At 62.2% G+C, this 85,689-nt stretch carries 91 protein-coding genes, 3 tRNA genes and 1 pseudogene (1 of these 95 cut by a window edge); 47 read left to right on the forward strand and 48 right to left on the reverse strand.

Annotation, left to right across the window (positions count from 1 at the left end; all coding sequences use genetic code 11):
- The 6 genes from NR193_RS11415 to NR193_RS11440 form a co-directional block, all read right to left on the reverse strand.
- Positions 1-1,848 carry the beginning of a vitamin B12-dependent ribonucleotide reductase gene (locus NR193_RS11415; protein ID WP_256750934.1) on the reverse strand. Its footprint begins 1,947 nt before the window's first position, so only the first 1,848 of its 3,795 coding nucleotides appear in the window; its start codon is at positions 1,846-1,848; its stop codon lies off the left edge, out of view.
- A gap of 644 nt (positions 1,849-2,492) precedes the next feature.
- Positions 2,493-2,804 carry a PilZ domain-containing protein gene (locus NR193_RS11420; RefSeq protein ID WP_256751029.1) on the reverse strand — a complete coding sequence of 104 codons (312 nt, stop codon included), beginning with the start codon at positions 2,802-2,804 and terminating at the stop codon, positions 2,493-2,495.
- A 111-nt stretch (positions 2,805-2,915) separates the two neighbouring features.
- Positions 2,916-3,404, reverse strand: a complete 489-nt coding sequence (locus NR193_RS11425; protein WP_256750935.1) for an NUDIX hydrolase — start codon at positions 3,402-3,404, stop codon at positions 2,916-2,918.
- Between the two features lie 210 nt (positions 3,405-3,614).
- Entirely contained in the window at positions 3,615-4,115 is a 501-nt protein-coding gene (gpt, locus tag NR193_RS11430) for a xanthine phosphoribosyltransferase (RefSeq protein WP_256750936.1), read from the reverse strand.
- 114 nt (positions 4,116-4,229) lie between these two features.
- Positions 4,230-5,063, reverse strand: coding sequence for a universal stress protein (locus NR193_RS11435; protein ID WP_256750937.1), 834 nt, complete (start codon positions 5,061-5,063; stop codon positions 4,230-4,232).
- Positions 5,064-5,144: 81 nt separating this feature from the next.
- Entirely contained in the window at positions 5,145-5,888 is a 744-nt protein-coding gene (locus tag NR193_RS11440; RefSeq protein ID WP_256750938.1) for a competence/damage-inducible protein A, read from the reverse strand.
- 157 nt (positions 5,889-6,045) lie between these two features.
- On the opposite strand from NR193_RS11440, the gene NR193_RS11445 reads away from it, so the two are divergent.
- Positions 6,046-7,059: an alpha/beta fold hydrolase gene (locus NR193_RS11445; protein WP_256750939.1), complete on the forward strand. Its 1,014-nt coding sequence runs from the start codon at positions 6,046-6,048 to the stop codon at positions 7,057-7,059.
- A gap of 54 nt (positions 7,060-7,113) precedes the next feature.
- Complete coding sequence (locus NR193_RS11450; RefSeq protein ID WP_256750940.1) at positions 7,114-7,395, forward strand: hypothetical protein; 282 nt, start codon at positions 7,114-7,116, stop codon at positions 7,393-7,395.
- A gap of 181 nt (positions 7,396-7,576) precedes the next feature.
- Here NR193_RS11450 and NR193_RS11455 read toward each other — a convergent pair whose 3' ends face one another.
- The 4 genes from NR193_RS11455 to NR193_RS11470 all read right to left on the reverse strand — a co-directional run bounded on the left by NR193_RS11455 (position 7,577) and on the right by NR193_RS11470 (position 9,737).
- Positions 7,577-7,816 carry a DUF2188 domain-containing protein gene (locus NR193_RS11455; protein ID WP_256750941.1) on the reverse strand — a complete coding sequence of 80 codons (240 nt, stop codon included), beginning with the start codon at positions 7,814-7,816 and terminating at the stop codon, positions 7,577-7,579.
- A gap of 28 nt (positions 7,817-7,844) precedes the next feature.
- The gene (locus tag NR193_RS11460) at positions 7,845-8,123 is read right to left on the reverse strand and encodes a DUF982 domain-containing protein (protein WP_091578371.1); all 279 of its coding nucleotides are present in this window, start codon (positions 8,121-8,123) and stop codon (positions 7,845-7,847) included.
- 62 nt (positions 8,124-8,185) lie between these two features.
- Positions 8,186-8,503, reverse strand: a complete 318-nt coding sequence (locus NR193_RS11465) for an SH3 domain-containing protein (RefSeq protein ID WP_256750942.1) — start codon at positions 8,501-8,503, stop codon at positions 8,186-8,188.
- Between the two features lie 130 nt (positions 8,504-8,633).
- On the reverse strand, positions 8,634-9,737 hold the full coding sequence (locus tag NR193_RS11470) for an NADH:flavin oxidoreductase/NADH oxidase (RefSeq protein ID WP_256750943.1): 1,104 nt from the start codon (positions 9,735-9,737) through the stop codon (positions 8,634-8,636).
- Positions 9,738-9,891: 154 nt separating this feature from the next.
- On the opposite strand from NR193_RS11470, the gene NR193_RS11475 reads away from it, so the two are divergent.
- Together NR193_RS11475 and NR193_RS11480 are read left to right on the forward strand one after the other, a co-directional pair.
- Positions 9,892-10,470, forward strand: coding sequence for an NUDIX domain-containing protein (locus tag NR193_RS11475; protein ID WP_256750944.1), 579 nt, complete (start codon positions 9,892-9,894; stop codon positions 10,468-10,470).
- A gap of 110 nt (positions 10,471-10,580) precedes the next feature.
- A complete protein-coding gene (locus tag NR193_RS11480) occupies positions 10,581-10,955 on the forward strand; it encodes a hypothetical protein (RefSeq protein ID WP_256750945.1) in 375 nt (124 codons plus the stop codon).
- Positions 10,956-11,153: 198 nt separating this feature from the next.
- On the opposite strand, the gene NR193_RS11485 is transcribed toward NR193_RS11480, so the two are convergent.
- A tRNA-Leu gene (locus NR193_RS11485) sits at positions 11,154-11,239 on the reverse strand.
- Positions 11,240-11,525: 286 nt separating this feature from the next.
- Positions 11,526-12,191: an outer membrane protein gene (locus NR193_RS11490; protein WP_256750946.1), complete on the reverse strand. Its 666-nt coding sequence runs from the start codon at positions 12,189-12,191 to the stop codon at positions 11,526-11,528.
- A 133-nt stretch (positions 12,192-12,324) separates the two neighbouring features.
- On the opposite strand from NR193_RS11490, the gene NR193_RS11495 reads away from it, so the two are divergent.
- The gene (locus tag NR193_RS11495; protein WP_256750947.1) at positions 12,325-12,462 is read left to right on the forward strand and encodes a hypothetical protein; all 138 of its coding nucleotides are present in this window, start codon (positions 12,325-12,327) and stop codon (positions 12,460-12,462) included.
- A 135-nt stretch (positions 12,463-12,597) separates the two neighbouring features.
- Positions 12,598-14,415: an adenine deaminase gene (gene ade / locus NR193_RS11500; protein ID WP_256750948.1), complete on the forward strand. Its 1,818-nt coding sequence runs from the start codon at positions 12,598-12,600 to the stop codon at positions 14,413-14,415.
- A gap of 24 nt (positions 14,416-14,439) precedes the next feature.
- Here the strand turns inward: ade and NR193_RS11505 are convergent, their stop codons facing one another.
- The 3 genes from NR193_RS11505 to NR193_RS11515 form a co-directional block, all read right to left on the reverse strand.
- Positions 14,440-15,603, reverse strand: a complete 1,164-nt coding sequence (locus NR193_RS11505) for an alpha/beta hydrolase (protein WP_256750949.1) — start codon at positions 15,601-15,603, stop codon at positions 14,440-14,442.
- 143 nt (positions 15,604-15,746) lie between these two features.
- A complete protein-coding gene (locus tag NR193_RS11510) occupies positions 15,747-16,820 on the reverse strand; it encodes an alpha/beta hydrolase (protein WP_256750950.1) in 1,074 nt (357 codons plus the stop codon).
- A gap of 59 nt (positions 16,821-16,879) precedes the next feature.
- The gene (locus NR193_RS11515; RefSeq protein ID WP_256750951.1) at positions 16,880-17,083 is read right to left on the reverse strand and encodes a hypothetical protein; all 204 of its coding nucleotides are present in this window, start codon (positions 17,081-17,083) and stop codon (positions 16,880-16,882) included.
- 204 nt (positions 17,084-17,287) lie between these two features.
- On the opposite strand from NR193_RS11515, the gene ilvA reads away from it, so the two are divergent.
- On the forward strand, positions 17,288-18,544 hold the full coding sequence (ilvA, locus tag NR193_RS11520) for a threonine ammonia-lyase IlvA (protein WP_256750952.1): 1,257 nt from the start codon (positions 17,288-17,290) through the stop codon (positions 18,542-18,544).
- Positions 18,541-19,101, forward strand: coding sequence for a DUF1697 domain-containing protein (locus NR193_RS11525; protein ID WP_256750953.1), 561 nt, complete (start codon positions 18,541-18,543; stop codon positions 19,099-19,101). The genes ilvA and NR193_RS11525 overlap by 4 nt, the downstream gene beginning before the upstream one ends.
- Before the next feature lie 5 nt (positions 19,102-19,106).
- Here NR193_RS11525 and NR193_RS11530 read toward each other — a convergent pair whose 3' ends face one another.
- Both NR193_RS11530 and gloA read right to left on the reverse strand, forming a co-directional pair.
- Entirely contained in the window at positions 19,107-19,400 is a 294-nt protein-coding gene (locus NR193_RS11530) for a DUF2218 domain-containing protein (RefSeq protein ID WP_256750954.1), read from the reverse strand.
- A 146-nt stretch (positions 19,401-19,546) separates the two neighbouring features.
- Positions 19,547-19,987, reverse strand: coding sequence for a lactoylglutathione lyase (gene gloA / locus NR193_RS11535; RefSeq protein WP_256750955.1), 441 nt, complete (start codon positions 19,985-19,987; stop codon positions 19,547-19,549).
- Positions 19,988-20,205: 218 nt separating this feature from the next.
- Here gloA and NR193_RS11540 point away from each other — a divergent pair, with 218 nt between their 5' ends.
- Genes NR193_RS11540 through NR193_RS11550 form a run of 3 tightly spaced genes read left to right on the forward strand, consistent with a single transcriptional unit; the run spans position 20,206 to position 22,178 of the window.
- Positions 20,206-20,802 (forward strand): cold-shock protein, encoded by a 597-nt coding sequence (locus NR193_RS11540; protein ID WP_256751030.1) that lies wholly within the window; start codon positions 20,206-20,208, stop codon positions 20,800-20,802.
- Positions 20,803-20,826: 24 nt separating this feature from the next.
- On the forward strand, positions 20,827-21,390 hold the full coding sequence (locus NR193_RS11545) for a DUF192 domain-containing protein (protein ID WP_256750956.1): 564 nt from the start codon (positions 20,827-20,829) through the stop codon (positions 21,388-21,390).
- Positions 21,391-21,410: 20 nt separating this feature from the next.
- Positions 21,411-22,178 carry an alpha/beta fold hydrolase gene (locus NR193_RS11550; protein ID WP_256750957.1) on the forward strand — a complete coding sequence of 256 codons (768 nt, stop codon included), beginning with the start codon at positions 21,411-21,413 and terminating at the stop codon, positions 22,176-22,178.
- 135 nt (positions 22,179-22,313) lie between these two features.
- On the opposite strand, the gene NR193_RS11555 is transcribed toward NR193_RS11550, so the two are convergent.
- Positions 22,314-22,916 (reverse strand): hypothetical protein, encoded by a 603-nt coding sequence (locus NR193_RS11555; protein ID WP_256750958.1) that lies wholly within the window; start codon positions 22,914-22,916, stop codon positions 22,314-22,316.
- A gap of 126 nt (positions 22,917-23,042) precedes the next feature.
- On the opposite strand from NR193_RS11555, the gene cysE reads away from it, so the two are divergent.
- On the forward strand, positions 23,043-23,891 hold the full coding sequence (gene cysE, locus NR193_RS11560; protein ID WP_256750959.1) for a serine O-acetyltransferase: 849 nt from the start codon (positions 23,043-23,045) through the stop codon (positions 23,889-23,891).
- A 151-nt stretch (positions 23,892-24,042) separates the two neighbouring features.
- Positions 24,043-24,246: a DUF3126 family protein gene (locus NR193_RS11565; RefSeq protein ID WP_091578397.1), complete on the forward strand. Its 204-nt coding sequence runs from the start codon at positions 24,043-24,045 to the stop codon at positions 24,244-24,246.
- 62 nt (positions 24,247-24,308) lie between these two features.
- On the opposite strand, the gene NR193_RS11570 is transcribed toward NR193_RS11565, so the two are convergent.
- Entirely contained in the window at positions 24,309-25,040 is a 732-nt protein-coding gene (locus NR193_RS11570; protein ID WP_256750960.1) for a hypothetical protein, read from the reverse strand.
- A gap of 121 nt (positions 25,041-25,161) precedes the next feature.
- Here NR193_RS11570 and NR193_RS11575 point away from each other — a divergent pair, with 121 nt between their 5' ends.
- On the forward strand, positions 25,162-25,503 hold the full coding sequence (locus tag NR193_RS11575; protein ID WP_256750961.1) for a DUF6949 family protein: 342 nt from the start codon (positions 25,162-25,164) through the stop codon (positions 25,501-25,503).
- An 18-nt stretch (positions 25,504-25,521) separates the two neighbouring features.
- Positions 25,522-26,049, forward strand: a complete 528-nt coding sequence (locus tag NR193_RS11580) for a gamma carbonic anhydrase family protein (protein WP_256750962.1) — start codon at positions 25,522-25,524, stop codon at positions 26,047-26,049.
- Positions 26,050-26,311: 262 nt separating this feature from the next.
- Here the strand turns inward: NR193_RS11580 and NR193_RS11585 are convergent, their stop codons facing one another.
- From NR193_RS11585 to NR193_RS11595, 3 genes are all read right to left on the reverse strand, one after another.
- Positions 26,312-26,920 (reverse strand): transglutaminase-like cysteine peptidase, encoded by a 609-nt coding sequence (locus NR193_RS11585; RefSeq protein ID WP_256750963.1) that lies wholly within the window; start codon positions 26,918-26,920, stop codon positions 26,312-26,314.
- A 287-nt stretch (positions 26,921-27,207) separates the two neighbouring features.
- Positions 27,208-27,825 (reverse strand): PilZ domain-containing protein, encoded by a 618-nt coding sequence (locus NR193_RS11590; RefSeq protein WP_091578409.1) that lies wholly within the window; start codon positions 27,823-27,825, stop codon positions 27,208-27,210.
- A 118-nt stretch (positions 27,826-27,943) separates the two neighbouring features.
- On the reverse strand, positions 27,944-28,576 hold the full coding sequence (locus NR193_RS11595; RefSeq protein WP_256750964.1) for a PAS domain-containing protein: 633 nt from the start codon (positions 28,574-28,576) through the stop codon (positions 27,944-27,946).
- A 391-nt stretch (positions 28,577-28,967) separates the two neighbouring features.
- On the opposite strand from NR193_RS11595, the gene NR193_RS11600 reads away from it, so the two are divergent.
- Both NR193_RS11600 and NR193_RS11605 read left to right on the forward strand, forming a co-directional pair.
- Positions 28,968-29,726 carry a rhomboid family intramembrane serine protease gene (locus NR193_RS11600; RefSeq protein ID WP_256750965.1) on the forward strand — a complete coding sequence of 253 codons (759 nt, stop codon included), beginning with the start codon at positions 28,968-28,970 and terminating at the stop codon, positions 29,724-29,726.
- Positions 29,727-29,813: 87 nt separating this feature from the next.
- Positions 29,814-30,245, forward strand: a complete 432-nt coding sequence (locus tag NR193_RS11605; protein ID WP_256750966.1) for a CBS domain-containing protein — start codon at positions 29,814-29,816, stop codon at positions 30,243-30,245.
- A 63-nt stretch (positions 30,246-30,308) separates the two neighbouring features.
- On the opposite strand, the pseudogene NR193_RS11610 reads toward NR193_RS11605, so the two are convergent.
- Positions 30,309-30,431: pseudogene (locus tag NR193_RS11610) on the reverse strand (YjhX family toxin); the annotation flags it as partial.
- A 111-nt stretch (positions 30,432-30,542) separates the two neighbouring features.
- On the opposite strand from NR193_RS11610, the gene gatB reads away from it, so the two are divergent.
- From gatB to NR193_RS11625, 3 genes are all read left to right on the forward strand, one after another.
- The gene (gatB, locus tag NR193_RS11615; RefSeq protein ID WP_256750967.1) at positions 30,543-32,042 is read left to right on the forward strand and encodes an Asp-tRNA(Asn)/Glu-tRNA(Gln) amidotransferase subunit GatB; all 1,500 of its coding nucleotides are present in this window, start codon (positions 30,543-30,545) and stop codon (positions 32,040-32,042) included.
- 4 nt (positions 32,043-32,046) lie between these two features.
- Positions 32,047-32,532, forward strand: a complete 486-nt coding sequence (locus tag NR193_RS11620; protein ID WP_256750968.1) for a GNAT family N-acetyltransferase — start codon at positions 32,047-32,049, stop codon at positions 32,530-32,532.
- Positions 32,533-32,658: 126 nt separating this feature from the next.
- The gene (locus NR193_RS11625; RefSeq protein WP_256750969.1) at positions 32,659-33,357 is read left to right on the forward strand and encodes an AIM24 family protein; all 699 of its coding nucleotides are present in this window, start codon (positions 32,659-32,661) and stop codon (positions 33,355-33,357) included.
- A gap of 16 nt (positions 33,358-33,373) precedes the next feature.
- On the opposite strand, the gene NR193_RS11630 is transcribed toward NR193_RS11625, so the two are convergent.
- On the reverse strand, positions 33,374-34,543 hold the full coding sequence (locus tag NR193_RS11630) for a LuxR C-terminal-related transcriptional regulator (protein WP_256750970.1): 1,170 nt from the start codon (positions 34,541-34,543) through the stop codon (positions 33,374-33,376).
- Between the two features lie 260 nt (positions 34,544-34,803).
- On the opposite strand from NR193_RS11630, the gene NR193_RS11635 reads away from it, so the two are divergent.
- The gene (locus NR193_RS11635) at positions 34,804-35,148 is read left to right on the forward strand and encodes a VanZ family protein (protein ID WP_256750971.1); all 345 of its coding nucleotides are present in this window, start codon (positions 34,804-34,806) and stop codon (positions 35,146-35,148) included.
- Positions 35,149-35,188: 40 nt separating this feature from the next.
- Here NR193_RS11635 and panC read toward each other — a convergent pair whose 3' ends face one another.
- Positions 35,189-36,040, reverse strand: a complete 852-nt coding sequence (gene panC / locus NR193_RS11640; protein WP_256750972.1) for a pantoate--beta-alanine ligase — start codon at positions 36,038-36,040, stop codon at positions 35,189-35,191.
- Positions 36,037-36,879, reverse strand: coding sequence for a 3-methyl-2-oxobutanoate hydroxymethyltransferase (gene panB, locus NR193_RS11645; RefSeq protein ID WP_256750973.1), 843 nt, complete (start codon positions 36,877-36,879; stop codon positions 36,037-36,039). Before panB ends, panC begins: the two co-directional genes overlap by 4 nt.
- A gap of 227 nt (positions 36,880-37,106) precedes the next feature.
- On the opposite strand from panB, the gene NR193_RS11650 reads away from it, so the two are divergent.
- The 3 genes from NR193_RS11650 to NR193_RS11660 all read left to right on the forward strand — a co-directional run bounded on the left by NR193_RS11650 (position 37,107) and on the right by NR193_RS11660 (position 38,696).
- Positions 37,107-37,505 (forward strand): NADH:ubiquinone oxidoreductase subunit NDUFA12, encoded by a 399-nt coding sequence (locus tag NR193_RS11650; protein WP_256750974.1) that lies wholly within the window; start codon positions 37,107-37,109, stop codon positions 37,503-37,505.
- A gap of 140 nt (positions 37,506-37,645) precedes the next feature.
- On the forward strand, positions 37,646-38,230 hold the full coding sequence (locus NR193_RS11655) for a DUF2155 domain-containing protein (RefSeq protein WP_256750975.1): 585 nt from the start codon (positions 37,646-37,648) through the stop codon (positions 38,228-38,230).
- 79 nt (positions 38,231-38,309) lie between these two features.
- On the forward strand, positions 38,310-38,696 hold the full coding sequence (locus NR193_RS11660; protein WP_091578430.1) for a hypothetical protein: 387 nt from the start codon (positions 38,310-38,312) through the stop codon (positions 38,694-38,696).
- A 12-nt stretch (positions 38,697-38,708) separates the two neighbouring features.
- Here the strand turns inward: NR193_RS11660 and aat are convergent, their stop codons facing one another.
- From aat to NR193_RS11690, 6 genes are all read right to left on the reverse strand, one after another.
- Entirely contained in the window at positions 38,709-39,326 is a 618-nt protein-coding gene (aat, locus tag NR193_RS11665; RefSeq protein WP_256750976.1) for a leucyl/phenylalanyl-tRNA--protein transferase, read from the reverse strand.
- Positions 39,327-39,338: 12 nt separating this feature from the next.
- Positions 39,339-40,682: an acetyl-CoA carboxylase biotin carboxylase subunit gene (gene accC / locus NR193_RS11670; RefSeq protein WP_256750977.1), complete on the reverse strand. Its 1,344-nt coding sequence runs from the start codon at positions 40,680-40,682 to the stop codon at positions 39,339-39,341.
- Between the two features lie 10 nt (positions 40,683-40,692).
- Positions 40,693-41,151: an acetyl-CoA carboxylase biotin carboxyl carrier protein gene (gene accB, locus NR193_RS11675; protein WP_091578528.1), complete on the reverse strand. Its 459-nt coding sequence runs from the start codon at positions 41,149-41,151 to the stop codon at positions 40,693-40,695.
- Between the two features lie 26 nt (positions 41,152-41,177).
- Positions 41,178-41,612: a type II 3-dehydroquinate dehydratase gene (gene aroQ / locus NR193_RS11680; protein ID WP_091578434.1), complete on the reverse strand. Its 435-nt coding sequence runs from the start codon at positions 41,610-41,612 to the stop codon at positions 41,178-41,180.
- 150 nt (positions 41,613-41,762) lie between these two features.
- The gene (locus NR193_RS11685; protein WP_256750978.1) at positions 41,763-42,563 is read right to left on the reverse strand and encodes a DsbA family protein; all 801 of its coding nucleotides are present in this window, start codon (positions 42,561-42,563) and stop codon (positions 41,763-41,765) included.
- A 70-nt stretch (positions 42,564-42,633) separates the two neighbouring features.
- The gene (locus NR193_RS11690) at positions 42,634-44,034 is read right to left on the reverse strand and encodes a M48 family metalloprotease (protein ID WP_256750979.1); all 1,401 of its coding nucleotides are present in this window, start codon (positions 44,032-44,034) and stop codon (positions 42,634-42,636) included.
- A gap of 145 nt (positions 44,035-44,179) precedes the next feature.
- Between NR193_RS11690 and NR193_RS11695 the strand changes: the two genes are divergently transcribed.
- Entirely contained in the window at positions 44,180-45,328 is a 1,149-nt protein-coding gene (locus tag NR193_RS11695) for a pyridoxal phosphate-dependent aminotransferase (RefSeq protein ID WP_256750980.1), read from the forward strand.
- A gap of 4 nt (positions 45,329-45,332) precedes the next feature.
- Positions 45,333-46,262, forward strand: coding sequence for a glutaminase (locus NR193_RS11700; RefSeq protein WP_256750981.1), 930 nt, complete (start codon positions 45,333-45,335; stop codon positions 46,260-46,262).
- 104 nt (positions 46,263-46,366) lie between these two features.
- Here NR193_RS11700 and NR193_RS11705 read toward each other — a convergent pair whose 3' ends face one another.
- Positions 46,367-49,297: a ribonuclease E/G gene (locus tag NR193_RS11705; protein WP_256750982.1), complete on the reverse strand. Its 2,931-nt coding sequence runs from the start codon at positions 49,295-49,297 to the stop codon at positions 46,367-46,369.
- A gap of 650 nt (positions 49,298-49,947) precedes the next feature.
- Between NR193_RS11705 and NR193_RS11710 the strand changes: the two genes are divergently transcribed.
- The 8 genes from NR193_RS11710 to NR193_RS11745 all read left to right on the forward strand — a co-directional run bounded on the left by NR193_RS11710 (position 49,948) and on the right by NR193_RS11745 (position 58,441).
- Positions 49,948-51,210: an N-acetylmuramoyl-L-alanine amidase gene (locus NR193_RS11710; protein ID WP_256750983.1), complete on the forward strand. Its 1,263-nt coding sequence runs from the start codon at positions 49,948-49,950 to the stop codon at positions 51,208-51,210.
- 213 nt (positions 51,211-51,423) lie between these two features.
- Entirely contained in the window at positions 51,424-53,868 is a 2,445-nt protein-coding gene (locus tag NR193_RS11715) for a penicillin-binding protein 1A (RefSeq protein WP_256750984.1), read from the forward strand.
- Between the two features lie 122 nt (positions 53,869-53,990).
- Positions 53,991-55,122, forward strand: a protein-coding gene (prfB, locus tag NR193_RS11720) for a peptide chain release factor 2 (protein ID WP_256750985.1) whose coding sequence is annotated in 2 segments (ribosomal slippage) — positions 53,991-54,056 and positions 54,058-55,122 — 1,131 coding nt in all. Because the reading frame shifts where the segments join, the coding sequence is not laid out codon by codon here.
- A 145-nt stretch (positions 55,123-55,267) separates the two neighbouring features.
- Complete coding sequence (locus NR193_RS11725; protein ID WP_256750986.1) at positions 55,268-55,690, forward strand: GFA family protein; 423 nt, start codon at positions 55,268-55,270, stop codon at positions 55,688-55,690.
- 189 nt (positions 55,691-55,879) lie between these two features.
- The gene (locus NR193_RS11730; RefSeq protein WP_256750987.1) at positions 55,880-56,257 is read left to right on the forward strand and encodes a hypothetical protein; all 378 of its coding nucleotides are present in this window, start codon (positions 55,880-55,882) and stop codon (positions 56,255-56,257) included.
- Positions 56,258-56,390: 133 nt separating this feature from the next.
- Positions 56,391-56,759 carry a GFA family protein gene (locus NR193_RS11735; protein ID WP_256750988.1) on the forward strand — a complete coding sequence of 123 codons (369 nt, stop codon included), beginning with the start codon at positions 56,391-56,393 and terminating at the stop codon, positions 56,757-56,759.
- 162 nt (positions 56,760-56,921) lie between these two features.
- On the forward strand, positions 56,922-57,572 hold the full coding sequence (locus tag NR193_RS11740; RefSeq protein WP_256750989.1) for an OmpA family protein: 651 nt from the start codon (positions 56,922-56,924) through the stop codon (positions 57,570-57,572).
- Between the two features lie 260 nt (positions 57,573-57,832).
- Positions 57,833-58,441: a hypothetical protein gene (locus tag NR193_RS11745; protein WP_256750990.1), complete on the forward strand. Its 609-nt coding sequence runs from the start codon at positions 57,833-57,835 to the stop codon at positions 58,439-58,441.
- Positions 58,442-58,614: 173 nt separating this feature from the next.
- Here NR193_RS11745 and NR193_RS11750 read toward each other — a convergent pair whose 3' ends face one another.
- Both NR193_RS11750 and NR193_RS11755 read right to left on the reverse strand, forming a co-directional pair.
- Positions 58,615-60,207, reverse strand: coding sequence for a DEAD/DEAH box helicase (locus tag NR193_RS11750; protein ID WP_256750991.1), 1,593 nt, complete (start codon positions 60,205-60,207; stop codon positions 58,615-58,617).
- A gap of 192 nt (positions 60,208-60,399) precedes the next feature.
- Positions 60,400-61,173, reverse strand: a complete 774-nt coding sequence (locus NR193_RS11755) for an NAD kinase (RefSeq protein ID WP_256750992.1) — start codon at positions 61,171-61,173, stop codon at positions 60,400-60,402.
- Positions 61,174-61,896: 723 nt separating this feature from the next.
- Here NR193_RS11755 and NR193_RS11760 point away from each other — a divergent pair.
- A complete protein-coding gene (locus tag NR193_RS11760) occupies positions 61,897-62,889 on the forward strand; it encodes an NAD-dependent epimerase/dehydratase family protein (protein WP_256750993.1) in 993 nt (330 codons plus the stop codon).
- 39 nt (positions 62,890-62,928) lie between these two features.
- Here NR193_RS11760 and glf read toward each other — a convergent pair whose 3' ends face one another.
- Positions 62,929-64,113 (reverse strand): UDP-galactopyranose mutase, encoded by a 1,185-nt coding sequence (gene glf / locus NR193_RS11765; RefSeq protein WP_256750994.1) that lies wholly within the window; start codon positions 64,111-64,113, stop codon positions 62,929-62,931.
- A gap of 22 nt (positions 64,114-64,135) precedes the next feature.
- Complete coding sequence (locus NR193_RS11770) at positions 64,136-65,032, reverse strand: hypothetical protein (RefSeq protein WP_256750995.1); 897 nt, start codon at positions 65,030-65,032, stop codon at positions 64,136-64,138.
- Between the two features lie 245 nt (positions 65,033-65,277).
- Between NR193_RS11770 and NR193_RS11775 the strand changes: the two genes are divergently transcribed.
- Complete coding sequence (locus NR193_RS11775) at positions 65,278-66,255, forward strand: hypothetical protein (protein ID WP_256750996.1); 978 nt, start codon at positions 65,278-65,280, stop codon at positions 66,253-66,255.
- 40 nt (positions 66,256-66,295) lie between these two features.
- Here NR193_RS11775 and NR193_RS11780 read toward each other — a convergent pair whose 3' ends face one another.
- From NR193_RS11780 to NR193_RS11805, 6 genes are all read right to left on the reverse strand, one after another.
- Positions 66,296-69,262 carry a caspase family protein gene (locus NR193_RS11780; protein WP_256750997.1) on the reverse strand — a complete coding sequence of 989 codons (2,967 nt, stop codon included), beginning with the start codon at positions 69,260-69,262 and terminating at the stop codon, positions 66,296-66,298.
- 125 nt (positions 69,263-69,387) lie between these two features.
- Positions 69,388-70,149, reverse strand: coding sequence for an MBL fold metallo-hydrolase (locus NR193_RS11785; RefSeq protein WP_256750998.1), 762 nt, complete (start codon positions 70,147-70,149; stop codon positions 69,388-69,390).
- 2 nt (positions 70,150-70,151) lie between these two features.
- Entirely contained in the window at positions 70,152-71,216 is a 1,065-nt protein-coding gene (locus NR193_RS11790) for an ABC transporter ATP-binding protein (RefSeq protein WP_256750999.1), read from the reverse strand.
- Entirely contained in the window at positions 71,213-71,995 is a 783-nt protein-coding gene (locus NR193_RS11795; RefSeq protein WP_256751000.1) for an ABC transporter permease, read from the reverse strand. Before NR193_RS11795 ends, NR193_RS11790 begins: the two co-directional genes overlap by 4 nt.
- A gap of 1 nt (position 71,996) precedes the next feature.
- On the reverse strand, positions 71,997-72,884 hold the full coding sequence (locus NR193_RS11800; protein ID WP_256751001.1) for an ABC transporter permease: 888 nt from the start codon (positions 72,882-72,884) through the stop codon (positions 71,997-71,999).
- A gap of 13 nt (positions 72,885-72,897) precedes the next feature.
- The gene (locus NR193_RS11805; RefSeq protein ID WP_256751002.1) at positions 72,898-73,983 is read right to left on the reverse strand and encodes a spermidine/putrescine ABC transporter substrate-binding protein; all 1,086 of its coding nucleotides are present in this window, start codon (positions 73,981-73,983) and stop codon (positions 72,898-72,900) included.
- Between the two features lie 91 nt (positions 73,984-74,074).
- Here NR193_RS11805 and NR193_RS11810 point away from each other — a divergent pair, with 91 nt between their 5' ends.
- Positions 74,075-74,689, forward strand: a complete 615-nt coding sequence (locus NR193_RS11810) for a TetR/AcrR family transcriptional regulator (protein ID WP_256751003.1) — start codon at positions 74,075-74,077, stop codon at positions 74,687-74,689.
- A gap of 127 nt (positions 74,690-74,816) precedes the next feature.
- Positions 74,817-75,383: a DUF2569 family protein gene (locus tag NR193_RS11815; protein WP_256751004.1), complete on the forward strand. Its 567-nt coding sequence runs from the start codon at positions 74,817-74,819 to the stop codon at positions 75,381-75,383.
- A 204-nt stretch (positions 75,384-75,587) separates the two neighbouring features.
- Here NR193_RS11815 and NR193_RS11820 read toward each other — a convergent pair whose 3' ends face one another.
- The gene (locus tag NR193_RS11820; protein WP_256751005.1) at positions 75,588-76,226 is read right to left on the reverse strand and encodes a cupin domain-containing protein; all 639 of its coding nucleotides are present in this window, start codon (positions 76,224-76,226) and stop codon (positions 75,588-75,590) included.
- Positions 76,227-76,374: 148 nt separating this feature from the next.
- Here NR193_RS11820 and NR193_RS11825 point away from each other — a divergent pair, with 148 nt between their 5' ends.
- Positions 76,375-77,202 (forward strand): hypothetical protein, encoded by an 828-nt coding sequence (locus NR193_RS11825; protein WP_256751006.1) that lies wholly within the window; start codon positions 76,375-76,377, stop codon positions 77,200-77,202.
- Between the two features lie 16 nt (positions 77,203-77,218).
- Here NR193_RS11825 and NR193_RS11830 read toward each other — a convergent pair.
- Positions 77,219-77,294, reverse strand: a tRNA-Thr gene (locus NR193_RS11830).
- A gap of 160 nt (positions 77,295-77,454) precedes the next feature.
- Here NR193_RS11830 and NR193_RS11835 point away from each other — a divergent pair.
- From NR193_RS11835 to NR193_RS11845, 3 genes are all read left to right on the forward strand, one after another.
- Positions 77,455-77,622 carry a hypothetical protein gene (locus NR193_RS11835; protein WP_256751007.1) on the forward strand — a complete coding sequence of 56 codons (168 nt, stop codon included), beginning with the start codon at positions 77,455-77,457 and terminating at the stop codon, positions 77,620-77,622.
- 196 nt (positions 77,623-77,818) lie between these two features.
- Entirely contained in the window at positions 77,819-78,016 is a 198-nt protein-coding gene (locus NR193_RS11840; RefSeq protein WP_256751008.1) for a hypothetical protein, read from the forward strand.
- A 210-nt stretch (positions 78,017-78,226) separates the two neighbouring features.
- Entirely contained in the window at positions 78,227-78,532 is a 306-nt protein-coding gene (locus tag NR193_RS11845) for a BA14K family protein (protein ID WP_256751009.1), read from the forward strand.
- Between the two features lie 76 nt (positions 78,533-78,608).
- On the opposite strand, the gene NR193_RS11850 is transcribed toward NR193_RS11845, so the two are convergent.
- Complete coding sequence (locus NR193_RS11850; RefSeq protein WP_256751010.1) at positions 78,609-78,953, reverse strand: hypothetical protein; 345 nt, start codon at positions 78,951-78,953, stop codon at positions 78,609-78,611.
- A 201-nt stretch (positions 78,954-79,154) separates the two neighbouring features.
- Between NR193_RS11850 and NR193_RS11855 the strand changes: the two genes are divergently transcribed.
- The gene (locus NR193_RS11855) at positions 79,155-79,517 is read left to right on the forward strand and encodes a hypothetical protein (protein ID WP_375162699.1); all 363 of its coding nucleotides are present in this window, start codon (positions 79,155-79,157) and stop codon (positions 79,515-79,517) included.
- Here NR193_RS11855 and bhcR read toward each other — a convergent pair whose 3' ends face one another.
- On the reverse strand, positions 79,518-80,339 hold the full coding sequence (gene bhcR, locus NR193_RS11860; RefSeq protein ID WP_256751012.1) for an HTH-type transcriptional regulator BhcR: 822 nt from the start codon (positions 80,337-80,339) through the stop codon (positions 79,518-79,520).
- A gap of 213 nt (positions 80,340-80,552) precedes the next feature.
- On the opposite strand from bhcR, the gene gcl reads away from it, so the two are divergent.
- The 3 genes from gcl to NR193_RS11875 all read left to right on the forward strand — a co-directional run bounded on the left by gcl (position 80,553) and on the right by NR193_RS11875 (position 84,211).
- Entirely contained in the window at positions 80,553-82,334 is a 1,782-nt protein-coding gene (gcl, locus tag NR193_RS11865; protein ID WP_256751013.1) for a glyoxylate carboligase, read from the forward strand.
- Between the two features lie 25 nt (positions 82,335-82,359).
- The gene (gene otnI / locus NR193_RS11870) at positions 82,360-83,157 is read left to right on the forward strand and encodes a 2-oxo-tetronate isomerase (protein WP_256751014.1); all 798 of its coding nucleotides are present in this window, start codon (positions 82,360-82,362) and stop codon (positions 83,155-83,157) included.
- Between the two features lie 136 nt (positions 83,158-83,293).
- Positions 83,294-84,211, forward strand: coding sequence for a 2-hydroxy-3-oxopropionate reductase (locus NR193_RS11875; protein WP_256751015.1), 918 nt, complete (start codon positions 83,294-83,296; stop codon positions 84,209-84,211).
- A gap of 131 nt (positions 84,212-84,342) precedes the next feature.
- Here the strand turns inward: NR193_RS11875 and NR193_RS11880 are convergent, their stop codons facing one another.
- A complete protein-coding gene (locus tag NR193_RS11880; protein ID WP_256751016.1) occupies positions 84,343-85,191 on the reverse strand; it encodes an RNA methyltransferase in 849 nt (282 codons plus the stop codon).
- A gap of 198 nt (positions 85,192-85,389) precedes the next feature.
- Between NR193_RS11880 and NR193_RS11885 the strand changes: the two genes are divergently transcribed.
- A tRNA-Tyr gene (locus NR193_RS11885) sits at positions 85,390-85,474 on the forward strand.
- Positions 85,475-85,689: the final 215 nt, after the last annotated feature.

Genomic DNA, 85,689 nt, shown 5'->3' on the forward strand with positions numbered 1-85,689 from the left:
ACGGCGATGGTTGCGCATGACGCGCAGCATGTTCTGCGCGTTGCGGTCGTAATCGGCGAAGGCGCCGAGCTCGGAAGCCATCTCGGCGGAGGTGGCATAGGCGGTGCCGGTCATGATCGCGGTGAGTGCTGCGCAGATGGCGCGGCCCTCGTCGGAATCATAGGGAATGCCCGAGGTCATCAGCAGGCCGCCGATATTGGCATAGCCGAGGCCGAGCGTGCGGTATTCGTAGGAGAGCTTGGCGATCTCCTTCGACGGGAACTGCGCCATCATCACCGAGATCTCGAGCACGATGGTCCACAGCCGCACGGTGTGCTCGTAGGCTGATATGTCGATGGTGCCGTCCGCGTTGCGGTAGGGCAAGAGGTTGATCGAGGCGAGGTTGCAGGCGGTGTCGTCGAGGAACATGTATTCCGAGCACGGGTTGGACGCCCGGATCGCACCGGCGGAGGCGCAGGTGTGCCAGTCGTTCATCGTCGTGTTGAAATGCAGGCCCGGATCGGCCGACGCCCAGGCGGCATAGCCGATCTTTTCCCACAGATCGCGCGCCTTCAGCGTCCTCAGGACCTTGCCGTCCTTGCGGGCGGTGAGGTGCCAGTCGGCATCATCCTCGACAGCGCGCAGGAAATTGTCCTTCAGCGACACCGAATTGTTGGAGTTCTGGCCCGAAACCGTGAGGTAGGCGTCCGAATCCCAGTCGGTGTCGTAGGTCTTGAACGACATCGACGTGTAGCCCTGCTTGGCGAACTGGATGACGCGGTAGATGTAGTTCTCCGGCACCGCGTCCTTCTTGGCCAGCTTGATCTCGCGCTTCAGCGCGGTGTTGATCGACGGATCGAAGCAGTCGTCGCCATTGCCTTCGCAGTTGACGCAAGCCTTCATGATCGCTTCGAGATGCTTCTTGACGATCTTGGAGCCGGTCACCAGCGAGGCGACCTTCTGCTCTTCATTGACCTTCCAGTCGATGAATTCCTCGATATCGGGGTGGTCGGCGTCGACGATGACCATCTTGGCGGCGCGGCGCGTCGTGCCGCCCGACTTGATGGCGCCCGCGGCGCGGTCGCCGATCTTGAGGAAGCTCATCAGGCCGGACGAGCGGCCGCCGCCGGACAGCTTTTCGCCTTCGCCGCGCAGCAGCGAGAAGTTGGAGCCGGTGCCCGACCCGTATTTGAACAGGCGCGCTTCACGCACCCAAAGGTCCATGATGCCGCCCTCGTTGACGAGGTCGTCCTGCACGCCCTGGATGAAGCAGGCATGCGGCTGCGGGTGCTCGTAGGAGGATTTCGACTTGGTCAGCTTGCCGGTGAACGGGTCGACATAGAAGTGGCCCTGGCTCGGTCCGTCGATGCCATAGGCCCAGTGCAGGCCGGTGTTGAACCATTGCGGCGAGTTCGGCGCGACGCGCTGCGTGGCCAGCATGTAGGCGAGTTCGTCGCGGAAGGCGCGCGCGTCCTCCTCCGACGCCTTGAAGTAGCCGCCCTTCCAGCCCCAGTAGGTCCAGGTGCCGGCCAGCCGGTCGAAGACCTGGCGGGCGTCGATCTCGGAGCCATAGCGCTCGGCTTCCGGCAATTTGGCAAGTTCGGCCTCGTCGGCGACGGAGCGCCACAGGAAGGAGGGGACGTCGTTCTCCTCGACCTTCTTCAGCCGCGCGGGGACGCCGGCCTTGCGGAAATACTTCTGCGCCAGGATGTCGGCGGCGACCTGGGAGAACTGCGCCGGCACATCGATGTTGTCGAGGCGGAAAACCACCGAGCCATCCGGATTCTTGATCTCCGAAAGCGCCTTGCGGAATTCGATCTCCGCGTAAGCCGATTGCCCTTGCTTGGTGAAACGCCGCTCGATGCGCATTGGTCCGGTCCCTTTTGTCTATATATAGCGCTTTTCCCCGGGGATTTCTGCCCCCAATGCGAAACGCGCATGTCCGCCGTCTGCCGGCGTTCGAAAACGGCCGGCTCTCCATTTCGCAGCTTTCGTCCGCCCTGCTGGTCAAACTCCTTGCGGAGCGCCTGTCCAACTCGCCGACGAACCCCACGGGTCCCTCAAAACTGAATTTTTTCCGATTCCCTCGACCGAGGGAAATTCACACTATCTAGCGTCGAACCTAGCTGCAAACACTAAATATAGTATTAACAGACAATTTATTCCAGTCCGACAATTCTCCCTATCGTCCCCCAAGCCGCCACAGTTCCAACGCTTCCGCCGGCCTCGTAAACAGGCGGAAATGCGGGAAAAAACTCACATAATCCGGGAAAAAGACCGGGCTCAGAACTTTCCGGTCGCGCTCTCAACAGGAGCACATGGCCTATAAAAGGCGACTCGTTTTGCGCCGTCAAGGATTCGTTTGCGTAGCTTTTGTGACCCCAACATCTTGTGTGTCACATATGTGGATAACGGGGAAAGAATTGCGGTGCGGCGACGGCGATTTGCCGCCTGCGGTGCTGCATATGGGGCCGACGATCCAGCCGCGTGCTTGCCAGGCCCGACCGCTGCGTTCAGCCGTAATGCAGCCTGGGTTTTGGTTCGGTGCCGGTGAACCGCACCCCGATCCGGCCATTGCGGCGCCAGCGAACCTCGCAGCGATAGGCAATGCCGTCGACCGGCACATAGAGTAGAAAGCGATCCGGCACCCTGGCTTCGACCGCAATCTTCAGTTCGGCGCCGCCTTCATGCTGATTGCGCAGCGTGCAGCTGACTTCCGAATTCGAAATTCCGGTGATGATGGCGCCACCCTTGAGGACACGCTGGCGGTGCTCGCGCCGGGGCTCATCGGATTCGTCCGGAACTGGTTTTGCAGGGGTTGCCATCGTTGAATTAGCCAAAGCAGCCGAATCGTATTCTTGATTCGTTAGCAAAGCATTCACGTTGATGCGTAATTTGCCCGGCAATGCAGCGCGGCGCTATCGCCCGACGTCAGGTCAGGGGAAGCTGTGTGGGTCGGCGCAAAAATAGGCGATGATCTGGCAAAGGTCGGGTTCGTTGATCATGCGCACCGCTTCGCTGGAACTCACCCATTTGCGGATGCGGGAGCGCTTTTCCTTCCAGCGGTCGGCGACCTTGTCGACTTGCAGGGGAAACACAAGAACTTCGCACGGGACTTCCTCGCCGGAAGCCAACACCTTGGCATAGAAGTAGCGGCCGGCTTCGAGATGCGAGACACTCCCGCGCAGTCCGGCTTCCTCGCCGGCCTCGCGCGCCGCAGCCTCGCAGAGCGGCTCCCTGGCCTCCGGCCAGCCCTTGGGAAGCACCCAGCGCCCGGTATCGCGGCTGGTGATCAGCATGACCTCGACGCCGTTCCCCGTGTCGCGCCAGGGCAGGGCGGCAACCTGCAGGCGGCACGGCGCCGTGCCGAAGAGCCGTCGGACCCTTTCGGCCAGATGATTGTGCGTCGTTGGCCTCGTCAACATCGGAGAAGCTAGCCCCAGCCTCCAGAATCGTTTGCCGTCTCACGAATCTTACGGCCAATTGTCCGCAATAAAAGTAAAAACTTTCACTTATCTCGCCGATTACCGCCAATAGACGTCGATTTCGCAAAATATCCGGCCTGCCGGGACCATTTGCGAAAGCAAATGATGCCCGACGGCGGCAGCTGATCTGGAACAGGCAGGGGTTACGAATCAGCCAGCGTGGTCGTCGGCTATCGGCTTCTGATAGGTGAAGCCCATGTCCCAAGGAAAATAGATCCAGGTGTCTTGGCTGACTTCGGTGACGAAAGTATCGACCAGCGGCCGGCCTTTCGGCTTGGCGTAGACAGTGGCAAAATGCGCCCTCGGCATCATCGCGCGCACGATTGCCGCTGTCTTGCCGGTATCGGTCAGGTCGTCGATGATCAGCACGCCGGCGCCGTCGTCAACCAGCAATGCCGGCGTCACCTCCTTCAGTACCTGCAGCTGCCCCTGGCTGGTATAGTCGCGGTAGGAGGCGACACAGACCGTCTCGATGATGCGGATGCCAAGTTCGCGCGAGATGATCGCCGCGGGAACCAGGCCGCCGCGGGTGATGCAGACGATCGCTTTCCATTGCCCCTTGTTGGTGCCCGCAAGCCGCCAGGCGAGCGCACGGGCGTCGCGATGGAACTGGTCCCAGGAGACCGGAAAGGCTTTTTCGGGAAGGGACATTTCGCGCACTCCGCAGCGCGCGAACGCCGCGCGCAAGAAAACAGGGGAATGCGCGCGGAATTAACTGGAAAGCCTTGGCCTTGGCAAGGGCGGGCCTGAGCGATCGCTGTGGACTTAGCGCGACAGGAAGGCGGCTATCGGCGCCGTGCGCAGCACAGTGCGGGTTACCCCGCCGAACAGAAGCTGGCGCAGCCATGAGTGGCTGTAGGCGCCGAGCACCAGCAGATCGGCACCGGTCTCGGTGATCCGGGTCTGGATGATGTCGTCGACCGAACTGCCGCCCGATCGCTGCACCGAGACGCTGACATTGGCGCCGTGGCGCGACAGGGCGGAAGCGATCTCGGCGCCGGCGGCCTCCGGGCTCTCGTCCAGCGTCTCGGGTGGGTCAATGACCAATATGTCGGTTTTCTCTGCTTCGATGATGAAGGGCAGAGCGTCGAAAGCGGCGCGGGCCGCTTCCTTGCTGCCGTTCCAGGCGAGCAGCACGCGCTTGAAGGTGGTGATCAGCGGGCCCGCATGCGGCACCACCAGCACTGGCCTGCCGGCGTCGTAGACCAGCGTGTCGACATCCGCGCTCGGGTCACCGCCCGTCTCGCGCTGCGCGGCGATGATCAGATCGGCGGCGCGCACGGTCGAAATGCCGGTCAGCGCGCTGTCGCCCGAAAAACTCTCCAGGCTGCGCCACTCGAAGGAAAGGCCAGAATTCTCGATGTATCTGAGAAAAACGGCCTGCAGCTTCTCGGCCCGCTCGCGGTTCATGTCGGCCGAGACCTGCAGGAACTCGGTGTCCGGAAAGCCCGTGGCCGAAGTGTAGGGCACCGGAAGCGTCTCGGCATGGATGCCGATCAAATGGCTCTCGAACCGGCTGGCGAGCGGAATGGCGCAATCCAGCACGCGCTCCGCATCCTGTTCATTCTGCAGAATGGCGACGATGGTTTTGAATCGCATGGTAATCCCTCGGTTTACTGGCGATCGAACTCGCGCGTACGAAACGTTGCGGCGTCGTGCTTGGTTCCGGGCTGCACCAGATCAGCCGGGATTGCTGGCGAAGCCGGCCACCATTGCCTCGACATCGGCGCGCGCCGCGTCCAACGCGTCCTGGCTGCGGGCACGCACGACCAGTTCGGTCCAGAACTTGCCATCGCCATATTTCGGGTAGGAGCCGATGATCGTGTCCGGATGCGCTTTCTGGATGTCGCCCAGCGGCCCGCCGATGAGGCCTTCGCCGAACGGACAGTGCACGGTTGCCGACAGCATCTTGGTGCCGGCCTTCAGCGTCGGCACGACATTGTCGAGCATGGCCTGGAAAATCGACGGCACACCGGCCATGACATGGACGTTGCCGATGCGAAAACCGGGCGCGACGGATACCGGATTGACGATGAGATCGGAGCCGCGCGGCATCCGCGCCATGCGCTTGCGGGCCTCGGTGTATTCGATGCCGCGCGCGGCGTAGCTTGCCTCCAGCATCGCATAGGCCTTGGCATCGTATTCGCAAGGCACGCCGAAGGCCTTGGAAATCGAATCGGCGGTGATGTCGTCATGGGTCGGGCCGATGCCGCCGGTGGTGAACACATACGTGTAGCGTGCGCGCACGGCATTCACCGCCGCGACGATCTCGTCTTCCTCGTCCGGAACGATGCGCACCTCCTTCAGGTCGATGCCGATCGCGGTCATAATGTCGGCGAGATGGCCGATGTTCTTGTCCTTGGTGCGGCCGGACAGAATCTCGTCACCGATGACGAGCATGGCGGCGGTAACGATTTCGGGCATGGAAGGCTCCGGAGGGACGGGTCCAAGTCAGATAGCGCGCCATGGCGGCGGCCGCAATGCCACCCGAAACGGCCGGTCCTCGCCCCGCCCGTTTCGATACAAGGTTGCGGCACGACGGGATACGGCTAAGCTCACTCCGGTTCTGGTCCGGTGAACAATGCTGTTTTCTATTCTGTCGTGGCTGCTGGCCGTGTTCTTCCTGCTGGCGGTCCTCGGGATCGCCAGTCTGGTGCTGGCGACGCAGTGGATCGCGGCGAAGGCCGAAAGGCTGGTGCCGCCGGTCGGAAAATTCATCGAGATAGACGGCAACCGTGTCCACTATGTCGATGTGGGCGAGGGGCGGCCGATCGTCTTCCTGCACGGGCTCGGCGCCCAACTTCATCATTTCAGGTCCACCCTGTTCGGGCGGCTCGATCCGGGCTACCGGTTGATCGCGCTCGATCGCCCGGGGTCGGGCTATTCGGTGCGGGCGAGCGGCGCCACGGGCCGGCTGCCGGAACAGGCCGAGATCGTGCGGCGCTTCATCGAAACGATGCGGCTGGAAAAGCCGCTGGTGGTCGGTCATTCGCTAGGCGGCGCCATCGCGCTGACCCTGGCCGTGGAACACCCCGAGGCGATTTCCGGCATCGCCCTGCTGGCGCCATTGACCCATCTGGAAGATGGCGCACGCGAAAAGTTCGGCCCGCTGTATATTCCCTCACGCCTGCTGCGCCGGGTCATGGCCCATACGATGGCGATCCCGACAGGCCTCAGATATGCGCGGCCGACAATGGAATTCATCTTCGCGCCGCAAGTCCCGCCCGCCGACTACATGGTCGCGGCAGGCGGGTGGCTAGGGCTCAGGCCAGCCCATTTCTATGCCACGTCCTCCGATGTGGTGGCGATCGAACGTGATCTCGGCCGCATCGAGGGCCGCTATGGGGAGATCGCCATGCCGGCCGGCATTCTCTTCGGGGCCGCCGATCGCGTCATCGACATCAGCATCCATGGCGAGCCGATGCAGGACAAGATCGAAGGGCTCGATTTCGAAGCTGTCGACGGTCTCGGCCACATGCCACAATTCGTCGAGCCGGAACGGGTCATTGCCTTCATCGAGCGCATTGCAGCCCGCGCGTTTTCCGCTCGGACATCACCACGGCCTCACGACAATTTCACTGAACCATTCGGCTGATTGCCGGGTTTACCCCGTGTCGCACCCAAGGCGACAAAGATACGGAGTAATTCAATGTACACGAAACTTCTCGCAGCATCCGTTCTGACGATCGGTCTCGCCACATCGGCGATGGCGCAGTCGTCGGACAACACTTATTCCAACTCCCACAACCGGCTCTTCGGCAACGAGGATTCGGCGACTGTCGACACCACCACCACCGGCAGCATCAACGGCGATAGCTCCGGATTGAACAGCCTGGGCAATCCCGGGGCCGTCTGGCCTTGTGCCTCAAATACGGCCGGCCCCGACGCCAATGCCGGACTGAACGTCAACGATCAGTATTGCGGGAAGTAGTCAAAAGCACGATCCCGAAAAGTGCGGACCGGTTTTCGGGAAAGACCATGCTAAAATAAACGGAAAAAGCTCGCACGGATAAAGCCCGCAGGGTGGCTGCTGGCCGCGGAACGTCTTCTCTCCGGACGTCCGCGGTCGGCGCCCTGCCTGTCCGTCGCCGAAACTGGTCGCCGATCCAAATTCAGTCGGAGATTTCTGTCTGCGGCCGGTCCCGGCCGTCGGCCAGTTCGTCGTGCCATTTTCCGTCGGCATCCTCGTACTGGATGCCGTCAGTGGCCCCGGCGACCTGCTGCTCGGCCGAAGCGATCTCGGCGGCGCGCAATGCGTCGTGGTGGGTGGGGAACGTCTCCGAGAAGGTCTCTCCGACCTTGTAGGCCCAGCCGCCGTCGTGCTCGACGATCTTGTAAGTCAGCTTCGCCATAAAAACCTCCGGTTGAAAGTCCGCCTGCTCAATGCAGCCGGTCGTCGGGCAGTCTGTCGTCGGGCACCAGCACTTCGGATTCCTTGGCGGCTTCAATCAGCGCCCGGCGCGCATCCGCTGTCGAACGATAACCTTCCAGCACTTTGAGGCAAGTGTCGAGGGCATCACGATGTCGCTGGCCGCGATTGAGCGGCCACACCGTCATCAGGCACTCCGCCGCCTCCTGGGTGCTGCGGATATGGCGATATTTGCCGACATGGCCAAGTTCGACCACGACTGGCGTTTCGAAAGGTTTTTTGTCCATCATGGCCGCAACGCAAAGCAGCCAATTTGGTTGCAACCATGTCCTTCAGCCTGCGCCCAAACGTCTCAGTAGCCGCAATCGTTGCGCAGCCAGCGTGCGTTCGCCCAGCCGGTCGTGCCGCCGATCTCGACCTTGTACCAGTTGCCGCGCCTGTCGAAGATCTCGGTATGATCGCCATTGAACAGCTGTCCGATCATCCGCGACGACGAATTCGGCCGTGCCCGCACGGCGAGAAAACCGCTTCCCGTGGCCAGATTGTAGCGACCGGAAAGGCCGTGCACCGTGCCTTCGCAATATTGCGCGCCGGCCGGCGTCGACGCGCCAATCCAAAGCCCGGCCGCAGCCGTCAGCGCTGCAACAGGCAAGAATGTCCTGAACGACATGATTTCCTCCCAAGCCTGGCCGCGCCTGCCGCAGCCTCACCCAACGTAACAGTTCGCGGACAAAATTGAAGCCGTGCAATCTGGCCAGAACCACGCGCAGGGCCGCGCCGGTATCGGGAGAATGGGCCGGTCAGCCGGCCGCCTTCATCCAATGCTGCATCGTGGTCACCGAACGGGCAAGCTGCGGCGCCGGGTGGATTGTCTCGCTGAACGTGGCGGCCGCGCGCCATCCCCAGCGCGGGTCGGCCAGGAAGGCACGCGCCAGCGCCACCATGTCGGCGCGGCCCTCGGCGATAATTGCCTCGGCCTGCTTAGGGTCATCGATCAGGCCCACCGCGCGGGTCGGAATGGCCGCACCCTTGCGCACGGCTTCCGCCAGATGCACCTGGTAACCGGGGCCGGTGGGCAATTTCTGCAACGGCGAATTGCCGCCGCTCGAGCAGCAGAGATAGGCGACGCCGACGGCCTTCAACGCCTTTGCCACCTCGATCGCGTCTTCGACGTCGAAGCCGCCGTCGACCCAATCCTTCACCGACAGTCGCGCGCCGAGCATCAGGTTTGGAACCGCTTTCTTCACTGCCTTGGCGATCTCGACGACCAGACGCATGCGGTTCTCCAGCGAGCCGCCCCAGCGGTCGGTACGCTGGTTGGACAATGGCGAGAGGAACTGGAAGATCAGGTAGCCATGCGCGGCGTGCAGCTCGATGAAGTCGAAGCCGGCGCGCTCGGCTCGCCTTGCCGCCTCGGCGAACCGTTCGATGAGCTGCAGGATTTCCTCGTCCTCCAGCGCTCGCGGCACATTCCAGCCGGTGTCGTAGGCAATGGCCGAAGCCGAGACGGTCTGCCAGGGATCCTCGTTTGGCTGCAGCGGCCCGCCGCCCTCCCACGGCTTGCGGTTCGATGCCTTGCGGCCCGCATGGGCAAGCTGGGTGCCGAACCTGGTGCCGGGGGCAGCCACGCGCCTGGCCGCATCCAGCGCCCGGCGGGCGCCCGCCTCGTTGTCTTCGGAGTAAAGGCCGAGGCAGCCATGGGTGATACGCCCGCGCCGCTCGACATCGGTCATCTCGACGGTGACCATGCCGGCGCCCGACATGGCAAGGTTCATCCAGTGGTAGAGGTGCCAGTCGCTGGCCGAGCCGTCTTCGGCGGAATACTGGCACATCGGCGCGACAGCGATGCGATTGGGGAAGCTGAGGCCGTCAAGGGTGATCGGCTGGAAGAGCGATGCTGTCATGAAATGAGGCTCCGGGAGGGGTAAGCCGTTATCTAGGCAATGGATCGAAGGCGCGCCAGACACGAGACGGTGAGACGGCCTTTTTGGACCGATTGCCCACATTGCGCAAATGCCGGTTCGCGGCTACGCCTCGACCAACAGCAGGGAGACCATGATGGAAGATCGCATTCGCATCCGTTCGGAGGAGGTTCTCTCCGACGACTGGGCCGTCCTGAAGAAAACCGTCCTCGACTATCGCCGGCGGGACGGACGGTGGGAGACGCAGATTCGCCAGACCTATGATCGTGGCGACGGCGCGGTGATCCTGCCTTACGATCCGGCGCGCTCGACCGTGCTTCTGGTGCGCCAGTTCCGTTATCCCGCCTATGTCACGGGCCATCGCGAGCCGCTGATCGAGGCCTGTGCCGGTCTGTTGGACGAAAACGATCCGGAAACCTGCATCCGCAAGGAAGCCGAGGAAGAGCTGGGCTACCGGCTGAACAACGTCGAGCGGCTGTTTTCGCCTTACATGAGCCCGGGCAGCGTCACCGAACGGCTGTGGTTCTTCGTCGCCCGCTATTCACCGGCCGACCGCATCTCGGCCGGCGGCGGTGCGCCGGAAGAGGGCGAAGACATCGAAGTTCTGGAAATGCCGCTCGACGAGGCGCTGGCCGGCATTGCCGATGGCCGCATCATCGATGCCAAGACCATCATCCTGATCCAGCATCTGAAGCTGAACCCGATCCCTGCTTGAATCCCCGGTTTGTTCCACGCTCCCGGCTTTCGGCCCGTCGCCGACGATTTGACTCAGAGCAAAGCAGCATCGGGTCGCCGGCGGTAGACATCCGATTCAACCGTAGGGACTTGGACATGATCTTTCATGCAACGACCAGAAGCGCCGCGCTCGACACGGTCGTCTCCATTCCAGCCATGGGAGCCGCTGCAGTGGAGAGGACTTCTGCCGCAAACTTGAACGAAAGCCCGATCCTGGCCGGCTTCCGGCGTTGGGAAGCGCTCAGGGATTCGATCTCTTTTGGCATTTCCGACAACGATCTGAAGCGTGTCCACAGGGGCATGGCCGAGATCGTGGAAACTATGTTCGCAACCCCGGCCACAACCACCCATGAGTTCGCGGCGCAGTTCATGGTCGTTTGCAGCGGCGACGAGATCGAATACCGGCGGGCTGCCCGCGAACTCCATGCTCACGCACAAACCCTGGTCGGTATGGCGTCACTGTGAGCGGGACACCGCTGGTTGAACGGCCATAGTGTCCGATGTCTTCGTGACCGGCGTTGCGCCCCTCCAACTCACGGGCGCGCGGCGATCCCGGACCCACCCTGTCCGTATCGCAATGCTCGACATGTGATGGTGGCGCCGAAAACGCCGTCGCTTCCAGGCTGCCTGGAAGTCGGACCGACAAGTTGCAAATAGCAGCGGTGGTGCGGACGACGGGAATCGAACCCGTACGATCAGAGATCGAGGGATTTTAAGTCCCTTGCGTCTACCAATTCCGCCACGTCCGCAGGCCAGCCCTTTTCAGACGCCAGACACAGGCCGTCAAGTCGTGATCTTGGCCACGCCTGAACGGGCAAACCAGACCGGGTGGCGTGGTGATGCTGGCGTGATCACGGAATTACGCGCGCTGGCAGGCGCCGCTAGCATATCGCTCGGCGGATCGGATCCGCCAAGGCCGGCGCTTCTCAGGCCCAACCCAATCCCCCGCCCACTGGGGGCGTCGGCCGCTCCCTTCCGCTGAGATAGCTCCTCGAGCTACGGCCGTGGCCGGTGGCGTCACGCTACCGGCGAGGTTCAGAACTTGTAGCTCAGGTTGATGCCGACCGTGTTCAGCTTCACATTCTGATCGCGATCGACGAAGGGATCCGGCGTGTCGTAGTGCTCGGAGCCGAAATCGTAGTAGCGATATTGTGCGCCGACGACGAACTTGTCAGTGAGCGCGTAGTCGATGCCTGCACCCACGGTCCAGCCGACATTCGTGCGTGTGCTGGAAAACGCCGAACCCACGGCTTGCGAGGTTTCGATACCGCCAAAGGCGATGCCGCCAATGCCATAGACCAGCAGGCGATCCATCGCGTATCCGGCCTTGGCGTTGACCGATCCGAACCATTTGATGTCGGTGCCGAACGTGTTTCCCGGGCCTGCTTCGGCCGTGCCGTTGATCGAGGAATAGTTGAGGTCTGCCTCGGCCCCGAGCACCGCCTGGTCGAACTGCCAAAGGCCGGCGACATGACCGCCGACGAAACCGCCGTCGATGTCGGGCGAGACGGAAAATGGCCCGCCATCTGTCCCTGATATATCGGATTGGCCCCAGCCATAGCCGGCCTGCAGACCGGCGTAGTAGCCCGTCCAGTCGAAGCCGGGCGCGGTCATCGGCACATCGACTGCCGGGTCGGCCGCGAAAGCCGGTACGGCCAGAGCGGCAAGAAAACCGGCACTTGCAACCATCAGGCGACGCATCGAACTCCCCGAAAGAAGGTTCAGAAAGGTCCTTCCACTGAAAGTAACGCGATTTGCGCCAAAACGGAATCTTATTTCTGACTCTGGTAAATATCGCTCGCTGCTCCGGCATCGAAGGCGCGGACAGGCGGCATTGTCGCGGCTGGTCGAACCCATACGCGGTGGCGAGGTCATGATCAGCGGTACCTTCGCCAAGGGCGAACTGAGGCGCCTCGCGGAGCGGATTTCGAGCGGAAAGGCGAAAGTCACGGTCGACGTCAAGGCTGGATAGCCTTCGTGAAGGCTGATTAGCCTTGGTGAAGGCCGGGTGAGTTTCGCGAAGATGGAGCAGGCCTCGAGCGATCCACTGTTTGGCGCTGGTCAAAACCACGCTGGCTTGGCACAGTCGGGCAAACAGGAGTCCTTCATGGCAAAGAAGCCGTCGGCGCATGCGACGAAACCCAAACCGTGGACCGAGATGGCGACGCATCTGGTCGACGTCGCCATGGGCCGGAAACCCGCCGATTTGGTCATCCGCAACGGGCGCTGGGTGAACGTTCATTCGGGCGAGATCATCGCAGGCACCGACATCGCCATTGCCGGCGGCCGCTTCGCCTATTGCGGGCCGAACGCCAGCCACGCCATCGGCCAGGGCACCAAGGTGGTCGACGCCGGCGGCCGCTATCTGGTGCCCGGCCTTTGCGACGCGCACATGCATGTCGAGAGCGGCATGGTGACGGTGACCGAGTTCTGCCGTGCCGTCATCCCGCACGGCACCACCTCGATGTTCATCGATCCGCACGAGATTGCCAATGTGCTGGGCCTGCCTGGTGTACGGCTGATGCATGACGAGGCCGTCGCCATGCCCATCAACGTGCATGTGCAGATGCCGTCCTGCGTGCCCTCGGCACCGGGGCTGGAACATGCCGGCGCCGAGCTGACGGTCGCCGATGTCGCGGAAGCGATGACCTGGGAGAACATCATCGGCCTCGGCGAAGTGATGAATTTCCCCGGCGTCGTCGCCAACGATCCGGTGATGTCGGGCGAGATCGCCGCCACGGTGAAAGCGGGCAAGACGGTTGGCGGTCACTATGCCTCGCGTGATCTCGGTCTGCCGTTCCATGGCTATGTCGCAGGTGGCCCGGAGGACGACCACGAGGGCACACGCGCCGAGGACGCCATCGCTCGTGTACGCCAGGGCATGAAGGCGATGCTGCGCCTGGGTTCGGCGTGGTACGACGTCGCCTCGCAGATCAAGGCGGTCACGGAAGGCGGCATCGATCCGCGCAACTTCATCCTGTGCACCGACGACAGCCATTCCGGCACGCTGGTCCACGAGGGCCATATGGACCGGGTGGTGCGCCACGCCATCCAGCAGGGGTTGAAGCCGGTGACGGCGATCCAGATGGCAACGCTCAACACCGCCCAGCATTTCAAACTGGAGCGCGAGATCGGCTCGATCGCGCCGGGGCGGCTTGCGGACCTGCTGATCGTCTCGGATCTGGCCGCGATGGGCATCGATGAGGTCTATGCGCGTGGCGTCAGGCTGGCCAAGGGCGGCAAGCTCGAAATCGACATTCCGGCCTATGACTATCCCCGGACGGCGAAGAACACCGTCAAGCTCGGCAAAAGGCTGAAGGCCGGCGACTTCGATATCGTTGCCCCCAAGGGCGCCAACGAAGTTCGGGTGCGCGTCATCGGCGTTATCGAGAACCAGGCGCCGACGCGCGCGCTCGAGGCCGACCTTCCCGTCGAGGACGGGCTGGTCGCCATGGATCGCCGCAACGACGTCTGCCAGATCGCGCTGGTCGAACGCCACAGAGGCACGGGCGGCGTCACCAACGCCTTCGTCTCCGGTTTCGGCTACATGGGCGACTGTGCCATGGCCTCCAGCGTCGCGCATGACAGCCACCACATCATCGTCGTCGGCACCAACAAGCAGGACATGGCGCTTGCCGTCAACCGGCTGGGCGAGGTCGGCGGCGGCGTCGTGCTGTTCTCCAAGGGAAAGGAGCTGGCGCTGGTCGAGATGCCGATCGCCGGGCTGATGTCCGACGAGCGCGCTGAAATCGTGGCGGCCAAGGCCGAGAAACTGACCGAGGCGATGCGCAAGATGGGCTGTTCATTGAACAACGCCTACATGCAGCACTCGCTGCTGGCGCTGGTCGTCATTCCGGAGCTGAGGATTTCCGATGTCGGCCTGATCGACGTGACGACCTTCCAGAAGATCGATCTGTTCGTCTGAGATCAGCCGTCCGCTCTTGGTTGCTTACCCACCGGTGGCGATGGTCAGCACCTTGAATGGCGTGGTGATGACGATTTCGGCGACCGAGCCGACGGCCTTGCCGAGGCCCTGGCCAAGATTGTCGAGCTGCGCGGGCGATGTGTCGTCCGACGCCAGGCCGGCCGGCGTGCGCAGCCGGTCACCGAGCAATTGCACCAGGATCGGATTGTCGGCGAATTTGGCATGGTTCAGGCGATCACCGCCCTTGGCTTGGGAAAGGTCGACGACCGACACGCCATAGCTGGCGAGATCAGCGGCATTGCCATAGTCACCGACACGCGGCTTGTCGCCCGAGATCAGGGAAGAGAGCTTGAGGGCCCGATCATCCGCGGAAAGCAGGATAGCGAACGGCTTGTCGGGTTTGCCGTAGCGGATCATCTGCTTCTTGAAGACGTCGACATCGATGTCGGGCGAAGCCAGGATAACATAGCCGAGCTTGCCGCCGAGATCGCGGTCCCCGGTGATGGCGAGCTGGCGCAGCGCCTCCATCGTCACCCAGGTTCCCATCGAATGAGCGATGATGTCGATGCTCTTGACCTGGGTCTTTGCCAGCATTCTGAGCGTCGCTTCAAGGTCGTCGCGCGCGGCGTTGGCGCTTTCCTTGTCGTAGATATAGCCGGTCGTCTTGCCGCTGGACGCCCATGAGAACAGCACCGGTGTGCCGGGAAACTTGGTGTCGTGCGCGATCTGTGTCAGCCGATAGATGCCATCATCGAAACCATTGTTGAAGCCGTGCACGAAAACCAGCGCACGGCCGCCGCGCATGGCGATGTCGGCGCCGACCGCCTTGGCGAATTGCGGCGCGCCGTCATAGAAGGTGACGTCCTTCGCCGTGAAATCCTTGGCCGGATTGCTGTTGGCGGATCCCTTGGCCCGCTCGATCGCTCCCACCTGGTGGGTTTTGGGAACAGTCACGTCGACGCGGGCGTAGCTGGTGGTCGGTGAGCGATCGCCGTCGAAAACCTGTCGCGGGTCCTTCGTTGCCTTCCGGCGTGTCGTGGCGACGAAAATCTCATGCGTGGCCGCGACGTCGGAAGCAGGGGCGGCGACCGTCGTCCTGCTGAGCAGGTCATGCGTGTTCCGGCCGGCGCAGCCGGTGACAGCGAGCGCGAACGCGACGATGACTAAGCTTTTCAAACGCACGGTCACACGCCGGCTCCCGCAAAGGGGGACGTCAAACGCATGACGTCGCTGGCTATTCCGATAAAGCCATAGGCCGGCGCGGTCCAGTTCAAAGTGCGCCGAGGTTTGCGCAAGGGTGAACAGGCGGGGCGAACGCCTCGCGAGTGCATCTATTGTCCGAGCAGGCCGATGCGATCGGTCACTTCACGGTCGCTGGCAAAGCCGTCGTCCTCGCGCAACCGCTGGCCGATCATCTTCACCAGTGCCGGATTGTCGGCGAATTTCGTGTGGTTGAAGCTATCCGTTCCCTTGACCTTGGAGAGGTCGACGACCGTCACGCCGTAGGAGGCAAGATCTGCGGCGTCCTTGTAGTCGCCGACACGCGGCCGCGAACCGGCGATCAGGCCGGAAAGCCTCAGCGCACGATCGTCGTCCGACAGCAACAGGATGAACGGCTTGTCGGGCTTGCCGTAGCGGCGCATCTGGCTCTTGAACACGTCGACGTCGATGTCGGGCGAGGCGAGCACCACGTCGCCGAGCTTGCCACCCAAATCACGGTCGCCGCTGATGGCCATCTGGCGCAGCGTCTCCATGGTCACCCAGGTTCCCATCGAATGCGCGACGATGTCGATGCGCCGCGCGCCGGACTGCTGCAGCATCCTCAACGTCACTTCCAGCTGGTCGCGGGCGGCACTCGCACTTTCCTTGTCGTAGACATAGTCGGTGGTCTTGGCGCCCGATGCCCAGGAAAACAGCACCGGTGTACCCGGATAGCCGGAATCATGGACGATCTGTGTCAGACGATAGACCGCGTCGTCGAAGCCGGTGTTGTAGCCGTGCACGAAGACCATGACGCGGCCGCCGCGTGCCGCGATATCGGCGTTGAGCGCGCTGGAGAATTTCGGCTGTGCGTCGTAGCCGACGACCTCGGAAGCCATGAAATATTTGGCCGGATCATCCGACTTGCCGCGCGAGCGCCGCTCGATCTGGCCAGTCTGATGGATTCCGGGCACGGTGACGTTGACGCGGGCATAGTTCAGCGTGGCCGAGCGCTCGCCGTCGAAAACCTTGTTCGGGTCGTCGGACTTCTTGCGCGTCGTGGCGATGAAGATGCTGTGATTGCCGGCAATCTCCGTCACCGGCGTCGCGACGATGGCGCTGCCAAGCAATTCCTGTGTTTGTTGGCCGGCGCAGCCGGCAACGAGCAGGGCAAGGGCAACCGCAAAAATCTTCTTCAAAGGCACGTCTGAAATTCCACTCCGGCCAAAAGGCCTGTCTACCCCCGCGACACCTCCCGGACAGTTTAAGTGCGGCGGAAGTAAGTCATCTCCGGTCGAAATGTGATCAGCGCCTTGCGACGGCCATCGCACTGTTGCGTGAAAGCCAGAACGGCGGGAGAAATGCCGGAATGCGGGCCTCGTGGGGGGCGCTCGACCAACGGCATCACCGTCGGCTCACCGAATTCCGGCAGCGACATGGTTTTGAGGGCGACCGATGCAACAGGCATGAACAAACACCTCCAAGTGCTTGCAAGGATTCTGTGAATGCCCGATTCAGAGGGGCAAGAATGGCCGGGCAATGGCGTCGAGGGGCCGGATATGCAATAGGCAGGATCGGCTGCACGAGACCAGGGCGCGCAGCAAACTGAGGGTGCACGGCCTGATCGATGATAGAGGTCGGCACAAGACATGCGGTGCAAAGTGATTTTCCAATGAACAGTTTCTCTTCCCGCGTCTCTGTTGCTGCCTCCGCGATCCGCCAGATCTTCCCGGAAACGCCGCTGCAGGAAAACGACTATCTGTCGAAAAAGACCGGTGCGCGGGTGCTGTTGAAGCGCGAGGACCTATCGCCGGTGCGCTCCTACAAGATCCGCGGAGCCTTCAATTTCTTTCGCAAGGCGCTTGCGGCGGGCAACCAGGCCGAACTGTTCGTCTGCGCTTCCGCCGGCAACCATGCGCAGGGCTTCGCTTTTGTCTGCCGCCATTTCGGTAAGAAGGGCGTGGTGTTCATGCCGGTGACGACGCCGCAGCAGAAGATCGACAAGACACGGCTGTTCGGTGGCGACTTCGTCGAGATCAGACTCGTCGGCGATTTCTTCGACGATTGCTATCGTGCCGCCTTCGAATTCACCGAAAGCTCGGGCGCCCACATGGTGCCGCCCTTTGATCACAAGGACATCATCGAAGGCCAGGCGACGGTCGCCTATGAGATATCAGACCAGATGCCGGGCGCGCGCATGCCCGACATCATCATGCTGCCGGTCGGCGGTGGCGGACTTGCCGCTGGCGTCACCCATTATTTCGCCGATCAAGGCCGGGAAACCCGCTTTGTCTTCTGCGAGCCGGCCGGCGCGCCAAGCCTGCGCGAGAGCCTAGCCGCCGGAAAGCGGCTGAAGCTCGCAAAGGTCGACAATTTCGTCGATGGCGCGGCGGTGGCCGAAATCGGCCGCGAACCGTTGCGACATCTCAAGGATTTCCCGGCCGACACCGTGCGGCTGATCCCGGAGAACCGGCTCTGCGCCACCATGATCGAGATGCTCAACGTCGAAGGCGTCGTGCTGGAGCCGGCGGGCGCCCTGGCGATCGATGCGCTTAAGGATTTTTCGAAGAAGGAGATCCGCGGCAAGACTATCGTGGCCGTGGTTTCGGGCGGCAATTTCGACTTCGAGCGGCTGCCGGATGTGAAGGAACGGGCGCTGCGCTTCGAGGGGCTGAAGAAATACTTCATCATCCGCTTCCCGCAGCGGCCGGGCGCACTGCGCGACTTCCTTGAAATGCTGGGGCCCGACGACGACATCGCCCGGTTCGAATATCTGAAGAAATCGGCGCGCAATTTCGGTTCCGTGCTGATCGGCATCGAAACCAAGGACCGCCGTAATTTCGACCTGCTCAAGGCGAATTTCGAGGCCGAAGGCGTCCAGTATCAGGACATCACCGACAACGAGACGCTGGCGGGGTTCATCATATGAGCGGTGCGGGAAAAGTCTTCATCACGCTGTTTTCCGGCATCAACGTTGGCGGCAACCGCATCGTCAAGATGGCGGAGTTGAGGTCGTTCTTCGAGGATCTCGGCTTTGCCGATGTCGCCACCTATGTGCAGAGCGGCAACGCCGTGTTCCGGGCGAAGAAGGGCGACGCGGCCGCGCTGACGAAACAGATCGAAGCAGCCTTTGAGAAGAAATGGGGATTCCATTCGCGCATCATGGTGCGTGATCTCGGCTGGTTCGAGCAACTGGTGAGCGAAAATCCCTATCCGGAAGCGGCGGCAGACCACACGAAGCTGCACGCCTATGTGCTGGAGCGCGAGCCGACCGCCGACGAGGCGGCGCGGCTGGCTGAAAAGTGCACAGGTCCTGAAAGCTTCGAGATCAAGGGCGACGTGCTCTACCTGCACGCGCCGAACGGGCTTGGCAAATCGGTGTTTGCCGGGCTGATCCCGCGCACCCTGAAGGTGCCCGGCACCGCGCGCAACTGGCGCTCGGTGCTGGCGCTGCTGGAGATGGCCGGTCAGGCCGGCGGAAAGTAAGATACCTATGCCGCCGGAGCCGGCTTCCAGTCGAAGGTCAGCTCTTCGCGGAAAGCAAAGCGCTTGATGTGATCGGCAACGACACTCTCCAGGCGCTCGATCGAGCCGGCTTCGTCCGTCGAAACAGTGATGTGCAGTGCGGCCGCATCGGCATCCATGACGGTGCGGCCAAGCGTGAGATCGATGGTGCCATGGGTGGGATCGAACTCGACGGGGAATTTGTGTGCCCAGTGCTTGCAGAGCTGCTGCAGGTAGCGGCTGGCATGTTCGGTGGTGACGTCGGCATGGCTGCTCGGCATGAGTGAATTCTCCAGGAAGGGCAGGCGCCCATTTGCATAACCATGAGCCGGCGCTGCGACGCCGGCACGATGGCCTGACAGATAGGCGTCGTCTTGCCGAACGCCAAAGCCTATCGGTCAATTTTCGCCCGGCGTCGGGTCGATGCCTACCAGCTTCCGGTATTCGCCATCGAAGCCCAGGGTTCGGCCTTGGCCTTCGCCGGGCCCTTCTGCAAAAGCTCGATCGAAATGCCGTCCGGCGACTTGATGAAGGCCATGTTGCCGTCGCGCGGCGGGCGATTGATGGTGACGCCGTTGTCCATCAGCCGCTGGCATGTGGCGTAGATATCGTCGACCTCATAGGCGAGGTGGCCGAAATTGCGACCGCCCTTGTAGTCTTCCGGGTCCCAATTGTAGGTCAGTTCGACGAGCGGAGCCTTGTCGGCGATGCCGCTCTGCTCGTCTTCGGAGGCCGCCAGAAAGATCAGCGTGTAGCGGCCCTGCTCGCTCTCATGGCGGCGCACTTCCTTTAGGCCGAGCTTGTTGCAGTAGAAATCGAGCGAGGCATCGACATCGGCGACGCGGACCATGGTGTGCAGATAGCGCATGTATTTTTCCTCGATCTGTTGGGATGCGGCGCAAGATAGGGTCGACCCGGTCAAAGGGCAATCCGCTGGCGGCGGGCAATGCCGGCAAAGAACAAATCCGGTATTGCCGCAATGAACCGTGAAAAAAGGCACGGCAGGTCTTGCACACACCGGAAGCCCCAGTGTTAATCTGGTGTCAAGAATCAGTTGCGGTGTTCTTGAAAAAAGGGGGCATTCTTATGGGGGAAAAGGCCTCTTTGACGGGGCGGGCCGGAACCCTTGGCGACGCCTTGAGGCACGATGAAGGCGGCGATGCCGCCGACTTGACCGAAATTGCCGGCGCCATCAAGTGGTTCGATGTGGCCAAGGGCTACGGTTTCATACTCCCGGATGACGGCGTTTCGGGCGATATCCTCCTCCATGTGACATGTCTTCGACGCGACGGTTTCCAGACTGCCTTGGAAGGCGCGCGCGTGGTCTGCCTCGTCAAGCAGGGCGAACGCGGACTGCAGGCTTTCCGGGTGCTCTCAATGGATGTCACCACCGCGGTTCATCCCGCGGAAATGCAGGAGCAGCGCACCCATGTCGCGGTGACGCCGGAGAGCGGCCTTGAACGCGCTTTGGTGAAATGGTTCAACCGCACCAAGGGGTTTGGTTTCCTGACGCGCGGCGAGGGCACAGAGGACATTTTCGTCCACATGGAGACCTTGCGCCGCTACGGCATCACCGAGCTTCGGCCGGGGCAGGTCGTGCTTGTTCGTTTCGGGCGCGGCGACAAAGGCCTTATGGCCGCCGAAATTCACCCCGATATGGGCACCTTGCCGGTTTCGCACTAGGGCGGTTCCGGCCGAGGACTTCGTATGACCCACAGGAACTGGCTGACGGCGGGCGTGATGTGCGCCGTGATTGCCGTCATCGTCGCCACTGGCGCCTTCTTCTATTCCGGGAACTCCAGTGCGGCCGATGGCCAGGCGATGATCCTGCCTGTCGACCCGACGCCATTGGTCGCGGTGACAAAAGGCGGCGAACGCTCCTTCTCGATCGAAGTCGCGGATACCGAGGCCGAGCGCGAGGCCGGTCTGATGTTTCGCGAAGAGATGGCCGGCGATCATGGCATGCTGTTCGTCTTCGAGGAGACGCGCGACGTCAATTTCTGGATGAAGAATACGCCGATGCCGCTGGACCTGATATTCGTCGGCCAGGACGGCAGGATCCGCGCGATCAAACCAGGCGAGCCGCAATCCGAGGCGATCATCTCGCCCGGTGAGCCGGTCCGCTTCGTGCTCGAGCTCAAGGCCGGCACAGCTGCCAGGGATGGGATCGCCGATGGCGACCTGTTGCGTCATCCGGCAATCGGCACCGCGTCATCTCCCGGCATGCCGCCGGCGGACAAGGGCGATTCGCCGAGCGTCGATCCCGACTGAGCGTGAAGGATCGCCTTTCGATGCAGTTTTTTTCCCATGACGGCTTCGATCTTGCCTTCCTCGACCGCCAGCCGGCCTCGGGCAAGGGCGATCCTGTGCTCATGATCCATGGCTTCGCCTCGACCCACTATGTCAACTGGGTGTCGCCCGGCTGGTTCAAGACGCTGAACGATGCTGGTTACCGCGCCATCGCCTTCGACAATCGCGGCCACGGTTCGTCGTCCAAGAGTTATGACGAGGCTGACTACACACCAGCCAGGATGGCCTCGGATGCCGCCGCCTTGCTGGACCATCTCGACATCGAGCACGCCCATGTCATGGGGTATTCGATGGGAGCGCGCATAGCGGCGTTCCTGGCGCTGTCCGATCCGGACAAGGTGGCGACACTCGTCTTTGGCGGGCTCGGCATCGGTATGATCGACGGTGTCGGCGATTGGGATCCGATCGCCGCGGCCCTGCTCGCCGATGATCCCGCCACCACCGGCCATCCGCGCGGCCGATCGTTTCGCGCCTTTGCCGACCAGACCCGCAGTGACCGCCGGGCGCTGGCCGCCTGCATCGTCGCCTCGCGGGAGCTGCTGAGCGAGGAAGAAGTTGCCCGCATCGCACAGCCGACGCTGATCGCTGTCGGCACAACGGACGACATTGGCGGCTCGCCCGACGAGCTGGCGGCGTTGATGCCTAACGCCAGGGCCTTTCACATCGAGGGTCGCGACCATATGCTGGCCGTCGGGGACAAGACCTTCAAGCAGCGCGTGCTGGAGTTCTACGCCGAAAATCCGCTCTGAGCCGACCGCTGGGAGCGGGCAACACTGGCAACGACAGTCGGCGCTTGGCCTTCTGGGATCGTTCTCAATGCGTTGTCGATGACGGCGGGGCTTGGCTCTCCTGGCAGCGATGGCGTCGCCTTTACCTGATTGCCCTTAGCTTGCAGCGAGGGCCTCCAGCGACCGCGCCATGTTCAATCTGGCCTGCGGCTCGAAACGCTGGCGAAATTCATCGCTGTGGAAGATCTGCGGTCGGGCAAGGAAGTTCTTCAGCACCGCGCTGCGGCCGGCGCGCCACATTGGCTCTTCCACCCAGTCGTATTCGCGGCGGATCGCGCGCTCATATGCGTCGAAGGCGTCTGGCGCGGCGCCCAGGATCGACAGGTCCATGTCGAGGAAAAGACTGGCGTCCCGCGTTGCCGATGCGTCGTCGAAACGTGGCAATTGGTGCGTGGCGGTAGCGACGATCATCGCCGTGATGCGACCGAGGCGTGAAGGATCAGCGCGGCCCGCGAGCTTTTTCTCGGCAAGCGCGGCACTTTGCGCCTCGTTGTCCTTTGCCTTGCTGTCGTAGACGGCGTCGTGGAACCAGATCGCCGCTTCGACGGCCTCGAAATCGCCGAGCAACCCTCGATACTCGCCGGCCAGCGCCAGCATCGCCTCGATATGGGCCAGGTTGTGGTAGTGGCGGCCCTCGGCCACGTAGAGCGCTGAAAGCGCGCTCTTCAGCTCGTTGTCGATCAAGGGTTCGTTTTCCATGGCTGCTTGAAATCCCGCGAACCAAATCCATTTGACACAGCACTAAGGAAAATTGAGTTCAATCATGCTACGATCTGGCTTATATGTGCGGCCGGATACTAGGCAAGCCGGCAGGACGAGACGTCGATGAACAGCATCAGCATTTCCCGACACAGCGCGTTGCAGCCGGTCGATCCGATCTGGCGCTCGATCCGCGACGAGGCGATGGAAGCGGTCAACCGCGACCCGCTGCTCGCCGCCTTCCTCTATTCGACGATCCTCAACCAGGACAGCCTGGAGGAGGCGGTCATCCACCGACTGGCCGAACGGCTCTCCCATCAGGACATCGGCTCGGACCTCATCCGCCAGACCTTCAAGTCCATGCTGGCCGACGACAAGGACTGGCCGACGACCGTGCGCGTCGACATCCAGGCCTATTACGACCGTGATCCGGCCTGCGACCGCTTCATCATGCCGGTGCTCTATTTCAAGGGTTTCCACGCCATCCAGACCCATCGGCTGGCGCATTGGCTGTGGAACCAGGGTCGCAAGGATTTCGCGCTCTACCTGCAGAGCCGTTCATCCTCGGTCTTCCAGACCGACATCAATCCGGCCGCCCGCATCGGCAAGGGCATCTTCATCGATCATGCCACCGGGCTTGTGGTCGGCGAGACGGCGGTGATCGAGGACGACGTGTCGATCCTGCACGGCGTGACGCTGGGCGGCACCGGCAAGGCCGGTGGCGACCGTCACCCCAAGATCCGCTACGGCGTGCTGATCGGCGCTGGCGCCAAGATCCTTGGCAACATCGAAATCGGCCATTGCTCGAAGATCGCGGCCGGCTCGGTGGTGCTGTCGCCAGTGCCGCACAACAAGACGGTCGCCGGCGTGCCGGCCCGGGTCGTCGGTGAAACTGGCTGCGATCAGCCGTCGCGTCAAATGGACCAGCTTCTGCCTTCGCAGACGATGGATCAGGTCGTCAGCTTCGACATCTGATTTCAACGTGCCCGCCGGCCGCGGCCGGATTCCGATCGTGGGTATGAGTGGGCGTTGTTCTCGTCTTATCAGGCCGCTTGCCTTTACATCGCCATTGTCGACGTGCCAGAAGCGCGTTCGAACGAGCAAGCCCGATGATCGGAGAAGACTGTTGAAGCCGGACGAAATCAGAAAGCTGGACGCCTATTTCAAGCGCGTCTTCCAGAACCCCAAGATCGAGGTCAAGGCACGGCCGCGCAAGGAAGATTCAGCCGAGGTCTATGTCGGTGACGAGTTCCTCGGCATCGTCTTCAAGGACGAGGACGACGGCGACTACAATTTCTCGATGGCGATCCTCGACATCGATCTGGCTTGAGCCTGCAGAGCCAAGGCTGGCCGGGCCGCACGGACGGCGGCCGGCCTTGCCACCCAAATCTCTCAATGTCTCGTTTTCAGCATGCGCCCGGCTTCGGTGGCGATCGACACGTCAAGCGCCTGCCAATCGCCCAGAAACTCCCTTGGGAAGCGATAGCTGAGGCTGAGCTCGTCGCCAACCTGGATATCACGCTCGCAGGGCGCCAGCGATTCGTCGGCAGTCGGCCCGCTCAGGCAGCGGGCCACGAAGGGGTCCTTGCCGGGACGCTTGCCGACGACCAGCACCTCGTTCAGATAGCCTGATTTTTCGTTGAAGCCGTACACCGTCGTGCCGCCAGGTCCCGCAATGCCGGGCTGCGTGATCAGCGCGCTGTAGATCGGCGCGAAACGGCCACTCATGTCACGCGACATCATCTGTTGCTCGAAGGACAGGAAAACGATGTTCTTGTTCGCCCCCGTGTGGTTGAAATCGTCGCGCGCGGCCTCGCTGTAGCCGTCCATCTCGGGGTAGCGCAGATAGAGGTCGAGACGTGAGGCGATGCCGTCGCGACGGGCCTGGTCGAAACGGATGACGTTGGCCGGCACGGCGATGACATTGTTGCCGATCACCACCTCGTGGATCGTTGCATCGTCGGTGTATCCGGCCATCGCGATCGAACGGCCGAACCATTTGCCGCCAAGGCTGATCGCTATCGACAGCAAGGCCAACGCCGCGAACACGTAGAACACCCGCTTCATCAGCGTGGAATCGACCACGGTGAGTTCGGCGCCGTCGGCAATCGTTGCCTGCTTCATCTCAGTTCCTTGGCTACCTCTGCTGTGCCCCTGGTGTCCTTGGGCGGCACACATTGCGCGGCATGGCTTTTGCAGCGCGTTACGCACGACTGTGCGATTTCATGGTAAATGGAAAGTAAAGATGGGCCAGCTGGAACTCACTCTGTTCGCTTTTGTCGTCGGGCTGACGACCTGCGGGCTGGTCGGATCGGCGATGGAGCTGGTTTATGGGCGCAAGGTCGCCTTCACCGAGCCCTACGTGTCGCCGTCGCACGTGCTGCGCTCGCTGGTCGCGACTGCCTGTGCCGGGCCCTTCATGCTGGTCAACGACGCCCTCGATGCCCGGCGCGAGCGCCGCATTTCGACAGTGGCGCTGATGTCCTGCGGTTGCACGGCGGTTGCCTGGGCGTTGGCGCTCGGCGTCGTCATACTTGCCATTGCCTCGTGGACGGCCGGTCTCCTAGGCTCCAGCTTTCCAGCCTGAGACGATTCGGAGACCGAGATGCCGCTTTATGCGATTGATGGAAAAGAGCCCGGTTTCGCGGATGCGGACTCGAACTGGATCGCGCCCGATGCGACACTGATCGGCGATGTGCGCGTCGGCCGCAATGCCGGCTTCTGGTTCGGTGTCGTCATCCGCGGCGACAATGAGCCCATCGTCATTGGCGCCGACACCAATGTGCAGGAACACACGGTCATGCACACCGATCCCGGCTTCCCGCTGACGATCGGGCAAGGCTGCACGATCGGCCACCGCGCCTTGCTGCATGGCTGCACGATCGGTGACAACAGCCTGATTGGCATGGGCGCCATCGTGCTGAACGGTGCGAAGATCGGCAAGAACTCACTGGTCGGCGCCGGTGCGCTGGTCACCGAAGGCAAGGAGTTTCCGGACAATTCGCTGATTGTCGGCTCGCCGGCCAAGGTGATCAGGGTGCTGGACGACGCTGCCGTGGAGAGATTGCGCGGCTCGGCGGCGCACTACGTCGCCAACGGCAAGCGCTTCAAGGCGGGATTGAAGAAGGTCTGAGCTTCGCCCCTGATCCATTCGTCGCACGAGGGGCGGTTGTTGTCATCGCGCAACGCAACAGTGACGCATCGCCAGAAATGGCGGAGCCGGCCCGGGGACGGGGCCGGCTCCTTTGACCCGGTCGTTGGGGACGGGGAGGGTGGGGACTCGACCGGGTTTCTCCTTAAGCGCGTTGCATTCAGGCGACGGGCTTGACCTCTGTTTTATCCATGTCGTTGTCCCAAAGCCGCATCGCGTTTTTGGGTGACATGCGCTGGCGTTCTCAGCGGACGCTGGCGACCGCGTCGGAGCGGCCGTCGTTGATCGTCACCCAAACGCCCGAATTCTGGTCTGACTGGCGCTTGAGGTAGGTGTAGTCGGTGTCCGTCCAGGACAGCACCTTGCTTTCCAGGTTGTCGAGGATGAATTCTCCGAGGCTGGTGCGCACGGTCAGCACCGCGTGGCCGTCGCCATTTGGCTGACGCGCAACCGTCATCAGCAAATTGCCGGCGGGCACGCCCGCATCCATCAGTTCGCGACGCTTTTCCAGCGCGTAGTCCTCGCAATCGCCATAGCCATTGTCGGGATAGGCCCAGTATTCCTCGACACCGAAGTTTTCCATGTCGGTGCGCGGCTTGATTCGTGTGTTGACGGAATTGTTGATGTTGACGATCGCCGCCCATAGTTTGCGGGTCAGTTCGACCGGCGCCCCGCTGGGGGTCCTTTCACTGCATTCGCCAGGAATGCGCTGGCAGAATTCATAGTGGCCGACAGGTTGCGTGGTGCGTCCGCCAGTGTGCATGAATGCGGGTCCCGCCGCATACGCCGATCCCCAGGCGGAAAGCTGCATCGCCATTGCCACCAGCAACAGCCTGCCCCTCGTTCTTTTCATTGTTGTAGTCTCCCCGTTCGAGGGAGACATTGCCACAAGTGGATTTATTTGACGCAAAAGCGCGAAGTAGATTTTAAGTAAAACGCCCGTAGAATAAACATAAAATTTGAATCATTCGAGTATTGAATTGTTTGGAGTTTCCCGGAGGGCCAATCCTTCCGAGCCTCGATATCGGACCTTGCCGAAGCTGTCTGGATCCTGGCCGGAGCATCTCGATCGCCCATGCGGTGAACGAAAAAAACCGGCAGCAAGGGACCGGTTTCTTCGTGTACCTCTGTCGGGTCTTGTCAGGCTCGCGGCGTATTGAATTCGGAATCGAGCGTTTCCGGGCGCTGGATGACGGCGAATTCGATGGCGACACCATCCTCGAAATGGCGAACGATCTGCCCGCGCATGGTGCCAAGCATGACCTGAACGCCGATCGCCGGCTTGACATCGATCTCGATCGCCGCGCCGGAAAGCGACAGGTCGATGATGCGGCACTGGTACTGGCGGCCATCGGTGAGTTGCAGCACGCTGGTTGGGTTGCGTGGCGCGACGCGCTCGTGCCTGCGGTCTTCGGGCAGGTCGAGCTCGTGCTTGTTGGCAAGCCAGGTCAACTGCGCCGCAAGCTTGTCCTTCTTGCGGTCCGACGCGATGACGGTCATCGCGAAACCATCCTGCAAGGTGCGTGTAACGACACCTTCGATGCGGCCGATATGGTCGATGTAGGCGATGACCTTTTCGCCGGGCATGCCGACGCGGTCGGTGCGAAGCGCTACGTTGCCGGGGGACATGTCGACCACCTGGCAGGGGTGTTCGGTGCGGTCTTCCAGCATGAAGCGCCCGTATATCTTGACCCGGACGCGCTGAAAGTTACGCCTTTCAGCTTGGGACGGCGCGTAGTCGACCGCCGCTGACCTCATAACTGCCTACACCCCGTTTGGCATCCCACGCGTCGATGCGAGGAACTTCATCGCTGAGGTACAACAAAATGGGTTAACAAAGGGGAAAAGCGGGCGCTCCACGCCGCTGGATTGCGGACTATTCCTCGCGCCCGCCATCGAAAACGACGAGATGGCGGATGCGACGAACCCGGCCGAGCGCCGAAATCGTCTCGGGTGCCTCGAGTTCGTCGGGAACGAGCGAGGGAACATTGATCGCCGGACGGTTGTTCAGCAGTTCCTTCTCTGGATCGACGACGCGGATGGAATCGATCAATGCGTCGGTGATCGGGTCAGCGCCCAGCCAGAAGGGCTTTTCCACGGCGCTGATCACGCCGAGGCAGCGCGGACTTTCGACACCGCCGTCAAGCGGCAAGGCAAGCAGTTCGAACCTGTTGGAGCGGCCACTGCGGCTGAAACCCTCAAAGGTAATGAGAACAACGGATTTCTGGTCGAAGACGCCATGGATCAGCCGCGAGACGAGCCGCTGGTCCTTCTCGCGCCACAGCGATGGAAAGGAAAAGCCCTTCAACTCGCGGCCATAGTAGGCGCAAAGCCTTGTACCAGCCAACCGGAATACGGCTTGCCCGCGGGTGTCCCTTTCCAGGATGAACGTATCGGCCAAAAGCGACTTGATGTCGGCCGGCTCGACCTCCGAACGCTTCGGAGCGGGGCGTCCGTCACGCAGGCGATTCCAATATTGGAACAGCGTGATCGATCCGTTCTGGTTCATGCTATGCTGCTCCGCGCAATCTGTCGTCTGATGTCCCATCGGTGAACAGAAGGGCGCCCTCCGATGACTTACATGCGTTGCGGAGCAGGAAGCGTGCCAGCGTCGTTAACACTTGTTCACGGGTCGGGGCCGTTAAGGTTAACAAGTGGTTTACGTTGCGCCGAGGCGAGGCCCATGGCACATAAAAACCACTCCAGAAGCGGTCGTTTCGCGACGATCGGCAGCACTTCAGTCAAGAGTTTTAGGGGAGCAGGGGGCTCGACCAACCGTTCAAGGGAAACCTTGGACGGTTTTTTTTGATTCGCGCCGAGGCGATTCGCCGTTTGTGAGTCGGCGGGCGGTGGTCTAGATGCTCACCTGATTCAAAACCCTGGACTGAGTGCTAGCACGCATGAACGAGCCCGTGAGCCCACCGGAAATGGAACAGATGGAGCGTGAGCCGCAGCCGCGTCGCGAGCCGGTGTTCAACCTGCCGCCAGTCGTGCTGGCGGTAATCGGAATCTGCATCGTGGTCTATCTGCTGCAGCAGTATGTGCTGACCGAAACGCAACAGCTGACCCTGCTGTACGATGGGGCTTTCATCCCCGTTCTCTATACCGGGAAATACGGCTTCGACTGGTTCCTGTTCTCTCGCCCCTTCACCTATGCCTTCATGCATGGCGGTTTTGCCCATATCGCCATCAACATGGTGTGGCTCGCAGCCTTTGGCTCGCCGTTGGCCAACCGTCTCGGCGCGCTCTGGTTCGCGCTGTTTTTCGCCCTGACCGGGCTGGCTTCGGTTGTGCTTTTCTGGGCCATGCATCCGTACGGAGAGGCGCCTCTGGTTGGTGCGTCGGGCGCTATTTCTGGCATGATGGGCGCTGCCGCGCGTTTCGGTTTCCGCACCGACCGCTCGGCCGGCAAGGCTGCCTTCGCTGGCCCTGTGTTGCCGATCGCAGTTGTACTGCGCTCGCGTGGCGTAGTGATCTTCCTCGCCATGTGGATGGTCATCAATCTCGCCACTGGCCTTCTCGGCTTTGCCCCGGGAACAGACGGGCAGATCGCCTGGGAAGCCCATATTGGCGGCTTTGTCGCCGGGTTCTTCGGCCTGCGCTGGTTCGACAGGCGATGGCAGGCGCCTGAGTGGGAGACCACGGACCGACGCACTTGAAATGCAACCGATCACGGCGCACGATGTTCACTCTTACGTGAAGCCGGTCAGGGCAGGAACCGGCGGGCAAAAGCAGAGGAGGACGCCATGACGGTTAAGGCAATTCTCGAAAGAAAAGGCCATGACGTATTGACGCTCGGGCCGAACGAAAAACTGACCGAAGCGATCCGTATCCTGGCCGAACACAAGATCGGCGCGCTGGTCATCACCAATGGCGACCGCAAGATCGTCGGCATTCTGTCGGAACGCGACATCGTCCGGGTCGTCGCCAAGGAAGGCGCTGCGGCGCTCGATATCGCCGTTCGTTCGGCTATGACGCCGAAAGTGAAGATCTGCAACGAGAACCACACGGTCAACGAGGTCATGGAAATCATGACCAGGCACCGTTTCCGGCATCTGCCGGTGGAGAAGGACGGCATGCTCGATGGCATCATCTCCATCGGCGACGTGGTCAAGCGCCGTATCGAGGACGTCGAGCGCGAGGCCGACGAGATCAGGGCCTACATCGCCACTGCGTGATCGGCGAAAGGAACCGCCGGCTGGAGAACCGACCGGCGGGTCATAGGTACCTGTTGTCGAGGTCGAGCGAACGAGTGCGAGCCCGCGCCGGATTATGCGGTAGGGTCCGCCACCCGACGACGAAACGGCTTTCTTCCGCTCCAACTTTCGAAACAGGTCCAGATCGACGCCCGGATAGGGCCGGCCTGCGGCTTTGCGCTTGTCTCTTTTGGCTGTTTGCACTAGCGAATGACTTTCACGCCAGACGTGAAACTCATGTTCAAACATGAGTTCGGTCACCGTAATTCGCAGGCTGCCATGAGCATTATCGACACCCGTACCCCCGACGCGAAACGCCTGATCCCTGGCGCCACCGGCGACTGGGAGATCATCATCGGCCTCGAGGTCCATGCGCAGGTGACCTCGGAGGCAAAGCTGTTTTCCGGCGCCTCGACCGCCTTCGGCGCGGCGCCCAACGCCAATGTCAGCCTGGTCGATGCGGCAATGCCGGGCATGCTGCCGGTCATCAACGAGGAATGCGTCAAGCAGGCGATCCGCACCGGCCTTGGTCTGAAGGCGCAGATCAACCACAAGTCCGTCTTCGACCGGAAGAATTACTTCTATCCCGACCTGCCTCAGGGCTACCAGATCTCGCAGTTCAAGCAGCCGATCGTCGGCGAGGGCACCGTGATCGTCTCGGTGGGCCCCGACCGTCAGGGCGAGTTCGAGGACATCGAGGTCGGCATCGAGCGGCTGCATCTGGAACAGGATGCCGGCAAGTCGATGCACGACCAGCATCCGACCATGTCCTATGTCGATCTCAATCGTTCCGGCGTTGCGCTGATGGAGATCGTCTCGAAACCCGACATGCGTTCGGCCGATGAGGCCAAGGCCTACGTCACCAAGCTGCGCACCATCGTGCGCTATCTCGGCACCTGCGACGGCAACATGGACGAAGGCTCGATGCGCGCCGACGTCAACGTCTCGGTGCGCAAGCCCGGCGGCGAGTTCGGCACGCGCTGCGAGATCAAGAACGTCAACTCGATCCGCTTCATCGGCCAGGCCATCGACTACGAGGCCCGCCGGCAGATCGCCATTCTGGAGGATGGCGGCAAGATCGACCAGGAGACGCGGCTGTTCGACGCCGTCAAGGGCGAGACGCGCTCGATGCGCTCCAAGGAAGAGGCGCACGACTACCGCTATTTCCCCGATCCCGACCTCTTGCCGCTGGAATTCGACCAGGCCTATGTCGACGCGTTGGCGAAGGAATTGCCGGAACTGCCCGACGACAAGAAGGCTCGGCTGATCTCCTCGCTCGGCCTGTCGACCTATGATGCGTCGATCCTGGTGTCGGAAAAGCCGATCGCAGACTATTTCGAAAAGGTGGCCGCCGGCCGCGACGGCAAGCTCGCCGCCAACTGGGTCATCAACGATCTGCTCGGGCAATTGAACAAGGCCGGCAAGGATATTGAAAATGCTCCGGTTTCGCCAGATCAGCTCGGCGCGGTCATCGATCTGATCAAGGATGGCACCATCTCCGGCAAGATCGCCAAGGATCTGTTCGAGATCGTCTGGAACGAAGGCGGCGATCCGCGCCAGCTGGTCGAGAGTCGCGGCATGAAGCAGGTCACCGACACCGGCGCCATCGAGAAGGCTGTCGACGAGGTGATCGCCGCCAACCCCGACAAGGTCGAACAGGCACGCGCCAAGCCGAGCATGGCCGGCTGGTTCGTCGGCCAGGTGATGAAGGCGACCGGTGGCAAGGCCAATCCGCAGGCGGTCAACGACCTGGTCAAGGCCAAGCTGGGTATCGAGTAAGGCGGTGTTCGTCCGCACCGCCGGGGAGCGCGATCTTGTTGCCATGCGGGCGCTGCTGGTCGAGACCTGGCATGCGACCTATGACGCTGTCTACGGCGCCGCCAAGGTCAACGAGATCACCGACGACTGGCACTCGATCGTCTCGCTCCGGTCACGGCTGACACGGCCGAACTCGGAATTCCTGGTGGCCGATGATGGCAAGCGGATCGGCGGCATGGCTTTCGCGGCCGCCACCGATGCGAAGGTCATCCTGTTGAACCAGCTCTACGTTCATCCGGACTGCCAGCGGCGAGGGATCGGGCAAGCGCTGCTGGACGAGATCGAGGCCAGTTTCCCGGAAGCTCGAACGCTGCGCGTCGAGGTCGAGGAAGCCAATGGCGGCGCCATCGCTTTCTACCGATCGACCGGGTTTTTACCATCCGGCAATGTTGCAGACGCCGGTGACGTCGCAAGGCCAAGGACGCTGAGTTTCGAGAAGCCGCTCGGATAGATCGCTGCCGGTATGCACGGCCAGCAATTGTCTCGCGTTTTTGATTTGACCGGCCCCCACGGCCGTATCAACGCTGCCTCGGCCCGCGCCCGTATCCAATGACGCGCCGGCGCGAGGGGGGACTTCATGCCGAGCTTGCCGGAACTGATGCCGACACAGGTGTCGGACGAAACCTTTGGTGGCGTCACCTATCATATCGCGGGCGAGCTGGTGCCGGTGCTTTCAGTCGATGTGACGCGGATGCCGGTCTATTTCGAGCACCACATCCTGCTGTGGAAGAACTCCACCATCACCATCGGCCTGAAATCGCTGAAGGGTGCGCTGAAGCGGATGATGGCCGGCATGCAGATATTCGTCACCGAGGCGTCGGGGCCAGGCATCATTGCCTTCAGCCGCGATGGGCCCGGCCATATCGTGCCGATCCACCTCAGGCGCGGCGAGGAGATCCAGGTGCGCGAGCACCAGTTTCTTGCCGCCACCGGCAACGTCGATTACACCTTCGAGCGCGTGCGCGGCCTGGCGACGATGCTGTTCGGCCAAAGCGGCTTTTTCATCGACCGCTTTCGCGGCGATGCCGGCGACGGCATTGTCTGGCTGCATGGTTACGGCAACGTTTTTGAAAAGACGCTCGCCGCAGGCGAGACCATCGACATCGAGCCGGGCGGGTGGCTGTTCAAGGATACTTCGGTCAAGATGGAAACGAAGATCGACCGCCTGTCGAGCGGCTTCTTCGGCGCCAACATGAATTTCATCGTCAACCGGTTCACCGGGCCGGGTCGTGTCGGCATCCAGTCGATGTATCTGCATATGCCGACCGAGGAATAGGCGCCGATGCGTCAGGTCACGCCCCGTTGCGTGAACGCAAGGGCGGCGACAATTCGCGGATCAGCAGTTCGAGTTCACGCTGATCGCCGGTTCCGGTCTTGTCGTAGATCGTCGCCAGTTGCGACTTGACCGTACCATCCGAGACGCCGCTGGCGGCGGCAATCTCCTTGCGAGTCTTGCCGGCGGCGACATGGCCGGCAACGCGCTTTTCCGCAGCGGTCAGGCCGAACAGTGCGCCGATCGCCTCCAGTGCCGGGATCGGGGCGGTGCCGGCGGCGGCGATGAAGATCGCGGCGGCGGCGCGCTGCGACATTCGCGCCGAAATCTCGCGCCGTGCCAGCGGCATGATATGCGCCACCGCCGGAACGCTGACCTTGGCGAGCGGAATGTCGATGCCGGACGGTCCGAGCGCGAATTCGTCGCGTGTGCCCAGTGCAACCGCGCAACTGATCGAGGCATTGGCCTGCGGATAGGCGAACGACAATTGGCCGCGCACCGAACAGACGGCTGAGTTCTCGACAAGCAGCGCCTCGGCCGCCGGATTGGCGAAGATGATCTGCATGTCGGCGGAAACGATCATCACCGGGTGGTCGAGGGTCTCGAGGACGGAGCGGAAAATCTCCGCCTTGCGCCGTTCCGCCTCGAACAGGTCGCCGATGGTCACGGCGCGCCGCACATGCGGCGCAAGCGACGAGACCAGCTCGAGATCTTCGGCCGAAATCTGTCGCCTGTCCTTGTCCGTCACCACCATCAGCGTGCCGATGCGGGTTGGCCTTTTCATCAGCGCCACCCAGAAGAAGTCATCCAGCCGGTTGGGCTCCACCCATTCGCGCACGATGCGGCTTTCGATCCAGTTCTGTCGAGCGTCGGGACCTTGCAGCGCATAGATGGAATCGACCGTGAACGGCATGTCGATGTCCATCTTCGGCACGGCCGTGAAGAAGGGCACCTCGGACCCATAATCGCGCTGCAGCGGCTCGAGCATCGACGGATCGCCGCAGGAAACCGAAAATCGGGCGGAGTTGCCGACCGTGTCGATGACCGCCAGCATGGCAAGCTGGCCGAGTGCCAATCGGCGGATGGCATCGAGCGTCGACTGCCAGCGGTCGACGTCGGCAACTGAATCGTAGATCGCTTCGACGATCCGCGGCAGAGCACGGTGAACTGTGTTCGCCAGCGCAGGCATGGACCCTCTCGTGTCGCCTTCAAGTGAGTGTCAGGTTCCACAGCCGCGCTGCGTAAGGTTGCACAATAGTGTCGTCATGTAACTTGCTGATGCCGCCACATCCAGGGATTGTTTCATCGCGGCAAGCGGTGGTGCGCCTGCATCGCGCTTCTCTTGGACGCATCATCGTCATCGTCCGGACATGGTCGCCGATGGCTCCATGTCCGGCCCTGCGTCATCCTCGCATTTGCTGTGCCGGCTCACGACAGATATGCAAGGGCATGACCAAACTGTCCCGCATTACAGCGCTGGCGCTGCTCGCCATCATCATTTTCGCGACCTTGTCGCCGATCCAGATGCGGCCCCACATGGCGGAGGCGAATGTTGAGCGCGCCCTGGCTTATGTGCTGTTGGGTTTCGCCCTGGCGCTGGGCTTCCCCAACCGTCTCTATCAAGCCTTGATCTTTGTTGTCGTGACCGCCGGCATGCTGGAACTGCTTCAGATCGTGGATCCCGGCCGCCACGCGCACCTTGCCGACGCACTCGTGAAAGCGTCAGCCGGGGTTATCGGGATCGCCGTGGGGCAACTGTTTGTCAGGACCGGCGTAAGAAAAAGGCAGGGTTAGGCGCGGCAGGAAGCGACATGCGACTGATCGAACCTGCGCCCTAGATGGAGGGGACTTCCACATTGTCGATCAGCCTGGTCTTGCCGAGCCAGGTCGCCGCGAGCAGGCGTCCTTCACGATCGCGACGCCATGGGGCGAGCGTTAGGCTTTCGCGCGCTTCGACATAGTCGACTTTCGTGAAGCCGGCCGCGACGAGGGCACGGCTGGCTTCGGCGGTCGCGTCTTTTTGGTCGGCACCGGCCGCCATCTCCGCGGCCGCCTTTCGCAGGATGACGTTCAATTGGCGGGCGATGTTGAGTTCGGCTTCGCCGAGATAGGCGTTGCGTGACGACATGGCGAGGCCGTGCGCGTCGCGGATCGTCGGTGCGCCGATGATTTCGACGGGCAGGTCCAGGTCGCGGCAAAGCTGCCTGACGACGCAAAGCTGCTGGTAGTCCTTTTCGCCAAAGACCGCGCAGTCGGGCGTTGCCTGCAGGAAGAGCTTTGCCACCACGGTGGCGACGCCATCGAAAAAGGTCGGGCGAAAGTCCGATTCGAGCCCGGCGGCGGGGCCGCCGACCGAGACTTTGGTGGCAAAGCCGGCGGGGTACATCTCGCCGACCGTTGGTGTGAAGGCAAGGTCGGCCCGAGCCAGTCCCAGCCGGTCGAGGTCGCGGGCGAGCTGGCGCGGGTATTTGTCGAGATCTTCGGACGGTGCGAACTGCGTCGGGTTGACGAAAATCGACACGACGCAGCGTTCGGCTTTTTCGAGCGCGATCCTGATCAGCGAGATGTGCCCGTCATGCAACGCGCCCATGGTCGGCACCATGGCGACGCGAAGGCCGTCGCGCCGCCAGCCATGGACCTGCGCGCGGAGTGCGGCAACACTATCGACGACTACGGGCCGGCTCATGCGTCATCCATACGGTCGTTGGCCGAGAAGACATGGCCGGAGCCGGGGAATGTCCGGCTTCGCACCTCCGATGCATAGCTTGCCGCGGCGTGCGAGATCGCGCTGCGCAGATCGGCATATTCCTTGACGAATTTCGGCACCCGGTCGACGGTCAGCCCGACCATGTCGTCGATGACCAGGATCTGGCCGTCGCAATCGCGGCTGGCGCCGATGCCGATGGTTGGAATGGCGATGCGGTGGGTAATATCGGCCGCAACCGTCTCGACCGTGCCTTCGATAACCACCGAGAACGCACCGGCTTCCTCGACAGCGAGCGCGTCGCGAACCAATGCCGCCACGTTCTCCTCTGTGCGGCCCTTGATCTTGTAGCCGCCATCCTTCTCGACCGATTGCGGCAGCAGGCCGATATGCCCCATGACTGCAATGCCGGCGGCCACGATCGCCGCGATCTGCCGGGCCATGTCGACGCCGCCTTCGAGTTTCACCGCCTGGCAGCCGGTTTCGTCGACCACCCGCCGCGCGGAGGCAACGGCTTGTGCTGCCGAATCCTCATAGCTGCCGGCCGGCAGGTCGACGACGACGCAGGCTTTGGCCGAACCGCGCATCACCGCTTGCCCATGCGCGATCATCATCTCGAGCGAGGCACCCAGCGTCGTCTGGTGGCCATGCAGGACCATGGCGACGCTGTCGCCGACCAGGAGCAGATCGACATGCTCGTCGAGCAAACGGGCAAAGGGATAGGTGTAGGCGGTCAGGCAGACGATCGGCGTGCCGCCCTTGCGGCGGCGAATCAGATCGGCGCTGATGCGAATGTCGGTGGTAGGCAATTCCGGGGCCAATCGTCACCTCCTTCGGCCGCAGCCCGGTTGGATACCCGCATGGGCGCGCAGAGCTTTAGAAAGACCGCAAAGGCTTGGCAAGCGCGCATCCGGCGAAGGACAAGATCACGGGCTTTTGTCGGGTTTCCGGCAAGCCATTTGTGCGCTCCCTGCGGCAAAAGCCTTGCCTTCCCGAAGGCCTGACGCCATAAGCAGGAAACGGGCGCCGTCGGCGCGAGGGTTCTGAGATGAAGACTTTCCTTACGCAGTTTTTCACCTGGTGGAACAGCCAGACGCTGGGAACGCGCCTGCACACCTGGCGGCATGGCAGGAAGGTCGGCCAGGACGAGACGGGCAACGTCTACTACGAGGGCGGCATCGATTCGGAAGGCCGCACGCGCCGCTGGGTCATCTATCGCAACTATTCGGAAGCTTCGGCCATTCCGCCCGGCTGGCACGGCTGGATCCATCACCGTGTCGATGTCGCGCCGCCGAGCGAGGATTACAAGCCACGCGACTGGCAGAAGCCGCATCAGCCCAATTTGACCGGCAGCCCGTCGGCCTATCGGCCGAAGGGTTCGGTGCTGACCAATCAGCATCGCCCGCAGGTCACTGGCGACTACGACGCCTGGACGCCCGGGTCCTAGCGGCCCCGGCTTGTAACGGCGCAAGTGCGAGCCGGTCCTTTATCGCCACAATTGGTGTTTAGCTGCTTGCTGATCAGAAAACGGCGACTAGCCTTGGCGATCGACAGAATCACCCGGGCGCGAACCACCGGTATCCCTATATGAGCTTTTTCAGCCTGACATCGATGGGCGGCCTGACGGTAGCCGCCGGCCTTGCCGTCAGCACCGCGGCCTTTGCCGCTTCGCCCACACCCGCCGCGCCCGCGCCGGCGCCGGCGGCGCCCGCGGGGTCGGATCGCATCACCAATCCGGTTGCCGAATTCGCCGGCATCGACAAGATCACCGGCCGCATCATCACCTTTGACGTCTATATCGACGAGACGGTGCAGTTCGGCGCTTTGCAGGTGACGCCGCGCGTCTGTTATTCGCGGCCGCAGACCGAGGAGCCGAAGACCGATTCCTTCGTCGAGGTCGACGAGATCACGCTCGACCGCAAGATTCGCCGTATCTTCACCGGCTGGATGTTCGCCGAAAGCCCCGGCCTGAACGCCGTCGAACATGCCGTCTATGACGTCTGGCTGAAGGCCTGCAAGCAGAAGTCGGATGTCCCTGCGCCAGACGCCGCCAAGGCTGACGGGACCAAGGCCGACGCTGCGAAGCCTGCTGCAGCCAAGCCGGAGACTGCACCCACTCCGGATGTGGCGCAGCCCGATCCCGCACAACCGGATGCCACCGACGCCAACTGATCCTCCGGAACCGTCGCCGCCATCATGCGTTGGGGCCACGAACGACAGCGCATCAATGCGCCTGGAGGATGATTTTCCCATGTCAGACCACAAGCGGATCACCGCCAGCAAGAAAGAGCTGCTCGAACTCGAAAAGGGGTTCTGGACGGGCGACGCGGCCTACTACGCGGCCAATGCCGACACCGAATGCCTGGTTGCCTTTCCGCAGATGGCAAAGGCGATGGACAATGCCGATCTCGCCAAGACCGCGACCAAGCCCAACCGCTGGCGCGACCTCGATATCGAGCTCAAGGGAATAATCGAGCCGGGAAGCGATATCATCATGCTGACCTACGAGGCCCATGCGACACGCGAGAACGGCGAACCCTACGCGGCGTTGGTCAGCACCGGCTATGTCCATCGCGTCAACGGCTGGAAGATGATGTTCCATTCGCAGACACCGTTGGAGACCGCGACCGGGAAGTGAGAGGCTTGATCGTCAGGGAAAGAAGATCGCCTCACCCTTCAGCGCTTCGGCCAGCATCTTCTCATACTTGCCGCGTGGCACGTCGACCGCGCCGAAGCGCTTCAGGTGCTCGGTGGTGAACTGCGTATCGAGCAACGCGAAGCCCCGTTCCTTCAGCCGCTCGACCAGATAAAACAGGCAGGTCTTGGAGGCGTCGGTCTCCCTGGCGAACATGCTCTCGCCAAAGAACACCCGGCCGAGCGACACGCCATAGAGGCCGCCGACCAGCCGATCCTCGCGCCAGGCCTCGACGGAATGGCAGTGGCCCAGCCGATGCAGTTGCACATAGGCTTCGCGGATCGGCGCATTGATCCAGGTCGACCGCCGCTCCTCGCGCTTCTCGGCGCAGCCATCGATCGTCGCTTCGAAATCGAAATCGAAACGGATGTCGAACGGGTGCTTGCGGATCGTCTTCTTCAAGCTCTTGGGCGTGTGAAAACCTTCGAGCGGGATGATGCCGCGCGTCTCCGGCCGCACCCAGAACACTTCGGGATCGCTGGCGCTTTCGGCCATCGGAAAGACGCCCGAGGCATAGGCCTTGAGCAGCAGGTCGGTGGGGATGCGATAGCCGGGCGCGTAGGGGCGGGTCATCGCGTTGCCGCGCTATTCGCCCTTGGCCAGGTATTTTTCCAGCCAGTGGATGTCGTAGTCGCCATTGGCGATGTCCGCATTGCCGACGAGATCGCGAAACAGCGGCAGCGTCGTCTTGATGCCGTCGACGACGAACTCATCCAGGGCCCGCCGCAGCCGCATCATGCACTCGACGCGGTTACGCCCGTGCACGATCAGCTTGCCGATCAGGCTGTCGTAGTAGGGTGGGATCTTGTAGCCGGAATAGACGCCGGAATCGACGCGGATGCCGAGGCCGCCAGGCGTGTGGAAGTGGGTGATGGTGCCGGGCGAGGGGGTGAAGGTGCGCGGGTCCTCGGCATTGATGCGGCATTCGATGGCGTGACCGTTGAACTTGATGTCTTCCTGTTTCACCGAGAGGCCGCCGCCGGAGGCGACGCGGATCTGTTCATGCACCAGATCGATGCCGGTGATCGCTTCCGTCACCGGATGCTCGACCTGCAGGCGCGTGTTCATCTCGATGAAGTAGAATTCGCCGTTCTCGTAGAGAAACTCGATCGTGCCGGCGCCGGAGTAGCCAAGGTCGGCAATGGCCTTGGCGCAGATGTCACCGATGCGGGCGCGCTCCTCGGCATTGAGTGCCGGCGAGGGCGCCTCTTCCCAGACTTTCTGGTGGCGGCGTTGCAGCGAGCAGTCGCGCTCGCCGAAATGGACGCCGCGGCCGAACCCGTCGCCGAACACCTGCACCTCGATATGGCGCGGCTTTTCCAGGTATTTCTCGATGTAGACGGCATCGTCGCCGAAGGCGGCACCCGCTTCCGTGCTCGCTGTCTGCAAGGCGATCTCGAGGTCGGCCTCGGTAAGGGCGACCTTCATACCGCGCCCGCCGCCGCCAGCCGACGCCTTGATGATCACGGGGTAGCCGATCTCGGCGGCAATGCGCTTGGCTTCCTTTTGATCGGTGACGGCGCCGTCCGAACCGGGCACCACCGGGATGCCGAGGCGCTTTGCGGTGCGCTTGGCCTCGATCTTGTCGCCCATGATGCGGATATGGTCGCCGGAGGGACCGATGAAGGTGATGTTGTGCGCGGCCAGGATGTCGGCGAACTTGGCGTTCTCCGACAGGAAGCCATAGCCCGGATGCACCGCGTCGGCGCCGGTGATTTCGCAGGCGGCCACGATCTGATGGATGTTGAGATAGCTGTCGCGCGATGGCGGCGGCCCGATGCAGACGCTCTCGTCGGCCAGCCGCACATGCATGGCGTCGGCGTCGGCGGTCGAATGCACGACCACCGTCTGGATGCCGAGTTCCTTGCAGGCGCGCAAAACCCGGAGCGCGATTTCGCCGCGATTGGCGATGAGAATCTTCTGAAACATCCGGTCCGCTCTACTCGATCACGACGAGCGGCATGCCGTACTCGACCGGCTGCGCGTCCTCGAACAGGATCGCCGTCACCGTGCCGGCGCGGGGCGAGGGGATCTGGTTCATCGTCTTCATAGCCTCGATGATCAGCAGCGTCTGGCCTTCCTTGACCTTCTGGCCGACTTCGATGAACGCCTTGGCGTCGGGCGACGGCGCCAGATAGGCGGTGCCGACCATCGGCGAGGCCACCGCGTTCTTCGACACGTCGACCGTTGCCGGGCCTGCAGCTGCGGCGGGCTGGGCTGCTGCTGGCGCATAAGCTGGTTGCGGCGCTGCGATCGCATGGACGGCAGGGGCCTGCCGCGAGACGCGCACCTTCAGGTCGCCCAGTTCAACCTCGATCTCGGTCAGGTTGGTGTCGTTCAGTATGCCCGCCAGATCGCGGATCAGTTGCTGGTCAACACCGGTCTTCTTTATCGACATTTTCGAGCCTTCTGTTTGTTGGCCGGTCATAGGCGTGCGGCCAGCGCCTGCAGCGCCAGCGTGTAGCCGAGCGGCCCAAAGCCACAGATCATGCCGACGGCAACCGGCGCGACCATGGAGACGTGGCGGAATGATTCCCGCGCATGGATGTTGGAAAGATGGACTTCGGCGACTGGCAGCGGCGCGACGGCGCGGATGGCATCGTGGATCGCGATCGAGGTGTGGCTGTAGGCGCCCGGATTGATGACGATGCCGACCGCCTTGTCTCCGGCTTCCTGAATCCAGTCGACCAGGTCGCCCTCGTGGTTCGACTGGCGGAAATCGATCTCGAACCCAAGCGACGCGCCGGCCTGTTTGCAGTCGTCGGCGATCGCGGCAAGCGTCTTGCCGCCATAGATGCCCGGCTCGCGCTTGCCGAGCGCGTTGAGATTGGGACCGTTCAGGACGAAAACCGTTTTCAAAAAAGCCGACCTTCTTCGGCGCCGACATCAAGCCGGCGCGCTGGGCCCTCTATAATGGGCATAGACGTCCGCGAAAAGAGCGCAAGTGCGTTCTTTCACTGTCCACAACAGGCGGAAATGTGCCCGTGAGAAATGTGCTGGCGAGCAAAATCAGAGTGCGGCTTTCGCCGCCTCGATCTTTTCAGCCAGCACTTCCTGTCCAAGCGCCCCGAACACGACCTCGTTGCCGACCACATAGGACGGCGTGCCGGTGATCGCCAGCTTGTTGGCAAGGTCATAGGTCTTGGAGAAAGCCTCGGGGATCGACGGGTCCTTCATCTTCTCGCGCAGCGTTGCTTCGTCAGCGCCGAGCGAAAGCGCGATCTTGATGGCCGCTGCCTCCGTGGCGCGTCCCTGACCGCCGAGCAGCGCATTGTGGAATTCGCCGTACTTTTCCGGCTTCATCAGGTGGAAGGCCATCGAGACGACGCTCGCTTTCTGCGAATCCGGTCCGAGGATGGGAAATTCCTTGAGCACGAAGCGCAGGTCCGGATCGGCCTTGGTCAGAGCCCGCATGTCGTCGATGGCGCGTTTGCAGAAGCCGCAATTATAGTCGTAGAACTCGACGATGGTGACCTTGCCGTTCGGGTTGCCGACGACGCCGTCGAAGGCCGAGTTGAAGATCTGGTCCTTGGCGTCCTTGATCACGCCCAGATGGGCGATGCGCTGCTCTTCCTTCTGCTTGGCCTCAAGCGCGTCCTGAACCTCCAGCAGCACTTCCGGGTTTTTCAAAAGGTAGTCGCGGATGATGCCTTCGACCTCGGCGCGGTCGATCTTGGTGTCACCCGCCATCTGGACAGGCTGAGCCGTGCCGGCCTTTGCAATCTGTGGGCTTCCGGCCACGAATCCGAAAGCCAGCATGGCAAGGGCGACCGCAATCCCCGTGGTGCCCAGCAGCAGTGCTTTTTTCATCGTTCCTGTTCCTTCTGTCTGTTTTCCGGCCCGGTATACCCGGCTGTGTCGCAGCGCGTGGCCGAAAGGTTCACTTGATCTTGATCTTGTTTGACGGAGTGTAGTTTATGATGTCCTGAGCGCGGAGCCAGCGCGGCTCGCCGCGCTTCATCTGCTGCTGCGCCCGCATGGCGAAAATCTTCGCATCCTTGTAGTTGCCGGAATAGAAGTGACCTTCGGCGGTAGCAAGTTCGGCGCCCGGGATGTCACCCAGTTCGCCATAGGCCTGCGCGAGGTAACGGTATCCGGCGGAATTTTCCTTGTCGCGCCCCAGACCGTTGTTGATCTGCACCACTGCCTTTTTCAGGGAGTCTGGCGTGCCGATGGCCATCAGCGCCTGGCCCCAGGAAACCGGCAGCAGGCCTGACCGCGCCGGATCGAGGCTGACCGCCTTGGCATAGGCGTCCGCGGCATCCTTGGGCCTGTTCGCCTTCATCAGGATATCGCCACGCAATTCCTGAAAATAGGCGTTTTTCGGTTGGGTCTTGATCAGTGCATTGGTCTTGGCGAGCGCGGTGGCGATGTCGCCGAACAGGTAGGTCGCCTGGGCATCGCCATATTGCGCGGCGAGGCTGCCCGGCATCTTGCGTATCAGCCGCGACGCGGCCGCCTGGCCGTCCATGTAGACGGCGATCTTCACACGCATCATGTCGTGCCGCTGCTGCAGCGCCGGCGGGTCGATCTTGTCGACGTAAGGGCTTTGCTTCACCAGCACTTCGAGATTGGCGATACGATCCTGCGGCATCGGATGGCTGATCCGGTAGGGATCGACCTGCGCGCCCGACAGCGACAGCGCCGTCTGGAAACGGTGGAACGTCTTCAGCATGCCCATGCCGGACTGGCCGGTGGCGTTGAGATAGGTGATCGCCGAGCGGTCGGCGGTCATCTCCTCGGTGCGCTGATAGGCGAGGATGCTGCGCTGGGCCATCTCGCCGCCGCCGGCCGCCACGCCCATGCCGGCGCCGGCAAGGCCGCGGCTGTTGGTGGCGGCGCCGGCAGCAATGGCGCCGGCGCCAAGCAATGTGGCGATGATCGCCATCGTCTTGGCGCGTTCGAGCTGGTCGCGCAGTTTCTGCTGGTGGCCACCGGCAATATGGCCGGCTTCGTGCGCGATGACGCCGATGATCTCGTTGGGTGTTTCGGCCGTCATCAGCGCGCCGGTGTTGATGAACAACCGGCGTCCGGTGACGAAGGCATTGAAGCTCTGATCGTTGACCAGGACAATGTCGATCCCGTCATTCGCCAGTCCCGCCGCCTTGAAGATCGGCCGCGCATAGTCGCGCACCAGCGCCTCGATCTCGGCATCGCGTATCACGGGCACGTTCTGGGCGAAGGCGCTGACCGAACTCGCCACCGCAACAACAGCCCCGAGCGAAAGCGTCGCGAAGACGCGCGCTGCCTGGGCAATCGTCGATCTGGGTCGGCTCAACATGACGTGTCCACTGGTAGACGAGCGGGCGAAGGATGAAAAGTCGGCACCGGAAACTTCCTCAACTTGTGATCCTCACATCAATCGGGCATTTGTGCGGCGCATGCGCCAGAAGTTGGCGCCTTCAGCCAGCGGGAATATTGGTTAAATGGTCGTTTCGCTCTCACGTCGTGGCAATGTCGAGCCGTTCCACGCGATGGACATCCTGGCCGAGGCAAACCGGCTGAAGGCCCAGGGTGTCCCGGTTGTTTCCATGGCTGTCGGACAGCCCTCCGATCCGGCACCTGCCCGCGTTCGCGCGGCGGCAGGCAAGGCCTTGCAGCACGGACGCATCGGCTACACCGACACGCTCGGCCTCGCCGCCCTGCGCAAGGCGGTCGCCGAACATTATGCCGATCACTATGGCCTCGATGTTCCATCCAGCCGGATCGCGGTGACCACCGGATCGTCGGCCGCTTTCAACCTCGCCTTTCTGGCCATGTTCGATCCTGGCGACCGCGTCGCCATCGCCACGCCCGGCTATCCCGCCTATCGCAACATCATGGCAGCGCTCGGCATCGAGGTGGTCGAGATCGAGCTTGGCGACGAGGCCTACCTGCATGCCGGCCATCTCGAGACCGCGCATCGCGAGAAACCGCTGAAGGGCGTTCTGTTTGCCAGCCCGGCCAACCCAACTGGCGCTGTCATTCCCGCTGCCGAACTGTCGGCGTTGGTGAAGACGGCGCAAGACCTCGGCATCGCGGTGATCTCCGACGAGATCTACCATCGGCTGGCCTACGCTGCCCCCGACACCACGGCTCTCGCCTATGGAAGCAGCGTGACTGTGATCAATTCCTTCTCGAAATACTATTGCATGACCGGCTGGCGCATCGGCTGGATGGTGCTGCCGGAAGAGCTGGTGCGGCCGGTCGAGCGCATCGCCCAGAGCCTCTACATTTCGCCGCCGGAACTGTCGCAGATCGCAGCGATCGAGGCCTTCGCCGCAACCGAGGAACTGGAGGCGGTCAAGGGCCGCTACGCCTGGAATCGTGAGCTCCTGATGAAACGTCTGCCGGAACTCGGTTTTTCGCTGGCAGCACCCATGGATGGCGCCTTCTATGCCTTTTGCGACGTCACCAGGCACACCAATGACAGCATGGCCTTCGCGCGAAAGATGCTGGCGGAAGCGCATGTGGCCGCAACGCCCGGCCGCGACTTCGACACCCAGGCAGGGCACCGCACCATGCGTTTCTCCTATGCCGGCAGCCACGACGACATGGTCGAGGCGATGGCGCGCATCGAACGCTGGTTGAGGTAGCATCATGCCGGAACTCGAGCAGGCGCTGGCCGAAGTCGCCGCCGAAATGGCCGAACGCACCGATCGTGGCAATGTCGCCACCTACATTCCGCAGCTCGGCAAGGTCGATCCCAAGAAGTTCGGCATCGCCGCCGTCACCAATGACGGCCGTGTGCTGATGGCGGGCGACGCCGACGAGGCCTTTTCGATCCAGAGCATCTCGAAAGTGTTCACGCTGACTTTGGCGCTCGGCAATGTCGGCGACGCGCTGTGGCAGCGGGTCGGACGCGAGCCGTCGGGCAATCCGTTCAACTCGATCGTGCAGCTCGAGCACGAGAACGGCATTCCGCGCAATCCGTTCATCAATGCCGGCGCCATTGTCATTTCCGACATCCTGCTTGCCGGCCACCAGCCGCGCGAGGCGATCGGTGAAATCCTGCGCTTCATCCAGTTCCTGGCCGATGACGAGACCATTATCATCGACCGCGAGGTCGCCGCTTCCGAAAGGGCGACCGGCTATCGCAATTTCGCGCTTGCCAACTACATGAAATCCTTCGGCAATCTCAACCACGAGCCGGAATTGGCGCTGGGCGTCTATTTCCACCACTGCGCCATCGCCATGAGCTGTCGGCAACTGGCGCTCGCCGGCCGTTTCCTCGCCAATGGCGGCAAGAACCCGGCGACCGGGCATTCCGTGGTGTCGGCCGAGCGTGCGCGCCGCATCGGCGCGATGATGCTGACCTGCGGCCACTATGACGGCTCCGGCGACTTTGCCTTCCGCGTCGGCATTCCCGGCAAGAGCGGCGTCGGCGGCGGCATACTGGGCATCGTGCCGGGCGTCGCCTCGCTTGCCGTCTGGTCGCCTGGCCTCAACGCCAACGGCAATTCCAAGCTGGGGTCGATCGCGCTGGAAAAGCTGGCCAGGATGATGAACTGGTCGATCTTCGCGCCATAGCATATCGCCAGCTGTCAGAACGCCAGATATGAAAATCCCGCGCCGTTTTTCGAACGGCACGGGACTCTCTTTTGTCAAAAAATCAACTCAAGCGACTGAAAGGTTTAGAAAAAGCCCTTCCGCTGCCACCAGCCTGCGCGCTTCGGCTTGTCCTCGGTTTTGGCTGCCGGCTCATCCGCGACGGTTGAAGAGACAACCGGCACGACCGGCGCATCGACGGCCGCCGGCTTGCGCCGTGACGGCCGGGCCTTCGAGGGCTTTTCCTCGACAGCCGCGACCACCGTTTCGTCCGCAACCGCCGCCGGAGCCTCGATTGGTGCTTCCTCGGCGACTTCGACAGAAGTCGCCTCGGCGACGGCTTCGGCCGCTGCTTTCTTCGGCTTGGCTGCGCGACGCGGCTTCTTGGGCTTCTCGGCGCTCGGCACCTCGTCGCTCACCGCAGCCACTGGCTCTTCGACGGGCGCGGCGATAACCGGCTCGATCGATGCAGCCTCGCTTGCGGAAGCGTCGCCCTCGGAAGGTTCGGTCGTTTCGCCGACACTTGCCTCGGTCTCGCCTTCACCGTCTTCACGGCGGTTGCGCTTGCCACCGCGTTTGCCGCGCCGACGCTTCTTGCCTTGGCCCTCATCCGAAGCCTGGACCGTTTCGTCCGTTTCGGCAGCGCCGAGCGGAGCAGTGTCGTCCGTTTCGGTGTCGTCGTCTGTCGGGTTCGCCGATTCGGAGAAATCGCCCGCCGGAGCGGAGACAGAGGCACCGTCCGTAGCGGCGCCATGTTCGCGATCGCGATCCTTGCCACCGCGCCGCCTGCGGCGTTTGCGACGCTTGCGGTCACGGCCTTCGCCTTCCTCTCCGCTGGCAGGTCGCGGCTGCTGTTGCTGCGGCTGCTGGCGGGGCTGCTCGGCCTGCGCCGGTGCCTCGTCGTCTTCCTCCACGGCGATAATCTCGTCCTCGGGCTCGTCCGGCTCGACATAGGCCGGGAAGCTCCGGGCTTCGACAAAGCCTTCCGGCTTTTCAGCCAGCGCGCCGCGGAAGATCGCATAGTGCTGCGCACCAACCGAATCGTCGGCCTCGATGGTGATGGTCAGGCCGAAGCGGCTTTCGAGTTCCACCAACGTACCGCGCTTGTGGTTGAGCACATAGAGCGCAGTGGCCGCCGGTGTCCGCACGGTGATGTGGCTGCGCGAATCCTTGAGCAGGAATTCCTCGATCGCCCGCACCACCATCAGCGCGACGGACGAATCGGAACGCACATGGCCGGTGCCGCCACAGTGCGGGCAGGGCTTCATGGTCGATTCCAGCACGCTCGCGCGGATGCGCTGGCGTGACATCTCCATCAGGCCGAAATGCGAGATGCGGCCGACCTGGATGCGCGCGCGGTCGTTCTTGAGGTGGTCCTTCAACCGCTTCTCGACGGAGCGGTTGTTGCGGTTCTCCTCCATGTCGATGAAGTCGATGACGATCAGGCCGGCGAGATCGCGCAGCCTGAGCTGGCGGGCGACTTCCTCCGCCGCTTCCAGATTGGTATGGAGCGCCGTGTCCTCGATCGAGTGCTCCTTGGTGGAGCGGCCCGAATTGACGTCGATAGCGACCAGCGCCTCGGTCTGGTTGATGATGATGTAGCCGCCACTTTTCAGCGTCACTTGCGGCTGCAGCATGCGGTCGAGCTGTGCCTCGATGCCGTTGCGCACGAAGATCGGCGTCGTGTCGCGGAAGGGCTGGACGACCTTGGCATGGCTGGGCATCAGCATGCGCATGAAGTCCTTGGCCTCGCGATAGCCTTCCTCGCCGGAGACGAGGATCTCGTCGATATCCTTGTTGTAGAGGTCGCGCACCGAACGCTTGATCAGGCTGCCTTCCTCATAGACCAGGGCAGGGGCCGTCGACTGCAAGGTGAGATTGCGGACATTTTCCCAAAGCCGCATCAGGTATTCGTAGTCGCGCTTGATCTCGGCCTTGGTGCGGCTCTCGCCGGCGGTGCGCAGGATGACGCCCATGCCCTGCGGCACTTCGAGATCGGCAACCACCTCCTTGAGGCGCTTGCGGTCGACCGCGCTGGTGATCTTGCGCGAAATGCCGCCGCCGCGCGCCGTGTTCGGCATCAGCACAGAATAGCGGCCGGCGAGCGAAAGATAGGTTGTCAGTGCGGCGCCCTTGTTGCCGCGTTCTTCCTTGACGACCTGCACCAGCAGAATCTGCCGGCGCTTGATCACTTCCTGGATCTTGTATTGGCGGCGCACCGGCTTGCGGCGGTTGCGCACTTCCTCCAGCGCATCCTCGGCGCCGACCGATTCGATCTCGTGATCATCCGGATGCGATGACTGCACCTCCTCCAGCATGCCACGATCGTTGTCGCCGGACGTCGCTTCGCTTCCCTGTTCCGCCTGCGGGACGGCTTCGGAAATCACATCGGCCTCGATGGAGGCCGCGATGGACGTGGGACCGCCTTCGCGGGGTTCGGTTTCGCCCTGGTCGGCTGAATCCTCGCTATGGTCGGACGTAGCGGCGTGTTCCGATGTATCGGCAGCGTGTTCGATGGTCTCGAAAGCCGGAGAGGCGTCTTCAGCAACCGCATCGGCATCGCCGCTGTTGTCGTTGCCTTCGCCTGCCTCACCGGAATCGGCTGCGCCCGCATCGCGCCTGTGTTCACCGCGGTCGCGGCTCTTGCCGCCACGCCGGCGCCCGCGCCGTCCGCGATCGCGGCTCTGGCGATCGTCGCCTTCGCCGTCCTCGTCCTCCTCGTCCTCAGCCTCCTGCGCTTCCGCGCGCAGCAGTGCCTGACGGTCGGCGACCGGAATCTGGTAGTAGTCGGGGTGTATTTCACTGAAGGCGAGAAAACCGTGACGGTTGCCGCCATATTCGACAAAGGCTGCCTGAAGGGAGGGTTCGACGCGCGTTACGCGGGCGAGGTAGATATTTCCTTTGAGCTGCTTCTTGTCCTGGGATTCAAAGTCGAATTCTTCGATACGGTTACCGCGTACGACGACAACTCGTGTTTCCTCCGGGTGGGAGGCGTCTATCAGCATTTTGTTGGGCATTATTTCGTTTCCCCCCGGCAGCCGTCAGCCGCAGCTTGCGAGGCAATGCTTGCTGCTGCGTGTCTGGAGTGTGGGTGCCGGATGTCTGAATGTCCGCCGGCCGCCGCTTGAGCGCCATGGCGGTGCCGCCCGCAGCCATAATGGCGCGGTTTGATGCGGACCTTTCCATGATTGCGCTTGAAGCCATCGTCACCAGCAGAACCTTTTGAACCAAAGCCCGGCAAACCGGACCAGCTTGTTTGCTCATACAGAGCCGGCGCGGGAACAAACCCGGCCGTTTTCCTCACGCAGGCGATTCCCCCGCCACGGGCGCACACCTGCGAAATTCGTCGCGATCACCTGAGGCCTTTTCGCGTGAAGCGAAAGGAGCCGCCCTTCGTCTGACCCTGTAGCAGGAAGCTGCGGAGGAGGGCGGTTCCAGGATTGCAGTGATCCACCATCGCTTTTATGATTTGGCGGGGTGGAAGGCAACCCCGATTTCCGATGCCGGCAAAAAGCGGTTCCGTAACGTAAGAACAGGTTCAGACCCTTGCATGAAAAGGCTTGGTTAACCTTCTCTGGATACCAATCGTTAATCGAATTCGCGGCCTAACCGGCACTTCGACGAAACGACCGGGCGCCTGCGCCAAACCGGGAGCGACTGGAAAGAGATGGGACTGGCGGACTTCACAGACAAGGGATGTCGTGTTGGCGGCCAGATTCTCGGCGTCTTTTGTCTTTTGCTGCTGCTGGTGGTCGCTTCCGCTTTTTCCGCCGTTGCCAATGCCGCCGACGCACCGCTCGTGGCAACCGGCTACAAGATGGCGGGCGATGCCACCAAGATGCGCATCGTCATCGATTTCGATCGCGAACCTGATGTCAAATGGTTCCTGCTGCGCGGTCCCAACCGCCTTGTCATCGATCTCGCGAATACGAGATTTGCAATTGGCGCCAAGGACCTGAAGGCGCGCGGCTTGGTCAGGGGCGTACGTCTGGGCGCGCTCGGCGATGGCGTTTCGCGGCTGATTCTCACCGGCAAGGGGCCGTTCGCCGTCGACAAGCTCGATGTGCTCAAGAACGAGGATGGAACTGGCTACCGCATCGCCATCGACATGTCGGCCGCCTCCGAACGGGAGTTTGACGCCGCACTTGCCAATCAGGCGCTGACCACTGGCTCGACGGTTTCGACCGACAAGGGGGGGCGGGTCGGCACCGGGCCGGTCTCCAATCCGGGTCACCGCTTCACCGTTGTCATCGATCCTGGCCATGGCGGCATCGACGGCGGCGCCGAGGGCCTCAACGGCACGATCGAGAAGAATGTCACGCTCGCCTTCGCCACGGAGTTGCGGGACAAGCTCGCAGCCGTCGACAAATACGATGTCTTCATGACGCGCGATACCGACGAGTACCTGCGCCTGGACGACCGCGTGCGCATCGCCAGGCAGCACGAGGCCGATCTGCTCATTTCCATCCATGCCGACACCATCAGCGTCAAGGGCATCCGCGGCGCCACCGTCTACACCATATCCGACAAGGCTTCGGATCCCGAGGCGCAGGCGCTCGCCGACCGCGAAAACCTCTCCGACCAGTTCGCCGGCATGGAAATCAAGAACGACAACAAGGAGGTGACCGACATCCTGATCGATCTGATCCGCCGCGAGACGCACAATTTCTCGATGAGTTTCGCCCACACGCTGGTCGGACAGCTTTCGACCAGTGTCGGCCTCATCAACAATCCGCAGCGTTCCGCCGGATTCAAGGTGCTGAAAGCACCGGACGTGCCATCCGTTCTGGTCGAACTCGGTTATCTCTCCAATGCCAAGGACGAGGCGCAGCTGCTCGACGCCGGTTGGCGCGGCAAGGCAGCTCAAAGCATCACCAACGCCGTCGCATTGTTCGCCTCCGCCCGTACCGGAGCGGGTGCCGGCGGCTGACATGCCCGGCGGCGCCTGCAACCAGAGGCGGCGTTGCGCGACGACAACACCTGGTGCCTTTATTTCCGCCTTGCGGTCACGAAATCAGTCATTGCCGTATTTTGTCCACATGGTGGCGACATGGGTTTTCGATTGCGGTTTGGGACCGGTTCGAAAGCTTGCGCGAAAGGCGGCTTCGTCTAGGAAATTCCCGAACCAAGGACTGGAGCGGGTATGATTCGTCTCATTGGCTATTTTTTCGGCATCGGCACGACGCTGGCCCTTCTGGTCGCGGCGGGCGTTGCGCTTTACATCGGCCATGTAGCAAAGGATCTGCCTGACTACGAAGTGCTGGCCAAGTACGAGCCGCCGGTGACCACCCGCATCCATGCCTCGGATGGCTCGCTGATGGCGGAGTATGCGCGCGAACGGCGTCTGTATTTGCCGATTCAGGCGATCCCGGATCGGGTCAAGGCGGCCTTTTTGTCCGCCGAGGACAAGAACTTCTATACCCACCCTGGCGTCGACATAACGGGACTGGGCCGGGCCATGCTCACTTACGTTTCGGGTGGACCGATGCAGGGTGGTTCGACCATCACCCAACAGGTTGCCAAGAACTTCCTTCTCACCAACGAGCGCTCCCTGGAACGCAAGGCCAAGGAGGCCATCCTTTCGTTCCGCATCGAACAGGCCTATTCCAAGGATCGTATCCTTGAGCTCTATCTCAACGAGATTTTCTTTGGCTTCAACGCCTATGGTGTCGCCGGCGCCGCACTGACCTATTTCGATAAGTCGGTGAACGAACTGACCGTGGCCGAAGCCGCCTATCTGGCTTCGCTCCCGAAAGGTCCGGCCAACTACAATCCCTTCAAACACGCCGATCGTGCGCTTGAGCGGCGAAACTGGGTCATCGGCCAGATGGTCGAGAACGGTTACGTGACCCCTGAAGAGGGTGCGAAGGCGAAGGCCGAGCCGCTTGGCGTCGTCCCACGCCGCACCGGCTCCTATTTGTTCGCGGGCGAGTATTTTACCGAAGAGGTTCGTCGGCAGATCATCGCCCGCTATGGCGAGAATGCGCTCTATGAGGGCGGCCTTTCCATTCGCACGACCCTTGATCCGAAAGTTCAGCTCATCGCCCGCACGGCGATGCAGAATGGGTTGATGAAATACGACACGTTGCGCGGCTATCGCGGGCCGGTGACGTCAATCGACGTGTCCGGTGACTGGGGCGCTGCACTGGGTGCCGTCAAAGGACTGGAAGATGTGCCCGAATGGTCGCTCGCCGTCGTGCTCGACAGTTCGGAGTCCGGTCTGTCGATCGGCCTGCAGCCCGCGCGCCAGGCGTCGGGCGAGATCGTCAAGGAACGCGTCGAAGGCACCGTCAGCAAGGAGGACATGGGTTTCGCCATGCGCCATGTCGTCGGTGGCAAGACCGTCAAGGCCAAGTCGCCGGCGGACGTGTTGAAGCCGGGCGATGTCATCTTTGTGCAGAAGAACGAAGGCGCCGAAGGCGCCTACAGCCTGCGTCAGGTTCCTGAGGTGGAGGGTGGCCTTATCGCCATGGACCCCCATACCGGTCGCGTGCTGGCCATGGTCGGCGGCTTCTCCTACGCACAGTCGGAATTCAATCGTGCAACGCAAGCCATGCGTCAGCCAGGTTCTTCGTTCAAGCCGATCGTTTATTCGGCCGCGCTCGACAATGGCTATACGCCGGCCTCTGTGATCATGGACGGGCCAATCACCATCCAGAGCGGCAACACCACCTGGACACCGAAGAACTACGACGGCACGGTGGCGGGCCCGGCGACGCTGCGCTCCGGCATCGAGAAGTCGCGCAACCTGATGACGGTGCGGCTTGCCAATGACATGGGCATGAAGCTGGTGGTGGAATACGCCGAGCGCTTTGGTGTCTACGATCACCTGGCACCGTATCTGCCGATGGCCCTGGGCTCCGGCGAAACGACCGTGATGCGCATGGTATCGGCCTATTCGATCATGGCCAATGGCGGCAAGTCGATCAAGCCGTCGCTGATCGACCGTATCCAGGATCGCTACGGCAAGACGGTGTTCAAGCAGGACGAGCGCGGCTGCGAAGGCTGCAATGCGCCCGAATGGCAGAACCAGCCGGAGCCGGAACTGGTCGACAATTCCGAGCAGGTGCTCGATCCGATGACGGCCTATCAGATCACCTCGATGATGGAAGGTGTGGTGCAGCGCGGCACCGGCGCCACCATCGGTGAACTTGGCCGCCACATCGCGGGCAAGACCGGAACGACGAACGACGAAAAGGACGCTTGGTTCATCGGTTACACGCCCAACCTCGTCGTCGGTCTCTACATGGGCTACGACACGCCGCGCGGGCTTGGCCATGGCGCCACCGGTGGTGGTCTCGCCGCGCCTATCTTCAAGGACTTCATGCGGGTGGCGCTGGACGGCACACCCAATGTCGACTTCAAGGTTCCGGATGGCATGAATCTGGTCGCCATCAATCGCAAGACCGGCATGCGTGCCGCGTCGGGCGATCCGGGCACCATCATCGAAGCCTTCAAGCCGGGTACCGGTCCCGCCGACAGCTATTGGGTGATCGGCATGGGCGCCGACGGCTCCAATGGTTCCGGTGGCGCGCTGTCGCCGCAGGCCAACCAGGCTATACAGGACGGCGGCGGCGGTCTTTACTGACGATTTTCATGGGCGGATGGGCTGGCCTTGCGCCAGCCCATTTTGCTTTACAGCCGGCGGCAGCCTCCCTATGTATCGCGCCGACCGATCGCCATTTCAGCAAACAGGACGAACAGCCAGCCATGCGCGCGGAAACGCAAAACATCGTCGACGAGATCAGGCAGGCGATAACCCTGCTGAGGAGGCATCTTTGACTGGGATCAGGCCATAAAACGGCTTGAATACCTCAATGTGCGCGCCGAGGACGCCAGCCTCTGGAACGAACCGCTGGAAGCGCAGAAACTGATGCGCGAACGCCAGGGCCTCGAGGAAGGCATCGCGTCGGTGAAGGGGCTGACGCAGGCGCTCGAGGACAATATCGGCCTGATTGAGCTCGGTGAGGAAGAGCACGACGAAGGCGTCGTCGCCGAGGCCGAAGCCGCGATCCGTTCGATGCGCGGCGAGGCAAAGGCCCGCCAGATCGAGACGCTGCTGTCGGGTGAGGCCGACGCCAACGACACCTATCTCGAAGTCCATGCAGGCGCCGGTGGCACCGAGAGCCAGGACTGGGCCTCGATGCTGCTGCGCATGTACACGCGCTGGGCCGAGCGTCGCCGCTTCAAGGTCGAGATACTGGAAGTGCATGACGGCGAAGAAGCCGGCATCAAGTCAGCCACGCTGCTGATCAAGGGCCATAATGCCTATGGCTGGCTGAAGACGGAATCGGGCGTCCATCGCCTGGTGCGCATTTCGCCATACGACAGCAATGCACGCCGCCACACGTCATTTGCCAGCATCTGGGTCTATCCGGTCATCGACGACACGATCGAGATCGATGTCTCCGAATCCGATGTCCGCATCGACACCTATCGCTCGTCCGGCTCGGGCGGCCAGCACGTCAACACCACCGATTCGGCAGTGCGCATCACCCATCTCGCCACCGGCATCGCCGTCGCTTGCCAGGCCGAACGCTCGCAGCACAAGAACAAGGCCAAGGCCTGGGAGATGTTGCGCTCGCGCCTCTACGAAGAAGAGCTGAAGAAGCGTGAGGCGGTTGCGAACGCCACCGAAGCGTCGAAGAGCGATATTGGCTGGGGTCACCAGATCCGCTCCTATGTTTTGCAGCCATATCAGTTGGTGAAGGATCTTCGCACCGGCGTCGAGAGCACCAGCCCGTCGAGCGTGCTCGACGGCGACCTCGACGACTTCATGGAAGCCTCGTTGTCGCAGCGTATCGAGGGCGGTGCGGGTGAGGTTGTGGCGGACCTGGATTGACGCATGTTGCCCCCAAATGCGCGCAGCGACTTGGGGGCAAAGAAATGCGTAAGAACAGTGACTTAAAGCGCGTTGCGTGGCTCCGCTTCAACGCAGCTCGCTTCAGGCCTCAGAACAGCGGCTTGACATGGATCTGGGGTGGGCGATGGCTCGCAAGCTTGCCGGAAAATGCCTCTGCGGTGCTGTGCAATACGTCGTGAAGGACGAGTTCGCTTACGCGGCCAACTGCCACTGCTCCAATTGCCGACGAGCCACCGGCTCGGCCTTCAAGCCGTTCGCCGGTATCGAGCGCGACAAGCTTGTCTTGACGCAAGGCAAGAGCAACCTTCTGATCTTTGGCGACCAGAGCGGCCATGACGCGCACTGCGGGCTGTGTGGTTCACTGCTCTATTCGCTGGTCCGCGAAGCAACCTTCTTCCATGTCGCCATGGGGACCCTTGTCGACGAGCCGTCCATCCGTCCGTCCGCCCACATTTTCGTGGGTTCGAAGGCAAGCTGGTTCACCATCACCGACGAGTTGCCGCAATATGAAGAGCATGTCGTGGCTGCCAAAGCCGCCGACCAATAGCGTCGGCCGGCCACCAGCAATTTCTTGCGCCGACTCACATTTCGGCTCACCATCACGGCGTTGAGGGGAGACAAAAGCATTTATGGCCGGGCGCGGCATATCTGCAAGCTGACGATCGGCCGCTGGGGAAGACACGTTCTGGGAAGGGGCAAGCGAAACGCTTGAACCTCGTTTGAAAGGAACGTTCCCATGTTTGCCGCCAGGTCCAGATCGGCCATTGCCGTTCAATCGGTTGGCCAGCTTCTCCTCCCCTTTTGCGCAACCTTTGCAGTCTTGGCGCTGATGGCGCCGGCCTTGGCGCATGACGCCAAGCCGACCTCGGCGAAGCCGCAAGGCTGGAGCTACCCGTTCGCCTGCTGCGCTAACTACGATTGCCACGAGGTGTCGCAGACTTCGATCAGCGAGCGCCCGGAGGGCTATGTCATCAAGGACACGGGGGAGGTGGTGGCCTACAGCGACAGGCGGATCAAGGATTCGCCCGACGGCGAATTCCATTGGTGCGCGCATCAGGCCGGGCTCGACGCCGGCAAGACCATCTGCCTGTTCGTGCCGCCATCGTCTTACTAGGCCTCTTCTGGTTTGGACCAGGCCAGGGAGGAGCCAGGTTCTCCAGCCAGATTGCTGACGGACAGTTGTCAGGAGCGCCCCTTTATGCTGCCCTTGCCGCGCGAGGCGGCGGGCGACAGGAGGAAGTTCGTTGATGACCATCAAGGCAAGCTGTCATTGCAGGGCGACGACATTCGAGGTTTCGCAAGCACCGCAGACGGTGACGCAATGCACCTGTTCATTCTGCTCGAAACGCGGTTCGCTGTGGGCCTACTACACGCCATCGCAATTCAAGCTCACCAGTCCGCCGGAAAACGTTTCTGTCTACGAGTGGGGATCGAAAACCGTAAAGCATGGGTTTTGCGCCACCTGCGGCTGCGGCACGTTCACGGAGACACCGGACTGGTCGACTGGCAAGCCGGATTTCGACAATCCCAAGATCAGCGTCAATTCGCGGCTGTTCGATGATTTCGATCTCGACAAGGTCGAAGTGGTGGTCATCGACGGCAAGAATCTCTGGTAGCCCAACACGGCAATGCCGCGCTTTGCGGATCAATTTGGTCCCTCGGGGAAAAGCCGCGGGTGGCGCTTTTGCCGTTCCGCTTTTTGCCGCATTTCATGTACAAGACGCGGGAAGGGCTGATTTGGCGCCGTCTCAAGGCGCGACTTGGAGAGGGACCATCCTATGAAGAAGACCGTGCTCGTCGTTGTGGCGACGGCTCTGTTCGTGAGCGCCTGCACCACCACCGATCCGTATACCGGCGACCAGAAGATTTCCAACACGGCCGCCGGTGCGGGCCTTGGCGCTCTGGCGGGTGCCAGCCTTGGGCTGCTTGCCGGTGGCAATGACCGCCGCAACGCGCTGATCGGCGCTGGCATCGGCGCGCTGGCCGGCGGCGCCATCGGTGCCACAATGGACCAGAACGAGGCCGAGCTGCGCCGGCAGCTCGAGGGCACCGGTGTCAGCGTCACCCGCAGCGGCGACCAGATCATCCTCAACATGCCGTCCGACATCACCTTCAACACGGATCAGGATGCGGTGAAGCCCGGCTTCTACCAGGTGCTGAACTCGGTCGCGCTGGTGCTGAAGAAGTTCAAACAGACCACGGTCGATGTCTTCGGTCACACCGATTCGACTGGCGGCGACCAGCACAATTTCGATCTGTCGCAGCGTCGCGCGTTGGCGGTCGCCAATTATCTGGCCGGTCAGGGCGTCGATCAGCGCCGCTTCGCCGTCACCGGCTTCGGCGAGACTCGTCCCGTCGCATCCAACGCGACGGCCGAAGGCCGCGCCCAGAACCGCCGCGTCGAGATCCAGCTGTCGCCGCTCACCTGATCTGTTAGGCAAGCGAATGCGAAACGGCCCCATGTGGGGCCGTTTTTGTTTGAGCGGACGTCGACTGAGCGGACGTCGGCAGTCTTCAGATTGGCGCACATCGTAGAATTAGCTAGTTCTAAATAACTACTTTCCGGCGGCCATCGAAAGGACTAGCATCGTCGCTGTTCCGGAGGGGATGAGGCGGTACAACGGGCCGCGCAATCAGCATTTTCCGCCTCGGTCTTGCACGGCCAGATCAGAAAATCTGGGAGGAATGCATGACAAGAACAGCCAGCCTTGGGCGCCCCGGCGTCCTCGTTTTAACAAGTATTGTCGGCGCATGGTTGGGTGTCGCCACGGCCTGGGCCGAGGAAGCCAACAAGGCAGACATCGATGCCTTGAAAAAGTCGCTCGCCAAATATGAGGACTACACCGCCGCCGTTCGCGACCTCTATCTGTCGACGGTAGGCTGCGTCTACTACAGCGGAGAAAAGATACCGGGCTCGATGGAATACCCGAAAGGCGCCATGGGTATCCATTTCGTCAACGTTCCGAGTGTCGGCCAGAAACTCGACCCGATGAAGCCCAACGTGCTGATCTACGAGCCTACCAAGAAAGGCCTGAAGTTGGTCGGGGTGGAATGGCTGGTGCCGCTGACGCCGGACGTCAAAGCGCCGCCGAAGCTGTTTGGCCAAACCTTCATGGGCCCGATGGAGGGACACTATCCGCTCATCCCGAGGGAGTTCGTCCACTACGATCTTCACGCCTGGCTGTTCAGTGACAATCCGAACGGCATGTTCAGTCCGACGAACCCGAACGTGAAATGCAACAAGGCCGAGTTTCCGATGTTGGAGAAGCCGACCAAGATGATGCCTGGGCCGATGTAACGGGTGAGCCAGGCTGATGCATGTCGCCCAAAAGTGAACCCGGTTTTGGAGCACGACATGCATGAAACAAAGACCTAAAGCGTCACCTGAATCCGTTCGAAGGCGACGCGCTTTAGGAGGCTTTACTGATAAGGCAAGCCGGATGGCCGGCTTGCCTCGAAGGCGGTCCGGGATCAGACCTTGGCGACGATCCGCATGAAGGCCGGCATGTCATCACCAAAGCCGACGGTGGCATCGTTGTCTTCCTGGTGGCGTTGGCGGGCAGGGCGGCTGTTGTCTCGCTGCGGCCTGGTGTCACCGCGCTCAGGTGCGCGCTGCTCGTTGCGATCGGAGGATTTGCGCTCGGTGTTGTCCGAGCGGATCGCGTCCTTGCGCGTGCGCCGTTCACCGTTCTCGGCGACGGCGGTCTCAGCCACGTCAGGCTGCTCGTGCTGCTGTGCAACGATGGCTGGCGCAACGTCCTCGCTGCGTCCGGCGCGGTGTTCGCCGCCCCTCTTGCGCTCGCCCCTGTCCTTGCGATCGTCGTCCTTGCGGCCGGCGCGGCGCGGCGCGCCTTTGCCACGGCGCGGAGCCTCGTCCTCGCCTTCGCTGGCGACCACCGTCGACAGGTCGCCGTCATGCCACTCGATCTTGGTGCCGATCAGCCGCTCGATGGCGTCGATATACTTGGTGTCCGTTTTGGTCGCGATGGTGAAGGATTTGCCCGAGCGCCCGGCGCGGCCGGTACGGCCGATGCGGTGGACATAGTCCTCGGCATGGATGGGCACGTCATAATTGAAGACATGGCTGACGTCGGGGATGTCGAGGCCGCGCGCGGCGACGTCGGAGGCGACCAGATAGCGAAGTTTGCCATCGCGGAAATTGGCCAGCATCTGCATGCGCGCCCGCTGGTCCATGTCGCCATGCAGCGCACCAGCATCGAAATCGTACTTCAGCAGCGAACGGAACAGCTCCGACACCTCGACCTTGCGGTTGCAGAAGATGATGGCGTTCTTCAGCTCAGCGTCTTCGGCCTTCATCAGGTTGCGCAGCGTCTCGCGTTTGTCCCAAGGCTTCGAGCCTGACTTGACCAGCCGCTGGATGATGTTGGTTGCGGCGGACGCCGCCTTCGAAACCTCGACGCGCACCGGCGCGTGCAGGAATTTTTCGGTGAGCTTGGTGATTTCCGGCGGCATCGTCGCCGAGAAGAACAGCGTCTGCCTGGTGAACGGGATCATCTCGCAGATGCGCTCGATGTCGGGGATGAAGCCCATGTCGAGCATGCGGTCGGCTTCGTCGATGACGAGGATCTCGACGCCGTTGAGCAGCAGCTTGCCGCGCTCGCGGTGGTCGAGCAGGCGGCCGGGCGTCGCGATCAGCACGTCGGCGCCGCGCTCCAGCTTCTTGTCCTGTTCGTCGAACGACACGCCGCCGATGAGGAGCGCGATGTTGAGCTTGTGGTTCTTGCCGTATCGAATGAAATTCTCTTCGACCTGTGCCGCGAGTTCGCGCGTCGGCTCCAGGATCAGCGTGCGTGGCATGCGGGCGCGCGCCCGGCCTTTTTCCAGCCGAGTCAGCATCGGCAGCACAAAGGACGCCGTTTTGCCGGTGCCGGTCTGGGCGATGCCCAAAATATCCTTGCCGAGCAGGGCGTGCGGGATGGCGCCGGCCTGGATCGGCGTCGGCTGGGTGTAGCCGGCATCGGTGACTGCGGAAAGGACCTTCGGCGACAGGCCGAGGTCTGCGAAGGTCAACGCTTCTTGAGCGGTCGTGGTGTCTGAGGACAAGTGTTGTTGTCTTTGGCTGGTTCGGGGAAGCGCAACGGCGTCTGTCGCGGCAAGCGCCACGCGCCTGCAAGATTGGTATTGCGATTAGGCGCAAGTCCGCGATTTGTCAACACAAACGGGCGGGATTGGCACGATTGTGAAGTTGTAACCTTAATCGCGATGCTTAATCCGGCAGCTTGTCTGTGTGCCGGCTCAGTAACGGAACTGTTCGGCCAGGATGCGCTCGTTCCAGGAATGATTGGGATCGAACAGCAGCGTCGCCGTCGCCGTCGGCGATTCCCGCACCGTTACCGAGGTCACGGCCTTGACTTCTGTGTGGTCGGCGGCGGCGTTTACCGGCCGCTTTTCCGGCTCGAGGATTTCCAGGCGCACGGTCGCCTTGTTGGAGAGTAGGGCGCCGCGCCAGCGGCGCGGACGAAACGGGCTGACCGGGGTAAGCGCCAGCAGCGGCGCGTCGAGCGGCAGGATCGGCCCGTGCGCGGAAAGATTGTAGGCCGTGGAGCCGGCCGGCGTCGCGATCATCACGCCGTCGCAGCTCAATTCCTCGAGCCGGATCTGCTCATCGACGCTGATGCGGATCTTGGCCGTCTGATAGGACTGGCGCCACAGCGCAACCTCGTTGATCGCCAATGCCGAAACCGTTTCGCCTTCCGAGGTGACGGCCAGCATCTCCAGCGGGCGGATCGTTTCGGCGACCGCGGCCGCGATACGCTCCGTGAGGCCACCGTAACGGTACTCGTTCATCAGGAACCCGATGGTGCCACGGTTCATGCCGTAGACCTTCTTTCCCGTCCCCATCGTGTCGCGCAAGGTCTGCAGCAGGAAGCCGTCGCCGCCCAAGGCAACGACAACCCCGGCATCCGCGACCGAGCACTGGCCATAGCGTGCCGACAGGCTCTCCAGCGCCGCCTTGGCGTCTGCTGTGTCGGACGAGACGAAGGCGATGCTGCTGGCGGCTGTGCTCATGGTTCCCCGATGGCGAGCGATCGGCTGCGGCAGGTTGCCGGGCCGCGCCAGCGCCGGGGTAGCATGGGCAGGGCACGTCTGCAAAGAGAGACCGCCCCTTGTTTGGGTGAAGCAGAAAGGGCGCCATCTCGGTGGCTCGCGTTTCGTGTCGCGAGACAGGTGAAAGTGATGGTTAAGGCGGCGCTTAAACTCTCGTAAAGGCGGGCCGGTCATGTTAGCCGGCATTGGACGGGTGGCGTGGGGCCTAGCCAGTCGAGGCCAATCTGTTGCCGGTGACACGCCTGATCATCGTCTTTCTGATGCTGGGAAGTTTCGCTCTTGTCTTCGCCGAGTTGGTGCGCCAGTCCGAGGAAATGAGCTTCAGACCCCAGCCCACGGCGTCGCGCTGCGGTGATGCAGCCGGAACGCCATGCCCGCAAAGGGCGCTGTAGATCCCCTGAGGATAGCAATCGTCTGCCCGATCATTGCTTCGGTGGCGCTCCGTGCCGGGACCCAGCCGCACCTCACTCGGCAGCTTTTCTTCTCAAAACAGAGGCCGGTTGGCTGCCGCCCGTCCGTGTGGATTGCCAGAGCTTGCTCGTTGCGCTTGTGGCCCTTCGCGGCGTAGATGAGCGCATTGACTGGCGGAAAGGTTTTGGGATTCGGTGGCGATGGCCTCGTATCCCTTGGGAAACAAGCCCTGCGGCTCGTTGACTAGCCGAGTGTCTGGAGGGGGAATTTTCCATGTCGCGCAGCGTGTTGGTTTCTGGTGGTTGCGGTTTCCTGGGCTCACATCTGGTCGACCGCCTGCTGCGGCGAAGCGACGTGGAGAAGCTGGTCGTCGTCGACAATCTGTGGACCGGGGTGCGCGACAACATCGCGCATGTCGCCGACCCGCGTTTCAGCCTGCAGATTGCCGACGCCGAAAGCTTCGCATCCATTCAGCGCTTCGATGAGATCATACATCTCGCATCACCGGCTTCGCCGGTATGGTACATGCGCGAGCCGGCGCGCACGATCAAGGCCAACATAGGAGGCGCGCTCAATCTTCTGGCCTTGCTCAGGCCCGGTGGTCGTTTCTGCTTTGCCTCGACCTCGGAAGTTTACGGCGACCCCCTGGTTTCCCCGCAACCCGAGAGCTACAGGGGTTCCGTGGACTGCACCGGTCCTCGGGCCTCCTACGATGAAAGCAAGCGCTGCACCGAGGCGCTTTTGTTCGAGCAGCAGCGCGTCAGCGGGCTCGATGTTCGTGTTGTGAGGCTGTTCAACGCATATGGGCCGCGAACCCGCATCGATGACGGCCGCGCCATTTCGAACTTTGTCAGCCAGGCCCTGACAACGGGCGTCCTCACCGTCTACGGCGATGGCTCCCAATCGCGCAGCTGGGGTTATGTCGACGACATCGTCGATGGATTGGAACGTTTCTTCTGGCGCGACAGCATCACGCACCGTGGTCCCCTGAACATCGGCAACAATCACGAGGTTTCGGTTCTGCAGACGGCCAAGTTCGTCAGCTCGCTTGTCCCGGGCAGCCGCATCCAGCACCATCCTCCGGTTCCCCAGGACCCGACAAACCGGTGTCCGGATCTGACCCAGGCGAGGCGTGTTCTTCCAGGCTGGGAAGCAAGGACCAGCTATCAGGACGGCATCCAGCGCACCTTCGAATGGTTTCGCCGGCAGATTGCCACCGCGAGCCAGCAGATTGCCACCGCAAGCAACGTGGCTTCGACGGGCTGATGCGCCGGGAGGCCTTCGGCGCGTTCCAGGATCAACCGCTCACGCCGAGCGTGAAAGGGAATCCGGCTTACCCGCGAAATGGGGTTCAAAGACGGTTTCGAAGGCCTTGAGGGCCGCGGCGATCGCCTGGTGCATGTCGAGATACCGGTATGTGCCCAGCCTGCCGCCGAGATGCAGCGTTTTCTCGTTGGCGGCCCGGTCGAGGTAACGGCGGTAGATCGCCTGATCGTTGCGTGTGTCGATCGGATAGTAGGGCTCGTCGGCGCGGCGCGCGAAACGGGAGTACTCGCGGCCGATGAGTGTCTTGTCGGTTTTGTGCTGGCGTTCCGGGTTGAAATGCCGGTATTCGACCACGCGGGTATAGGGCACGGCCTCGTCGGCATAATTCATGATCGCCGTGCCCTGATAGTCCGGCGTGTTCATGACCTCGAGGTCGATGTCGATGGTCCGCCAGCCAAGCTCGCCCTCGCAATAGTCGAAATAACGGTCGATCGGACCGGTATAGACGACCGGCAGGTCCTTTGGCAGCAAGGCCTTGATGTCAAAGAAGTCGATCCCGAGCCGCGTTTCTATGAGCTCGTGCGCGAGCATCTTTTCGAAGATCGCCGTGTAGCCATCCAGAGGCTGGCCCTGGAAACGGTCGTTGAAATAGCCGTCCTCGAATGTGTAGCGGACCGGCAGGCGGGCAATGATCTGCGCCGGCAATTCGCGCGGGTCGGTCTGCCATTGCTTGGCGGTGTAGCCCTTGATGAACGCCTCGTAGAGCGGACGCCCGACCAGAGAGATCGCCTTCTCCTCGAGATTGGCGGGCGGTCGCTCGCCGAGTTCCGCCGCCTGCTCGGTGATCATGCCGCGCGCCTCGTCCGGGCTCAGCCGCTTGCCGAAGAACTGGCAGATCGTGGCCAGGTTGATCGGCAGCGGATAGACCTTGTCGCGATAGGTCGAAAACGCGCGATGGCGATAGGCCGTGAAGCCGGTGAAGCCGCGCAGATAATTCCAGACCTCTTCGTTGGATGTGTGGAACAGATGCGGCCCGTAGCGGTGGATCTCGACGCCGGTGGCGGGATCCTGTTCGGTGTAGGCATTGCCGCCGATGTGTCGGCGCCGGTCGATCACCAGCACGCGCCGGCCGAGTTGCGTGGCGATGCGCTCGGCGAGCGTCGCGCCATAAAAGCCCGCGCCGACAATGAGAATGTCGGCTTCGCTGAGCAGGTTCTTGTCCATTCCCGGATCTGCCGACTTATGGTTAGAGTTTGATCTGAGACAGTTCGACCGCCTTGGAATACTGCCTGCGCAGCAGGTGCCAAAGTCGCCTTTTCCACTTGTGCAGCTGACGAAAGGCTCTTCGGCCCAGAACATAGTCAGCCACCATGCGCAAGCCGATAATCGGCCGCGATCGCCAACGCCTGCCTTTGAGATCAACGGCCTCGTAAGACAGGGGAAAGAACTCGCCAAATCCATATCGCAACCCGAGTTGGCGGAGTTCCGACTCCGCCGTGTGGCCGGACCCGAGCATCGTGGTAGCCAAGTGAACTCCAACTGGCCGCGTATGGCGGACAGGTAAGGCGTCGAATACGGCTGATGTTCCAAGGTTTCGTACGGCAAGCCGCGTCCACAAGGAGTCGAGACCGAAACCGCCCATGGAGTGTTCGAAAAGCGGTAGCATCTTGGCCACGATGTCGGACCTTATGCAGGGAGCCATGACCTCGATCTTGTCGATCAGGCGAAATTCGAAACTCTTGCAGCGAAGAAACGGCAGGTGGGTGTAATAGCTATCCAGCGTCAGTGCTGGCTGGCCGACGTGCAGGTCGAACCGGCGCATATTGACGAACAAAGCTTCGATGGTCGCCCGGTCGGCCTCGATATCGTCGTCCGGGAACCAGATATATCGGTAGTGATCTAGCAGTTCGGGCCGCTCTGCGAACAGAGCGTGTATGCCGTCCCATTTTCCGCCCTTGTAATCGACACGGTTTTCACAAGGCAGACGAAACGCTGACGGATCGCTGCCATAGTAGCTGACTATCAAATCGAATTCACAGCGAGGATCGTCCGCCCCCCATCCGCGATGAAGAGAGTTGTCATCGGCCCTGACGACGACGAGATTGCGAGCTGCATTCGTCAAAGGTCTGCTTTCGACAGTCATGCTTGGTCCGGAGTTGTGCGTCGTGGCGAGCCCCTACACCAAAGCTGGATGAATGCGAAGGGCCACTATGCGGGAGACTTGTTCCCGGCATGACTGGACGGGATGTCCTGGCAGTACTATTAGGGCGTCGAGACGGTACATCTCGACCCACTTCATTATAGAACTCCAAGCGATAGGCTCGAAGCCTGCCATGCCGATGGCTGCTGCAGCGATGAACTATCACGCTGTCATTGTGACAGTTGCCGATGATCAAGATGCGCCAGTTAGATGCGCCGCTAATACGAGACGAGCATTCCATGAAGCTGATTGTTGTCACCCCAGCCGGCCGCGAGAAATATCTTCGCTTGCTTAGCCACCATGTTCTGAAGAGCCCCGAAGTGCATGAATGGCACCTCTGGGACAATTGTCGCAACGAAGCCGATCGGGTTTACCTGGAACGACTGGCCGCTTCCGATCCACGTTGCAGGATCAAAAAACTCCCACATGCCGATGGCGGGTTCAATGTCATCGGCGATTTCTATCGTTTCTGCGACGATGCCGAAGCTTTCTACCTGCGCCTCGATGACGATGTGGTTTTTGTCGAGGACGGCTTCTTTCAAAAGTTCATGGCAAGGGTCATGGCTGAAAGAGGATCGGCGATCTGGTACGCGCCGTTGATCATCAACAACGCCATCTGCAATTCACTGATCAAGCAGCTTTCCCGGGTTCTGGTGGATGGCCCGCTCACCTGTCAGGCCTCGTGCGAATTCTCCTGGGCCCATGCCAGCTTCCCGCAGGCGCTTCATCCGGTCTTCATCGAAGCGGTCCGGACCAACCGGCTTGATGACTTCCGCGTGCCGGACCGGGAGATCAGGCTGTCGCGGTTTTCGATCAACGCCCTCGGGTTTTTCGGATCAGACATCGTCAGTCTGGGGGACCGCTTTCACCCGCCGTCAGGCGATGAGGAAGAGTGGCTGTCGGCAACGCTGCCGATGAAACTGGATCGGCCGGGCAAGATTTTTGGCGACCTGATCGTTGCGCATTTCAGCTTCTATCCGCAGGAACGCCAATTGCTGCGTACCAATATTCTCGACGGCTACTATGGGCTCACCGGCCTGGCTCCGCCAATCTACGAGAAACCTCCGATTCGCTTGAGAGACAGGTTTAAGCAGTGGAGAAGAGGCCGGAGGGCATCGACACCACCGCGCTACACGATCTCACTTCCGGCAGCCAATTCCGGCTGACGCTCAAGCTTCGGCCCGGTTCCTCCCGCCAACCTGCGGTTCACTGCGCTACCACCTCCAGGTTGGCATTGCCGTAGAACGTGTAGGCAAGGTAGGTCGGATCGCCGGTTTCATAGAAGCGCTTGCGCACACTTTGTAGGATGTCGGCCAGGTAAACCGGTCCATCCTTGAGTCGGGCGCTGATGCCGCCGTAGAAATCGCTCGAGAAGGCGGCCGCGGCGCGGTCTGTCAGCGGCCACATGCCGCCGATGAAGCCGGACGCGCCGCCGGCCAGCACCGCCGGGCCCCAGCCCTGGACGAAGCCGCCGAGCATCTGCGACTTGCCGGTGTCGCAGGCGTTGAAGAAATAGAAGGGGTTGCCCTTGCCATGCGCGGCCGCGACCAGCGCGCGCCACGTGTCGGGATCGAGCGACTGGTCGACGAGATCGATGGCAAAGACCGGCCGGCCGCTGCTTGGCTGATTGACCTCGCCGTGGCCGGAAAAATGGATGAAGCCGGTCGAGACCTCGCCGACCAACCTTTCGAAAGAGACGAAATCACCATCGAAGCGGCGGTAGCCGGCAAGCTTGCTCAGCGCGTCGATCTCGACCTCCTGGAACGGCAGCGACTGCTTGTCGACATAGGAGGGCGCGACGGCCGCGACGCCGGTGAACGCCATCCGGTCAAGCGGATTGTCGACCTGCGAGGACGTGCTGCGCGGTGCCCAACGCGCCAGCCGGTAGCTCATGCCAAGGAAGCCGTCGCGGGTGGCTCCGTCGCCACTTTTCGGGCGGATCAGCTCCCAGGGCAGAGTGGGGCTGTTCGAGGTGATCTGGATCGAATGCAGTTCACCCCTGTCGCGCAGCGACCAGAACACATCCTTGAACGCCTCGGGCACATAGTCCCGGTAGAGCGCATCGCCAAAACCTTCGGCGGCCAGCGTGACAAAACGTTTCTGCGCTTCCGGATCGCTGCTTGTGGCAGGCTGTTGGAGCGACACCGCGCCGCGCAGGCTCATGCCGAGCTGCAACAGGCGGCGGTATTCGGAGTCCAGCCATGCCGCCATCTGCGGCGGCGTGGAGAATGTATCGGTCACCGGGCCAGCCAGGTGCGGCGAATGGATGATGATCTGGCCCGGACCCAATCCGCTTGGGTCATCATAAAGAATGGTGACATCGAGATCGGCGACGTCATCGCTGTTGGCACTGCCGAGCGTGACATCGCCTGTCACCGCCTGCTGCGGCGGCACGGAAGCCAGCATCAGCGGCGCGGCAGCGCGATTGGCGGTGGCACCTTCGGCGCCGGCTTCAACGGACGCTGTTCGACGAATAACAACGGGTCGCGATGCCGATCCCAGGAACCGTCCGGCGCTGTAGATACGGGCGATGAACTGGCCGGGCTTGCTGTCTTTCGCAATGGGCCGCGCCTTGAGGTCGAAGCGGACAACGTCGCTGTCGCCTTCGCGGTAGAGCGTCGTCCGCCGGCTCCATTTGCCGCCATCGGCAAGGTCAAAGCCGGAAGCGAAGAGATCGATATCGATTGGCCATTGCTCGGCCCCGGCCGGCATTGCCATGGCCAAGGCACCGTCGGCCGTCACCGACGAGCCCGGAGCAGCCTTCACCTTCACCTCCGGCGTCAATTGCTCTTCGGTCAGCGCGATCGAAACGGTCACCGTCTCGCCGGCCATCACGTCGTCGGGCGCATCGATGGTGGGATGGCGCACGACCTCGATCGCATTGTTGTCGACGGCTGGGGAAATCGCGCCGGGAGGCACCTCCAGCGGCGCATCGGCCGCCACATCGGGCAACGGGGAAGGTGGCTCAGTGGCCGGTGGCGGGACGGGCTCCGTGCCGGCGGCGCCGCCGTCCTTCGGATAGGTGTCGCCAAGATTGCTCTGCGCCGCGGCTGCGGCCTTGGCCGCGTCTTCCTGATATTTCCTTTGCTCTTCGTATTGTCGCCGAGCCTGTTCCTCATATTGTTGGCGCTGCAACTCCTGGCGCTTGTATTCCTCGGACGTGGCGGCCTCATCGGCGCTTTCGCCCGTCCAGGCATCCGGATTGCCGGAACCTGGCGCGACGTCCATCGGAGTGGGCTCCTGGCCGCTGCCATCGAAGCTGCCATAGTCACTGCTGCCGGTGCCCCAGCCGCCACCCCCGGAATCGTAGCCACCCCCGCCGAAGCCGCTTGTCATCGGAGGCACCGGCGTGGGTTCGGGCGCGGCCGCCTCCGGCGGCGCTTCAACGGGCGCAGGCGGCGCTGCGGCCGGCGCCGGTGCGGAAGGGGCCGGCACATCCGCCATCAACACGAAATTCCTGTCTGCCGACGGGCCATATGCCACCCACGGCTGCTGCGCACCGGATGTCCTGTCCGTGACGGTCTGCGCGGCCGAGGCGAGCATGGTGCCGATGTCCATGCCCCGCCTGGTTAGCGCAGCCGTGAGCGCATCGGCAAACACCGTGACCGGCCCGGTTTCGTTCAACGCGACGCTTTCCGGCTTGGCGGAATAGACGACGATGGCATTGGATTGCGGACCAACAGCCGCCAGCCCTTGCATCACGCCCGGGGTAGGGTTGTACCCGTCGCCGGGATTATCCAGCAGAACCACTTTCAATGTCGGTGTGGCCTCGAGCGCTTGCGTGAACAGATCGAGAGGCAATGCCGTCTGGTCTACCGCTTCCCTTGAATCGGTCCGCGTGCCGCGCGTCAGCAGATAGTTCCTGTCATTGGCCTGAGCCGTATGGCCGACATAGTAGAAGATGCCGACGGCATCGGGCGCGGCGAGCGACTTGGCGAAATCATACATGGCACGCGCCACGTCGGCGCGGTCGCCGTCCGTCACCTGCAGGACGGTGAAGCCAAGCGACCGCAGGCAAGTCGCGACGAGTTCGGCGCTCATCTCGGCGTTGGCGATGGCCGGCGCATTGTCATAGGCCGGGTTGGCGACGACGAGCGCGAAACGCTCCTCGCCGCGCGCGACGGAGAAGAGCGCCATGGTCATCAGCAGCACAGCCGCCAGAAATAGGCGCATGACCTTGATCCAAGCCCTGCAGGCCGCGGCGGTCAGGCCTCGACTTGCCCCAAATTCATCAACGGTCTCGTCTTTGACGATATCATGACGAGGTCGGCGGTGACAGGACGCTTATTAGCTGCCGCTTACCGGCTCTGCCGCAGGTGGCAGCCAGCCTGCCGTTTTTGCGCCAGATACTCGTCGACGAGCTGGCGGTAGCGCACCTTGCCGAAGCTCGGAAAATGGCCGCCATGCACGATCGAGACATCGAGGTCGCGCATGCTGATCAACGTCGCGACATAGTCAGAGATATCCGAGTGATAGACGTCGTCGATCAGCGGGCCGTCATAGACGATGTCACCGGAGAGCAGGATGCCGGTCTTCCTCTCGTAGAGCGCGATGCCGCCGGGCGAATGGCCGGGCGTGTGGATCACCTCGAAGGCCCGGTCGCCGAGATCGACCACATCGCCATGCTCGAGCAGCCGGCCGGCGGGCGCCGGCAGAATCCGGTAGCGCGCCGTGTCCCAGCCTTGCGGCAGTCGATCGAACATATCGTCGTTCGCATAGCGGTCGGCAACGGTCCATTCGTTGCGCGGATCGGCGAGGATCTCGGCTTCGGCGCGGTGCACGCAGCGGTCGGGAAATTCGTGATGGCAGCCGATATGGTCAAAATGGGTGTGGCTCGCCATACAGGTGAGCTTTCGCTCGCTCACCAGCGTCACGTGTCGCCTGAGGCTGAAATGGCCGAGGCCGGTGTCGAAGAGAAGATCGCGATCGCGGCCGCGAACATGCCACATGTTGCAGCGGAAGAACGGCTTGATCCACGGCTCGTGGATCAGCGTCACGCCGTCGGCCATGCGGATGGTCTCGTACCAGTCCGGAGCGTCGATGACCGGAAGCGTGCCCATGTTCAATCCGTCAGCAGGATGATCTCGTCGGTATCGCACGAAACCGCGACCGTGTCGCCCGGCTGGACGGTGGCTGTCGCGGGCTGCCTGGCGATGAACTGCAGCGAGGGATCTTCGACGGAAACTGCGAGCACGCGCTTGAAGCTGCCCTGGAAGACGACGTCGCTCACCCTGGCCGTGCCCAGCCTTGCCGTGCCCGCGGTCGCGCCTAGGACGAGATGCTCCGGCCGGATGGCCAGCGCAACGGCCGAACCCACCGCCAACGCGCCGGGCAGTGACACTTGCCCAACCGCCGTCGCGACAGAGCTTATCCTGTTCCTGGCCCCCGTGACCGTGCCGGCAAGGATCGTGCTTTCGCCCATGAAGGTCGCGGAAAAGCGTGTCGCCGGCCGCGCATAAACGCGCTCGGGCGGTCCTTCATCCTCGATGCGCCCATCGTTCATCACCACGCAGTGGTCGGCAAGCGCCATCGCCTCTTCTTGGTCGTGGGTGACGTGGATGAAAGCGGTACCGACGCGCTTCTGGATGGCTTTCAACTCGTCCTGCATTTGCCGGCGCAGCTTGAGGTCGAGTGCGCCGAGAGGCTCGTCGAGCAGCAGCACCGCCGGCTCGATGACCAGCGCACGCGCCAGCGCCACGCGTTGCCGCTGGCCGCCGGAAAGCTGGTGCGGCTTCTTGTCGAAGGCGGCGGCGAGGCCAACCAGGGCCAGCGCCTTGCGCGCCCGCACAGCGCGTGTGGCTGCGTCCACGCCCTGCATGCGCAAGCCGAAGCCGACATTGCTGCCGACACTCATATGCGGAAACAGCGCATAGTCCTGGAACACCGTCGTCGTCGGCCGCTTTGCCGGCGGCACCGATGTGCAGTCCTCGCCGCGGATGAACACCTTGCCTTCACTCGGGGTGACGAAGCCGCCCAGAATGGATAGCAGCGTCGTCTTACCGGATCCGGATGGCCCGAGCAGGATCGTGTAGCTGCCGGGCTCGATCTGCAGGGAGACGTTCTTCAGCACCGTCTGGTGGCCGAAGCGATGCGAGACGGAGCTGATGTCGACCAGGGGGGCGGTCATGCTTTTCTCCTGCGCAGTAACGTCAGTTCAAACAGCACGACCAGGATGATGGAGACGGCAAAGACTAGAGAGCCGACCGCATTGGTCTTGGGATTGAGGCCGGAACGCAGCAGGTTCCAGATTTCCACCGGCAGCGTCGTGTCGAAGCGGGTTAACAGGAACGAAATCACGAACTCGTCCCAGGAGAATGTCATCGACAGGAAGAAGCCGGCGAAAATGGCCGGCGCCATGACAGGCACGGTGATCAGCAGCAGCACCTTCCATTCCGGCGCGCCGAGATCGCGCGCAGCGCGTTCGATGTTGATCTGGTGGTCGCCCATCTGGCTGTAGATGATGGCGAAGCAGAGCGGCAGGTTGATCACGACATGGCCTATTCCTGCGGCAAGCAGCGACTTCGGCACGCCGGCCCAGTTGAACAGCACCAAAAGCCCCATGCCGATGATGAGATAGCTGACCGTCAGCGGCAGCGTGATCAGGCCGCGCAGCAGGCCCGAGCCTGGCAGGACAAAGCGTGCAAAGCCCCAGGCCGATAGGAAGCCGAGCGTGACGGCGGCGAGCGACGAGATGGATGCCACCAGCAGCGAATTGACCAGCGCCGAGGTCAGTCGTGGGTCCGAGAGAACGGCATCGTACCAGCGCAGCGACGGGCCGGTGAAGGGCGGGATCGGAAACGACGTCGCCTGCAGCGAGAACAGCACCAGCACCACCACCGGCAGGAAGATGAAGCCGTAGACGGCAAGCGCATAGAGCCAGGAAGCGACGCGGACAATTCTGCGCATTTCAGGCCCGCTCGATCTTGAGCCAGCGGGCGCAGGCGATGTAGGCGATGGTGACCACCGCCATCAGGATGATCGACAGCGCCGACGCCAGCGGAAAGTCGCCGCGCCGGCCGATCTGCATCATCACCAGTTGCGGCATCAGAAGCTCGTTGTTGCCGCCGAGGATCTGCGGCGTGATGTAGTCGCCGATGCACAGCACGAAGGTGAGGAAGGCGCCGACCATGATGCCGGGCAGGGTCAGCGGCAGCACGACATGCAGGAAGGTTCGCACCGGCCCGGCGCCGAGATCGGCAGCGGCCTTGCGGTAGCTCGGGCTCAACTGCTTGAGGTTGGCGAAGATGGTCAGCGTCAGAAGCATGACGAAGAAATGCACGAAGCCGGTGACGGTGGCGAAACGCGTGTTGGCGAGTTGCACTGGTTCGCTGAACAGGCCGGAGCCGGTCAGGGCTCGATTGATGACGCCGTTCTGCGCCAGCACCAGCAGCCAGGAGTAGGAGCGCACCACATACGAGGTCCAGAACGGCAGCACGGCCAGCATCAGCGCCAGCCGCTGCCAGCGTTCCGGCACCTGTTCGGCGAGGATCCAGGCGAAGGGATAGGCGAGCAGCACCGAGACCACGGTGACGATCGCCGTCACCTCAAGCGAGTTCACCATCGCCTGCCAATAGGACGGGTTGGTGAAGAACTGGCTGTAGTTCGTCAGCGTGAAGCCGCCGCCCTCATGCGCTGTGAGGCTGGAAAATCCCATGGCGATGAAAGGCAGGACGAAGAACAGCAGAGTCCAGCCGAGCGCCGGCGTGACCAGCGCCCAGGGCAGGGCAAGGCCCGCCCGGGGCAGGGTACGGCCCGCCCGGGGCAGGGCGCGACCGTTGTTTCCAGCTTTGCTCATCAGCGGCAGTCGCTCACTTCGCCTGCAGCATTTCGGTCCACATGTCCTGCATCTTCTTGTCGAGATCGGCATTCGGCGCCGGATAGGCCTGGGCGCGGGCGAGGAAGCCCGGCTGCTCGTCGAAACGCAGGATCTTCTTCTGGTCGTCGGTCAGCGCCGCCTTGGTGTTGGCGGGCATGCCCCAGTAGCAGGACGAGGTGGCAAGCCGCGCCTGGCCTTCCGGGCTCATGATGTACTGGATGAATTTCAGCGCCATGTCCTTGTTCTTGGAATCCTTGAACATGGCAAGCGACTGCGACCACAGCACGGCGCCTTCTTTGGGAATGGAGAAATCCAGCGCCGGGTTCTCCTTGGCCAGCCCCGCCGTTACCCACTCACCGCCGCCGACAAGGATGTCGACCTCGCCGGTGGCCAGCGCCGTCTGACTGGCGGTCACTTCGCCGACCAGCTTGGCATTGGCCTTCATCTTGAGAAGCTCGGCCTTGATGGCGGGCAGGTCGGCTTCGGTGAGATCGGCCGTCTTCTTGCCGATGGCGAGCGCGGCCATGCCGATGACCGGCAGGTAATAGTCATAGATGGCGACCTTGCCCTTGTACTTGTCGCCGGTGAGCGCGGCCATTGACTGCATGTCGGCCGGGTCGACCTTGGTCTTGTTGTAGCCGATCGTGTTGTATCCGAACTTTTCGGTGATGCCGTAGCGCTTGCCGCCGACCACGGTGGAACCGTCCATCTTCACCTGCGGAAACAGGTCGCCAACGGGCAATTTGTCTTCCGGAAGCGGCTCGAACAGGCCTTTCTCGACGCCGCGCGGCACATCGATGCTATCGATCACCATCACGTCCCAGTCGCCTGGCTGCGACTGCTCGACGATGGCAAGGCCTGCGCCGGTGCCCTCGAATTCCTTGACGTTGACCTTGACGTTGTTGGCCTCCTCGAAAGGCTGCAGCAATGCCGGATCGGAGTGGTCGCACCAGATCAGCGCGTTGAGATCGGCGGCCTGGGCGCCCGTCGCGAGCAGCAGTGCCGTGGCGGCGCACGCGGCGTGCAGATGGCTCTTCAGGATGGAAAGCGGATTCCTGGATGCGGATTTCATGGACATCGAGTGTTCTCCCTTGCCTTTGTGGCTTCTTGCAAAAAATTGAACCAATTCTAAAATTGAGTCAATTCTGTTTTTATGGCAAGAGGCTGATATGAGCGGATTGCGGGCAAGGCAAAAGGCGGACCGGCACCGCCGCATCATTGAGGCGGCGGCGGAGCTTTTTCGCGAGGCCGGCTATGAGGGCGCCAAGATCGAGGCGATCGCCGGCCAGGCCGAGGTCTCGGTCGGCACGATCTACAATTACTACCAGAACAAGGGCGACATCCTCGGCGCCATCGTCTCGCTGGAGGTCAACGAGGTGCTCAATGCCGGGCGCGGCGTCGTTGCCAACCCGCCGGCCAATGTCGGCGACGCGCTGGATACGCTGCTCGGCATCTATATCGAGCACTCGCTGCACTATCTCAGCAAGGAGATGTGGCGGCAGGCGATGGCGATCTCGACGCAACTTCCCGACGGCCCGTTCGGCCAGGCCTACACCGCGCTCGACCGCTCATTGACCGAACAGATCCGCGCGCTGATCGCCCGCCTGCAGGGGCTCGGCCTCGTGAAGCAGGATATCGACGGACAGGCGCTTGGCGAACTGATCTTCAACAACATGAACATGATGTTCATCGAGTTCGTGAAACGCGACGAGGCCAGGATACCGGAGCTACGCGCGGCGATACGACGACAGAACCGTATACTGGTGGCGGCGATCGGGGCGTGAGGGAGTCAGGAGAGGACAGGAGAAATCGCCGCTTCGGCATCAGACGTCGTTTCATACGAGGCCCACCTCTTGAGTTGAATTTGAAATCTGATACAACTTAGAGGGGCATAAAAAGGGGGAGGGGTAAATGGGAACGTTTTCAATCTGGCATTGGGCGATAGTGCTGCTGGTGATCGGCGTGCCTGTTTTCTTTGCTGTTCGATCAGCCGCGAAGCCGTCACAGAATCCTGAGGCTCTTGTGGGCTTCGGCGGCTGGCTGATGTTGCTGGCGATCGGTCAGGCATTGTCGCCGCTGCGCACACTCGCCGAATTGGGCAATTCGGTCGAAGGCTATCAACAGCTCATGACTCTGCCAAATGGGACCTTGGCGGTGTATGGCGAGGTTGCCCTCGATCTGGCATTCTTGGCGCTTCAGCTGGTTGTGCTCGTTGCGATGCTCAGGCGAAGCCATCGATTTCCGCAGTTGTTTCTATACCAGTGGCTTGCGATCCCTGTCGTGTTTATCCTGGACACGGTGTGGATTTCGACCGTCCTTGGCGTCTCGGTGAATCAGGTGCTGGCAGGCGATGCACTGGTGGCTCCCATAGCCTCGTTCGTGGTGACCGGCATCTGGGCCGCCTATGTCTACAAGTCGGTCAGGGTGAGGAACACGTTCGACAGGGCGAGCGCATCCGGACAAGTCGCGAGCGCCTGAAAGAGGCGTCCGCAGTCCAAATATTCGCATATCAGCTGCCCGAGAGATGGGTTACATCGTTATTCTGGATAGATGGGTTACACTTTCGGCCCTTTGCAAGGAGAGCAAGGTGCCTTGGAAGGGGTGTAACGTCATGGAAGAGCGACTGAAGTTTGTCGCCCGGCCGCTGGACGGCGAGGCGCGGGCCTCCCTGCGACATCGGGATCAGGCCGGCGGAAGGCCTGCGAAAGCGAGGATTTCGGGCGCCGGCGTGACATGGGCGTGCGGCCTGCAGAAGGCAGAATCGATCGCCCGGTAGCCAAGCAGACTGGCGAGCGGTGCCAGGATTGCGAGCGCCACCCGCTGAATCGCGGGCGGAGGTTGCGTGAAGACGATCACGTCCGCAAATTCCCTGGCGATGACTGCCGTCTGAAGCAGGAAGGGTCTGCCTTTTTTGTCCACCTGGCCAGCATTGGCGAGCCCGAAGAGCATGCCGATCAGCAGCTCGAACCGGTTCGGATCAATGTGGTCCGCGCCGGGCGCCCGTTCGATTTCAATCAGGACGTGCGCCTCGTCGGTTTTGCTGCCGTTCCACCAATCGTGCACCACGCCAGACTCCACCGTTGCGGATTGGCCGGGTCCCAGAGAAAATGTCTTCCCGGCGATGGAGGCATCGAGCCGGCCGCTGAAGACGGTAAACCGTTCAATCATGTTCGGATGGAAGTGCTCGCCAACGACGGCGGCGCCCGGCCGAGCGGTCAAATGAACAATGCCAGGTCCATGGCCGCGGTCTTCGGTGCCACGCAGGATCACGGCGAATTCACCAGTCACCTTGTTCTCGTAGACATCTCCACAGCGTGACATGGATCATCTCGTATTTCAGAATATCGGGACGTCAAAGTCCAGAGATCTCAGTGGCTGCAGCGTTTTCGCGAGATTTACTATAAGCTTGTCCCTCAAAAAGCGTAAGGCGCGAACGCGCTGTCGGCATTCACCGAGGAGGGTAGGTGACATGTGGTGGATCGTTCTTGGGTTTGTCGCGTCGTCTGCAGTCGGCGTCGCCGCCGCCCTTGCCGTAGCCAGGCGAGGTGAGCCTCGCCTCACTCCGCCACCCTGGAATCTCTACGACATGGCCAAGCAGCACGTTCCCATTATGGGCGGCCTTGCCGGGTTTTCCATCACTGGAATCGTCATCCTTGTTGGCCTTGCCCGTAGCCAGCCTGGTCTCTCCGCGGCGGCAATGGACACCGTCGTAGTGATGTTCTTTGTCTCCTTCATCTTCTACATCAGCAATGCCTTCCTGCTCTCCTACATACCTTCTCATGAAAGCAATGGCGAAATCGTCTACCGAGTGCATTTCAGCCTTGCGTCCACCATGGAATACCGAACCATCTTTCTGTCCTGGTTTGCACTGATGCCGCTGCTGCAAATGCACGGCCTGATGGTGCCCGCAAGCATTTTGGCATTCGTTCTTCCGCTCTCGCTGCTATCGGGTACACTGGTTATCGCCATGGTTGCTGACTCCCTTGGGCTGATCACCTTCAAGGAAAGCTATGTCCTGTTCGGGATCGGCACGGTGCTTGTTCTGGCGCTTGCGGCCGGAACCCCGCTGACGGGCATCCAAACGCAGTCAGACTACTCAACGCTGACCGTGTCTCTGCTGATTTTTTGCTTGAACGGTTTGAGCTTTGCCGTGGTCGGACTGTCGCCATTGGCGTCGCGCTATCCGCGCGTGCGTGAATTTCTTACGCGTCATGGCCGCTGCCTCGTGGTCATTGACATGCTGCTCACTACGATTTCGCAGATGTTCCTTTGGCTCGCTGTTGCAAGCTTCATATGACGCTTTAGCTGCGAACTGGTGCCCCCGGACGGAATCGAACCGCCGACCTTCGGTTTACAAAACCGCTGCTCTACCAGCTGAGCTACAAGGGCACGGCGCTCCGGTTAGCATATTTGTTGCGCCAGTAAAGACAAAACTCCGTTTTCGGTTACCCGGCATGTCGGATGGGCCGTAGGGGAGGGGCATCCTGAAAACCGCCAAATCGCTTCCTACATATGGGCAAGGTGCAATCGCTTCGAACTGGGGTGTCACATGATCAGATTTGTCATCATTCTCCCAATCGTCGTCATCGCCTGGATGCTGCTGGTGAAGCTCATCAACGATGTGAAGAAGGCCAATGTCGACTGGACCGGCGTGACCACCATCATCGGCTTCATCGCGCTGGCCTTCTGGCTTCGCCATATCACCGGCATGGGGTGAGAGAGGGTGAATAGGGAATAGGGATAGGGATAGCCAGTGGTGACTGGGCACTCGGTGTTCCTGCCTTTCGCTACTCGCTCGTGCGCTGGGCCGTCTCACAAAAAATCTCCTCGACCTTTCGAACCTTTTCCCGTGCCGCGCCGACTGATCTCCAGAGGCGAATGGGTCGCCTCGATCAAGGATCCAGGAGATCATCATGTTCAAGCGCACTCTTACATCGGGCCTCGTCGCCATCTTCGTCGCCACCGGCGCGCTCGCCGGCACTGTCGGCACGTCGTCGGCCCACGGCATGCATCATCACCACCATCATCATCACCATTTCAAGAAGCACTGGTGGTGGTACCACAACCATCATCATCACCACGGCCATGGCAAGGTGATCATTTTCCTTTGATGGAGGGACCCCATTCTCCCAAAAGGGCGGCTTCGGCCGCCCTTTTTGCGTGTGATGCGTCCTTTGCGATCGATGGGGCGACGTTGGAAATGTCGGGCAGGAAGGTCGCGCCAAGAAATCAAAAAAAGATTCGAACCTTTTTCTTGCCCGCAACGACAGATCATCAAGAGGCGGATGGATCGCCTCGGTCAACGAAGCAAGGAGATCATCATGTTCAAGCGCACACTCGTTTCCGGCCTCATCGCCACCACCGTCGCCGCCACCACGTTGGTCGGCACCGTCCAGCCCTCGGCAGCTCATTCGCATCACCACGACCTTGGCATTGGCATCGCCGCCGGCGTCGGCGGGTTTGTCCTGGGCAGCCTGCTCGCCCAGCAACAGCCGCGCACCGTCTATGTCGACGAAGACGGCGGCTCATGGCATGTCCGCCGCTGCTTCGATCGCTATTCGAGCTACGATCCGGACTCCGATACCTACATCGGCTACGATGGCTATCGCCACTACTGCCGGCTTTGAGCGGAGGTGCACCAACACAGGAAACAGGGGCTGTACGCAGCCCCTTTTCTTTCGTTCGAACGCCGGAAGACCGCGTTCAGAGATCAGCCTTCGGCTCGGAGTCCTGGATCGCCAATCCGGCCGCACGGCAGGTGTCGCCGATGAGGCTCCTATTCGGCGGTTCATTACCTATCGCGACGAGCTCGAAGGTACTTCCCGCATCTGGATAGATCTTGGCGGCGAAAGGTTCGTCGGTTCCATAGCCGCCGGAAGACTTCTTGACGATGACGTGGCCGCAGACCACGATCTCCTGGCGGCCGCCGAGGGTCCGCTCGCCGGCAAGCATCGTTCCGAACCTCGCGGAGGCAGGGTCCTGCAGCCGCTGACGAATGCCGGTCGTGATGATCTCCTCCAAGGCGAGCGAGATCGGGATGGGTTTCACGTGCTGGTCGCCGGGATCGGGTTTGGGCGCTGTCGTTACGCATCCGCAAAGTGAAGCGGCAAGCAGAAGCTGAGCCGTATTCCTCATCCGTGCCCTTTCACATGCATTCGAACGCCACGGCAAGACGGTGAAATCCCATGTAGCGGGCGCTATACAGCGATTTTCGGAGCGTCTAGTCTACTCCAATGGCCCTGGAGGAGGGTGGTTTTGGACAATCAGGACCCGAAGGAAGACCTGATCGAGCCGGTTTTCCGCAATGGCACGGTCACCACCGTCGGCATCCTGCTGGCGTTCTCGCTGGGCTTCGTCACGCATTGGGCGGCCAACCCGATCCCGTGGCAGACCTACCATCTTGTCGCCGTCCTGCCGATCCTGGTCGGCATCGCGTTGCAGATGCGGGCGCTGTCGTTGCTGCTCGACATAAAATCCCTGCAGCGGCGCGTCTATGAGCGCGCCAACCGTATCTTCATCGCCGGCCTCGTCTTCACCGCCTGCGGTGTCGGCTTGGCGATTCTGCTGGATTTCTTCGATATTGCGACCAAGAGTGCACTGCCCGGGGCTTAGTCAGGTCAGCCTGACGCCGCCGATCATCTTCGTCACCGCCGCCGCCGCGTCCTGCACCAGCGGCCCGATCTCGGCCAGCCGCTCCGGTGTCACCCGAACCGTTGGTCCCGACACCGAAACGCCGCCGATCGGCTCGCCGAATTCATTGAAGATGGCGGCGGCCACGCAGCGCATGCCGGGGTGCCGCTCCTCGTCGTCCACAGACCAGCCGCGCAGCTTGATCGTCGCCAAATCGTGGGCAAGAGCGGAAATGTCGGAAAGCGTCTTGTCGGTGAAGCGCTGCAGCCCGGCCTTGCGCAGGATGGTTCCGACACGTTCCGGCTCGAGATGCGCCAGCACCGCCTTGCCGATGCCGGAAGCATGGAACGGGCTGCGCGTGCCCGGCCGGAAGAAGGCGCGGATCGCCTGGTGCGTCTCGACCTGACTGACGAACACCACGCAATCATCCTCGGCGACGCCGAGATTGGCGGTCTCGCCCGTCCTTTCCATTAGTTCTTGCATGACGATGCGGGCGCGGTCGACCAGCTTGCGGCGGCGCAGGAACGCAGCCCCCATGCGGTAGGTCTCGACACCGATCGACCACAACTGGTCGCTGGTGTCGAATTCCACCATGCCGTGGTTTTGGAGCGTCGTCAGCATGCGGTAGGCGGTGGAGGCGGCGAGGCCGCTCTGCGCGGCAATCTCGCTCAGCGACAGGCCGCTGCCCTCCGCGACAATGGCCAGGATGCGCAAGGCCCGATCGAGCGACTGCACCGAATTGGTCTCGGAAGGCCCGTTGAAGGCGCGCGGCCGGCCGCGCTGGCGTTTCTCGGTTGTTTCCATGCCACCATTCTTGCCGATTTCGCCAAACAAGCAATGAAAAAGTTTTTCATTCGGGCAATGGGAGAAAATCTTGGAAAACCAAAAATCGAATAAAATCAGAGCATAGGCGTCGTTTTCTAGAAATGAAAAAATATTCTGAAAAAATTGAAAAATGGCCTGACTGCTGACATCATCGGCCATCCAACAATGACAAACCCTGTGGAGGGCTGGAAAATGGCCAGGATGCGCGCTGTCGATGCCGCGGTTCTCGTTCTCGAAAAGGAAGGTATTTCCTGCGCGTTCGGCGTGCCGGGCGCGGCGATCAATCCGCTTTACTCGGCGCTGAAGGCGAGGGGAACGATCCGCCATATCCTTGCCCGTCATGTCGAGGGCGCCTCGCACATGGCGGAAGGCTACACCCGCGCCAGATCAGGCAATATCGGGCTCTGCATCGGCACCTCGGGCCCGGCCGGCACCGACATGATCACCGGGCTTTACTCGGCCGCGGCGGATTCCATCCCGATCCTGTGCATCACCGGCCAGGCGCCACGCGCGCGGCTGAACAAGGAGGATTTCCAGGCCGTCGACATCGCCGCCATCGCTTCGCCTGTCGCCAAATGGGCGGTCACCGTCATGGAACCCTATCTGGTGCCGATGGCGCTGCAGAAGGCGTTCCATCTGATGCGCTCGTCGCGGCCGGGGCCGGTGCTGATCGACCTGCCGGTCGATGTCCAACTGGCCGAGATCGAGTTCGACATCGACGCCTATGAGCCGCTGGTGCCGTTCAAGCCGGCGATGACGCGCGCGCAGGCCGAAAAGGCGCTGGCGATGCTCAACGCGGCCGAAAAGCCGTTGACCGTCGCCGGCGGCGGCATCATCAATGCCGATGCGTCGGATCTGCTCATCGAATTCGCCGAAATTTCCGGCGTGCCGGTCATTCCGACCTTGATGGGCTGGGGCGCGATCCCCGACGATCACCGGCTGATGGCCGGCATGTGCGGGCTGCAGACGTCGCATCGCTATGGCAATGCGACGATGCTGGAAGCCGACTTCGTCTTCGGCATCGGCAACCGCTGGGCCAACCGCCACACCGGATCGGTCGATGTCTACACCAGGGGCAAGAAGTTCATCCATGTCGACATCGAGCCGACGCAGATCGGCCGGGTCTTCGCGCCGGACCTCGGCGTGGTCTCGGATGCGGGTGCCGCGCTGAAGATGCTGCTCGACGTCGCCACCGAATGGAAGACGGCGGGCAAACTGCGCGACTGGTCCGGCTGGGCGAAGGAGTGCCAGGCCCGCAAGAAGACGATGAAGCGCAAGACGCATTTCGACCAGGTGCCGCTGAAGCCGCAGCGTGTCTACGAGGAGATGAACAGGGCGTTCGGCCGCGACGTCACCTATGTCACCACCATCGGCCTGTCGCAGATCGCCGGTGCGCAGTTCCTGCATGTCTACAAGCCGCGTAACTGGATCAATTGCGGCCAGGCCGGCCCGCTCGGCTGGACCTTGCCGGCGGCACTTGGCGTTCGCGCCGCCGATCCCGACCGCACCATCGTGGCGCTGTCGGGCGACTATGATTTCCAGTTCATGATCGAGGAACTGGCGGTCGGCGCACAGCACAAGCTGCCCTACCTCCATGTCGTCGTGAACAACGCCTATCTCGGCCTGATCCGCCAGGCGCAGCGCGGCTTCTCGATGGATTTCGAGGTCAGCCTCGCCTTCGAGAACATCAACCGCGCCAACGATCCCGAGGCCGGCTATGGCGTCGACCACGTTGCGGTGGCCGAAGCGATGGGCTGCAAGGCGGTCAGGGTGCGCAAGCCCGAGGAATTCGCCGCCGCCTTCAAGGAGGCGCAGCGGCTGATGAAAGAGCATCAGGTTCCGGTCGTGCTCGAATTCATTCTCGAACGCGTCACCAACATCTCCATGGGCACCGAGATCGACAAGGTCACCGAATTCGAGGAACTTGCCGAAAGCCACGAAGATGCGCCGACGTCGATCGTCATGCTCGACTGATTCATCTTGTGAGGAAAATTGCACTATGCCACGGTTTTCAGCCAATCTTTCCATGCTCTTTGGCGAGCATGACTTCCTCGACCGCTTCGATGCCGCCGCCCGCGCCGGCTTCAAGGGAGTCGAATATATCGGCCCGTATGATCATGCGCCCGACATCGTCGCGGCGCGGTTGAAGAAGAACGGCCTGACGCAGGTGCTGTTCAATCTGCCCATAGGCGACTGGGGCAAGGGCGAGCGTGGCATCGCCGTGCTGCCGGATCGCGTGCCTGAATTCCGCCAGGGCATCGCCAAGGCGATCACCTACGCGCAGGCGCTCGGCTGCCAGCAGGTCAACTGCCTGGCCGGCATCGCGCCAGCGGGTGTCGACCGCAAGGTGCTTGAGGATGTCTTTGCCGAAAACCTCGCCTTCGCGGCTGAGAAGCTGGAGCAGGCCGGCATCAGGCTGCTGATCGAGCCGATCAACACGCGCGATATTCCGGGCTTCTTCCTCAACTATTCGGATCAGGCGCTGGCGCTCATCGAACGCGTCGGGTCGAAGAACCTGTTCCTGCAATACGACATCTATCACATGCAGATCATGGAGGGGGATCTCGCCCGTACCATCGAGGCAAACCTCGGCCGCATCGCGCATATCCAGCTTGCGGACAATCCCGGCCGTCACGAGCCGGGGACGGGCGAGATCAACTATCCCTTCCTCTACGATCACATCGATCGCATCGGTTATTCCGGCTGGGTCGGAGCGGAATACAAGCCGAAGGCGGGCACCGAGGCCGGGCTGGGTTGGTTCAGGGAGTTGACCGGGCAGGGCAGCGCGGCGGCTTAACTGCTGGGAGGGGGCGCCAGCGTTGGAATACTTTCCTTCTCCCCCGTCCCTATACGGGGAGAAGGTGCCGGCAGGCGGATGAGGGGCAGCGCTAACGTCGAAGAACATTCGAACAGAGACTTTCTGGAGAAAAACTATGGAAACCATCGGCTTCATCGGCCTCGGCATCATGGGCGCGCCGATGGCGGGGCATTTGCTGGACGCGGGCTACAAGGTCATTGCCAGCGATCACCGCTCCAAGCCGCCGGCTGATCTCGTCGCCAAGGGCCTGAAGTCAGTCGCCGGCCATGCCGCCGTGGCGAAAGCGGCGGACATCATCATCACCATGGTGCCCGACACACCGCAGGTGGCCGAGGTGCTGTTCGGCGAGAACGGCGCCGCGTCCGGCCTGTCCAAGGGCAAGCTGGTCATCGACATGAGCTCCATCTCGCCGATCGAGACTAAGACCTTCGCCAAAAGGATCAACGACCTGGGTTGCGACTATCTCGACGCGCCGGTCTCGGGCGGCGAGGTCGGCGCCAAGGCGGCATCGCTGACCATCATGGTCGGCGGCGAGGAAAGGGCGTTCGAGCGTGCCAAACCCGTCTTCGAGAAGATGGGCAAGAACATCACTTTGGTCGGACCGAACGGCGTTGGCCAGACCACCAAGGTGGCCAACCAGATCATCGTTGCACTCACCATTGAAGCCGTCGCCGAAGCTCTTGTTTTCGCGTCGAAAGCCGGCGCCGATCCAGCCAAGGTCAGGCAGGCGCTGATGGGCGGGCTGGCGGCCTCGCGCATTCTCGAAGTGCATGGCGAGCGCATGGTCAAGCGCACCTTCGCGCCGGGCTTCCGCATCGAACTGCACCAGAAGGATCTCAACCTCGCGCTGGAGGGTGCGAAAGCGCTCGGCGTGTCGCTGCCCAACACCTCGACCACCCAGCAGCTGTTCAATTCCTGCGCCGCCAATGGCGGTGCGAAGGAGGATCACTCCGCGCTGGTTCGCGCGCTGGAGCGGATGGCCAATTTCGAGGTCGGCGGCGACGCAGCAGAAGTCAAAGGCAAAGCGGCATAGGTCGGGAGAAGGCGGCGCAACGTTCCCAAGCCGCCGACCCTTCCCTGTAGGAGAACGGGTTCCTGCGTCTGTCGCCGGAACCCGTTTTTCGTCTGGAGATGGTTCTCGGCAAGCGGTTTGCCGCTTCCGGCTCAGCCGCGCTTCAGGAATGCCCGCGCTGCGTAGAGGCCGATCGCCGCGGCGTTCGAGACGTTGAGCGAACGGATGGCGCCCGGCATGTCGAGCCGCGCCAAGGTCGTCACCGTCTCGCGCGTCTTCTGCCGCAGGCCCTTGCCCTCGGCCCCCAGTACCAGGGCGATCTTTTCTCCGGCAAAGCTCTTTTCAAGTTCCGCCGGGCCATCCGAATCAAGCCCGATGGTGCGGAAGCCGGCCTCGTGCAACTGCCCGAGCGCATCGGCCAGGTTCTTCACCTCGATCTGGTCGATATGCTCCAGCGCACCCGAGGCGGATTTTGCCAGCACGCCCGATTCCTGCGGGCTGTGGCGAGCCGTGGTGATCAGCGCGCCGGCGCCGAAGGCGACCGCCGAACGCAGTATGGCCCCGACATTGTGCGGATCGGTGACTTGGTCGAGCACCAGAACAAGCTTTGCGTCCCCAAGTGCATCAAGTCGCTTGGGCTTCAGCGGCTCTGCTTCGATCAGCACGCCCTGATGCACGGCGTCCGAGCCGGTGATCTTGTCGATATCCCTGGGTTCGACCAGTTCCGCCTTGAAGGGCAGGGCGGCGAGATCGGCTATCTCCAGGCGCTCGGCCGCATTGCGCGTCACCAGCATCTTCCTGATCTTGCGGCGCGGATTGTCGAGTGCCGCCCGCACCGTGTGCAGGCCGTAGAGCCGCACCAGGCCGTCCGCGGCGTTTTCGCCCGGTGGCACGGGCTGGCGTGGCCGGAATGCCGGCGCGCCGCCGCTTTTCTCGTCGCGATAAGCGCGGCGCAGATTGGCGTAGTGGGTGTCTTTGGGAGTGTTGATCTTGTTGCTCATGACCGGCTTCTATAGCCGTCTCCTCCGGCTAAGGATATGGCCCGTCGCCGCGGTCGGCGAACAGAAACGAAAAACCCTGGCTGCGCGGTTGACACCCACTAGCCTTGCCGCCATAAGGCGCTTCGCTGGTTTCGGAGAAGATACAACTCGGGTCCGAATTGGCGCGAATGCCTCGTTGCATGGCTCCGGCGGCAGACTGGAGAGGTGCCCGAGTGGTTAAAGGGGACGGACTGTAAATCCGTTAGCTTAGCTTACGTTGGTTCGAATCCAACCCTCTCCACCACTGCCGGCCCGGAAGCCCTGAAACGCGAGGCGGGTATGGAAGCGGACGCTTGCCCGGAAAGAAATCCTGACGGGTGGATCGACGGCGCTACTGCTCACCGTCTCCAGTCCGCGGCTCTCCCGTAAATCAGCAGGTCCAGTCTCATTCGCTCATATCTTGAAGCGCGTCTTGCTTGACGATTTCGATGCTGCGCAGGCTGGTGAGGCGGATGACGC

This window comes from Mesorhizobium sp. Mes31, from assembly GCF_024519675.1.
Taxonomy (GTDB): Bacteria; Pseudomonadota; Alphaproteobacteria; order Rhizobiales; family Rhizobiaceae; genus Mesorhizobium.

What these genes read in the sequence shown, in the direction of transcription:
- NR193_RS11420 (WP_256751029.1), bottom strand. Translation starts at nt 2,804, where the DNA reads ATGGCAACCCCTGCAAAACCAGTTCCGGACGAATCCGATGAGCCCCGG.
- NR193_RS11425 (WP_256750935.1), bottom strand. Translation starts at nt 3,404, where the DNA reads ATGTTGACGAGGCCAACGACGCACAATCATCTGGCCGAAAGGGTCCGA.
- gpt (WP_256750936.1), bottom strand. Translation starts at nt 4,115, where the DNA reads ATGTCCCTTCCCGAAAAAGCCTTTCCGGTCTCCTGGGACCAGTTCCAT.
- NR193_RS11435 (WP_256750937.1), bottom strand. Translation starts at nt 5,063, where the DNA reads ATGCGATTCAAAACCATCGTCGCCATTCTGCAGAATGAACAGGATGCG.
- NR193_RS11440 (WP_256750938.1), bottom strand. Translation starts at nt 5,888, where the DNA reads ATGCCCGAAATCGTTACCGCCGCCATGCTCGTCATCGGTGACGAGATT.
- NR193_RS11445 (WP_256750939.1), top strand. Translation starts at nt 6,046, where the DNA reads ATGCTGTTTTCTATTCTGTCGTGGCTGCTGGCCGTGTTCTTCCTGCTG.
- NR193_RS11450 (WP_256750940.1), top strand. Translation starts at nt 7,114, where the DNA reads ATGTACACGAAACTTCTCGCAGCATCCGTTCTGACGATCGGTCTCGCC.
- NR193_RS11455 (WP_256750941.1), bottom strand. Translation starts at nt 7,816, where the DNA reads ATGGCGAAGCTGACTTACAAGATCGTCGAGCACGACGGCGGCTGGGCC.
- NR193_RS11460 (WP_091578371.1), bottom strand. Translation starts at nt 8,123, where the DNA reads ATGATGGACAAAAAACCTTTCGAAACGCCAGTCGTGGTCGAACTTGGC.
- NR193_RS11465 (WP_256750942.1), bottom strand. Translation starts at nt 8,503, where the DNA reads ATGTCGTTCAGGACATTCTTGCCTGTTGCAGCGCTGACGGCTGCGGCC.
- NR193_RS11470 (WP_256750943.1), bottom strand. Translation starts at nt 9,737, where the DNA reads ATGACAGCATCGCTCTTCCAGCCGATCACCCTTGACGGCCTCAGCTTC.
- NR193_RS11475 (WP_256750944.1), top strand. Translation starts at nt 9,892, where the DNA reads ATGGAAGATCGCATTCGCATCCGTTCGGAGGAGGTTCTCTCCGACGAC.
- NR193_RS11490 (WP_256750946.1), bottom strand. Translation starts at nt 12,191, where the DNA reads ATGCGTCGCCTGATGGTTGCAAGTGCCGGTTTTCTTGCCGCTCTGGCC.
- ade (WP_256750948.1), top strand. Translation starts at nt 12,598, where the DNA reads ATGGCAAAGAAGCCGTCGGCGCATGCGACGAAACCCAAACCGTGGACC.
- NR193_RS11515 (WP_256750951.1), bottom strand. Translation starts at nt 17,083, where the DNA reads ATGCCTGTTGCATCGGTCGCCCTCAAAACCATGTCGCTGCCGGAATTC.
- ilvA (WP_256750952.1), top strand. Translation starts at nt 17,288, where the DNA reads ATGAACAGTTTCTCTTCCCGCGTCTCTGTTGCTGCCTCCGCGATCCGC.
- NR193_RS11525 (WP_256750953.1), top strand. Translation starts at nt 18,541, where the DNA reads ATGAGCGGTGCGGGAAAAGTCTTCATCACGCTGTTTTCCGGCATCAAC.
- NR193_RS11530 (WP_256750954.1), bottom strand. Translation starts at nt 19,400, where the DNA reads ATGCCGAGCAGCCATGCCGACGTCACCACCGAACATGCCAGCCGCTAC.
- gloA (WP_256750955.1), bottom strand. Translation starts at nt 19,987, where the DNA reads ATGCGCTATCTGCACACCATGGTCCGCGTCGCCGATGTCGATGCCTCG.
- NR193_RS11540 (WP_256751030.1), top strand. Translation starts at nt 20,206, where the DNA reads ATGGGGGAAAAGGCCTCTTTGACGGGGCGGGCCGGAACCCTTGGCGAC.
- NR193_RS11545 (WP_256750956.1), top strand. Translation starts at nt 20,827, where the DNA reads ATGACCCACAGGAACTGGCTGACGGCGGGCGTGATGTGCGCCGTGATT.
- NR193_RS11550 (WP_256750957.1), top strand. Translation starts at nt 21,411, where the DNA reads ATGCAGTTTTTTTCCCATGACGGCTTCGATCTTGCCTTCCTCGACCGC.
- NR193_RS11555 (WP_256750958.1), bottom strand. Translation starts at nt 22,916, where the DNA reads ATGGAAAACGAACCCTTGATCGACAACGAGCTGAAGAGCGCGCTTTCA.
- cysE (WP_256750959.1), top strand. Translation starts at nt 23,043, where the DNA reads ATGAACAGCATCAGCATTTCCCGACACAGCGCGTTGCAGCCGGTCGAT.
- NR193_RS11570 (WP_256750960.1), bottom strand. Translation starts at nt 25,040, where the DNA reads ATGAAGCAGGCAACGATTGCCGACGGCGCCGAACTCACCGTGGTCGAT.
- NR193_RS11575 (WP_256750961.1), top strand. Translation starts at nt 25,162, where the DNA reads ATGGGCCAGCTGGAACTCACTCTGTTCGCTTTTGTCGTCGGGCTGACG.
- NR193_RS11580 (WP_256750962.1), top strand. Translation starts at nt 25,522, where the DNA reads ATGCCGCTTTATGCGATTGATGGAAAAGAGCCCGGTTTCGCGGATGCG.
- NR193_RS11585 (WP_256750963.1), bottom strand. Translation starts at nt 26,920, where the DNA reads ATGAAAAGAACGAGGGGCAGGCTGTTGCTGGTGGCAATGGCGATGCAG.
- NR193_RS11590 (WP_091578409.1), bottom strand. Translation starts at nt 27,825, where the DNA reads ATGAGGTCAGCGGCGGTCGACTACGCGCCGTCCCAAGCTGAAAGGCGT.
- NR193_RS11595 (WP_256750964.1), bottom strand. Translation starts at nt 28,576, where the DNA reads ATGAACCAGAACGGATCGATCACGCTGTTCCAATATTGGAATCGCCTG.
- NR193_RS11600 (WP_256750965.1), top strand. Translation starts at nt 28,968, where the DNA reads ATGAACGAGCCCGTGAGCCCACCGGAAATGGAACAGATGGAGCGTGAG.
- NR193_RS11605 (WP_256750966.1), top strand. Translation starts at nt 29,814, where the DNA reads ATGACGGTTAAGGCAATTCTCGAAAGAAAAGGCCATGACGTATTGACG.
- gatB (WP_256750967.1), top strand. Translation starts at nt 30,543, where the DNA reads ATGAGCATTATCGACACCCGTACCCCCGACGCGAAACGCCTGATCCCT.
- NR193_RS11625 (WP_256750969.1), top strand. Translation starts at nt 32,659, where the DNA reads ATGCCGAGCTTGCCGGAACTGATGCCGACACAGGTGTCGGACGAAACC.
- NR193_RS11630 (WP_256750970.1), bottom strand. Translation starts at nt 34,543, where the DNA reads ATGCCTGCGCTGGCGAACACAGTTCACCGTGCTCTGCCGCGGATCGTC.
- NR193_RS11635 (WP_256750971.1), top strand. Translation starts at nt 34,804, where the DNA reads ATGACCAAACTGTCCCGCATTACAGCGCTGGCGCTGCTCGCCATCATC.
- panC (WP_256750972.1), bottom strand. Translation starts at nt 36,040, where the DNA reads ATGAGCCGGCCCGTAGTCGTCGATAGTGTTGCCGCACTCCGCGCGCAG.
- NR193_RS11650 (WP_256750974.1), top strand. Translation starts at nt 37,107, where the DNA reads ATGAAGACTTTCCTTACGCAGTTTTTCACCTGGTGGAACAGCCAGACG.
- NR193_RS11655 (WP_256750975.1), top strand. Translation starts at nt 37,646, where the DNA reads ATGAGCTTTTTCAGCCTGACATCGATGGGCGGCCTGACGGTAGCCGCC.
- NR193_RS11660 (WP_091578430.1), top strand. Translation starts at nt 38,310, where the DNA reads ATGTCAGACCACAAGCGGATCACCGCCAGCAAGAAAGAGCTGCTCGAA.
- aat (WP_256750976.1), bottom strand. Translation starts at nt 39,326, where the DNA reads ATGACCCGCCCCTACGCGCCCGGCTATCGCATCCCCACCGACCTGCTG.
- accC (WP_256750977.1), bottom strand. Translation starts at nt 40,682, where the DNA reads ATGTTTCAGAAGATTCTCATCGCCAATCGCGGCGAAATCGCGCTCCGG.
- accB (WP_091578528.1), bottom strand. Translation starts at nt 41,151, where the DNA reads ATGTCGATAAAGAAGACCGGTGTTGACCAGCAACTGATCCGCGATCTG.
- NR193_RS11685 (WP_256750978.1), bottom strand. Translation starts at nt 42,563, where the DNA reads ATGAAAAAAGCACTGCTGCTGGGCACCACGGGGATTGCGGTCGCCCTT.
- NR193_RS11690 (WP_256750979.1), bottom strand. Translation starts at nt 44,034, where the DNA reads ATGTTGAGCCGACCCAGATCGACGATTGCCCAGGCAGCGCGCGTCTTC.
- NR193_RS11695 (WP_256750980.1), top strand. Translation starts at nt 44,180, where the DNA reads ATGGTCGTTTCGCTCTCACGTCGTGGCAATGTCGAGCCGTTCCACGCG.
- NR193_RS11700 (WP_256750981.1), top strand. Translation starts at nt 45,333, where the DNA reads ATGCCGGAACTCGAGCAGGCGCTGGCCGAAGTCGCCGCCGAAATGGCC.
- NR193_RS11705 (WP_256750982.1), bottom strand. Translation starts at nt 49,297, where the DNA reads ATGCCCAACAAAATGCTGATAGACGCCTCCCACCCGGAGGAAACACGA.
- NR193_RS11710 (WP_256750983.1), top strand. Translation starts at nt 49,948, where the DNA reads ATGGGACTGGCGGACTTCACAGACAAGGGATGTCGTGTTGGCGGCCAG.
- NR193_RS11715 (WP_256750984.1), top strand. Translation starts at nt 51,424, where the DNA reads ATGATTCGTCTCATTGGCTATTTTTTCGGCATCGGCACGACGCTGGCC.
- NR193_RS11725 (WP_256750986.1), top strand. Translation starts at nt 55,268, where the DNA reads ATGGCTCGCAAGCTTGCCGGAAAATGCCTCTGCGGTGCTGTGCAATAC.
- NR193_RS11730 (WP_256750987.1), top strand. Translation starts at nt 55,880, where the DNA reads ATGTTTGCCGCCAGGTCCAGATCGGCCATTGCCGTTCAATCGGTTGGC.
- NR193_RS11735 (WP_256750988.1), top strand. Translation starts at nt 56,391, where the DNA reads ATGACCATCAAGGCAAGCTGTCATTGCAGGGCGACGACATTCGAGGTT.
- NR193_RS11740 (WP_256750989.1), top strand. Translation starts at nt 56,922, where the DNA reads ATGAAGAAGACCGTGCTCGTCGTTGTGGCGACGGCTCTGTTCGTGAGC.
- NR193_RS11745 (WP_256750990.1), top strand. Translation starts at nt 57,833, where the DNA reads ATGACAAGAACAGCCAGCCTTGGGCGCCCCGGCGTCCTCGTTTTAACA.
- NR193_RS11755 (WP_256750992.1), bottom strand. Translation starts at nt 61,173, where the DNA reads ATGAGCACAGCCGCCAGCAGCATCGCCTTCGTCTCGTCCGACACAGCA.
- NR193_RS11760 (WP_256750993.1), top strand. Translation starts at nt 61,897, where the DNA reads ATGTCGCGCAGCGTGTTGGTTTCTGGTGGTTGCGGTTTCCTGGGCTCA.
- glf (WP_256750994.1), bottom strand. Translation starts at nt 64,113, where the DNA reads ATGGACAAGAACCTGCTCAGCGAAGCCGACATTCTCATTGTCGGCGCG.
- NR193_RS11770 (WP_256750995.1), bottom strand. Translation starts at nt 65,032, where the DNA reads ATGACTGTCGAAAGCAGACCTTTGACGAATGCAGCTCGCAATCTCGTC.
- NR193_RS11775 (WP_256750996.1), top strand. Translation starts at nt 65,278, where the DNA reads ATGATCAAGATGCGCCAGTTAGATGCGCCGCTAATACGAGACGAGCAT.
- NR193_RS11780 (WP_256750997.1), bottom strand. Translation starts at nt 69,262, where the DNA reads ATGCGCCTATTTCTGGCGGCTGTGCTGCTGATGACCATGGCGCTCTTC.
- NR193_RS11785 (WP_256750998.1), bottom strand. Translation starts at nt 70,149, where the DNA reads ATGGGCACGCTTCCGGTCATCGACGCTCCGGACTGGTACGAGACCATC.
- NR193_RS11790 (WP_256750999.1), bottom strand. Translation starts at nt 71,216, where the DNA reads ATGACCGCCCCCCTGGTCGACATCAGCTCCGTCTCGCATCGCTTCGGC.
- NR193_RS11795 (WP_256751000.1), bottom strand. Translation starts at nt 71,995, where the DNA reads ATGCGCAGAATTGTCCGCGTCGCTTCCTGGCTCTATGCGCTTGCCGTC.
- NR193_RS11800 (WP_256751001.1), bottom strand. Translation starts at nt 72,884, where the DNA reads ATGAGCAAAGCTGGAAACAACGGTCGCGCCCTGCCCCGGGCGGGCCGT.
- NR193_RS11805 (WP_256751002.1), bottom strand. Translation starts at nt 73,983, where the DNA reads ATGTCCATGAAATCCGCATCCAGGAATCCGCTTTCCATCCTGAAGAGC.
- NR193_RS11810 (WP_256751003.1), top strand. Translation starts at nt 74,075, where the DNA reads ATGAGCGGATTGCGGGCAAGGCAAAAGGCGGACCGGCACCGCCGCATC.
- NR193_RS11815 (WP_256751004.1), top strand. Translation starts at nt 74,817, where the DNA reads ATGGGAACGTTTTCAATCTGGCATTGGGCGATAGTGCTGCTGGTGATC.
- NR193_RS11820 (WP_256751005.1), bottom strand. Translation starts at nt 76,226, where the DNA reads ATGTCACGCTGTGGAGATGTCTACGAGAACAAGGTGACTGGTGAATTC.
- NR193_RS11825 (WP_256751006.1), top strand. Translation starts at nt 76,375, where the DNA reads ATGTGGTGGATCGTTCTTGGGTTTGTCGCGTCGTCTGCAGTCGGCGTC.
- NR193_RS11835 (WP_256751007.1), top strand. Translation starts at nt 77,455, where the DNA reads ATGATCAGATTTGTCATCATTCTCCCAATCGTCGTCATCGCCTGGATG.
- NR193_RS11840 (WP_256751008.1), top strand. Translation starts at nt 77,819, where the DNA reads ATGTTCAAGCGCACTCTTACATCGGGCCTCGTCGCCATCTTCGTCGCC.
- NR193_RS11845 (WP_256751009.1), top strand. Translation starts at nt 78,227, where the DNA reads ATGTTCAAGCGCACACTCGTTTCCGGCCTCATCGCCACCACCGTCGCC.
- bhcR (WP_256751012.1), bottom strand. Translation starts at nt 80,339, where the DNA reads ATGGAAACAACCGAGAAACGCCAGCGCGGCCGGCCGCGCGCCTTCAAC.
- gcl (WP_256751013.1), top strand. Translation starts at nt 80,553, where the DNA reads ATGGCCAGGATGCGCGCTGTCGATGCCGCGGTTCTCGTTCTCGAAAAG.
- otnI (WP_256751014.1), top strand. Translation starts at nt 82,360, where the DNA reads ATGCCACGGTTTTCAGCCAATCTTTCCATGCTCTTTGGCGAGCATGAC.
- NR193_RS11875 (WP_256751015.1), top strand. Translation starts at nt 83,294, where the DNA reads ATGGAAACCATCGGCTTCATCGGCCTCGGCATCATGGGCGCGCCGATG.
- NR193_RS11880 (WP_256751016.1), bottom strand. Translation starts at nt 85,191, where the DNA reads ATGAGCAACAAGATCAACACTCCCAAAGACACCCACTACGCCAATCTG.